At 70.1% G+C, this 109,711-nt stretch carries 97 protein-coding genes, 1 pseudogene and 1 CRISPR repeat array; of the genes and pseudogenes, 37 read left to right on the top strand and 61 right to left on the bottom strand.

Annotated features, from left to right (window positions below):
• Positions 1–242: 242 nt before the first annotated feature.
• The 3 genes from ACIQNU_RS38990 to ACIQNU_RS38980 are packed head-to-tail and all read left to right on the top strand — an operon-like array spanning position 243 to position 1,522.
• Positions 243–1,079 (top strand): helix-turn-helix domain-containing protein, encoded by an 837-nt coding sequence (locus tag ACIQNU_RS38990; protein ID WP_401375981.1) that lies wholly within the window; start codon positions 243–245, stop codon positions 1,077–1,079.
• Positions 1,079–1,300 (top strand): DUF397 domain-containing protein, encoded by a 222-nt coding sequence (locus tag ACIQNU_RS38985; protein ID WP_401375979.1) that lies wholly within the window; start codon positions 1,079–1,081, stop codon positions 1,298–1,300. The genes ACIQNU_RS38990 and ACIQNU_RS38985 overlap by 1 nt, the downstream gene beginning before the upstream one ends.
• A 15-nt stretch (positions 1,301–1,315) precedes the next feature.
• Positions 1,316–1,522 (top strand): DUF397 domain-containing protein, encoded by a 207-nt coding sequence (locus ACIQNU_RS38980; protein WP_401375977.1) that lies wholly within the window; start codon positions 1,316–1,318, stop codon positions 1,520–1,522.
• 86 nt (positions 1,523–1,608) lie between these two features.
• Here ACIQNU_RS38980 and ACIQNU_RS38975 read toward each other — a convergent pair whose 3' ends face one another.
• On the bottom strand, positions 1,609–3,816 hold the full coding sequence (locus tag ACIQNU_RS38975) for an ATP-binding protein (protein WP_401375975.1): 2,208 nt from the start codon (positions 3,814–3,816) through the stop codon (positions 1,609–1,611).
• Positions 3,817–5,307: 1,491 nt separating this feature from the next.
• Here ACIQNU_RS38975 and ACIQNU_RS38970 point away from each other — a divergent pair.
• Positions 5,308–5,754, top strand: a complete 447-nt coding sequence (locus ACIQNU_RS38970) for a hypothetical protein (protein WP_401375973.1) — start codon at positions 5,308–5,310, stop codon at positions 5,752–5,754.
• 33 nt (positions 5,755–5,787) lie between these two features.
• Here the strand turns inward: ACIQNU_RS38970 and ACIQNU_RS38965 are convergent, their stop codons facing one another.
• Positions 5,788–8,394, bottom strand: a complete 2,607-nt coding sequence (locus ACIQNU_RS38965) for a hypothetical protein (protein WP_401375971.1) — start codon at positions 8,392–8,394, stop codon at positions 5,788–5,790.
• 759 nt (positions 8,395–9,153) lie between these two features.
• Positions 9,154–9,306: direct repeats of the CRISPR family, unit length 29 nt; unit sequence GGGTCCAACCCCGCGTGCGCGGGGATCAC.
• 109 nt (positions 9,307–9,415) lie between these two features.
• Positions 9,416–9,565, bottom strand: a complete 150-nt coding sequence (locus ACIQNU_RS38960) for a hypothetical protein (RefSeq protein WP_401375996.1) — start codon at positions 9,563–9,565, stop codon at positions 9,416–9,418.
• 52 nt (positions 9,566–9,617) lie between these two features.
• On the opposite strand from ACIQNU_RS38960, the gene ACIQNU_RS38955 reads away from it, so the two are divergent.
• Positions 9,618–9,830 (top strand): FCD domain-containing protein, encoded by a 213-nt coding sequence (locus ACIQNU_RS38955; protein ID WP_401375993.1) that lies wholly within the window; start codon positions 9,618–9,620, stop codon positions 9,828–9,830.
• A gap of 26 nt (positions 9,831–9,856) precedes the next feature.
• Here ACIQNU_RS38955 and ACIQNU_RS38950 read toward each other — a convergent pair whose 3' ends face one another.
• The 5 genes from ACIQNU_RS38950 to ACIQNU_RS38930 form a co-directional block, all read right to left on the bottom strand.
• Positions 9,857–10,378, bottom strand: a complete 522-nt coding sequence (locus ACIQNU_RS38950; RefSeq protein ID WP_401375969.1) for a hypothetical protein — start codon at positions 10,376–10,378, stop codon at positions 9,857–9,859.
• A gap of 83 nt (positions 10,379–10,461) precedes the next feature.
• Positions 10,462–11,919 carry an acyltransferase gene (locus tag ACIQNU_RS38945; protein WP_401375966.1) on the bottom strand — a complete coding sequence of 486 codons (1,458 nt, stop codon included), beginning with the start codon at positions 11,917–11,919 and terminating at the stop codon, positions 10,462–10,464.
• An 82-nt stretch (positions 11,920–12,001) separates the two neighbouring features.
• Complete coding sequence (locus ACIQNU_RS38940; RefSeq protein WP_401375963.1) at positions 12,002–12,355, bottom strand: SHOCT domain-containing protein; 354 nt, start codon at positions 12,353–12,355, stop codon at positions 12,002–12,004.
• A 115-nt stretch (positions 12,356–12,470) separates the two neighbouring features.
• Complete coding sequence (locus ACIQNU_RS38935; RefSeq protein ID WP_401375961.1) at positions 12,471–13,505, bottom strand: zinc-dependent alcohol dehydrogenase family protein; 1,035 nt, start codon at positions 13,503–13,505, stop codon at positions 12,471–12,473.
• 4 nt (positions 13,506–13,509) lie between these two features.
• A complete protein-coding gene (locus ACIQNU_RS38930; RefSeq protein ID WP_401375958.1) occupies positions 13,510–14,487 on the bottom strand; it encodes an aldo/keto reductase in 978 nt (325 codons plus the stop codon).
• A gap of 206 nt (positions 14,488–14,693) precedes the next feature.
• Here ACIQNU_RS38930 and ACIQNU_RS38925 point away from each other — a divergent pair, with 206 nt between their 5' ends.
• The gene (locus tag ACIQNU_RS38925; protein WP_401375956.1) at positions 14,694–15,614 is read left to right on the top strand and encodes a helix-turn-helix transcriptional regulator; all 921 of its coding nucleotides are present in this window, start codon (positions 14,694–14,696) and stop codon (positions 15,612–15,614) included.
• Between the two features lie 4 nt (positions 15,615–15,618).
• Here ACIQNU_RS38925 and ACIQNU_RS38920 read toward each other — a convergent pair whose 3' ends face one another.
• A complete protein-coding gene (locus ACIQNU_RS38920; protein ID WP_401375954.1) occupies positions 15,619–18,033 on the bottom strand; it encodes a SpoIIE family protein phosphatase in 2,415 nt (804 codons plus the stop codon).
• A 200-nt stretch (positions 18,034–18,233) separates the two neighbouring features.
• Here ACIQNU_RS38920 and ACIQNU_RS38915 point away from each other — a divergent pair, with 200 nt between their 5' ends.
• Together ACIQNU_RS38915 and ACIQNU_RS38910 are read left to right on the top strand one after the other, a co-directional pair.
• Positions 18,234–19,712: an MFS transporter gene (locus tag ACIQNU_RS38915; protein ID WP_401375951.1), complete on the top strand. Its 1,479-nt coding sequence runs from the start codon at positions 18,234–18,236 to the stop codon at positions 19,710–19,712.
• A 70-nt stretch (positions 19,713–19,782) separates the two neighbouring features.
• The gene (locus ACIQNU_RS38910) at positions 19,783–20,391 is read left to right on the top strand and encodes a cysteine hydrolase family protein (RefSeq protein WP_401375948.1); all 609 of its coding nucleotides are present in this window, start codon (positions 19,783–19,785) and stop codon (positions 20,389–20,391) included.
• A gap of 3 nt (positions 20,392–20,394) precedes the next feature.
• On the opposite strand, the gene ACIQNU_RS38905 is transcribed toward ACIQNU_RS38910, so the two are convergent.
• Positions 20,395–21,120, bottom strand: a complete 726-nt coding sequence (locus tag ACIQNU_RS38905; RefSeq protein WP_401375945.1) for an alpha/beta fold hydrolase — start codon at positions 21,118–21,120, stop codon at positions 20,395–20,397.
• 235 nt (positions 21,121–21,355) lie between these two features.
• Between ACIQNU_RS38905 and ACIQNU_RS38900 the strand changes: the two genes are divergently transcribed.
• Positions 21,356–22,189, top strand: a complete 834-nt coding sequence (locus ACIQNU_RS38900; protein ID WP_401375942.1) for a helix-turn-helix domain-containing protein — start codon at positions 21,356–21,358, stop codon at positions 22,187–22,189.
• Positions 22,190–22,192: 3 nt separating this feature from the next.
• On the opposite strand, the gene ACIQNU_RS38895 is transcribed toward ACIQNU_RS38900, so the two are convergent.
• Genes ACIQNU_RS38895 through ACIQNU_RS38885 form a run of 3 tightly spaced genes read right to left on the bottom strand, consistent with a single transcriptional unit; the run spans position 22,193 to position 24,391 of the window.
• Positions 22,193–22,642 carry a MarR family winged helix-turn-helix transcriptional regulator gene (locus ACIQNU_RS38895; RefSeq protein WP_401375939.1) on the bottom strand — a complete coding sequence of 150 codons (450 nt, stop codon included), beginning with the start codon at positions 22,640–22,642 and terminating at the stop codon, positions 22,193–22,195.
• Positions 22,643–22,688: 46 nt separating this feature from the next.
• Positions 22,689–23,432, bottom strand: a complete 744-nt coding sequence (locus ACIQNU_RS38890; protein ID WP_401375938.1) for a hypothetical protein — start codon at positions 23,430–23,432, stop codon at positions 22,689–22,691.
• On the bottom strand, positions 23,429–24,391 hold the full coding sequence (locus ACIQNU_RS38885; RefSeq protein ID WP_401375935.1) for a TetR/AcrR family transcriptional regulator: 963 nt from the start codon (positions 24,389–24,391) through the stop codon (positions 23,429–23,431). The genes ACIQNU_RS38890 and ACIQNU_RS38885 overlap by 4 nt, the downstream gene beginning before the upstream one ends.
• A gap of 79 nt (positions 24,392–24,470) precedes the next feature.
• Between ACIQNU_RS38885 and ACIQNU_RS38880 the strand changes: the two genes are divergently transcribed.
• The 3 genes from ACIQNU_RS38880 to ACIQNU_RS38870 all read left to right on the top strand — a co-directional run bounded on the left by ACIQNU_RS38880 (position 24,471) and on the right by ACIQNU_RS38870 (position 27,001).
• On the top strand, positions 24,471–26,168 hold the full coding sequence (locus ACIQNU_RS38880; RefSeq protein ID WP_401375932.1) for a right-handed parallel beta-helix repeat-containing protein: 1,698 nt from the start codon (positions 24,471–24,473) through the stop codon (positions 26,166–26,168).
• A 266-nt stretch (positions 26,169–26,434) separates the two neighbouring features.
• Positions 26,435–26,722: a hypothetical protein gene (locus tag ACIQNU_RS38875; RefSeq protein WP_401375930.1), complete on the top strand. Its 288-nt coding sequence runs from the start codon at positions 26,435–26,437 to the stop codon at positions 26,720–26,722.
• A 51-nt stretch (positions 26,723–26,773) separates the two neighbouring features.
• Positions 26,774–27,001, top strand: coding sequence for a hypothetical protein (locus ACIQNU_RS38870; protein WP_401375928.1), 228 nt, complete (start codon positions 26,774–26,776; stop codon positions 26,999–27,001).
• Positions 27,002–27,072: 71 nt separating this feature from the next.
• Here ACIQNU_RS38870 and ACIQNU_RS38865 read toward each other — a convergent pair whose 3' ends face one another.
• The gene (locus ACIQNU_RS38865; protein WP_401375925.1) at positions 27,073–28,212 is read right to left on the bottom strand and encodes an oxygenase MpaB family protein; all 1,140 of its coding nucleotides are present in this window, start codon (positions 28,210–28,212) and stop codon (positions 27,073–27,075) included.
• Between the two features lie 287 nt (positions 28,213–28,499).
• On the opposite strand from ACIQNU_RS38865, the gene ACIQNU_RS38860 reads away from it, so the two are divergent.
• The gene (locus tag ACIQNU_RS38860; RefSeq protein ID WP_401375922.1) at positions 28,500–29,063 is read left to right on the top strand and encodes a TetR/AcrR family transcriptional regulator; all 564 of its coding nucleotides are present in this window, start codon (positions 28,500–28,502) and stop codon (positions 29,061–29,063) included.
• A gap of 17 nt (positions 29,064–29,080) precedes the next feature.
• On the opposite strand, the gene ACIQNU_RS38855 is transcribed toward ACIQNU_RS38860, so the two are convergent.
• Complete coding sequence (locus ACIQNU_RS38855) at positions 29,081–29,881, bottom strand: hypothetical protein (RefSeq protein WP_401375920.1); 801 nt, start codon at positions 29,879–29,881, stop codon at positions 29,081–29,083.
• A 127-nt stretch (positions 29,882–30,008) separates the two neighbouring features.
• Here ACIQNU_RS38855 and ACIQNU_RS38850 point away from each other — a divergent pair, with 127 nt between their 5' ends.
• Positions 30,009–30,551, top strand: coding sequence for a DUF1707 domain-containing protein (locus ACIQNU_RS38850; RefSeq protein WP_401375917.1), 543 nt, complete (start codon positions 30,009–30,011; stop codon positions 30,549–30,551).
• 55 nt (positions 30,552–30,606) lie between these two features.
• Here ACIQNU_RS38850 and ACIQNU_RS38845 read toward each other — a convergent pair whose 3' ends face one another.
• The 5 genes from ACIQNU_RS38845 to ACIQNU_RS38825 are packed head-to-tail and all read right to left on the bottom strand — an operon-like array spanning position 30,607 to position 36,548.
• Complete coding sequence (locus tag ACIQNU_RS38845) at positions 30,607–32,022, bottom strand: MATE family efflux transporter (protein WP_401375914.1); 1,416 nt, start codon at positions 32,020–32,022, stop codon at positions 30,607–30,609.
• Positions 32,023–32,026: 4 nt separating this feature from the next.
• Positions 32,027–33,055, bottom strand: coding sequence for a cysteine synthase family protein (locus ACIQNU_RS38840; RefSeq protein ID WP_401375911.1), 1,029 nt, complete (start codon positions 33,053–33,055; stop codon positions 32,027–32,029).
• Positions 33,056–33,086: 31 nt separating this feature from the next.
• Complete coding sequence (locus ACIQNU_RS38835; RefSeq protein WP_401375908.1) at positions 33,087–34,490, bottom strand: Y4yA family PLP-dependent enzyme; 1,404 nt, start codon at positions 34,488–34,490, stop codon at positions 33,087–33,089.
• Positions 34,481–35,518 (bottom strand): ornithine cyclodeaminase family protein, encoded by a 1,038-nt coding sequence (locus ACIQNU_RS38830; protein WP_401375905.1) that lies wholly within the window; start codon positions 35,516–35,518, stop codon positions 34,481–34,483. The genes ACIQNU_RS38835 and ACIQNU_RS38830 overlap by 10 nt, the downstream gene beginning before the upstream one ends.
• A 37-nt stretch (positions 35,519–35,555) precedes the next feature.
• On the bottom strand, positions 35,556–36,548 hold the full coding sequence (locus ACIQNU_RS38825) for a TauD/TfdA family dioxygenase (protein ID WP_401375902.1): 993 nt from the start codon (positions 36,546–36,548) through the stop codon (positions 35,556–35,558).
• A gap of 341 nt (positions 36,549–36,889) precedes the next feature.
• Between ACIQNU_RS38825 and ACIQNU_RS38820 the strand changes: the two genes are divergently transcribed.
• From ACIQNU_RS38820 to ACIQNU_RS38805, 4 genes are all read left to right on the top strand, one after another.
• On the top strand, positions 36,890–38,440 hold the full coding sequence (locus ACIQNU_RS38820; RefSeq protein WP_401375899.1) for an ABC transporter substrate-binding protein: 1,551 nt from the start codon (positions 36,890–36,892) through the stop codon (positions 38,438–38,440).
• Positions 38,441–38,571: 131 nt separating this feature from the next.
• Positions 38,572–39,462: an ABC transporter permease gene (locus ACIQNU_RS38815; protein WP_401375990.1), complete on the top strand. Its 891-nt coding sequence runs from the start codon at positions 38,572–38,574 to the stop codon at positions 39,460–39,462.
• Positions 39,459–40,310: an ABC transporter permease gene (locus ACIQNU_RS38810; RefSeq protein WP_401375897.1), complete on the top strand. Its 852-nt coding sequence runs from the start codon at positions 39,459–39,461 to the stop codon at positions 40,308–40,310. The genes ACIQNU_RS38815 and ACIQNU_RS38810 overlap by 4 nt, the downstream gene beginning before the upstream one ends.
• Entirely contained in the window at positions 40,307–41,857 is a 1,551-nt protein-coding gene (locus ACIQNU_RS38805; protein WP_401375894.1) for an ABC transporter ATP-binding protein, read from the top strand. Before ACIQNU_RS38810 ends, ACIQNU_RS38805 begins: the two co-directional genes overlap by 4 nt.
• A 299-nt stretch (positions 41,858–42,156) precedes the next feature.
• Here the strand turns inward: ACIQNU_RS38805 and ACIQNU_RS38800 are convergent, their stop codons facing one another.
• Positions 42,157–43,122: a LysR family transcriptional regulator gene (locus ACIQNU_RS38800; protein ID WP_401375891.1), complete on the bottom strand. Its 966-nt coding sequence runs from the start codon at positions 43,120–43,122 to the stop codon at positions 42,157–42,159.
• Positions 43,123–43,248: 126 nt separating this feature from the next.
• Between ACIQNU_RS38800 and ACIQNU_RS38795 the strand changes: the two genes are divergently transcribed.
• The 4 genes from ACIQNU_RS38795 to ACIQNU_RS38780 all read left to right on the top strand — a co-directional run bounded on the left by ACIQNU_RS38795 (position 43,249) and on the right by ACIQNU_RS38780 (position 46,668).
• The gene (locus tag ACIQNU_RS38795) at positions 43,249–44,241 is read left to right on the top strand and encodes an NADP-dependent oxidoreductase (RefSeq protein WP_401375888.1); all 993 of its coding nucleotides are present in this window, start codon (positions 43,249–43,251) and stop codon (positions 44,239–44,241) included.
• Between the two features lie 60 nt (positions 44,242–44,301).
• Positions 44,302–45,351, top strand: a complete 1,050-nt coding sequence (locus ACIQNU_RS38790) for an aldo/keto reductase (protein WP_401375886.1) — start codon at positions 44,302–44,304, stop codon at positions 45,349–45,351.
• Between the two features lie 80 nt (positions 45,352–45,431).
• Entirely contained in the window at positions 45,432–46,091 is a 660-nt protein-coding gene (locus ACIQNU_RS38785; protein ID WP_401375883.1) for an SDR family NAD(P)-dependent oxidoreductase, read from the top strand.
• Between the two features lie 37 nt (positions 46,092–46,128).
• Entirely contained in the window at positions 46,129–46,668 is a 540-nt protein-coding gene (locus ACIQNU_RS38780; RefSeq protein WP_401375881.1) for a DUF6368 family protein, read from the top strand.
• A 20-nt stretch (positions 46,669–46,688) separates the two neighbouring features.
• On the opposite strand, the gene ACIQNU_RS38775 is transcribed toward ACIQNU_RS38780, so the two are convergent.
• Together ACIQNU_RS38775 and ACIQNU_RS38770 are read right to left on the bottom strand one after the other, a co-directional pair.
• On the bottom strand, positions 46,689–47,603 hold the full coding sequence (locus ACIQNU_RS38775; RefSeq protein WP_401375878.1) for a class I SAM-dependent methyltransferase: 915 nt from the start codon (positions 47,601–47,603) through the stop codon (positions 46,689–46,691).
• Between the two features lie 127 nt (positions 47,604–47,730).
• Complete coding sequence (locus tag ACIQNU_RS38770; protein WP_401375876.1) at positions 47,731–48,324, bottom strand: helix-turn-helix domain-containing protein; 594 nt, start codon at positions 48,322–48,324, stop codon at positions 47,731–47,733.
• 104 nt (positions 48,325–48,428) lie between these two features.
• Here ACIQNU_RS38770 and ACIQNU_RS38765 point away from each other — a divergent pair, with 104 nt between their 5' ends.
• The 3 genes from ACIQNU_RS38765 to ACIQNU_RS38755 all read left to right on the top strand — a co-directional run bounded on the left by ACIQNU_RS38765 (position 48,429) and on the right by ACIQNU_RS38755 (position 52,142).
• Positions 48,429–49,478 (top strand): NAD(P)/FAD-dependent oxidoreductase, encoded by a 1,050-nt coding sequence (locus ACIQNU_RS38765; protein WP_401375873.1) that lies wholly within the window; start codon positions 48,429–48,431, stop codon positions 49,476–49,478.
• A gap of 42 nt (positions 49,479–49,520) precedes the next feature.
• Positions 49,521–51,116 (top strand): MFS transporter, encoded by a 1,596-nt coding sequence (locus ACIQNU_RS38760; RefSeq protein WP_401375870.1) that lies wholly within the window; start codon positions 49,521–49,523, stop codon positions 51,114–51,116.
• Positions 51,117–51,278: 162 nt separating this feature from the next.
• Entirely contained in the window at positions 51,279–52,142 is an 864-nt protein-coding gene (locus ACIQNU_RS38755) for an SDR family NAD(P)-dependent oxidoreductase (protein ID WP_401375867.1), read from the top strand.
• On the opposite strand, the gene ACIQNU_RS38750 is transcribed toward ACIQNU_RS38755, so the two are convergent.
• The 7 genes from ACIQNU_RS38750 to ACIQNU_RS38720 all read right to left on the bottom strand — a co-directional run bounded on the left by ACIQNU_RS38750 (position 52,123) and on the right by ACIQNU_RS38720 (position 58,806).
• Entirely contained in the window at positions 52,123–53,670 is a 1,548-nt protein-coding gene (locus ACIQNU_RS38750; protein ID WP_401375864.1) for an FAD-dependent monooxygenase, read from the bottom strand. The genes ACIQNU_RS38755 and ACIQNU_RS38750 overlap by 20 nt on opposite strands.
• A gap of 126 nt (positions 53,671–53,796) precedes the next feature.
• Positions 53,797–54,183, bottom strand: coding sequence for a VOC family protein (locus tag ACIQNU_RS38745; RefSeq protein WP_401375861.1), 387 nt, complete (start codon positions 54,181–54,183; stop codon positions 53,797–53,799).
• Positions 54,180–54,521, bottom strand: coding sequence for an ArsR/SmtB family transcription factor (locus ACIQNU_RS38740; RefSeq protein ID WP_401375858.1), 342 nt, complete (start codon positions 54,519–54,521; stop codon positions 54,180–54,182). Before ACIQNU_RS38740 ends, ACIQNU_RS38745 begins: the two co-directional genes overlap by 4 nt.
• A 33-nt stretch (positions 54,522–54,554) precedes the next feature.
• Positions 54,555–56,189, bottom strand: a complete 1,635-nt coding sequence (locus ACIQNU_RS38735) for an FAD-dependent monooxygenase (RefSeq protein ID WP_401375855.1) — start codon at positions 56,187–56,189, stop codon at positions 54,555–54,557.
• Positions 56,190–56,231: 42 nt separating this feature from the next.
• The gene (locus ACIQNU_RS38730) at positions 56,232–57,371 is read right to left on the bottom strand and encodes an RNA polymerase sigma factor (RefSeq protein ID WP_401375986.1); all 1,140 of its coding nucleotides are present in this window, start codon (positions 57,369–57,371) and stop codon (positions 56,232–56,234) included.
• Positions 57,372–57,379: 8 nt separating this feature from the next.
• Positions 57,380–57,790, bottom strand: a complete 411-nt coding sequence (locus ACIQNU_RS38725) for a YciI family protein (protein WP_401375852.1) — start codon at positions 57,788–57,790, stop codon at positions 57,380–57,382.
• A gap of 104 nt (positions 57,791–57,894) precedes the next feature.
• Positions 57,895–58,806: an alpha/beta fold hydrolase gene (locus ACIQNU_RS38720; protein WP_401375849.1), complete on the bottom strand. Its 912-nt coding sequence runs from the start codon at positions 58,804–58,806 to the stop codon at positions 57,895–57,897.
• A gap of 168 nt (positions 58,807–58,974) precedes the next feature.
• Here ACIQNU_RS38720 and ACIQNU_RS38715 point away from each other — a divergent pair, with 168 nt between their 5' ends.
• Positions 58,975–59,595: a TetR/AcrR family transcriptional regulator gene (locus ACIQNU_RS38715; RefSeq protein ID WP_401375846.1), complete on the top strand. Its 621-nt coding sequence runs from the start codon at positions 58,975–58,977 to the stop codon at positions 59,593–59,595.
• On the opposite strand, the gene ACIQNU_RS38710 is transcribed toward ACIQNU_RS38715, so the two are convergent.
• From ACIQNU_RS38710 to ACIQNU_RS38695, 4 genes and pseudogenes are all read right to left on the bottom strand, one after another.
• Positions 59,596–60,039: a hypothetical protein gene (locus tag ACIQNU_RS38710; protein ID WP_401375844.1), complete on the bottom strand. Its 444-nt coding sequence runs from the start codon at positions 60,037–60,039 to the stop codon at positions 59,596–59,598. It abuts the gene before it with no gap.
• 205 nt (positions 60,040–60,244) lie between these two features.
• Positions 60,245–61,015 (bottom strand): hypothetical protein, encoded by a 771-nt coding sequence (locus ACIQNU_RS38705; protein WP_401375841.1) that lies wholly within the window; start codon positions 61,013–61,015, stop codon positions 60,245–60,247.
• Positions 61,008–61,226: a hypothetical protein gene (locus ACIQNU_RS38700; RefSeq protein WP_401375839.1), complete on the bottom strand. Its 219-nt coding sequence runs from the start codon at positions 61,224–61,226 to the stop codon at positions 61,008–61,010. The genes ACIQNU_RS38705 and ACIQNU_RS38700 overlap by 8 nt, the downstream gene beginning before the upstream one ends.
• A 457-nt stretch (positions 61,227–61,683) precedes the next feature.
• A pseudogene (locus ACIQNU_RS38695) lies at positions 61,684–63,683 on the bottom strand (heavy metal translocating P-type ATPase).
• Positions 63,684–63,776: 93 nt separating this feature from the next.
• On the opposite strand from ACIQNU_RS38695, the gene ACIQNU_RS38690 reads away from it, so the two are divergent.
• Positions 63,777–64,166, top strand: a complete 390-nt coding sequence (locus ACIQNU_RS38690; RefSeq protein ID WP_401375836.1) for an ArsR/SmtB family transcription factor — start codon at positions 63,777–63,779, stop codon at positions 64,164–64,166.
• Here the strand turns inward: ACIQNU_RS38690 and ACIQNU_RS38685 are convergent.
• Together ACIQNU_RS38685 and ACIQNU_RS38680 are read right to left on the bottom strand one after the other, a co-directional pair.
• The gene (locus ACIQNU_RS38685) at positions 64,163–65,344 is read right to left on the bottom strand and encodes a sensor histidine kinase (RefSeq protein ID WP_401375833.1); all 1,182 of its coding nucleotides are present in this window, start codon (positions 65,342–65,344) and stop codon (positions 64,163–64,165) included. The genes ACIQNU_RS38690 and ACIQNU_RS38685 overlap by 4 nt on opposite strands.
• Positions 65,341–66,006, bottom strand: coding sequence for a response regulator transcription factor (locus ACIQNU_RS38680; protein ID WP_401375832.1), 666 nt, complete (start codon positions 66,004–66,006; stop codon positions 65,341–65,343). Before ACIQNU_RS38680 ends, ACIQNU_RS38685 begins: the two co-directional genes overlap by 4 nt.
• A 127-nt stretch (positions 66,007–66,133) precedes the next feature.
• Here ACIQNU_RS38680 and ACIQNU_RS38675 point away from each other — a divergent pair, with 127 nt between their 5' ends.
• The 4 genes from ACIQNU_RS38675 to ACIQNU_RS38660 are packed head-to-tail and all read left to right on the top strand — an operon-like array spanning position 66,134 to position 69,718.
• The gene (locus tag ACIQNU_RS38675; protein WP_401375830.1) at positions 66,134–66,700 is read left to right on the top strand and encodes a hypothetical protein; all 567 of its coding nucleotides are present in this window, start codon (positions 66,134–66,136) and stop codon (positions 66,698–66,700) included.
• Positions 66,697–67,749: a peptidoglycan-binding protein gene (locus tag ACIQNU_RS38670; protein WP_401375827.1), complete on the top strand. Its 1,053-nt coding sequence runs from the start codon at positions 66,697–66,699 to the stop codon at positions 67,747–67,749. Before ACIQNU_RS38675 ends, ACIQNU_RS38670 begins: the two co-directional genes overlap by 4 nt.
• Positions 67,746–68,519: an ABC transporter ATP-binding protein gene (locus ACIQNU_RS38665; protein ID WP_401375825.1), complete on the top strand. Its 774-nt coding sequence runs from the start codon at positions 67,746–67,748 to the stop codon at positions 68,517–68,519. Before ACIQNU_RS38670 ends, ACIQNU_RS38665 begins: the two co-directional genes overlap by 4 nt.
• On the top strand, positions 68,519–69,718 hold the full coding sequence (locus tag ACIQNU_RS38660; RefSeq protein WP_401375822.1) for an ABC transporter permease: 1,200 nt from the start codon (positions 68,519–68,521) through the stop codon (positions 69,716–69,718). The genes ACIQNU_RS38665 and ACIQNU_RS38660 overlap by 1 nt, the downstream gene beginning before the upstream one ends.
• 13 nt (positions 69,719–69,731) lie before the next feature.
• Here ACIQNU_RS38660 and ACIQNU_RS38655 read toward each other — a convergent pair whose 3' ends face one another.
• The 3 genes from ACIQNU_RS38655 to ACIQNU_RS38645 form a co-directional block, all read right to left on the bottom strand.
• Complete coding sequence (locus ACIQNU_RS38655) at positions 69,732–70,364, bottom strand: DUF6461 domain-containing protein (RefSeq protein ID WP_401375819.1); 633 nt, start codon at positions 70,362–70,364, stop codon at positions 69,732–69,734.
• Between the two features lie 149 nt (positions 70,365–70,513).
• Positions 70,514–72,541 (bottom strand): hypothetical protein, encoded by a 2,028-nt coding sequence (locus ACIQNU_RS38650; RefSeq protein ID WP_401375816.1) that lies wholly within the window; start codon positions 72,539–72,541, stop codon positions 70,514–70,516.
• Positions 72,542–72,837: 296 nt separating this feature from the next.
• Positions 72,838–73,077, bottom strand: a complete 240-nt coding sequence (locus ACIQNU_RS38645; protein ID WP_401375814.1) for a hypothetical protein — start codon at positions 73,075–73,077, stop codon at positions 72,838–72,840.
• Positions 73,078–73,405: 328 nt separating this feature from the next.
• Between ACIQNU_RS38645 and ACIQNU_RS38640 the strand changes: the two genes are divergently transcribed.
• On the top strand, positions 73,406–75,685 hold the full coding sequence (locus ACIQNU_RS38640; protein WP_401375812.1) for a glycosyl hydrolase family 18 protein: 2,280 nt from the start codon (positions 73,406–73,408) through the stop codon (positions 75,683–75,685).
• A gap of 197 nt (positions 75,686–75,882) precedes the next feature.
• The gene (locus ACIQNU_RS38635) at positions 75,883–76,638 is read left to right on the top strand and encodes an ALF repeat-containing protein (RefSeq protein WP_401375809.1); all 756 of its coding nucleotides are present in this window, start codon (positions 75,883–75,885) and stop codon (positions 76,636–76,638) included.
• Between the two features lie 125 nt (positions 76,639–76,763).
• Here ACIQNU_RS38635 and ACIQNU_RS38630 read toward each other — a convergent pair whose 3' ends face one another.
• The 15 genes from ACIQNU_RS38630 to ACIQNU_RS38560 all read right to left on the bottom strand — a co-directional run bounded on the left by ACIQNU_RS38630 (position 76,764) and on the right by ACIQNU_RS38560 (position 99,985).
• Positions 76,764–78,455 carry an alpha/beta hydrolase gene (locus ACIQNU_RS38630; protein WP_401375807.1) on the bottom strand — a complete coding sequence of 564 codons (1,692 nt, stop codon included), beginning with the start codon at positions 78,453–78,455 and terminating at the stop codon, positions 76,764–76,766.
• Between the two features lie 166 nt (positions 78,456–78,621).
• Positions 78,622–79,812 (bottom strand): alpha/beta hydrolase family protein, encoded by a 1,191-nt coding sequence (locus ACIQNU_RS38625; protein WP_401375804.1) that lies wholly within the window; start codon positions 79,810–79,812, stop codon positions 78,622–78,624.
• 436 nt (positions 79,813–80,248) lie between these two features.
• A complete protein-coding gene (locus ACIQNU_RS38620; protein WP_401375801.1) occupies positions 80,249–82,252 on the bottom strand; it encodes a phosphopantetheine-binding protein in 2,004 nt (667 codons plus the stop codon).
• Positions 82,155–82,946, bottom strand: a complete 792-nt coding sequence (locus ACIQNU_RS38615; protein ID WP_401375798.1) for a thioesterase II family protein — start codon at positions 82,944–82,946, stop codon at positions 82,155–82,157. The genes ACIQNU_RS38620 and ACIQNU_RS38615 overlap by 98 nt, the downstream gene beginning before the upstream one ends.
• Positions 82,943–86,053 carry a type I polyketide synthase gene (locus tag ACIQNU_RS38610; RefSeq protein ID WP_401375795.1) on the bottom strand — a complete coding sequence of 1,037 codons (3,111 nt, stop codon included), beginning with the start codon at positions 86,051–86,053 and terminating at the stop codon, positions 82,943–82,945. The genes ACIQNU_RS38615 and ACIQNU_RS38610 overlap by 4 nt, the downstream gene beginning before the upstream one ends.
• Positions 86,050–87,336, bottom strand: a complete 1,287-nt coding sequence (locus ACIQNU_RS38605; protein WP_401375793.1) for an MFS transporter — start codon at positions 87,334–87,336, stop codon at positions 86,050–86,052. The genes ACIQNU_RS38610 and ACIQNU_RS38605 overlap by 4 nt, the downstream gene beginning before the upstream one ends.
• A 73-nt stretch (positions 87,337–87,409) precedes the next feature.
• Entirely contained in the window at positions 87,410–90,766 is a 3,357-nt protein-coding gene (locus tag ACIQNU_RS38600) for an amino acid adenylation domain-containing protein (RefSeq protein WP_401375790.1), read from the bottom strand.
• Between the two features lie 64 nt (positions 90,767–90,830).
• A complete protein-coding gene (locus ACIQNU_RS38595; RefSeq protein WP_401375789.1) occupies positions 90,831–92,432 on the bottom strand; it encodes an amino acid adenylation domain-containing protein in 1,602 nt (533 codons plus the stop codon).
• A 95-nt stretch (positions 92,433–92,527) separates the two neighbouring features.
• Complete coding sequence (locus ACIQNU_RS38590) at positions 92,528–93,910, bottom strand: class I adenylate-forming enzyme family protein (RefSeq protein WP_401375786.1); 1,383 nt, start codon at positions 93,908–93,910, stop codon at positions 92,528–92,530.
• 5 nt (positions 93,911–93,915) lie between these two features.
• Positions 93,916–95,742, bottom strand: coding sequence for a beta-ketoacyl synthase N-terminal-like domain-containing protein (locus tag ACIQNU_RS38585; protein WP_401375784.1), 1,827 nt, complete (start codon positions 95,740–95,742; stop codon positions 93,916–93,918).
• Positions 95,739–96,260 carry a 3-hydroxyacyl-ACP dehydratase FabZ family protein gene (locus tag ACIQNU_RS38580; RefSeq protein ID WP_401375781.1) on the bottom strand — a complete coding sequence of 174 codons (522 nt, stop codon included), beginning with the start codon at positions 96,258–96,260 and terminating at the stop codon, positions 95,739–95,741. The genes ACIQNU_RS38585 and ACIQNU_RS38580 overlap by 4 nt, the downstream gene beginning before the upstream one ends.
• Positions 96,247–96,738, bottom strand: a complete 492-nt coding sequence (locus ACIQNU_RS38575) for an acyl-CoA thioesterase (protein WP_401375779.1) — start codon at positions 96,736–96,738, stop codon at positions 96,247–96,249. The genes ACIQNU_RS38580 and ACIQNU_RS38575 overlap by 14 nt, the downstream gene beginning before the upstream one ends.
• Entirely contained in the window at positions 96,735–98,111 is a 1,377-nt protein-coding gene (locus ACIQNU_RS38570) for an aminotransferase class III-fold pyridoxal phosphate-dependent enzyme (RefSeq protein WP_401375776.1), read from the bottom strand. Before ACIQNU_RS38570 ends, ACIQNU_RS38575 begins: the two co-directional genes overlap by 4 nt.
• Positions 98,112–98,128: 17 nt before the next feature.
• Positions 98,129–98,410 (bottom strand): acyl carrier protein, encoded by a 282-nt coding sequence (locus tag ACIQNU_RS38565; protein ID WP_401375774.1) that lies wholly within the window; start codon positions 98,408–98,410, stop codon positions 98,129–98,131.
• Positions 98,411–98,923: 513 nt separating this feature from the next.
• Positions 98,924–99,985 carry a LacI family DNA-binding transcriptional regulator gene (locus tag ACIQNU_RS38560; protein ID WP_401375772.1) on the bottom strand — a complete coding sequence of 354 codons (1,062 nt, stop codon included), beginning with the start codon at positions 99,983–99,985 and terminating at the stop codon, positions 98,924–98,926.
• A 139-nt stretch (positions 99,986–100,124) separates the two neighbouring features.
• Between ACIQNU_RS38560 and ACIQNU_RS38555 the strand changes: the two genes are divergently transcribed.
• From ACIQNU_RS38555 to ACIQNU_RS38540, 4 genes are all read left to right on the top strand, one after another.
• Positions 100,125–101,471: an MFS transporter gene (locus tag ACIQNU_RS38555; protein ID WP_401375770.1), complete on the top strand. Its 1,347-nt coding sequence runs from the start codon at positions 100,125–100,127 to the stop codon at positions 101,469–101,471.
• Positions 101,472–101,561: 90 nt separating this feature from the next.
• Positions 101,562–102,338: an SDR family NAD(P)-dependent oxidoreductase gene (locus ACIQNU_RS38550; protein ID WP_401375768.1), complete on the top strand. Its 777-nt coding sequence runs from the start codon at positions 101,562–101,564 to the stop codon at positions 102,336–102,338.
• Positions 102,339–102,348: 10 nt separating this feature from the next.
• Positions 102,349–102,789: a type II 3-dehydroquinate dehydratase gene (aroQ, locus tag ACIQNU_RS38545; protein WP_401375766.1), complete on the top strand. Its 441-nt coding sequence runs from the start codon at positions 102,349–102,351 to the stop codon at positions 102,787–102,789.
• Positions 102,786–103,580 (top strand): sugar phosphate isomerase/epimerase family protein, encoded by a 795-nt coding sequence (locus tag ACIQNU_RS38540; RefSeq protein ID WP_401375763.1) that lies wholly within the window; start codon positions 102,786–102,788, stop codon positions 103,578–103,580. Before aroQ ends, ACIQNU_RS38540 begins: the two co-directional genes overlap by 4 nt.
• Before the next feature lie 102 nt (positions 103,581–103,682).
• On the opposite strand, the gene ACIQNU_RS38535 is transcribed toward ACIQNU_RS38540, so the two are convergent.
• The 7 genes from ACIQNU_RS38535 to ACIQNU_RS38505 all read right to left on the bottom strand — a co-directional run bounded on the left by ACIQNU_RS38535 (position 103,683) and on the right by ACIQNU_RS38505 (position 109,399).
• Positions 103,683–104,192, bottom strand: coding sequence for an SUKH-4 family immunity protein (locus tag ACIQNU_RS38535; RefSeq protein ID WP_401375761.1), 510 nt, complete (start codon positions 104,190–104,192; stop codon positions 103,683–103,685).
• Between the two features lie 528 nt (positions 104,193–104,720).
• Positions 104,721–105,248, bottom strand: coding sequence for a hypothetical protein (locus ACIQNU_RS38530; RefSeq protein ID WP_401375758.1), 528 nt, complete (start codon positions 105,246–105,248; stop codon positions 104,721–104,723).
• Positions 105,249–105,665: 417 nt separating this feature from the next.
• The gene (locus ACIQNU_RS38525) at positions 105,666–106,010 is read right to left on the bottom strand and encodes a helix-turn-helix domain-containing protein (protein ID WP_401375984.1); all 345 of its coding nucleotides are present in this window, start codon (positions 106,008–106,010) and stop codon (positions 105,666–105,668) included.
• A 435-nt stretch (positions 106,011–106,445) separates the two neighbouring features.
• Positions 106,446–107,633: a helix-turn-helix domain-containing protein gene (locus ACIQNU_RS38520; RefSeq protein ID WP_401375755.1), complete on the bottom strand. Its 1,188-nt coding sequence runs from the start codon at positions 107,631–107,633 to the stop codon at positions 106,446–106,448.
• Between the two features lie 6 nt (positions 107,634–107,639).
• Complete coding sequence (locus tag ACIQNU_RS38515; RefSeq protein WP_401375753.1) at positions 107,640–108,077, bottom strand: NUDIX domain-containing protein; 438 nt, start codon at positions 108,075–108,077, stop codon at positions 107,640–107,642.
• Between the two features lie 256 nt (positions 108,078–108,333).
• Entirely contained in the window at positions 108,334–108,525 is a 192-nt protein-coding gene (locus ACIQNU_RS38510) for a DUF397 domain-containing protein (protein WP_401375750.1), read from the bottom strand.
• On the bottom strand, positions 108,512–109,399 hold the full coding sequence (locus ACIQNU_RS38505) for a helix-turn-helix domain-containing protein (RefSeq protein ID WP_401375747.1): 888 nt from the start codon (positions 109,397–109,399) through the stop codon (positions 108,512–108,514). The genes ACIQNU_RS38510 and ACIQNU_RS38505 overlap by 14 nt, the downstream gene beginning before the upstream one ends.
• Positions 109,400–109,711: the final 312 nt, after the last annotated feature.

The following is a 109,711-nucleotide window of genomic DNA, read 5'->3' as shown; positions in this document are numbered from 1 at the left end:
GGGTCGACGGACCATTCCCTACCGCCAGTTACAGGGCGCAGAGACCATAGTCCGCACCACTCACCCCGGAACTCACCGATCCGGTTCTGCGCGTCAACCATGAGCGTGCCGGGCGCCGGAAGGTTCTTTTCGGACACCGCAACTCCTCTCCGTAGCGGATTCACTACCGGGAGGATTTAGGCTGACCTACAGTCGGAACCTGATCAACGTGGCTTGGCAGCAAGATAAGTTGGTGGTGATGGGTGAACCGCAAGGAGCTGGACCCAGAGAGCAGCGCCCAGGCAGCGTTCGGCGCACGTCTACGCAGCTCACGCGAGGCGCGCGGCTGGAAGCAAGACGACCTCTCCACTCACATGGGCATTTCCAGTGGGCATATTTCTGGGGTTGAAACTGCTCGCAAGATGCCATCTTTACGCTTCGCGAAAGCTGCTGACGTGGCCTTCGGCTTGGCTGGCACAGTCGATACGTTCGAACGCCAGTGGCGGGAGATGCAGCACGGCAGCTTGCTGGAGGGCTTCCCGGAGTACGTCGAGTACGAGGGGCGTGCGGCAGAGATCCGGTTGTTCGAATCGGGCGTGATTCCCGGACCGCTCCAGACGCGCGAGTACGCGCGAGCGTTGACGGATTACGCAGTGCAGCGGGGTGACATCACGCCCGAACAAGCGGCTGAACGAGTTGACTTCCTGATAGCACGGCAAGCAGCACTTGTTCGGACGCCGCCGCCCATCATCTTCGCGGTACTGGACGAGAGTTGCATCCGTCGACCCATCGGGGGACCCGGCATCATGGCGGGCCAGTTCGCGCGGCTGATCGAGTTCGCCAAGGAGCCGAACACGGCATTCCAAATTGCTCCGTTCGCCATGGGAGGACGGAAGCCCTTCATCCGGCTGGTACACCTTCTGACACTGTCGGACCGGTCCCTGATGTCCTACGTCGAGTCACAGACGCAGGGCCACCTAGACCGTGAGCTGTCATCCGTAGTGCCGCTGATGAGGAACTACCATCAGCTACAGATCGAGGCAGCATCCCAGGCGGAGTCTGTCGCCATGGTCGAAGAGCTACGAAGGGGCACTCTGTGATGACCACGACCAGCTCTCCGCCCCTGCGGTGGGTCAAGTCCTCTCACAGCGTTGAGAATGGCGGGTCCTGCGTCGAGTGGACCCCTGCACAGGCATCCGCAACCGGCATAGCCTCCGTCCGAGATTCGAAGAGCCCGAGCGGTCCAGTACTGAACATACCCGCCGGGGCGTTCACCTCCTTCATATCGGGCATCAAGGCGGGAGAGTTCGACACCCTCTGACCGAAGGGGCAAACCGTGACGACCCAATCCCCCCACTGGTTCAAGTCCTCGTACACCAACAACGGTGGCAGTTGCGTCGAGTTGGCCGCCAACCTCGCCATCTCCCAGGGCGTGGTTCCCGTCCGTGACTCCAAGAACCTGAACGGTCCGGTCCTGGAGTTCCCGGCGGACACGTTCGCCACCTTCGTATCGGGCCTCAAGGCCGGGGAGTTCAACATCTGACCGTAACGGTCCCGCCACACCCCAGTTGGGAGGCCCGCCAGGGCCTCGTGGCGACCGTTGTCCTTGGCCGTAGGGGTTCAGTTGAATCACCCAGGGGTCTCTCCCAGCCCGGACAATGCCGTCTCAATGGACGTTCGTAACGTGACCGTCTCGGGGTCATCGAACTCGGCCAACAACGGCAGGGCTTCGTGCCACGACGCGCGCGCCTGCTCGTCGGCGCCGGCCTCCCGCAGTGCGGTGGCGAGATGGTCCAGGGCCACCGCCGATTTCCAGCGGTCCCCCAGGTCGCGATGGATCGCAACCGCCTGACGGTGAAAGGCCACGGCCTCCTCTCCCCGCCCCAATGCCTGATAGGCAACCCCGGTACCGTCCAGCGCCTCGGCCTCGCGACCACGGTCCCCGATACGGCGATGGATGGTCGCTGAACGGTGGTAGGAGACCAGAGCTTCATCGATCTCACCGCGAGCGAGTTGAATCCTGCCGCAGCGGATCAGGGCCACCCCTTCCAAGACCCGGTTGTCGAACTCCCGACCGATAGAGAGGGCCTCTTCGGCCAATGAGGCGGCCGGATCCAACTCCCCCAGGTCAAGATGCGTTTCACACAGATGCACGAGCACGTTCACTTCTCCGTGCCGATCACCTGCCTCTTGGTGCATCGAGCGCGCCCGATTGCCCAGCTCAAGGGCCTCGGCCAACTGACCAAGCTGACGGCTCATCCCACACAGGTTCGCTGTCGGATCAGCAATCAGTTCGGCATAGCCCATCTCACGGCACAGGTCGACGCTCTCCTTGAAATGCGCGTACGCCTCCATGACCTGGTGGCCGCCGAAGTACACGGTGCCCAGCAAGTTCAAGACCCACGCTTCGCTGTAACGGTCACCGGCCTGCCGATGGATCTGAAGTGCGGCCTCATAGTGCTCGGCGGCCTCGGTCAACCGGTGGGACTGGCGGCAGAACATGCCCAGAACTGTGTGGAGCGCCGCCTCCCCTCCCTGGTCATCGCAGCGGCGGGCGGCTTCAAGCCCGAGGTGGCCGGTGGTAAACCAGTCCTCGAAGAGGTTGTTACTCGCATAGACGTATCGCAGCACAGCCGGAAGTTGCCAGGCCATACCGTCGAAGCCCGCCGCGATCATGGCTCGTTGGACTGCGAGGAAGTTGTTCTGCTCAGCCCTGAACCAGTCCACCGCCTCCGGGTATGTGGCGAACTCCAGCGGTCGCACATCATCAGCCGGAGATCCAAGCGGGATGCGTGGATTACCGCGACGGGGGTTGGCTGCGGCGATCGCATCGGCGGTGTGCAGATACCAGCTCAAGATCCGCCGCACCGTGGTGTGTCGGTCGTCCGGTGGGTCGAGGCGTTGGGTCTGGTCGATGGCGTAGGCGCGGAGGAGGTCGTGGAACTGGTAGCGGTCGGGGCCGATCTGTTCCAGCAGGTGGACGCCGACCAGAACATCGAGCTGGCGGCGGGCCTGGCCGGTGGGGATCGCGGCGATCACGGCGGCGGCGTGGGCGGAGAAGTCCGGGCCCGGATGCAGGCCGAGAAGCCGGAAGAGGCGGGCGGCGTCGGCGGGCAGAGCCCGATAGGACCAGGCGAACACGGTACGTACCGCGTCGGCCTCGTCATCGTCATCCGAGGACAGTGCGTCCCACAGGGAGGATTCGTCACGGAGGTCGTCGATAAGCATGCTGAGAGGCACGCGGGGACGGGCGGCGGCGCGCTCCGCCGCAACGCGTAACGCCAGCGGCAGGCGGGCGCACAGGCGGGCCAGTTCCGCGACGTCCTGGTCGTCGTCGGTCCGGTAGCCCCCGGTCGTCTCGTGCAGCAGCCGGACGGCCGCCGACTCCTCGAACACCTCCAGCGTCACCCGCCGCGCCCCATCCCGCGCCACCAGCCCCGACAGACGGCTACGGCTGGTGATCAACGTCAGACACCGCCCGGTACCAGGCAGCAACGGCCGCACCTGCCCGACACCCGCCGCATTGTCGAGCACGACGAGCATGTTCCGGTCGGCGAGGAGGGTGCGGTAGAGCGCAGCGCGGGCCTCCACATCGGTCGGGATCGCGGCAGCCGGCACACCCAGGGCCACCAGGAAACGTTCCAGGGCCAGGGCGGCGGTAAGGGGCGCGCCGGGATCGTAGCCGCGCAGATTCACGTACAACTGCCCGTCCGGAAAATGCCCCTTCGAACGATGAGCCCAGTGCACGGCAAGAGACGTCTTCCCAACCCCCGCCGTCCCGGCAATGACCAGAACACCGTCCTCGCCCAGCGCCGCATCAAGATGCTCAAGATCCACGGCCCGATTCACGAACCCCCGCACATTCCCCGGGAGTTGCTGAGGCACGCCTACGGGTGTCTGGGCGCCATGAAAATGCACGCCCCCACTGAAGTCCCGCCCCTGCACCACGGCATGCGCCGCCCCACCCGAAAACGAAGACGCCGTCCCCGACTCGCCCCCGTCCCCCGCGCCACTACCCATCCCCAACCGCCCCCCACTGTCAACGCTAAGTAACCGACCGTTGACAGTACCCAACCCACCCCCAACAAGGAACCACGCCCCAAGCACACCCAGCACAACAACTCCGCTTCCAACAAGCCGGGTTACCCAAACACCCGGGAACTCGGCGACCCGAAGGCGCCACACAACAACCACCACCAAAAGCCCCCCACCCCCAGCAAGTGCCCCCACCTTCCAGCCACATCCCCGACACCCACAAACACCGGCCCCGAAAACAAACCCCACCCAGCCCCCGGCCCGATACAGGCGGCCAGCCGGGGCCCAACCCCCGCACGCGCGGGGATCACCCGATCCGCTTCCACCCACCGATGGAGACGGAGGGTCCAACCCTGCGTACGCGAGGATCACGCCTTCGTGCCCGATCTCCGCGCCGGAGGCCGGGGTCCAACCCCGCGTGCGCGGGGATCACTTTGCACTTCCCTGGCTAGAGGGAAAAGGAGAGGGTCCAACCCCGCGTGCGCGGGGATCACAGGCGCTCACCTGCGAGTTTATGCCTGGGGGTGGCCGTTTTTACTTACTTCTTGGGAACTCGACATATCGGACTCCTTGATTGGTCGTCCTGCCCATCGGTCAACCGTCGGACGCGATGATGCGCGCCCGAGATGCGGAGACGGTACCAGCGGGTCACTCGGCGCCTGGGGGGTTCCGCCTCGGCGTCCGAGTCCGCGCCCAATCAGAATTGGTAGGAGTCGAGGGAGACGTTGGCAACGACTGCGCCGCGCAGTGATCGCCACCAAAACCCGCTCGCCCCCGGGCATGTGTCCCCAACTTTTGGCCACATCCACCACACCCACAAACATGTGGCCATTTCTGGAAACAGAGTGCCCCGGGCCACGGCCCCGCGCGAACAGGCAGCCAGCACGGCTGGAACAGCGACCGAGAACGGCCAAGTTCGCCCCCGCGTGACGACGCCATGCCACGACCGGCCACTTGTCCGGATCAGCGTCCGTCATGGGCCACCCCATTTCGTTGGCGTTGCAGCCGGTTTCCCGCGGAAGTACGGCCTCCGGGCCGGCGGAGATGCCCGGCGCACCGCTCTCCCTCCCCCACAGTGCTCGGCGGGGACTATCCGAAGCAGAGCTTCAACATCGGCGTGTATGGGCCTGCCGGCCTCAGGTCAGGCGACGGCCTCGGGAGCCGAGGTGGATAGTGTTGGCACCGTCCTCGGCACTCATGCTGCACTCGCAAATGGCCTGGGAACAGCTCAGGGGCTAGAACTCGTCTGTCGAATGAGTTGACCGCGTCCGGATGGTTGCCCCAGGAGGGTACGTGCCCAAGGTAGTCGATTTCGCTGACGTTCGCCCGCGCGTTTCGTACCGGACCATTCAGGTCGGCCCCATCTTCTTCGAGGAAGTACCGGAAGACGACGACGTTGTGCAGATCCCGGGTGATGGTCTGGCGCTGAGTTCCAGCGACAACGATTTCTACCCACTGGTCCGCCTGGAGGTTTGGGATGGCCCCGCGTCAAAACCCCACGCCTCTTGGGATTACGAGCGTGCCTTCTGTGCCCCCTTGGCGGAGAGTTTCACAGTTGTCGACCTGGGTGGCGTTTCATATGGGACGGTTGCGGTACGGCCTGGGCCGTACCACATTCGGGTCATGTGTCGAGGCCGGGATCATCTCGAAGCGGCACTGTCACTCGACCCGTTCCCTCCCCAAGGTCCTCATGAGGACCCTCTGGAGATCTGGATTATCCAGATGTGGCCTGCCAGTTGACCCGAAGTTGGGGTCAACTGGCAGGCCATCGAGCTAGTCAGCCTTCCCGGCAGCAGACCTCAGGGTCCCACCAGTCGGGGTCATTTTGAATGCGACGAACCGCGGCTTGTAGATTCCTGGATCGCGGTAATGATCAGCACCGGATTCCACTCGGCTGTCCATGCTGTTCACGTTGTACGAGAGGGTGTAGGAGCCCGCCCCACCGTTCAGCATGGAGTTGTGAACGTGTGCGTTGTAGCTGATGACGGTCCCTGCCGTTTTGCCCGCGTAACTTCCCCATGGACCCGGTTCAGGCATGCGGTAGACATCGGTCTCAAGCTGGAAGGGCCCGTGCGGGGAGCACGATACCGCCGCTTTGATCTCTCCGCTGAAGGCTTCCCTGCTTGACTGGCTGACCACCATGAATCCGCCGTACCAGGGCGTTACGCTGTATTCGTTGGCTATTCCGGTGTAGACGTTGGTTGCCTGCTTTTCGTTTTTCATCCACCCGCCGAGGCCTGGGTTGAGGTACTCCCAGTCCCCTGTGAGATCAGTGCCTCTTACGCGCGCGATGCGCATCTTCTTGTTCGTCGGAGCGTCGTCTACTCCATAGATGTACGTGTAGCCGTCGCCGCTGAGGCTTGATGGCAGGAGTGCGGATCCCCAACCGACGCCAGATGTTGAGGATACGGGATCGATGTACAGGGGCTCGTGTCCATGTGACGTGCCCAAGTCATCAAGCGAGAATGTCGCCACGAAATTCGCTTTGTGCCTGAAGTCCCAGGAGCCTGGACCGAACTTGTAGTACTCCTGGAAGATCACCTGCAGGTAGGTGGTACCGCCCTCCGTGTGTAGCTGACCGTCACCCAGCCAGTACCAGTGCTTCTCTGCGGCCGGCTTCATGAGACCTTCCGGCCTCGTCTTGGTTCCACCTCGGAGTGTGGTGAGTTGACCACCGTCCTGCACCACCATCGTGCTGTTGACGAATGGTGCGCTCGTGGGCCTGGTGCCGTCGCTGTTGAGAGGGCCCAGAAAGGTGTCTGAGAAAAGCCAGATTGTGCGGCCGTCCGGGAGTTTCACGGAGAACGTGGAGTCTCCACCGGTCCAACCGTCAGGTGTGGTCTTCGCGTAGTCCAGGAAGGTTTTCTCCGGTGCGGCGTCGGTTTTGACACCGGATACAACCGGTTGACGGAGATCACAGGACCGGTTCGAGACCGGAGATGAGATTCCTGTCGGCTCTTCGACGCCAGCATACTTGCCACCATCTGCCGCCTGGACATTTACATAGAAATCATCTGTATTGATGATCCGCTGGTCGAGGTAGAAGGTGTTGAGTAGTCGCCCTGCTGCCTGATTGTCGTCCTTGGGCAGCGGTTTCACGGAGAAGTGGCTTGTGCCGTTCTCATTTCCTACGTCCCCGGTCCAGGCCCCTTGTCTGGTGGAGGCCATTGGGTATTCGTCGCAGTCGAGTGTCTGCCCTCTGGTGTACGACTTGCCAAAATTTGTCAGACAGGCTGCAATCGATTTGTCGCGGTTCTTGCCGTGCAGCACATCGTTTTCGCTGCCGGCTGCTCCCGCAAGCCGTTCGAGCGGCATCCCGCTCTGAACTGAACCGAGAATCTCTTTGTCACCCACGCTGGGCGGCCTGGTCAGATTCGGCTTGAACTGCGCCGTCCATACGTGTTTCGCGGTCTCGGCAACGTCAGACGTTGCCCGGAAATTCCACGTGGACGCGACTCCGTCAAAAACACATCCGTAGGATGGAAGCGCTACGGGCCATTTCATGTACGAAGCGGAGTCACAGCGAAATCCCGTTGTGCCGGGGGCTATGACAATCCCCGGAACAGAGAATTCCTGAGCCACCACCGACGTCATCGAGAAGTCAAAGTAGGCTTTCTTCTCGTCGGTGAGAGACCCTTCGGGGGATGTGTACTCCCAGTCCACGTGCCCGGCTGCCATCCACCCCGCGATCGTATCGACTCGACCGTTTCCCGGGGCACCTGTACACGAGGCGCCGCCAGTAAACGAAGTGCAGAGGCCGGTGAAGGTCAGCTTGTCCGTGAGGCGTGGAGCGCCGAAGACAACAGGTTGGTCAAGTTGCATCCAATACCGCGCCTTGCGGGCCCCAGGATCATTCTTGTCCTGGTGTCCTTGCCCCATGATGCCCATGCGAAACTGCACGCTTCCGATTTCCACACAACCATTACCAGGCGGCGGCCCCTTGCACTTTTCGTAGGAGGAGTAGCTGCCTATAAGCACCATGCACCACTGCCAGTGGCTCAGGATGAGAGATGTCCTGCCGTCGTACGGAGCGTTATAGCAGTCCGTCATCGACGCGGAAGGGAATGCTTGCGCAATCCGAGGTCCGAAGCCGTCGCCCTGCTCGACTTTCTCTACGTACTTGTTCCTCTTCAGGAGTGACCCTGGCGCCTCCTGCTGGGATCGATTGGTGCGATCCTTGAGGTTTCGCGGAGCCTCGGGCCACTTGATGGGGCTCCCATCGAGATTCGTGACGGTGAACTTACCGGCCCGCTCCCCTTCTTCCTGCGCGTGAGCCGCAGGGGCCATCAGGGATAACAGAACAGAGAACATCATGGCGGTCAGCCATGTCGAGCCTCGGGTCTCAAGCGCTCTTATTCTTCGCAAGCGGAATCCCTCCATACCTTTTAGGCAAGCCGATGTACGGCATAGGAAAATGCCGATGGCGCGGCCTGATAATCACACAAAGGCGCCACGCAGTGGAAGGTCTAAAAGCCTCAGCAAACACATCAGTCATCGCACCGCGCGCCTGGCGATGTGACGGTGGCGCGACAACTCCCTGCTGGGCAGCGGGCGGCGGTGAGCGGTCATGGGGCGGCCCGAAGAACGTCAACGTCCTCGACGCGGCTCGCGGTTGCAGTCAGGGAGCGGGGGTGAACGGGGCACCGCGGCGCCGGCAGTCTCCGAGTACCGCAGCTTCTGCCAGATCCTGCCGCCCCGAACAGCAGGTCGACCAGGAGCTGACGGCGCTCCATGCAACCCCTCCGGCATACCGAAGATCCCACTGCGACCGCGTCGCCGGAGAGTCCCGATGGATGCAACTCGCCGCCTATGTAGTGCCGTTCACCGTCCTGCCTGCCGGCATCTGGCGGCTACTGGCCGCATTCGACGAGGAAGTCGGGCTCGGCGGGCGAGCGTGGGCCAGAGGGTTCCACGGCGGCGACCGGGGGTGGAGGGCGACGCTCTTCCGCTCGACATACAACTCGACCCACATATCAACGGCAACGACGGCGCCGCGCAGTGATCACCGCCAGGAACTCGCCCGCCCCCGGGCAGGTGTCCCCAGCTTTTGGCCACATCCACCACACCCACAAACATGTGGCCATCCCCAGAAACAGAGTCCACCCGGGCCTCGCCCCCGCACGAACAAGCAGCCAGCCGGGGTCCAACCCCGCGTGCGCGGGGATCACAGCTTCATGAGCTGGACATCCCGGTCGGTCTCGGGTCCAACCCCGCGTGCGCGGGGATCACTACACGCCAGGAAGCCTGCCGGGCCTGCGGGAGGGTCCAACCCCGCGTGCGCGGGGATCACAGGCGTCCACCTGTGGCTTCATGCCTGGGGGTGGCCGTTTTTACTCACTTCTTGGGAACTCTACCTATCGGACTCCGCGGAGACCGAATCAGCGACCGGGGCCGCGCCCCGTCAGAGTTGATACGGGTACAGGGCGACATTCTCGCGGTCGACGTGCAACTCGACCCACGTATCGGCGGCTTCCTTCGGCAGGGGATCGCTCAGGTCCAGCAGGATTTGGGTGCCGCCCAGATCGAAAAGCGCGGCACCATCCTCCGACAAGCGGTTCCACCTGGGGCTCGTCGGCGCGGCGGGGGTGCCGTCGGCGCTGGAGATGTACCAGCGTGTGACGAAGGAGCTGTACCTGTACTTCCTGCCGTACCCGATGAGTTACCTGCGCGACAGCAACGACGAGCACCGGCGGATCCGGGCCGCGCTCGCCTCACACGACGGCGGGGAGGCGGCCCGGCTGGCGCATGAGCATGTGGCCGCCCTGCACCGGACGATGTACGTGGGTCTCACGGCGTCGGAAGACGACACCGCCTGACGGCGCCGCCGGATGGAATCGACGGATCAGCCGGCCGCCTCGGCGCGCCCGCTACAACTCACGCCCTCACCCCGGCGCTTGTTGCGCGTGACATAGCTCAGCCCCTCACGGGCGGTGTCGCTGCCGAACGCGACGAACTCCGGTGCCTTGACGCCGATGTTGCTGCTGGGACTGACCGCCAGGGCTATGCCGATCGGCAGGAGGAGCAGCGAAGCGGGGATCGCGAGAACCGTGAACAGGATGCTGTCGCCGACGAGCCCGATGAGCCAGAACGCCACGACCACCCCCACCAGGACGACGGACGCGATCAGCGAGCGGATCACCGGGCCGCGCCGAAGACCCTTCGTCGTCTCCAGGTCCTGGACGACGAAGACACCTTCCCGGCCGCACTGCTTGCACTCCAGAACCATCCGCGCCTCACCGCGCGCGGGACGCCGCACCACGGCCGTGGTCTCCCGCGCTCGGGTGCGTACGAGGCCGGGTTCCTGTTTGACCTCCATCTGATGATTCATCGTGAGCTTGATCATCTCCGGCACGTTCCACGACACAAGGCGCCCCCTTCGGGCCCGTCCCAGGACTGGGCCCGTCCACGACGTGTCGGCCCCCAACTACTGCAATTCTGACGGGGATTCTAATGAACAGGGTGAACGGCCGACACCGTGTCAGGAGACTTCCGGACGATACGCCACCGCCCGTTCCCCCAGCCCCGCCAGGCCCTGCCTCTGACACCTCCGCCGGCTCCGGCGGCTCCGGCGGCTCCGGTGTCCGTACTACCGGTGGTCGACCGGGCGTCTCCGGCGCCCCCACCCCCCGTACGCGCCGCCGGTGGCCGGCCCGAGCACACCACGGCCGGGATTCCGGTGGCGAGGAGGAACAGAGGGAGTACGGCGAGGTGTCCGGCGGGGGCGAAGCCCTTGACTGCGAGGATGGTGAGGGCCGGTGCGCAGGCGCCCAGGCCGCAGAGGAGCAGTACCGGGGACCACCACCCGGTGGCACCGACCCCCACCGGAAGTCGGCGGAGCGGACGTTGCACCCAGGTGAGGCAGCGGACGACCACCACGAGCACGACGCTCAGCAGCGCGAGCCACACCACACGCTGCACCCACCACTGCGAGGTGCCGATGGCCCGCTGGGGCAGCACATGGGTCGGGTAGAAGGCGACGGCCACCACGAGCACCGGGACCATGTGCCACAGGTAGACGGTCATGACGCCCTTGTTGAGGCGAGTGACGCGGGCCCACAACCGGGGGCGGGTGAGGAGGCGTTGCAGGGCGGGCTCGGCCATCAGCAGCAGGCCGGTCTGCGTCGCGGCGAACGCGAGGAGGGCGATCGAGGGCGGGGACGTGTTGTCCACGCGGGTGCCCGTGCCGATCATGTCGACGGGGAAGGGGCCCCGGCCCAGCAGCGCGACCAGCAGCACACATCCGGTCGCGGCCATGGCACGGCACCGCCACCTGGGGGTGGAGAGTGTGCCGTCGTGCCACGCGAAGCCCCATTGGTGCATCGAGCCCCACACCAGCAGGTAGTTCGCGGCGCCGATCAGCGGCAGGCGGGGGCCGAGTACGAGGATGTCCACGCCTGCCGCCGCCAGCGCCATGACCACGGGCACCCGCAGGCCCCACCGCCGATGTGCCGCGTGCGTCAGGGGTGTCAGTGCGATCAGCAGCACATAGACGGGCAGGAACCACAGGTGGAGGGCGACCAGCCAGCCGGCGCGGGCCAGGGTCGTGGGGTCGGCGCCCGCGCCCTGGGCGACGGCGGCGGCGCACGCGCACACCGCCACGTACAGCGCCGTCGGCCACAGCAACCGCACCACCCGGCCGCGTACCCAGGACCACCCGTCCTCTCCCCGGCCCCGGTGGGCCGTCCAGGAGACGGCGTTGGCGTAACCGCCGACCAGGAAGAAGACGGGCATGACCTGGAGCAGCAGGGTCAGCCAGCGGCCCCAGCCGACGTAGTCGAGGGCGTCCAGGCCGGACAGGGTGCCGCCCTGGTAGGTGACGTCGACCAGCAGCCAGTGGCCCAGCACCACGGCACCGATCGCGCACACGCGCAGCAGGTCGGCACAACGATTCCGTTCCGCCCTCACGTCCGCCCTCGCGTCCGCCCTCCCGACGTCGGTCGGTCGGTCAACGCCGGTCGGTCAACGTGTCTCGGTCAACGTGTGTCGGTCACGGCTGTTCGGGAGGCCCCGGACTCCGGCCGGCCGGGCCACTCGGACCGCCCCAGCCACCTCCGCCGCTCCCCCCGCTCCCCCCGCTCCCCCCGCCCCCACCACTCTGCCCTCGGAGTACGCCGAGCCGGGTCCGGTACTCCTCTTCGTCGATCTCGCCACGGGCGTACCGCTCGCCGAGCAGACTCTCGGGCGCCGGGGTGACGGCGGGGTTCGTGTGGCGGCTGATGCGGTTGAGCATGCGCGCCAGGACGAGGATGAGCAGGATGAGCAGGGCCCAGAACAGCACCGCACTGATCGACATCGCCACCCAGCCCCACACGTGCATGCCACGGTGATGCATGTAGAACATCGCGGGTCACTTCCTCCGACCGCGTGGAAAGGTGTGGACCCTGTCGCCCGCGCCGCTTTCCTCCTTCATTGTCACTCGCTTCGGAGGCAAGGACTTCCGGGCTGGATGAGAACTTTCAGGGCCGGATGAGAACTTTCAGCGCGGTGCGGTCGGCCATGGCCCGGTAGCCGTCCGCCACCTCGTCCAGACCCACCGTGCGGTCGAAGACCCGGCCGGGTTCGACCGTCCCTTCCAGGACGTCCGGCAGCAGCCGCTCGATGTAGGCGCGTGCCGGGGCGACACCTCCGGTGAGGGTGATGTTGCTCAGGAACGAGCGGAAGCCCATGTTCACGTGCTGGTACTGGGGCGCGCCGACGCGCGAGACGGTGCCTCCGGCGCGGACGACTCCCAGCGCGGTGTCCAGGGCCTGTTCGAGGCCGACACACTCCAGGACGGTGTGTGTGCCGTCGCCCCCGGTCAGCTCCCGGACGCGGGCGATGCCCTCCTCGCCGCGCTCGGCGACGACATCGGTGGCGCCGAAGTCCCGGCCCAGGTCGGTGCGGTCCTTGTGGCGGCCCATGAGGACGATCCGCTCGGCGCCCAGTCGCTTCGCGGACATCACGGCGCAGAGCCCGACCGCGCCGTCGCCTACGACGGTGACCGTGGTGCGGGGGCCGACGCCCGCGGTGGCGGCGCAGTGGTAGCCGGTGGGGAAGACGTCGGAGAGCGTCAGCAGTGAGGCCAGGAGGGGTGAGTCCTCGCCGACGGGCAGTTTGACGAGCGTGCCGTCGGCCTGCGGAACGCGTACCGCTTCGCCCTGCCCGCCGTCGACATCCCCGGCGCCCCACTGGCCGCCGTGCCGGCAGGACGTCTGCAACCCTTCCCGGCAGAAGTCGCAGGTGTTGTCGGACCACACGAAGGGGGCCACGACCACGTCGCCGCGCGAGAATCCGGACACCTCCGCACCTGCGTCCTCGACCACCCCCAGGAACTCGTGCCCGATCCGCGCCCCGTGCTCGACGGGCGGCTTCGCGGCGTACGGCCACAGGTCGCTGCCGCAGACGCAGGAGCGCAGTACGCGGACCAGGGCGTCCGTGGGGTTCTTGAGCACCGGGTCGGGCACGTTCTCGACGCGCACGTCTCCGGCGCCGTACATCAAGGTCGCTCGCATCGTCTCAGCGCTCCATCATCCGCATGCCGGCCTCGTCGTGGGTGTCACCGGAGGCCGGGGGAAGGCCGGTGAGCCGCTCGATCTGTGCGGGGGTCAGCTCGACCCGGTCCGCCGCGGTGTTCTCCTCGACCCGGGCGACGTGCTTGGTACCGGGGATCGGCGCGATGTCGTCGCCCTGGGCGAGCAGCCAGGCGAGGGCGACCTGCGCCGGGGTGGCTCCGGCCTCGGCGGCGACGGCCTCGACCTCGTCCACGAGGCGCAGGTTGCGCCGGAAGTTCTCTCCGGTGAAGCGCGGGTTGCCGCGCCGGAAGTCGTCGTCGGCGAAGCCGTCGGTGGAGCGGATCGTGCCGGTGAGGACACCACGGCCCAGCGGCGAGAAGGGCACCAGGCCGATGTTCAGCTCGCGCAGCACCGGCAGGACCCGCTCCTGAAGGCCGCGTGTGAACAGCGAGTACTCCGACTGCACCGCCGTCACGGGGTGGACGGCGTGGGCGCGGCGGATGGTCTCCGGGCCGGCCTCGGACAGCCCGAAGTGGCGGACCTTGCCCTCCGCGACCAGCTCGGCCACGGCTCCGGCGGTCTCCTCGATGGGGGTGCCGGGGTCGACGCGGTGCTGGTAGTACAGGTCGATGTGGTCGGTGCCGAGCCGCTTGAGCGAGCCTTCGACGGCGGTACGGATGTTGGCCGGACTGCTGTCGATGTTCCACGGGCCCGCCCCGGCGTGCGAGACCAGGCCGAACTTCGTGGCGAGCACCACGTCGTCACGGCGGCCCTTGAGGGCCCGGCCGAGCAGTTCCTCATTGGTGTACGGGCCGTAGATCTCGGCGGTGTCGAGGAAGGTGACGCCCAGTTCCAGGGCCCGGTGAACGGTGCGTACCGACTCCGCGTCGTCCGTCCCGGCGCCGGTGTAGCCGTGGGACATGCCCATCGCACCGAGGCCGATCCGGGAGACCTCCAGGTCCCCCAACTTGATGTGCTTCATCGCCGTCATCCCGCTCTCGTCCGTCGTCTGCGCGGAACCATCTGTTCTCGTCCGCCTGTGCGTCCCGGTGATCGGGCCACGTATCCACCCTGCCCCCGCACGGCGGCCACAGGCAGGCCGAGATCTGCCGGGGAGCGGCGAGCGGGGGTGTGACAGGGCCCCCCTGGCGGCTGATCCGCAGGTCACAGCGGTGTGACACTGGAGCCATGGCTTCTGAGCAACAGCACGGCACCGGCGGCGGCCCCGAGCTGGGGCTCTTTCTGCGCGCTCGCCGCACCCAGACCAGCCCGGAGTCGGCCGGTCTGACCCGGGGGCCCGGCGTGCGGCGCACTCCCGGGCTGCGCCGTGAGGAGCTGGCCACGCTCGCCGGGGTGAGCATCGACTACTACACACGTCTGGAGCGCGGCAAGGAGACCCGGCCGAGCCCGGCGGTCGTGGACGCCCTCGCGCGCGCTCTCCAACTGGACGACGCCGAGCACCAGCACCTGCGGGACCTCGCGCTCCGCGCGGCCCGGTACGTACCCGAACCACCCGCGGCGCCCAGCCGGACCGTGCGCCCGCACACGAAGCTGCTGCTTGAGGCCCTGCGCCCGTATCCGGCGTACGTCGCGAGCCGTGGCATGGACCTCCTCGCGTGGAACACAGGCGGCCTCGCGCTCTACGCGGGCATGGAGGACTGGCCGCTCCACCAGCGCAACCTGGCCCGCTATCTCTTCCTGCACCCCGCCGCCCGCGACGTGTACGTGGACTGGGACGACCAGATCCGCGGCTGCGTCGCCCGGCTGCGGGCGCTGGCCGGCACCGATCCCGACGCGCCCGACCTCACCCACCTCGTGGGCGAACTCGTCCTCAAGAGCCCGGACTTCGCGAAGCTGTGGGAGCGCTACGAGGTCAAGGGCCGCAGGCCGCGTACCAAGACCTTCCAGCATCCCCAGGTCGGCCGGCTGACCCTCGCCTTCCAGGGCATGGGCCTCGAAGGCACCCCCGGGCAGCGCCTGGGCGTGTACGTCGCCGAACCCGGCACCCCCGACCACGACGCCATGCTCCTGCTCGACCTGACGGCTTCGCAGCCCGGGACGGCTTCGCGGCCCGGGACACGGAACGGGGAGCGGCAGCACCCGCGGTGAGGGCTCACCCCGGCAACAGCGGCTGTTCGGCCCAGATCGTCTTCCCGACCATGTGGTGGCGGCAGCCCCAGCGCTGCGCGATCTGGGCGACGAGGAGCAGGCCGCGACCGCCCTCGTCGTAGGCGCGGGCGCGCCGCAGATGCGGTGATGTGTTGCTCGCGTCGGACACCTCGCAGATCAGGGTGCCGTCGTGGATGAGCCGGAGCCGGATCGGCGGCGAGCCGTGGCGTACGGCGTTGGTGACCAGCTCGCTGACGATGAGTTCGGTGGTGAACACCAGGTCGTCGCCGCCCCAGCGGGCGAGCTGCTCGGCCACCTCGCTGCGTGCGACGGCGACCGCGGCGGGGTCGGCGGGGATGTCCCAGTCCCGGACGCGCGACGCGTCCAGCGCACGGGTGCGGGCCAGCAGCAGGGCCACGTCGTCGCGTACGCCGCCCGCGACGGGCACCAGGTCGTGCAGGACGGACTGGCAGATGCCGTCCAGCGAGTCGCCGGGCGCCTCCTTCAGTGCGCGGGCCAGGTGGGCGCGGCCCTCGTCGATGTCGCGCGTACGGCTCTCCACCAGGCCGTCCGTGTACAGGGCGAGGAGGGTGCCCTCGGGCAGTTCGCGTTCGACCGCCTCGAAGGGCAGGCCGCCGACGCCCAGGGGCGGACCGGGGGCCAGGTCGTCCACGAAGGCGACGGTGCCGTCGGGCAGCATGAGCGCGGGGGGCGGGTGGCCCGCGCTGGCCATCGAGCAGACGCGGGAGACGGGATCGTAGACGGCGTAGAGGCAGGTCGCGCCGACGTCGCCGGTGGGGACGCCCGCGTCGGTCTCCTGCGACAGGCGGATCACCAGGTCGTCCAGGTGGGTGAGCAGGTCGTCCGGCGGCAGGTCGACATCGGCGAGGGTGCCCACGGCGGTCCGCAGCCGTCCCATGGTCGCGGACGCCTGGATGCCGTGGCCGACCACGTCTCCGACGACCAGCGCGACACGCAGACCGGACAGCGGGATGACGTCGAACCAGTCACCGCCGACGCCGTCGTGCAGCGCGGCGGGCAGGTAGGCCGACGCGGCCTCCATGGCGGCGGGTCGCGGCAACGACCTCGGCAGCAGGCTGCGTTGCAGGGCGAGGGCCGTCTCGCGCTCGTGGGTGAAGCGGCGCGCGTTGTCGACGCACACGGCGGCCCGCGCGGTGATCTCCTCGGCGAGCAGCAGGTCGTCGGGGACGTGCGGCTCGGTGCTGCGCAGGCGGTAGAACACGGCGACGCCGAGCGTCGTCCCGCGCGCCCGGATGGGGACCGCCATGACCGACCGCAGCCCGAAGGTACGGGCGCGCAGGCCGCGCGGTGAGTCCTTGGGGGGCCATCCCCGGGCGCTGGACTCGGGCTCCGAGATGATCAGTGCCCGGCCGGCCGCGAGGCAGCGGGCGTGCGGTGAGGACGGCTCGTAGACGCTGGGCTTGCCGGGTTCGACGGCCGCTTCGGGGTAGCCCTCGTTGATCGAGTGGTGGGCGGCGCGGATCAGGACGAGGTCGCCGGTGGGGCGTGCGCCGGCCTCGGTCCAGGGGTCGTCCAGCAGATCGACCGTGACGAAGTCGGCGATTTCCGGGACGCAGACCCTGGCCAGCTCCTCGGCGGTACGGGTGATGTCGAGGGTGCTGCCGATGCGCACACTGGCCTCGTTGACGAGCGACAGGCGCCGTCGGGACAGGTCCTGCTCGGTGATGTCGTGGGCGGTCAGACACACGCCCCGCACGGTGCCGCTGTCGTCGATCAGCGGTGTCAGATGGGCCGACCAGGCGTGTTCCCGTGCCTCTCCGCCGGTCCGCATGAAGTGCTCCACGTCCTCACGCCGGCCCCGGCGCACGACGCGCATCAGGTCCCGTTCCAGGTCGATGCTCTGGGGTTTGCCGCCGATCTCCGACAGCCGCAGACCGCGTATCTGCTCCTCGGGCAGTCCGATGACGGCGGCCATGGCGTCGTTGACGGTGATCAGCCGCAGTCGGGTGTCGTAGATCGCGACGGGGCACGGGGCCTGGGTGAACTCCCAGGTCGCCACCGACTCGCGGCGCAGTACGGGTTCGGCCTGCGGGAGGGCGCCGACCAGCAGCCAGTCGCTGTCCGGTGCCTTCTCCGGGTCCATCATGTGCGCGAGGACCCGGGCGGGCACGACACTGCCGTCCCGGTGCCGGAGCATGAGCGTGCCGTTCCAGCGGGTGGCCCCTGGCAGGGGCGGCCCCGCGGACTGCGGTCCGGCAAGGAACTCCGTGCCGGACCGTCCGACCGCCTGCTCGGCGGTGTGGCCGAGCAGCTCCCGGGCCCCTTGGTTCCAGGCGGTCACGATGCCGTGCGGGTCGACCACCGCGCAGGCCGTGGCGGCCTCCTCGTACGGATCGTCGTCCGGCCTCCCCTTCGCGCCGCCGCGCTGCTGCCTCATGTACGCCACCTTCGTCGCGCAGAGCCACAGATGGAGAGCCGGCGTCGGCCCTCTGTCCCTGCACTCCACGCTACGCCGTTTCCCGAGGTTCGAGATAGGCAGGTAAACTGCTAATATTCGTCAGGCAGCCTGCCTATCTCCGCCGGGATCTCCCCGGCAGGCCGCACAAGTGGCAGAGGTCCCGGAGGAAGGAGCCAGGAGTGTCACTCACCAGTGACTCCCATGCCCCGAAACGGGCAACGCGCAAGTCGGCCGATGCCTCGCGGCGGGCGGTAGAACAGGCGCCCGAGGCCGGTCCGCCCCAGGGCAATCCCTTCGGCCCGCGCTTCGTGGCGCCGCTGTACCTGGGGGCCTCGCTCAACCCGGTCAACAGCACCGTCATCGCGACCGCGCTGGTCGCCATCGCGGCGGCCCTGCACCTCCCGGTCGGGGACACCGCGATCCTGATCTCCAGCCTCTATCTGACCAGCGCGCTGGCCCAGCCCGCCGCCGGACGCCTCGCCGAGGAGTTCGGGCCCCGGCGGATCTTCGTCGCCGGGATCGTGCTGGTGCTCGTGGCCGGGGTCGTCGGTTCGCTGGCCCAGTCGCTGACGGGTCTGATCGTGGCGCGGGTACTGATCGGCGCGGGTACGTCGGCGGGCTATCCGGCGGCGATGCTGCTGATACGCCGCCGGGCCGAACAGGCCGGACACCACGCCCCACCCCGCACGGTGCTCGGCGGACTCTCCATCACCGGAGCCGCCACCGTCGCCGTCGGTCCCGCGATCGGCGGGCTGCTCGTGGGCACGCTGGGCTGGCGGACGGCGTTCTGGATCAACCTCCCCGTCGGCGCGATCGCCCTGGTCCTGGCCCTGGCCGGGATAGCGCGGGACCCGGACCCCGTGCGCTTCGGCTCACCGCGCGCCCTCGCCTCCCGTATCGACCTGCTCGGCATGGTGGGCTTCGGCGGCTCGCTGACCGCGCTGATGGTCTTCCTCTCCTCGCTGCCCCGGCCGAACTGGCTGTGGCTCGCCGCCGCCGCCGTACTCGGCGCCGCAGTGGTCGCCTGGGAGCTGCGCGCCGCCCAGCCGTTCCTGGACGTCCGCCTGCTCGCCTCCAACGGAGCCCTGACCCGCACCTACGCGCGCAACGGCCTGACGCTGATGGGTACGTACGTGATCCTGTACGGGCTCACCCAGTGGCTCCAGGTCGCCCGCGGACTCTCTCCGTACGAGGCCGGTCTCATCCTGATGCCGATGGGCGTACTGACCGCCGTGACGGCCCGGTCGGTGTCGAAGCGGGCGGGGGTGCGGATGCCGCTGATCGGGTGTGCGGTCCTGTTGCTCGTCGGGGCGGTGGCCGTGCTGTTCGTGAGCAGCGGTACGCCGATCGCGGTGATCATCGCCATCACCGTGGTGTTCGGCCTGACCTCCGGCACCGGGTCCGTCGCCAACCAGACCGTCCTCTACCAGGAGTCCCCCGCCGCCACGGTCGGCACCGCGTCGGGGCTGCTCCGCACCTTCGGCTACGTCGGGTCCATCGCCTCGGCGGCGATCACCGGCACCGCGTTCCACAGCGGCGTGGACGACGGCGGCCTGCACGTCATCGCGTGGGTGCTGGTCGCGATATCCGCGCTTGTCGTCCTCATGACCGTCTTCGACAGCCACCTGGCGAGGACCGACCGGCGGCACGCGAACTGACCCCACCCCACCCCATCGCATCGCATCGCATCGCATCGCATCGCATCGACAGAGAGCCGAACCCACCGCCATGACCACTGGTACGCACACCCTCGCCCCCATCGACCCGGCCCGGACCGCGCTGCTGCTGATGGACTTCCAGCCCGCCGCGCTCGCGGCCGTGCCCGACCCGGAGGGCGTACTGGCCCGCGCGGGCGAGGCACTGGCCTGGGCGCGGGTCCATGGCACGCATGTCGTCTTCGTGCGCGTCGCCCTCGCCGACGCGGACGCCGCATCCGTGCCCGCGCACAACAAGACGTTCTCCGAGGTCGCCGCGGCCGGGTATCTCGCTGACGGATCTCCCGGGACGGCCGTGCACGAGTCGCTGGAGATCCGGGAGCACGATGTGACCGTGCGGAAAATACGGTTCAGCGCCTTCGCCAGTGACACCGATCTGCGGGCGGAACTGCGGGCGCGGGGCGTGGACACCCTTGTCCTCGCCGGGCTCTCCACGAGTGGCGTCGTCCTGACGACGCTGCGGCAGGCGGCCGATGAGGACTACCGCCTGTTCCTCCTGGCCGACGCCACCGCCGATCCCGATCCGGAGGTGCACCGGGTGCTCGTGGAGAGGGTGTTCCCGCGCCAGGCGGAGATCGTCACGACGGGGGATCTCGCCGGGTTGAGCCTCGGCCGGGTGTGAGCCTCAGCCGAGCTTGAGCAGAAGTCCGGTCAGCTCGGCCGGCATGGTGATCATGCAGTCGTGGCCGGTCGGCAGCTCCCACACCTGGGCCGGGGTGCCGTTGGGCTGGATCGCGGGGACGGGTCGCCGGATGATGCCTTCCGGCACACCGGCGACGCAGTGGATGTGGGTACGGGGAATCGCCCGCACGGCCGGGTTGTCCAGTCGGACAGGTTGCTGGAGGCAGAGCGCCGGCTGATCCGACAGCATCGTGCGCAGCCAGGCGACGTCCGCCGGTTCTGTCACCCCGAACAGACCGGCGGGCGGCGGCAGTTCGGGGAGCGGCGGAATCCGCCAGTCGGCGTCGGACCGTGCGGCGTGGTCGATGAGGGCCCGGGTCATGGGCTGGACATCGACCGCGGACTCGCCGTCCTCCGGGACCATCGCGTCGAGATACACCAGACGTGCGATCCGGTCCGGGACCTGGTTGGCCACGGAGGAGATGACCAGCCCGGCGTAGCTGTGCCCCACGAGGACCACCTCGGTGAGGTCTTCCCCGGTGATCAGCCGGACGATGTCGTCGACATGTGTGTCGAGGCCGACGTCGCGGCTGAGCAGATGTGCCTTGTCGCCGTAGCCGGTCAGCGAAGGCGCGAACACCTGGTGCCCGGCCGACGCCAGCAAAGGGACCACCCGGTCCCAGCACTGTCCGCTGTGCCAGGCACCGTGGACCAAGAGATACGTGGACATGGTTGCGCTCCTCGTCATGGTTTCGCTCATCGCTTCGGTCTGCCAAGTCGGCCAGGTCGGCCACCCGCCGCCCCCGGCCGTCCCCGACCGTCCCCGACCGTCCCCGACCGTCCCCGACCGTCCCCGGCAACGCTGCCGCCCTGCCGGAGGCGGAGCCAGAGCCCCCGCGATCCTGGGGGTGACAGGACCAGCCACGACCAGACACGGACGCGGGCGTGCGTCTTACAGTGAGGAGATGAGCGGCGAACCGAACCTGCTGGGCGATTACGTGCGCGCCCGCCGCGAGCTGGTCACCCCCGAGCAGGCCGGTATCCCCGCGCGGGGGCTGCGGCGGGTGCCGGGTCTGCGCCGGGAGGAGGTCGCGATGCTCGCGGGCATCAGCGCCGACTACTACCTGCGCCTGGAACAGGGCCGCGACCGCAACCCCTCGGTACAGGTCCTCGTATCCCTGGCCCGCGTCTTCCAACTGGACGACGACGCGACGGCCCACCTGCTCCGCCTGGGCGCCGACACACCCCGACGGCACCGGCACCGCCCCCGGACTGAGACCGTCCCTCCGGGCATCGCCACACTCATCACCACGCTGCCGCTCCCCGCCCATGTCGAGAGCCGCTACTTCGACGTCCTCGCCGCCAACTCCTTGGCGACGGCTCTGTCACCACGCCTGGTGCCGGGCGCCAACCGCCTGCGGGACGTGTTCCTCGACCCCGCCGAGCAGGCCCTCCACCCGGACTGGGGGAACGCCACCGCGGGCATGGTCGCCGGATTCCGCGAGTCCGTCGGCACCGACACGGACGACCCCCGGTACGCCGAGCTGGTCGACGAGTTGTCCCTGACCAGCCCCCGCTTCCGCCGGCTCTGGGCCCGCCATGACGTAGTGGCCTGCGAAGGAGCGTCCAAGCACCTCGCCCACCCCCGGGTCGGTGACCTGCGCCTGAACCGCGAGAGGCTGGGCATCGGCGGTACGGCGGGCCAGGTACTCGTCATCCACCACCCCGACCCCGACACGGACAGCGCCGACCGACTGGCCCTCCTGGCCGCCACCGTCCCGACCACTGTCCACGCGTGACGGCTACGGCTGGGAGTCCGCCAGGGCGTTCATGATCTCCGCGGCCTTGTCGAGGGTGCGGCGCTCACCGGCCCGGAGCGAGGTCCCGATCACACCCGCGAGCCATGCTTCCCGCGCCGCCGGGATCCGTTCGACCAGCGCCCGCCCGGCCGGGGTCGCGGTGACCAGGGACTTGCGGCCGTCGTTCGGGTCCTTGGCGGTACTGACCAGGCCACCGGAGCGGAGCGCGGCCAGGGTTTCCGCCATCGACTGGCGCCGTACGTGCTCGGCCTGGGCGAGTTCGGTCGCGGTCACCGGGCCGTCCGCCACGATCCGGTGCAGCGTGGTCAGGTGCGACCAGTTCCACGGCAGATCGTCGATCGGCGCCTCGGTACGCAGCCGCGCCCGCAACCGCGTCATGGCCCGCATCAACCGCACAGCCGTGTCCTCGGGCGAAACCGCTTCGCTACTCACGGCACCACCATATGGCAGCCCACATCCACGCTGACCAGCGACGGGATCACGTGTTCGCCGCGTCCCAGGCGTGCGGGCAGCGGTAGTGGTTCCGGTGCCCGGCGGCGAGCACGGAGCGGAGTTCCGTGAGGTGGAGGGTGTCGGCCGGGAGTCGCAGTCGCACCAGGAGGGCCAGTGCGGCCGTCGGCTCCAGGTCGCCGTACACGTCGTAATAGCTGTTCAGCAGGCCCTTGAACAGCGGCGCGTGCAGTGCCGGGAGCCGTATGGCGGTGTCGTACACCTTCTCCTTCAGAGGCCAGGGCACGGGCCCCGAGCAGGCCAGGACCCGGCCGGCCCGGCGGAGCTGAGCGTCCGACCCCTCCGTCACGACGCGGTCGATGTCGTTCCCGAGCACCTGGGCGAAGGCCGTGGCGACGGTGCCGTGGTCCTCGAACCAGTCGACCCACAGCGAGTACGTGACGGGTTCAGCGTCCCGTTCCGCCTCAAGGCGCCGACGACAGCCCTCCCACAGCAGGTCCGGGGGCAGGGGTCCGTCCGAGCCCTGGTCCACGGACCGGATCACGCAGGTCACCCAGTAGCCGTCGAGGAGATCCAGCAGCCCGAAGGCCAACCGCACCTGGTCCGCCCTGTCCAGTCGCTCGTCGGTGAAGACCTCGCCGGCCCGGGAGTGCGCGACGTCGTTGGCGGTGAGCCGCCGCTCCGGCCGCTCCTCCACGTCGGTCCATCCGTCACCGACTTCGACAACACCGCGCTCGGCGAGCCAGCTCCGCGCGTCGTCCTCCGTGCTCATCGCAGGTTCCCCCGGTTCCCTTGGTCGTCCTGATGGTCCGCCGCGCCGCGCAGCCGATAGGCGCGCTGGCGGCAGGCGCGGGAGCAGTACGTGCGGGGGCGGCCGGCGGAATTTCGGTCCACAGGCTTCCCGCACACCTCACACGCTTTAACGTCACACCCCTCATTAACGTCACGCGTTTCGTCACGGTCAGGCGCGCGGCCATCCTCTTCGGGCGTACGGCCGCCACCGTCGGGGGCGATCGCCGCCACCCCGTCCAGCACCCGTTGCAGTCCGAACTCGAAGGGATCGAGTGGGGCGTCGTAGGCGCCCTCCTCGTACAGGCCGACCAAGGTGGGGTACCGGTGGTCGAGTTGGGTGAAGAGGGAGTCGCGCCGAGCCCACCACTCGTCGTGGCCGACCCCGGTGCGCCGCTCCGTGCGTGCCGTCGCCGCCGACTGCCGGGCCGCGCCCTCCACGAAGTCGCCGACCAGCGTCACCGCCGCGACCACCTGCGCCGGCGGCAGGCCGGTGCGCGCCACGATGCTCAGCGCGCGCTCGAAGTCGGCCATGACGTTCGGGCCCGGCACATGCCGGTCGTCACCCAGCTCCGCCAGCCAGGGGTGGCGCCGGTGGAGAGCGATCCCGGCGCGGGCCCACGCCTCCAGGTCGGCGCGCCATCCCGCCGCGAGGCCCACCGCGTCGGACGCGACCGGCGGGGCGAGTTCGCCCACGACCGCGTCCCGCATCAGGGCCAGCAGCTCGGCCTTCCCCGGCACATGCCGGTACAGCGCCATCGTCGTGAAGCCGACCCGCTCGGCCAGGCGCCGCATAGACACCGCGCGCAGCCCTTCGGCGTCGGCGAGTTCGACGGCGGAGCGCACGATGCGTTCCAGGGTGAGGCCGTGCCGCGCCGCCCCGGTCCCCCACAGCAACTCGGTACTGCGTTCCGAGCGATCTGAGTGTTCCTGATTCGCCATGACGCACCGCCCCTTCCCTGTGTACGTTGTCTACCAGATGTGTACGCCGTACACACGACCGACCGGCAGGGGGCTTTTGATGATCTACGTCGATCCGTCGGGCGACGACTCGGGACCGGGCACCGTCGAGCGGCCGTTCGCCACACTTCAGCGGGCCCGAGACGCCGCCCGGCCGGGAACCGTGGTCACCCTCAGAGCGGGCACCCACCGTCTGACCGACACCTTCCTGCTCACCGCCGCGCACTCCGGCACCGTCTACCAGGCCCACGGCTACGGCACCCCGTACCAAGAGAAGGTGGTGATCAGCGGTGGCCGCGAGGTCACCGGCTGGACCCCGTCCGGCGACGGCACCCACCGCGCCGACGCACCCGGCCCCGCACCCCGCCAGCTCTACGCCGACGGGCTCCGCGTCGAGCGCGCGGCCCTGTCGCTCGACGGTCATACCCTGCGCCGCACGGCCGGCGGATACACCGTGGAGGGCACGGGTCCACAACGCTGGGACGGCGACGTCGAGTTCGTCTACCGGGGCGCCTACCCCTGGTCCGAGGGCCGCTGCCGGGTGGCGTCCGTCTCCGGCGATGCGCACGCGACCACCCTCACGATGGCCGATCCGGCCTTCGCGCAGGCCACCCGCCTGTACCACTCCGTCCTGACCTGGGAGGGCCCCGGCGCCGGAGAGTCGTACGGGGTCGACTCCCCCACCTCCGTGGAGAACAGCCCGGCGTTCCTCACCGAGGGGACCTTCGCCACCGCCGGCCCGGTGATCCACTACCGTCCGCGCGGCGGCGAACCTCCGGCCGGCGTGGCCGCGCCCGTACTGGAGACACTGCTGCACGCCCGGGGCGCCCACGACCTCACCTTCCGGGGGATCACCTTCGCCGACGCCACCTGGCTCCGGCCCAGCACCCCGCAGGGCTTCCTCCACTACCACGGCAACGGCTACTACGACGGCGGCGCCCTGGAGACGGTCACCTTCGCCGAGGGCCAGGGTCAGGTGACCGTCCCCGGCGACCACGCGAGCATGCCCGGCAACCTGATCTTCGAAGACACCTCCCGCACCACCCTGGAGGGCTGCCGCTTCGTCCGACTGGGCGCCGTCGCCCTGGAGTTCCGTGGCGCGGGCGCCGGCAACACGGTCCGCGACAGCGAGATCACCGACATCGCCGGTGGCGGCCTGGTCATCGGCGACGGTGCGCGCGACCACCGCGTCGAGAACAACCACATCCACCACATCGGCCTCGACTACCGGGGCTCCCCCGCGGTCCTGGTGACCGGTGCGCGGGACACCGTCATCGCCCACAACGAGGTCGCCGACGTCCCGCACGCGGGCATCGTGGTCTACGAGGGTCGCGGCACCAAGGTCCTGAACAACCTGGTCCACGACACGATGCGGGTACTCGCCGACGGCGGCGGCATCTACGTCTCCGGCCCCCAGGGCGACTCCCACGCCAACGGCGCGCTGATCCGGGGAAATGTCGTACGGGACACGATCACCCCGTACAACTTCGGCCTCTACACGGACTACGGCGCCGCCTACGTCACCGTGGAGGCCAATGCCGTGCACCGCGCCGACGCTCCGGTGGTCCTGACGGTCTGGCCACCCCTGGAACACGTCACCTTCCTCGGCAACGTCTGGGACGCCGACCCCGGCGATCCACCCGGTGGTGTGGTCCTGAAGGACAACACGACGGTGGCGGGCGACGCGTTCGACTCCGACCCGAGAGCCGTCGCCATCACCCGGGCAGCGGGGCGCCGCCCGGCCCGCCACCGCCACTGAGCAACTGCCATGCGGCGAGGGCGAGTCCGGTCCGCATCAGTCCGGCGGGCGACGCTGCTGTGGTGCAGATGGAGAAGGCCGTCCCCCGGACGGCCGGTGCCGACCGGCGTACGAGGGGGACGCGGGGAGTGATCACACCGGTCCCGGGATGCCTCTCGCGCCGCCCCGTACGCCCTGCCCGCCCTGCTCCTCACGGGTCACCATGGCACCATCCGGTACCGGAACTTCAGGGTCCGGAAAGCCGGGAACGGAGAAGGGTGACCGTCATGGCAACCGTCACACACCGCTTTTCGGGCCGGATGTCCCTGGCCGCGAACAGCCAGCAGTGGTTCGGGTTCGTCTACACCGACACGGACGTCGTCCAGCCGCGCAGCTTCAACCGGTGGGCCGTGGGCAACACCGGCTTCGGCGGCGCCTCGACGTACCTCGACATCACGCAGGAGCTGAGCCGCTGGGACATCAGCGCGACCCCCCACAACGGCTGGAACCTCCTCATCCGCACCCAGGGCGACGACGCCGACTTCATCGTGAGCGCCGTCAACATCGACCAGTGAACTCCGCAGTGAACTCCGTAGGGATCAGAGGAACGGAACAGAGGAGCTGTCATGCGTCTGCACGTGGCCTATGAGAGCGACGGACACATCGTCGCCCTGGTGGAACCCTCCGATGAGGGACGGATCGCCGTTCGCCCGCTGCCCGGGGACGGTCGCGAGGTCGCCGAGTTGGAGGTCCCCGACGACTACGCCGAACTGCCGCTGTCCGCACTGCGCCACCGGCTGCGCGTCGCCACCGGACCGCAGGGACCGGCCCTGGTCGAACGCCCGGATTCCTGACCGGCGGGGAATCGGCGTCGGCCGGCACCTCGTACCGAAGGTACGGAAGATGCCGGCCGAGGTCGGGCGCCTCACACCCGAAGCGCCCCGACATCCGGCGTCCGCTCACCGAAGTGCTGCTGCCGGTACCGGCCGGTGAACCGGTCGCCCCGCCGCAGCAGATAGGCGCGCCCCGCCTCGCTGCGGCCCAGTACGTGGTACCGCAGGATGTTTCCGGCCAGCAGGGGCGGTACGGCCCAGGGCAGGGCCACCGGTAACCCGAGGTCGCGGACACCGCGGCGCCCCAGGAAGTACCGCAGCATGCTCAGCAGCCTCGCTCGGGCATAGACCCGGCGCGCCCCGGCGAAGTGGGTGAAGTGCAAGGCACCCTGCGCCTCCACGATGGCCCGCGCCAGCGGCGGCCCGGCCGGGCTGCCGTAGCTCTGACTGATCAACTGGTGGTAATTGAGGCGGTGTTGGCGGAGTTCGCCGTCACACAGCCAGTCCTCGTCGACGCCGAGCAGCAGGCCGACGTACTTCCACAGATGCATGACCGCCCGTGACTCGGCGTGGGTGACACGCACACCGAGCAGGCGGACACCCAGCAGTTGGACGGCGCTGAACAGACCGAGTGTGGCGGCCATGTCGGACTGGTTCACCGGCAGCCCCCAACGGCCGGTGTCCCACCGTCCGCCGTGTTCCACCTGGTGGTTGACCAGGGCGTGCATGAGGCGGACGTGCACGGTGAGGCGGTAGCCGATGCCGTGGCGCCGCAGCGCGTCATGGCCGCTGACCGCGATCGCCCACTGCTGGGTCTCGGCGAGCCTGCGCAGGGCGGAGCCGCCGGTCAGACCGCCCGTCTCGACCAGCAGATCCGGCGGCCCGCCGAACCGGTAGGAGCCGATCAGCGCCAACTGGAGCAGCACGTCGGCGGAGTTGCGGCCGTATCGCCGTGCCGCCCGGCCGCCCTCGTTCACCAGGTCGAAGTCCACCCAGTCCGGCACCTGTTCGACGGCGGCGAAGAAGTCCCGTAACGGCTGGGGCGGGTCGGGCACCGCGCCGATCCCGTCGGCGAGCGCGCGCCGGAACTGCCTCATGGTGACGCGGTCGGGGTGCGCGGTGTCGGTGATCCGCAGGGCGCGGGCGAGCGCCGCGCCGACCTCGTCACGCGCGGTCAGCCGCTTGCCGATGGTGTCCAACAGTGCGTGATCGAGGGGACCTTGACGGATCATCAGCCGTAACGGCCGACCGACGCGGCGGTTGACGCTCTCGGTCTCACGAAAGCGTCGGGGATACGGAGACGGATGCGGATACGGGCGGGTCGTCATCTCACTTGGCTCGACCGGCCCCTCACGCAGCGGTGGCTTCTGTGCGACCATGAGCCGATGCTGACAGCCGTTCGTACTCGCGTTCAATTCGCATTCTGAACACCATGCCGTCGCCTCGTCGCAAGGCTCCGCGCACCACGGCCGCTCGCACTTCCCCGCGTAAGACACCGCGCCAGGAACGTTCCCGGGCGATGGTGGAACGCATCCTCGACGCCGGCCGCGAAACGCTCACCGAGTACGGCTACGAGGGTGCGTCGACCAGCCGGATCGCGACGGCGGCCGGGATCAGCCCCGGCTCGCTGTACCAGTACTTTCCGCACAAGGACGCCATCGTCTCGGCGGTCCTTGAGCGCTACAGCGACGCACTCGTCTCCCGGGTCACCACGGAGATGGCGGGACGGTTCGACCAACCCGTGCCCGTGATAGTCCGGGCCACCCTGATCGCGTTGTTCGACGGCCTCGACGTCGAGCCGGCGTTCCTGCGCGCGGCCGTCGAGCACGGCACCCGCCTGGACGACGGCCGCACACTGACCGCCTTCGAGCAGCGCATCGGTGAACTGGTCTTCGCCTACCTGACGACCCACCGCCCCGCACTGCGCCCGGACATCCCCCTCGACACGGCGGTATGGCTCTCGGTACGAACGGTCGAACACCTCACGGTGCGCTACCTGCTCGACCAGCCACCCATCCCCCAGGAACAGTTCCTCGGCGAACTCACCACACTCGTCCTCAACTACCTGAAGCCGGCCTCGTAACACGTGGCGCCCGGCCGTCAGTTGAAGAGCACAAGGACGAACTGACCGGGGACGGCGACGAGGCCGAGTACGAGGATGGGCAGACCGAACACGAGATACAGCCAGTTCAGTACCCAATTCGCCCGCATCTGCACGCCGACCATCCGGTCGGAACGGTGAGGATCGTAGAGCACCTGAACCTGGGGCGGATTGCTGCCGCTCACCCAGTCCGCGTGCCCGCGGAAATCGCGGACGACGCCCGAGGCGTCCGTGAACTGGAAGATCCGGTAGTTGGACGGATGCCGAGTCGCCAGCACGGTGAGGCCGGACCGTCGCAGAGCCCACGTCAGATACATGTCCCGGCCCACCGAGTCGCTGATCGCATAGCCGATGAACAGCGGGAACCAGCCGAGGAAAAAGAAGAGAACATTCCCGGCGGACCCCCACCCGATCGCCACCCCTCCGCTCGCCAGGCACACCCCCAGGAAGGCCCACAAGCCATAGGCGGGTCTTCGGCGGGGCGGTCGCGCCTCGGTCAGGACCAGCGCGGCCCCGTCCCGCCGCGGCTCGCCCGGCACCCGCTCGGGCACCAGGGCCGCGACCATGTCCACGAAGGCCGCGACCGCCGGCCCGCTACGGCACCGCAGCCGGTACACGGTGGCCGGACCGCTCACCGTGGTGAGCACGATCTCCAGCGTCAGGCCGTTCTCCGCCGCGCGTATCTCCTCCACCGCCTCCAGCGGAATACGCCGTATCGCCTCCTGCTCCAGTCGTAGGGCGCCACCGTCGAGTTGAGCCGTACCGTCACGGCCGCGCAGGACAAGCGGAGAGGTCGTCATCGTGTGCCACTTTCACCGAAGAGCAGAGGGGCGGACTCGTAGGAGACCTACGGGTGGAATCAAAGGTTGCTCCGGAATGTGTGGCGGCGCTTTCACCGAGGCGCGGGGGCGCCATTAGAGTGAAACGGTGACTCCATCGCAGGAAGACCCGGCGCGGCTGATCAGGGAAGACGACCGCGACGCGGCCGTGCGGCGCCTTCAGGAGGCGTACGCCGAAGGGCACCTCTCGCACGAGGAGATGGACGAACGCCTGCACGGGGCGCTCACCGCCACGACGCACGGCGAGCTGGTGCCGGTGCTGGCCTCGCTGCCGGCGGAGGACCCGGGCACCTCGTCCACGATCGCCGCCGCCGGCGGACGGATCCAGCGGCGCGGCGCGTGGCGGGTGCCCCGCACCCTCAAGGTCGAGTCGGCGTTCGGAAGGGTGCACCTGGATCTGTCCCGGGCGGTCTTCGAGCACCCGGTGGTCGACATCGAGTTGCGGGTCGGCACCGGCAGGGCCAAGATCACGGTGCCTCGCGACGCGACCGTCGAGATCGATGAACTGCACACCGGGTGGAAGGACACGCGCTACAGGCCCCGGCCGAGCCTTCGTCCCGGCGGGCCGACGATCCGGATCTCCGGGGTCATGGGCTTCGGCCGCCTGAAGATCCGCCACGCACGACGCTGAGGCCCGGTCCGGCACGAGGACCGTCACGACTGGCATTCGGGACCCGCGTGCCGGTTCAGGCCGTCGCGACGGTCATCTGGCCGTCGGCTCGTGCGGTGAGGGATGTGGAGTAGCGGCGCAGGAGCAGGACGGCGGTGGTGGCGAGGCCCGTGAGCAGGCCGAGCCAGATGCCGACGGCTTCGAGGCGCAGCGCGTACGCGAGGAGCCAGGACGCGGGCAGGCCGACGGCCCAGTAGCCGATGAGGGTGATACGGAAGCCGCTTCTGGTGTCGTCGAGGCCGCGCAGCAGGCCGACGCCGATGTTCTGGGCGCAGTCGAAGAACTGCAGGAAGGCGGTCACGATCAGCAGGTGGGTCGCGATGGTCAGCGCCTCGTCCGAGCCGGACTCCAGGAAGGGCGTCAGGACGAGGCGCGGCAGCGTGAGATAGAGGACGCCTACGACGGTCATGACGGCGCCGGCGCAGGCGAGCGCGGTGTTCTTGATGCGCCGGGCGTCGTCGTACCGGCCCAGCGCCAGTTCGCGGCTGACATTGATCGACGCGGCGTGCGAGAGGCCGACGGCGACCTGGAAGACGATGTAGACGAGTTGGTTGACCGCCGTGTGCGCGGCCAGCGCGGCGGGTCCGAAGGATCCGGCCATCAGCGCGGTGAGGGAGAAGAATCCGGCCTCGGAGCCGTAGGTGGCGGCGATGGGGATGCCCAGCCGCAGCAGCCGTTTGACGACGGCCGGATCGGCCTTGACGAGGTGCAGGGACAGCAAGGGGGCCAGTGTGGTGTCCTTCTTCGCCGCGAGGTAGAGGGCGAGGAAGGAGAGCAGGTAGACGGTGGAGGTGGCTGTGCCGATGCCGGTCAGGCCGAGGCCCGGCAGGCCCCAGGTGCCGTGGATGAGGACCCAGTTGAGTCCGGCGTTGACCGCGATGGAGGCGATGGTGATCCGGAGCAGGGCCTGAGGCCGCCGCATCCCCACGGTGAACTGGCGGATCGCCTGGAACCAGAGGCAGGGCAACAGGCCCGGAGCGAGAGCGAAGAGCACGCTCTGGGCGCGGTCCGCGACCTCGGCGTCCTGGCCGAGCCAGGGCAGGGCCTGACCGATCAGGATCATCAGGACGGCGCCGGCGATGCCCGCGAGGGTGGCGAGCGCCATGCTGGCGCGGACGATGCCGCGTACCTCCTCGCGACTCCGTTCCTCTTCGCCGCCCCGTACCTGCTCGGCGAGGGCTCCGGCGGCGGCGATCTGGTTGCCGACGGAGGTGACCAGGCCGACGCCCATGGTGCGTACCTGGTTGAAGATGACGATGGCCAGGCCGCCCGCGGCCAGCTCCTTCGTCCCGAGGAAGCCCATCATCACGGTGTCGGTGGTGGTCAGGGCGACCTGGGCGAGCTGGGTGAGGATCAGCGGGACGGCGAGGGTGGCGAGGGCCCGGCTGTCACGGACGAGGGTGCCGAGGGTGGCGCGGAGGGTGGTCGGCATCGGGTTATCGGTTCCCGCGGAGCTTGGTGAGGAGTTCGTCGATGTGCCGTTCCGCGTCCGGATCGAGGAGGCCGCGCTCCCGCATCCAGTCGTCGTCGAAGACCGTGTCCATGTACTTCTCCCCGCCGTCATTGATCAGGGCGACCATAGTCGTCCCGGGCGGCAGCGACGGCAGGCGGGTCAGCGCCTCGTGGACGACACCGCCTGCGGAGCCTCCGATGAGCAGTCCGGTCCGTGCGACGGCCCGGCAGGTCGCGAACGCCTCGACATCGCCGACCTTGACGCCCTCGTCGATCAGGCCGAAGTCGACCAGGGCGCCGATCTCGGCGCCCTCGGGGGTGCCGGTGCCCGACTGGTAGTAGTCGTGCGCCGGGCCGCCGAAGGCGATGGAACCCTTGGGTTCGACTCCGACGGTGGAGACGCCCGGTATGAGGGTGCGCAGTTCGCGGGCGGTGCCGCACAGGCCGCCGCCGGTTCCGACGGCGCCGACGAGGACGTCGAGCTTTCCGTCGAGGGCGGCGTTCAGCTCGTGGGCCACGGGGAAGTAGCCGACGCCGTTGGCGGGATTGTTGTGCTGCTCGGTGAAGACGGTGTTGTCCTGGCCGCGCGCCATGTCCTCGGCCAGTTCCTCACGGGCCGCTGTCGCCAACTCCTCGGTGCCGTCGTCCACCACGTACACCAGCTCCGTACCCAGGGCCTTCATGGCGCGGAGCTTGTCCGCGGCGGCGTGTTGGTCGACCACGGCGGTGAAGGTGTAGCCGCGTTCGGCGGCGATCACGGCGAGGCCGAGCCCGGTGTTGCCCGAGGTGGATTCGATGACGCGACCGCCGGGCCGCAGCTCGCCGGAGCGCTCCGCGGCATCGATCATCGCGCGTGCCATCCGGATCTTCGCGGTGCCGGTGGGGTTGAACATCTCCAGCTTCAGCAGCAGACGGCTGCCGGTCTCCGACCGGGCCAGCTCCAGCAGGGGGGTGCAGCCGACGAGGTCGGACAGCTGGGAGACCACGGCTGGGCGGGCGAGGGCCGCGTTCATGGACGAACTCCTGGGTGAGTGGGGGGGGAGGTCAGCCGGTGGGTCGGCGGTCGAGGCGCCAGCGCGGGCGGTCGCCCAGCCGGTCGATGACGACCTTGGGGGGCAGCGGCAGGTCGTGGAAGGGCGACTCGTTCGAGTCCATCTGGTAGCCGGCCGTGTTCGGGTACACGAGGAGATCGCCGACCCTGGCACCGGCCGGCAGCGGAACCTTGCGCCAGGTGACCATGTCCGACTCCAGACAGGAGGCTCCCCCGACGCACGTGGGCGAGGTGCCGGTGGAGTGGGCACGGCCGGTGGGGGTCACCAGGACCGGGTCGGGCAGGTACTCGCTGTTGAACCACTGCTCGGACAGGCTCAGGCTGGTGCCGTCGACGGTGGCGACGCGGTACCCGTCGCGCTCCTTCAGCCCCTGGATACGGAAGACGGTCGAGCCCGCACCGGCCAGCAGGGCCCGTCCGGGCTCCAGCATCAGCAGCGTCCCCGTCTCCTTGAGCCGCGCGCCGAGGCCGGTCCGCCCGCCCTCGGGGACGGACGCCAGGATCGTACGCAGGGCGTCCGCTCCCGCGACCGGCGAGTGGTACGGGTAGAAGTCGCCGCTCCGGAACGTCTTGTGCGCGTGATAGTGCTCGGGGCGCTGCTCGGCGAGGAAGGTCTGCCACCGCTCGGCCGGGGCGTAGTCGACGGCGAAGCCTCCGCCGATGCTGATCCGGTCGGCCGGCAGGCCGAGGGCCCGTGCCTTGAGGCACCACTCGACCAGTTCGCCCGCGAGGTCGGTACGCGGCTGCGTGGCATAGCCGGACAGATGGAAGCTGAAGCCCTCCATCCGCACCGCGTCGCCCGCGCGCACGCACCGGCCCAGGGCGGTCTCCAACTCTCCGTCGTCCATGCCGAAGCGGCTGTGGGGTTGCGTGGGAGGCAGGCGGCGCAGCAGCAGTCGGGCCGGTCGCGCGGCGCCGGGCGATACGTAGGACGACACTTCCGACGCCGACGCGATGATCCTGTCCAGCTCATCAAGGGCGTCGACCGCCACCAGACACCCCTGCGACAGCGCCAACCGCAACAGCTCGTCACTCTTGGCGGGCCCGGTGACCACGAGGTGCTCACCGCGTACGCCGTGGCCGAGGGCTTCGCGCAGCTCCCCCGCACTGGCGACGTCGACACCGGCCTGGTGTGCGGCGGCACGTTCCGTCCAGAGGGCCGCCTTGTTCGCCTTCTTCGCGTAGTACACCCGCCCCTCCACACCGGCCTCGCCGAGCGCGGCGCGGAAGGCGGCGAGGTGGGTGTCGAAGCGGTGCGGCAGCAGGAAGTGGAACGGGCCGCCGAAGGCGTACGACAGCTCGTGCAGGAGTCCGCTGTCGAGTATCCGCTCGGTGTCGGGGTCCGGGTGGGCGGGCAGCGTCGGCACCTGTGTCGTACGCGCGTCCGTCACTGCCACAGCGCCACCTCACTGCCCAGGCCCTGGGCGAGGGCGAGTTGCGCGAAGCGGTGGCCGAGGGCGATGTCGGTGACGACGAGACCGCTGTTGTACGCGAAGATCCTCTCCTCGGCGGAGCGGCGGCCCTCGGCGGCGCCGGCGAGCACAGCGGGGAACTCGCTGTCGACGGCGGGGAATTGTCCATCGGCGTCGGCCATGTCCGTGCCCGTGACCTTCATCTGGGCCTCGCTGGTGGCGATCACCCGGTCGGCGCGGTGCAGGGTCGAGGGGGCCAGGCCATGGCCGACCAGGATCGCCAGGGCGCCCGGCTTGAGGCGGTCGGACTCGACGGCGGCCGGGGTGTGGCCCCCGGCGGTCGCCACGACGACGTCGGCTTCCGCCGCCGCGGCCCCCGCGTCCGTGACGATCTCCACCTCACGGTCCGGGTGGTGGGCGTGCAGGTGTGCACGCACCGAGGCGACACCGTCGGCGTGCGTGCCGAAGACCATGAGCCGGTCCAGTTCGGGCAGCGTCTCCAGCAGGAACGGCAGCGCCAAGCGCCCTTGGGTTCCGGTACCGATGACCAGGGCACTGCGCGCGCCCGGCACGGCGCATTCACGCGCAAGCAGCGCGGACACCGCCGGGGTGCGCAGGGAGCCGATCCGGGAGCAGTCCATCATCGCCACCGGCAGACCCGTGGAGTCGTCGTAGAGCGTCAGAGTCGTGTAGTAGTGCTGTTCCTCCCGGCCGACGTTCAGGCCGTGCTTGTACGAGGTCTTGACGGCGACCACGTCCCGGGAGCCGTCCCGGCCCAGCATCGCGTAGGCGACGGAGTGCTCGTCCCGCGGCTTGACGGTGAGCTTGCGGGGGTTGTCGGACTGCCCGGCGTGCAGGGTGCGGTAGGCGCCCTCCACGGTGGCCACGACGTCGGTCAGGGTGATGTCGATCCCTGCGAGGTCGCTCTTGGAGAGGATCCGCAGGTGGGTGTCGGCGGCGGATGCCGCGCCGTCCGCCGTGCCGGTGCGGGTGTCGTTCCGGGTGTCGGTCATTGCTCAGATCCTTCCGTTCGGGGGCGTCGGTCCGGGTTCACCGGGCGTGGGCTTCGATCGCGGCCTGACCGTAGCCGTGCTCCGTGGCCTCGGCGGGAGGGCGGGTGCGGCGGCCGGGGACGCGGACGGAGACCCGCTTGAGCCATCGGTCGGTGCCGTCGTAGCGGGCCTGGAAGGGGACGCGGCCGTGGACGACGAGGTCGTTGTCGACGACGAGGACCTCGCCGGGGGTCAGGCTGACGGAGACGGACACGCGTGCGAGTTCGTCTTCCAGACGGCGGTAGGCCGCGCGGTAGGTGGCGTCGGCCCGGTCGAGGGGTGTGTAGGCGGGGTCGAAGCGCAGGGTCGTCCCGTCCTCGCCCGCGAACAGGGTGGGGACGGCGGGGGGTTCCGCTTCGGCGTAGCCCTGGGCCTCGGCGTAGGCGTCGTCCGGGAGGATCGGCACCACGGGCCTGGACAGGGTCTCCACGTCGTCGTCCGCCAGTTCCGTCCTGCGGATGCCGGCCGCGGTGGTGGCGATGTGGTCGTGGTTGCGCATGCAGCCGAGCATCAGCAGGTGCGCGCGGCCGGGGTGGAAGGCGTCCTCGGTGTGCGGGCTGAGGAGCACGCTGCTGCTGGCGCCGGTCTGCTCGCTCTCGTGTCCGGGCGACGGGACGATGTTGTGGACGAAGCGGCCGTTCTGCTGGCCCTCCCAGGCGATCGGGTTGCCCATGACGGTGGCGAGGAGCAGCAGCATGAGGTCGTAGAGCGCGCCGCTGTCCCCTGCGGTGGCCCAACTGTCCGGTGTGGGGCCGAGGGAGGCGTCGATCCGCAGACCCCGGAGCACGAACAGGCCGTCCTCGGTGTCGACGGGCCGGCAGTCGTGCCGGAGGGCGTCACCGAAGCCGTCGGCGGCCTTCGCCACGCGCTCCAGGAGTGCGGGGGATGTCGCCGATGTACCGAATTCTTCGAGTATCCGCTCGGCCGCGGTGCGGAGTTCACCCACGGTACGGGGGGCGAGCTGGCGGGCAGGTGCGGCTGCCGTGCTCATGACGAAGGAGTCCGTTCCATGTCGGGAGGGCAGGGGGCACCGCCGCCCGTACACAAACGGGCGGTGGCAGCCAACCGACAGTCACGCGGGGCCGGTTGCCCGGCGCTGCGGGCGGTTCGACCCCCGGCGGCGTCCGGAACGCTAGCAGCCGAGATTAGGTAAGGCACACCTTAGTATCAGACTGCGATGGCTGAAATCTGCCAGGCCGGACCGGCCGGTGAGAAGCGGCACGCGACCGTCCACGCACCGACACCCGCGCCCCCTTGCAGGAATGATTGTCATTAGGATAGGCAAACCTAAAATAGTTCTGGGTTGCCCGAAAACATGGAGCGAGGACGTACGTGGACTTCAACAGGCGTCAGGTGCTGTTGGCCGGCGGGGCGATAGGGACGGCCGCCCTGCTGGCCGCGTGCTCCTCGGGCGGCGATGGCACCGCCAACGGCTCCGCAGGTGACGGAGGCAAGCCCAAGAAGGGCGGCACCCTGCGCATCGGCGCGCTCGGCCGGGCGGGCGCCATCACCCGCGACCCGCACGGCACCCAGGGCAACGAGAGCGACTACCTCGTCCTCGCCCTCGTCTACGACACCCTCACCGTCCCGGGCGCCGACCCCAACACCAAGCCGCGCCTCGCCGCTTCGTGGGAACCGTCGAAGGATCTGAAGACCTGGCGCTTCAAGCTCGCCGAGAACGCCACGTTCCACGACGGCACCCCGGTCACCGCGGACGATGTCGTGTGGTCGCTGCGCCGGCTGCGCGAAACCCCGTCCGGCGCCGCCCGCCTGCCCGGTGTCGAGGCCAAGAACATCACCGCGGACGGCACGGACACCGTCGTCCTGGTCTCCGACTACGCCAACGCCGAACTTCCCCTGCTGACCCGGCTGACGACCTTCGTGATGAAGAAGGACACCTCCGACAAGGCGGTCGCGAAGGCGCCCGGGACCGGCCCGTTCAAACTGGACTGGTACCGCAACGGCAACGCCCGACTCGTACGCAACGACAAGTGGTACGGCGGCACCGTCCACCTCGACGCGATCGAGGTGACCATGTTCGAGACACCGCAGGCCATGGCCAACGCGCTGTTCGCCGGACAGATCGACGTGGCGTCCAACGCCGGTCCGGTCGCGGCGCGCACCGCGGAGTCCCGCAAGGATCTCCAGGTCGTACGCCGCCCCGACGACATGTCGATGCCCATCGTGATGCGGACCGCCGACGGCCCCTTCGCCGACCCCCGGGTGCGGGAGGCGATGCGGCTGGTGGTGGACCGCGAGGCCATGGTCAGGCAGGCGCTGTCCGGGTACGGCAACGTCGCCAACGACATCATGGGCACCGGCGATCCCGACTACGCCACGGACATCCCGCAGCGCAAGCGGGACCTGGCCAAGGCCGAACAGCTCCTCAAGGACGCCAAGTTCGACCTCTCCAAGACCTACGACCTGGTGACGACCGAGGACATCGCCGGTCTCGCCGACTCCGCGACCCTGTTCGCCTCCCAGGCCCGCGAGGCCGGCATCAAGATCAAGGTCGTCAAGCAGGAGTCCGGCACGTTCTACGACAAGACCTGGCTGAAGGGCGACCTCTACACCACCTACTGGGGCACCAACGACTCCGTGGTGTTCTTCGCCTCCAAGACCCTGGTCAGCGACGCCGGACAGAACGAAGCCGGGTTCAGCGACAAGGAGTTCGACGCCGCGTACCTCAAGGTCATCGGCACCACGGACCAGGAGGCCCGCACCAAGGACCTGCGGGAGCTTCAGCAGATCGAGTACGACCGGTCCGGCTATCTGCTGTGGGGCATGGCCGACGGTGTCGACCTGGCCGCTTCGAAGGTACGGGGACTGCCGAAGCTTCCCGGGTACGGCCGCGTACAGCTTGAGAACACGTGGCTGAGTTGAACCGCGGCGTCAAGGACACCGCGGTGACCGCTCCGGCCGGCACACCTGCCGGCGCGGGGGCGGCCACCGCGCGCCGTCGCCCCCTGGCGCTCCTCGGCCGCATCGCCGCGGCCGTGGGGCGCCGGGTCCTCATGCTGGTCGTGCTGCTCGCCCTGGTCTTCACGGCCGTCGAACTGCTGCCGGGGGACGCGGCCACGGCGACGTCCGAGCGCGGCGAGAGCGCCGCCGACCTCGCGGCCCGCCGTCATCTGCTGGGCCTGGACCGGCCGGTGTGGGAACGCTTCCTGGACTGGATGACCGGGCTGTTCACCGGGGACCTCGGCGTCAGCGCCCACGGCGAGAAGGTCACGCGCCTGCTGGCCGACCCGTTCCCCAACACGCTGCTCCTGGCGGCCGTCGCCTTCGCCCTGACGGCCGTGGCATCCCTGGCCCTGGGCTGCTGGGCCGCCGCCCGCACGGGCAGGCTCACCGACCGGGTGATCGGTCACGTCTCCACCTCGGCGTTCGCCGTCCCCGAATTCGTCGTCTCCGTCGGCCTGTTGGTGCTGCTCTCGCTCTGGACCGGATGGCTGCCCGCCGTCACCGTGTCCGGGGCCGACGGCAGACCGGCCGACTGGACCATGCTGATCATGCCGGTCCTCGCGCTGGTCATTCCGCAGACCGGATGGAACACCACCATCGTGCGCGGCGCGCTCGCCGACCAGGCCGCCACACCCCATGTCGAGGCCGCCCACCTGGACGGCCTGCCGGTGCGCCGCGTCATCTGGCGCCATGCCCTGCCCGGCGCCGTCCCCGCCATCGCCACCGGCCTCGCCACCTCCACCGGCATGCTCCTGGGCGGCACCGTGGTGGTGGAGACCCTGTTCAACTACCCCGGTATCGGCAGCGTGCTCGCCACCGCCGTCGCCACCCGCGACACCCCGCTCATCGCGGGCGTCGTCGTCTGCGCGGGCGCCGCGATCAGCCTGGTCCTGCTGGCCGCCGACCTCGTTCGCGCCCGAGTTCTGGGGAGCCCCGCATGAGCGCCACCCTCGCCACGGCCCGGAAGCGGAAGGGCTCGGCGGCCCGCGTACGGACGATCCGCCGACTGGCCCCGGGCCTTGTCCTGGTCCTGCTGGCCCTCCTCGGCCCGCTCCTCGCCGCGCACCCCCTCGACAAACCGGTCACCGCCCCCTTCGCAACGCCCGGCGGCGGGGCGCCGCTGGGCGGGGACCAGCTCGGCCGCGACGTCCTCAGCAGGCTCCTGCACGGCGGTACCGCCCTGATCGGCAGCGCCCTGCTGGTCGCCGCCGCCGTCACCGCGCTCGCCGCGCTCCTCGGCTGCTTCGCCGTACTGCACCCCGTCGTGGGCCGGGCGGTGGAACGTACCGCGGATGTCTTCATCCTGCTCCCGCCGATCCTGGGCATCATGCTCATCGCGCTGGCCTGGCCCGGCGGCGGGCGATGGGCCGTCATCGGCGCCTCCGTCGTCCTCGGCACCCCCTACGCGGTGCGTGTCGTCGCCGGGGCGGCTGCCCCGCTCGCCGGCGCCGGATACGTCGAAGCGGCCCTGGCAGGCGGTGAATCCCTCACGTACACCGCCACCCGTGAACTCCTGCCGAACCTGCGCGCCACCGTCCTCGCGCTGTTCGGTCTGCGCTTCGTCGAAGCCGTCTACGTCATCTCCATGGCCGGATTCCTCCAGATCGGCCCCCAACCGCCCGCCGCCGACTGGGCGTTGATGATCCGCGAGAACTCCTCGGGCATCCTCCTCAACCCGTGGGCGGTCCTGGCCCCCAGCCTGGCCATCGCCGCCCTCGCCATCAGCGTCAACCTCGCCGCCACCTCCCTCGCACCCCGCTCCGCACCCAAGGCGGTGACCACCCCGTGAACAACCCCCTGGCGTCGTCCACCACCGACGAGATCCCGGAACCCGCACCGGTCGGCGAGGGCAGCGCGTCCGCGCCGCTGGTGACGGTCGCCGATCTGAGCATCCGTATCCCCGAGGGGCCCGTCCTGCTGCGGCCCACCAGCCTGACCGTCCGGGCCGGCGAGATCACCGCCCTGACCGGGGCGTCCGGCTCCGGAAAGACGACGCTGCTGCGCGCCCTGATCGGCCACCTGCCCGCGCGAGCCACCGCCGACTGCACGACGTTCGACGTCCTGGGCCACGATGTCCCCGGCCTCGACCCGACGGCGCTGCGGACCCTGCGCCGCACGCGGGTCGGTTACGTGGGTCAGGACCCCGGTTCCGCGCTCAACCCGAGGATGAGGGTCCGTCACCTGGTCGCGGAGACCGCCACCTCCCTGAGCGACCAGGGCGTACTGGATCTGCTGCGCGAATGCAGGCTGCCCACGGACGACGGGCTCCCCGACCGCAGGCCCACCGCGATCTCCGGGGGCCAGCAGCGCCGGGTCGCGCTCGCCCGCGCCCTCGCCCGCGACCCCGACCTCCTCCTGCTCGACGAGCCGACCGCCGGACTGGACGAAGCCCTGCGCGACGAGATCGCGGGCCTGCTGCGCCAGTTGGCCGGGGCACGCGGTCTGGCCATCGTGATGGCGTGTCACGACCCCGGACTCGTCGCCGCCTGCGCCGACCACGTCGTACAGCTCACCACCACCGCGCCACGGCCCACCCCTCTGCCCTTGGCGCCGCCACCACGACGGAAGACGGATTCCCCTCGGTCCACGGACTCCCCTGCGGACGGCATCACGGCACGATCCGTCAGCGTGACCTTCCGGGGCCGGGGACAGAGCCGGGACCGGGACCGGGGCGGCGCCCAACTCGCCTTGCAATCAGTCGACTTCACCGCACCCCCCGGCTCGGCGACCGCGATCATCGGGCCCTCCGGCTCCGGCAAGACCACCCTGCTGCGGGTCCTCGCCGGCCTCCAGCGGCCCGACACCGGTTCGCTCGCCCTCGACGGGCACCCCCTGGCGCACGCCGCCCGCAAGCGCCGCCGCGAACACCACCGGCGCATCCAACTGGTCCCGCAGAACCCCTTGGCCGCGCTCAATCCCGCCCGCACCATCGGCGCGGCCCTGGCCCGCCCCCTGCGCCGGCACACCGAACTGACCAAGGCGCAGACCACGGACCGGATCACCGATCTGCTCGACCAGGTCGGCCTGCCGGCCGACTTCGTCCACCGCTACCCGCGCGAACTCTCCGGCGGGCAACGCCAGCGCGTCTCCATCGCCCGCGCCCTGGCCACCGACCCCGACTTCCTGCTCTGCGACGAGATCACCTCCGCGCTCGATCCCGACACCGCGGTCGCCATCATGGAACTCCTGCGACGCCTGCGCGCCGAGCGCGCCATGGCCATCACCCTCGTCAGCCACGAGACCCACCTGGTCGCCGCCTACACCGACACGGTCCACGTCCTGGAATCGGGACGCCTCACGGCCCACGGCCCCACCACGACACACGTACCGCATTGATCGATGGATCGGCCACGGGTGCCCTAGGGGTGGGGGCAAGGTCGACCTTCCCACAGGTATCTCGCTCACCCGGGGGGTGCCGTCGCGCTGCCGAGACCATGCGAACGAGGTCCGGCGCTCGCCGTCCTCCCACCAGGTGAAGTGGTCCCCCCCTTGCCGCTCCGGTAGTGGGAGAGGACTCGTATGCCTGCCGGGGCCGGGCTGGCCAGGGCGCGGAGGCCCGCTGCTGGGCGCACGGGGTCGCGCCCGACCGGGCAAAGAAGGCGGCCGGCGGCACATCCATCCCGCCGTCGCCGGACTCAGGGCACCATCCTCTTTGCTGATTCCCGCTGATCAGCCGCCGCTTCCGGTGGGGCAGTCGCCGCGACCTTGGTGGCGACCCGGACGAAGGCGGCGACGGCCGGCGCATGCGAGTCCTGGGGCCACGCGACGGCCAGGGTGGCCGGTGAGAGGTCGATGACGGGGCGGTAGGCGATCTCGGGGCGCGGATAGCGCCGGGTGAGGGATGTGGGGAAGAAGCAGACGATGCTGCCGAGTTCCACGAGCCTGAAGATCTGTGGCAGGTCCGAGGCGATCGGCGCCGCGCCGTCCGAGCCGTCCGACAGCGTCGTCTCGTCATCCGCCGGGTCGCCCTGTTGGCCGTGCGGGCCGAGCGCGGGGCCCTGGTCGGCGGGGGATCCGTCGGGGAGGCTGCGGCCCGCCAGGTCGGCCAGGCTCAGAGACGGCCGGGCGGCCAGCGGGTCCGCAGCCGCCAGAGCGACGAGGAACGGCTCGACGGCCAACGGCTCGGAGTCCAGACCCCGGTCGTCGAAGGGGGCGAGCAGCAGGGCGGTGTCGGCGCGGCCGTCGCGTACCGTCTGCGCCTGCTCGCCGACTCTGCCGAGTACCAGCGAGACCGGCAGGGCCGCTTCCTCGGCGGCGTACGCGTCGAGGATCTGCGGCAGCAGGCCGCCGTCGATGTCCGGCTTGAGCGCGAGCCGCAGCCGTGGTGTGGACTCGCCCGCGTGCTGGGCCCGCCGGCCGGCGGCGCCGATGGCGTCGAGCGCGGTACGGGCGTCCCGCAGCAGGACCTCCCCGGCCGGAGTGAGCGAGACCTGACGCGTGGTGCGCCGCAGCAGTCCAACAGCGAGCTGACGCTCCAGCTCCCGGATCGCGCGGGACAGCGGCGGCTGCGCCATGCCCAGCCGCTCGGCCGCGCGCCCGAAGTGCAGTTCTTCCGCGACCGCCACGAAGTACCGGAGCTGCCGCGTCTCCAAGTCATTCATACCCCCAGGGTATCAACGATGCCCGGATCGGTCCTTCAGGTCCGCCGCCGTGCGGCGTTGACTGGCCTCAGGAGACCAGCCGGGGAGACCGGCCGAGGAGACCGGCCGAGGAAGAGGAGATCAGCCATGCGTGCTGTCGCGGTACGCGGGACGGGTGCCACGCCTAAAGGTTCCGCACCGGAAGGTCCCGCACCGGAAGCTTCCGCGCCGGAACTGATGGAGCTGCCGGTCCCCCTCCCGGCGCCGGGAGAGGTCCTGGTCGCACTGGAGGCGGCGTCGGTGAATCCGATCGACATGGGCATCGCCGACGGCCTGTTGCCCATGCCCCAGGTGTATCCGCTCGTCCTGGGCGTGGACGGCGCGGGCCGGGTGACGGAGGCGGGGGAAGGTGTGCGCGGGTTCAGGCCCGGCGACATGGTGCACGGCCAGTTCCTCCGCGCGCCGTTGGGCCACGGCACGTTCGCCGAGTACACGGTCGTCACCGAGTTCCCGGACAGCGGGGCGCTCCAGCGCGTTCCGGACGGCATGCCCGCCGAGATCGCGGCGGCGCTGCCGACGGCGGGCATGACCGCTCTCGGCGCCCTCGAAGCCATCGGCCTGCGGTCCGGCCATTCGGTGCTGATCGTGGGGGCCACCGGCGGAGTGGGGGTCTTCGCCGTCCAGCTCGCGGCGGCACTCGGCGCGGAAGTCGTCGCGACCGCCCGGCCCGACGCCGACCGGTGGATCCGGCGGCTCGGCGCGGCGCGGACGGTCGACTACACGGCAGGCGACACGGCGCACCAGGTCCGCCGGGCACATCCGGACGGCGTGGACGCCTTCCTCGACCTCACCCGCGACACGGCCCGCTTCGGCACGTACGCCGGACTCGTCCGCGACGGCGGCACGGCGACGTCCGTGACCTTCACCGCGCCACCCGAACTGCTCGCCTCCGAGCGGATCACCGTCACCAACTACGCCATGCGGGACAAGCCCGACCTGCTCGCCCGGATCACCGCGGAGGCCGCGTCGGGCCGGATCACGGTCCCCGTCCAGCAGACCGTCACGCTGGACGAAGTCCCCGAAGCGCTGGCGCGGAACGCCAAGGGCGGCGCACGCGGCAAGACGACGGTACGCATCTGATGCCCGGTACGCGTCCCTTGCCAGGGCCGTCGTACGACACCTTCGAAGGAGAAGAGCATCGTGGACTACGTCAAGCTCGGCACCACAGGTCTTGATGTCTCGCCGATAGCGATCGGCGCGATGTCGTACGGCGAGCCCGGCCGCGGCCACCCGGTCTGGTCACTGGGCGAGGAGGAGAGCCGCCTGCTCATCAAGCACGCCGTGGAGCGGGGGATCAACTTCTTCGACACGGCGAACGTGTACTCGCAGGGCTCCAGCGAGGAGATCCTCGGCCGCGCGCTGCGGGACTTCGCCTCCCGCAACGATGTCGTGATCGCGACCAAGCTGCGGAATCCGATGCGTTCGGGCCCCAACGGAAAGGGGCTGAGCCGCAAGGCGGTCATGGCCGAGGTCGACCACTCGCTCGCACGCCTCGGCACGGACTACATCGACCTGTACCAGGTGCACCGCAACGACCACGCGACCCCGCTGGAGGAGACCCTTGAGGCGCTGCACGACGTGGTCAAGGCCGGCAAGGTCCGCTACCTCGGGGCCTCGTCCATGCCGGCCTGGGAGTTCGCGAAGGCGCTGCACCTCCAGCGCGCCCACGGCTGGGCCCGCTTCGTGTCGATGCAGGACCACTACAACCTGCTCGCCCGCGAGGAGGAGCGCGAGATGATCCCGCTCTGTCTGGACGAGGGCGTCGGTACCGTCGTCTGGAGCCCGCTGGCGCGGGGGCGCCTCGCCCGCGCGTGGGCGGACGCGAAGGCGACCGCGCGAGGTGGCGACGACGGGTTCGCCGACATGCTGTACACACCGGCGACCGAGGCGTCCGACCGTGCCGTGGTCGACGCCGTCAGCCGTGTCGCGGAGGCCCGGGGCGTCGGGCGCGCGCAGATCGCCCTCGCCTGGCTGCACAGCAAACCGGTCGTCACCGCACCGCTCGTCGGGGCGAGTACGACCCGGCAGATCGACGACGCGGTCGCCTCGCTGTCCATCGGTCTCGGCGACGAGGAGATCAGCGCACTCGAAGCGCCCTATACGCCGCGCCATGACTTCCAGGGCATCTCCGACGAGGACGAGATCCAGGCCGTCATGGCGCGCCTGCCCCAGTTCACGACGGCGAGCTAGTACCGCTGTCCCGTACCGCAAGCCGCAACCGCAACCGCTAGCCAGTACCCCAAGCCAGTACCGCAACAAAAGGAGCAACCATGCGTAAGGGATCCGCGCTCATCGTGGGTGCAGGCCCCGGCCTCGGCCTGGCCCTCGCGGAAGCCTTTGCCCGGGACGGCAACCCGGTGGCGCTGTTCGGGCGTGACACCGAGCGTCTGGAGAAGCATGTGTCCGGGCTGGTGGCCGAGGGCGGGACGGCGGGCGCCTACCGGGCCGACGTCGCCGACCCCGAGGGCCTGCGGGCGGCGCTCGTCCGGGCGGCGGACGAGCTGGGGGCGCCGGAGGTGCTCGTGTACAACGCGGCCCTGCTGACGCACGACACGCCCACCGAACCGGACGCGCAGGAGTTCGCACACTCCCTCGCGGTGAACGTCACCGGGGCCGTGGTCGCGGCGCGGACCGTCCTGCCGCTCCTCCGGGACGGCCGGGGAAGCCTGCTGTTCACCGGCGGCGGTCTCGCCCTCGACCCGTCGCCCGAGTGGACCTCGCTGTCGGTGGGCAAGGCGGCGCTGCGGGCCTATGTCCAGACCCTGCACAAGCAGCAGCAGGGCTCCGGCGTCCACGTGACCACGGTGACCATCGCGGGCTACATCGGCGGCGAGGACCCCCGCTTCGCTCCCCGTTCCCTGGCCAAGGCATACCTCGAACTGCACCACCAGCCACAGGCTCAGTGGCAGGCGGAACTCCTCTACGCCTGATCGCTTCCGACGGCGCCCGTCGAACTAGGCTCCCTGCATGCCTGGTCCGACGTTGGTGATCGAGTTGGCGGAACCGCCCTCCCCGGCCACGCTGCGGGGGTTCCGCGCGTTGATGGCGGGGCTCTCCTCCTCCTTCACCGAGGTGCGGCCCGGGTCCTTCGACGTCAACGTGCCCGCGGAGCGACTGGGCGTCGAGGACAGGCGGGAGGAGGACTGGCATCGGCCCTTCCTGGTGTACCTGATGGGGCCGGGCGCCGGCGACGAGAGCATCTTCGAGGCCGAGCACGCGGACGAACCCGAGGTGGAGGCCGTCCTCGGCTTCCGGCCGACCCATGCCGTCAATGTCAGCGCCGGCTGCAATCACGAGATCGACCACCTGGCCACGGCCCTGCTGACTGCCGCTGTCATGGACGTCATCGGGGGCGTGGCCAACGCCGAGCTGCTGGAGGGACAGGCGTCGGTCGTCGCCGGCCTTCCAGGGGTGTTGGGGATCGTGGACGACGACTCGATGGCGCTGGGAACGGCGGAGTTCCTGCGGGCCTGGGTCAGGCACCCCGCCTTTCGGCTGGTCAAGTAGCCAGAAGAAGACAGAGCGTTCTAGCGTCGCGCCGCCCACACCATCCGTTCCGTACGTACCGTCAGGTCGTCGCGGCGCAGGATGCTGTGTGGGCCCTCGGTGTCGAGCAGTTGGTCGAGGGCCGTGAGGTCGGCGGGCGGGAGTGTCCCGGTGACGCCGCCGCGCATACGGCGCAGGCTGCTGAGTGCGTAGCGGCCGACCGCTTCGGTGGGGGGTGGGCCGATGTGCACGGTGACGGTGCGTTCGGCCTCGACGGTGAAACCGGCGGCGGTGAGTTTGGATCCCCAGTCGGCGCCGCGGTGCGGCACGTGGTCGGCGTGGTGCCGGTCGAGCGCCGCGTGGCAGCGTTCTTCGAGGCCGGGACGGTCCTCGGGGGCGTCGGCGGGCAGGAATCTGGGGAAGCCGGCCAGTTCGACGACGGCGAACAGCCCGCCCGGCGCGAGTGTGTCGTGGATCTGGCCCAGGGCGCGGTCGGGGTCGGCCATGTGGTGCAGGGAGGCCGATGCCCAGATCAGGTCGGGTGTGCCGAGGTCGGGCCAGGTCGCGTCGAGGTCGGCCCGGACGGTGCGCACCCGGTCGGCCAGACCTTCCGCAGTGGCCTTCTCCAGCAAGCGGTGCAGGTGGGCGGACGAGGTGTCGACGGCGGTCACCTCGGCCCCGGGGAACCGCTTGAGCAGGGCGAGGGTGCCCGCCCCGGTCCCGCAGCCCAGATCCACGACGTGGCGAGGGGCGTCGCGCACGGGCAGCCATGCGGTGATGGAGGCGGTGTGCTCGGCTAGCACTTCGGCGTCCAGGTCGAGGATCTCCGCCTGATCGTCCGCGTTGTGCTTCGCGTCGTGCTCCGCTTCGTGGTCCGCTTCGTGGTCCGCATGGTGCTTCGCTTCGTGGTCGTGCGAGGGGCGCTCGGGTGTGGCGCGCGAGGGTGTGTGCGTCATGCGGATCACGCTAAGAGAACCCTGGGCGTGGGGCGTGGCCGCTTCCCGGAAGAGCAAGACGATGGCCCGTTGGCCTGCCGGGGGCGCAAGAACGCGCCGGCCTGCGGCTTCAGCGCGACGGTTGTCTCTACGGAGCGGGGCGGCTCGCGTCGTCGCTACCCTCGTTGCGCTGGTGCCCCCGGCGGGCGTCGCGGTCGAAGATGCCCAGCAGCTCGCACGGCCCGCCCTCCGCACCGATCGCGTGCGGAAGCATCGTCGGGAACTCCGCCGCCTGGTTGGTCTCCACGCGAAAGCGCCGGTTGCCCAGCAGCAGGACGGCCGTACCGGAGAGGACGACCAGCCATTCACGTCCGGGGTGGGCGCGCATGCGCGAGGGGCTGTCGGGCGGCGGGTCCGTCAACCGCTGACGTACGACGGTCATACCCGGGTCCGCCCGGATGGGCCACCGCATCGTCTGACGGGCCGCGTCGATCATCGGGCTGGAGATCACGTCGTCGGTGGCGTTCTCGACGAGTTGGTCCAGTGACGTGTCCAGGGCGCGGGCGAGGGTCACGAGCTGATCCAGCGCGAGGCGGCGCTGACCGTTCTCGATCCGGCTGAGCGTGGACGGGCTGAGCCGGGCGCGGGTGGCCAGCTCGTCCAGTGACCAGCCCTGTGCCAGGCGCAGGGCACGGATCCGTTTGCGTACGAGGCTGTCCAGCTCACCATTGTCTTGCGTCATAGGCAACATCGTATGCCCATGACGCAAGGCGTGCTTAACGTGAGCGTGCAAGGACCCGGCTCCGGGCCTGCCCAGTGCGGAGAAACGCACGGAAAGGGGCGCTCATGCCTGTGACAGTGACAGTGACGACGACTCCCGAGGACGGGACCGACACCCTCCCTACGTCCGGTGAGACCCTCGACGCCGTGGTGATCGGAGGTGGCGCCGCCGGGCTGAACGGCGCGCTGATGCTCGCCCGCTCCCGCCGCTCGGTCGTCGTGATCGACAGCGGCACCCCTCGTAACGCACCCGCCGAGGCCGTGCACGGTCTGCTCGGCCTCGACGGCACACCGCCCGCCGAGCTGCTGCGCATCGGCCGCGACGAGGTACGCCGATACGGCGGAAAGGTCGTGTTCGGAGAGGTGACGGCAGCCGCCCCGGCCACCGAGAAGGACCCGGCCAGCAAGAAGGACCCGTCCGCCGCGACGGACCCGCGTTTCACCGTCGCCCTGGCCGACGGCACCACCCTGCGAGCGCGCCGCCTGCTGGTGGCCACCGGGCTGCGGGACATCCTGCCCGACGTCGACGGGCTGGCGCGGCACTGGGGGCACGGTGTGGTGCACTGCCCGTACTGCCACGGCTGGGAAGTCCGCGACGAACCCATCGGCGTCCTGGCCGTCGGTCCCGCCTCCGTCCACCACGCCCTGCTCTTCCGGCAGTTGACGGACGACCTGGTCTATTTCACCCGCGGCACGGATCTGGACGAGGACACCCGGACGCGGTTCGCCGCCCGTGGCATCCGGGTCGTGGACGCCCCGGTCGCCGAGGTCGAATCCACCGAGGACGGTGGCATCTCAGGTGTGCGCCTGGCCGACGGACGGATCGTGGCCCGCCGCGTCCTCGCCGTCGCGACCACCATGCTGCCCCGCACCGAGGGGCTGGACGGCCTGAGCCTTCCGATGCGGGACCTGCCCGGCGGCATGGGCCGGCACTTCACCACCGGCACCGGCGGCACCACCGAGGTCCCGGGGGTGTGGATCGCGGGCAACGTGACCGACCCCATGGCCCAGGTCGGCGCCTCCGCCGCGGCCGGTGCGCTGGCGGGCGCCCAGATGAACGCCGACCTGGCAGCCGCCGACACCGATGCGGCGATGGCCGCGGCACCGCAGTCGTAGCCGCCGCCTCCCTCCCCCTTCCCACCGAAAGGCCCACCCCGCATGCCCGCGAACCGGCCCCCACAGGCAAGCCCCGACACCACCAGCGCCACAGACACCACCGCCACCCCCGACACGAGCATTCACGACCCCCGCCAACGCCGCGCCATCCTGATCGCCGTCTGCGTCGCCCTCATGGCGGTCATCGCGTCCGTGTCCGGGCTGAACGTCGCCCAGCCGGACATGGCCGTCGCGTTCGACGCCTCGCAGAGCACCGTCCTGTGGATCATCAACATCTACACCCTCACCCTGGCGGCGCTCCTGCTGCCGCTGGGCGCGATCGGGGACCGATGGGGCCGTAGGCCGGTGCTCCTCGCCGGCCTGGCCGTCTTCGGGCTGGCCGGCGCGGCTGCCGCCCTGGCGACCTCGGCCGAAGTCATGCTCGCCGCACGCCTGCTGAGCGGAGTCGGCGCGGCGATGATCATGCCCGTCACCCTCGCCGTCATCACCTCGACCTTCCCCGAAGGGGAGCGCGGCCGGGCGATCGGCGTCTGGACCGGTGTCGCCGGGGGCGGCGGTGTGCTGGGCATGTTCCTGTCGGCCGCCCTGGTGGACATGGCGAGTTGGCGGTGGCTCTTCGCCCTGCCCGTCGCTCTCACCGTGGTGGCGGTCGTCATGGCGCTACGGTCCGTCCCGAACTCGCGCGACGCGTCGGAGCACACCTTCGACACCGTCGGCGCGCTGACCTCCGTCGTCGCGGTGGTCGGACTCATCTTCGTCCTCCAGGAAGGCCCCGAGCGCGGCTGGACCGCGCCCGTGACCCTCCTGAGCCTCCTCGTCGGCGCGACGGCCGCCGTCGCCTTCGTCGCCTGGGAGCTGCGCCGTTACGCGCCCCTGCTCGACGTGCGCCTCTTCCGCGAGCGGGGCCTGGCCTCCGGCTCCGTGGCGCTCCTCGTGGTCTTCGGGGTGCAGGCGGGAATCTTCGTGGTCCTCTTCCCGTACTTCCAGGCCGTGCTCGGCTGGTCAGGGCTGCTGTCCACCGTGGCCCTCATGCCCATGGCGCTGCTGATGATGGCCGCCTCCGGGCTCGCCCCGCGCGTGGCGGAACGCGCCGGTGGCCGCGCGACGATGGCGGCCGGAATCCTCCTCGGCGGCGCGGGCCTGGCCCTGATGGCGACGTTCGTCTCCGTCGACGGCGGCTATCTCTCCGTACTCCCCGGCATGCTCGCCATGGGGATCGGCATGGGTCTGACGATGACACCCTCGACCGAGGCCATCACGGGCGCGCTGCCGCGTGAGCGCCAGGGCGTCGCCTCCGCGCTCAACGACGTCACCCGGGAGTTCGGCACCGCGCTCGGCGTCGCCCTGCTCGGCGCGCTCCTGGCCGCCGGCTACCGCAACGCCATCGACTCCCGACTCGACGCCGTACCCGAGGACGCCGCCGCGACGGCCCGCGAAGGCATAGCCAACGCCGTCGCACTCGCCGACAGGACCGGCCCACAGGCGCAGGCACTGATCCGAGCCGCCCAGGAGTCGTTCGTGGAGGGCTGGCAACGGGCCATGTGGGCCGGGGTCGTGGTGATGGCCGCCCTGTTCGTCTACGTCCTCGCCCGGGGACCGCAGCGCCCTGCCTCCCGTAGGCCCAAAAGCGAGGCGTAGAGCGGGAGTTGACGCCGGGCCACCTTCGACTCAAGTGAGTTCGACTCATGTGAGTTCGGACGACAACGACACACGACGACATGATTCCGCAGCACAGTCTTCACGTACGTGCGCCAGGATCGGGGGGCACCTTCCCCGTCCCGAAGGAGAGGTCGTTCACCGATGGCTGACGGAGCGCAGTCCCTGGCGGGCAAAGTGGCGGTGGTCACCGGTGGCGCGGGAGGGATCGGCGCCGCCACGGTGGAGGCGCTGGCGACCGCCGGAGCGGATGTCGTCCTCGCGGATGTCGCCGAGGCACCGGCCCAGGCCGCCGCCGCGCAACTGGCCGCCAAGGGCCTCTCGGTGGTCGGGCGCGGCGTAGACATCGCGTCCGAGGACAGCGTCAAGCGTCTGGTCGACTTCGCCGTGGACACCTTCGGCGGCATCGACGTACTGGACAACAACGCGGCCCTGACCTCCGCGATCCGCCAGGACCGCGACGTGGTGTCGATGTCCGTGGAGCTGTGGGACCAGGTACTCGCGGTCAACCTGCGCGGCCCCATGCTGCTGTGCAAGCACACCGTGCCGGTGATGATCGAGCGCGGCGGCGGGTCGATCATCAACATCACCAGCGGTCAGGGCCTGTCGGGCGACCGGGTGATGGTCGCCTACGGCAGTTCCAAGGGCGGGCTGATCGCGCTGACCCGTTTCGTGGCCGCCGCGTACGGCGCGGACGGCATACGCTGCAACGCCGTCGCGCCCGGCCTGGTCCGCACCCCGGCCCTGGAGGCGGACATGCCGGTCCCGGTCCAGCGGATGTTCCAGAGCGCGAACCTGATTCCCCGCCTCGGCACACCGGACGACGTGGCCCAGTTGGTGGCCTTCCTCGCCTCCCCCGCCGCCTCCTTCATCACCGGACAGGTCCTGTCCGTGGACGGCGGCTTCCTCTCCCATCTCCCCACGCTCTCACCGCTGCCGCCGCGCGGAGAGGCGGGCGGAGAGGCGGGCGGCTCACCGGGTGGGCCGGTCACCCCACCCACGGAGTGAGTCCGGCCTCGACGGCGGGGCCTTCCGCCGGCCCGGCCCAGGCGTAGTAGCCGTCCGGCCGTATCAGGACCGCGTCGGGCGCGGTGCCGTCCCCACCCGCGCGGCGGGCGACGATCAGCCGCCCCTCCCGACCCGGGGTGTCGAACCCGGCAGGCCCCCCGGACGCACCGGACTCACTGGACACACCAGCCGCACCGGCCGCCACCGACGGCAGAACAAGCACGAACCGCCCCTTACGCAGCACCTCGTACAGCCGCCCCCGGTCCAGCTCCAGATCCGGCGCCCGCTTCCCCACCAGCGGGTGCGCGCCGCGCGCGGCGGGGTAGGAGTAGCCGATTCCGGTGATCTCCCCCACCGCCTGCCGCATCACCGGCCGGACATGGCCGACCACCAGCTTCCGTATCGCGCGTACCGCCCTCTCCAGCGGGTTGTGCGCCATGGCAAGGCGCAGATTGAGGCCACTGCTGCGCAGCACCGCCCTTCCGACCGGGTGGCGCTCGCTGTGATACGTGTCCAACAAGGCAGCGGAGGCCCAGCCGTCGAGCACCGCCGCGAGCTTCCAGCCGAGGTTGACGGCGTCCTGGAGGCCGGTGTTCATCCCCTGCCCGCCGGCCGGCGAGTGCTGGTGGGCGGAGTCGCCGGCCAGCAGTACGCGGCCCACGCGGTAGTGGGGTACTTGGCGTTCGTCGCTGTGGAAGCGGGAGATCCAGCGCGGGTCGTGCATCCCGAAGTCGGAGCCGAACGCCTCCTCGATGATGGTGCGCAACTCCTCGAACTCGACCGGGGAGTCATCGGGTTCGTACCGGTCGGCCCGCCGCCAGCCGCCGACCCGCCAGTAGCCGTCGCCGAAAGGGGCGATGAAGCCGAAGGCGTCGCCCGTGCCGTGCACCCGTACGACGAGAGTGGGCTGCTCGGCGAATCTCACGTCGGCGAGCGCCACCGACCGGATCACCACCTTGCCGGGGAAGGGCAGCCCGAGGGCTTCGCGTACGGCACTGCGCGTGCCGTCCGCGCCGACGAGATATCCGGCGCGCAGGGTCGCCGCCCCGCCCCCCGCGTCGCGCACCGACACGGTGACGCCCTCGTCGTCCTGCGCCAGACCGACGACCTCGGTCCCGTACCGGATGGCCGCGCCGTTCTTGAGCGCCCGGCGCAGCAGCAGTTTCTCCACCTCGTACTGCGGGGTGACCAGGAGGAAGGGGAAGCGGGAGGGCAGCGCGCCGATGTCGAAGGGGATGGCCCCGAACAGGCGCAGTTCGCGGATGATTTGACCGGTGGTGACGAGTTCGTCGGCGAGGCCGCGGGCGTCGAGGAGTTCGAGGGTGCGGGCGTGCACACCGAAGGCGCGCGTCAGATTGCTGATGCCCTCCGGTCGCTTCTCGACGACCACGACATCCACTCCGGCCGCCGCGAGGTCTCCGGCGAGCAGCAGCCCGGTGGGACCGGCTCCGGCCACGACGACCGTACGGGAGGAGCCGGGGGCCGTCCCGGGGTCGCCGCCGGCAGGGGACTCATGCGTGTGGGACATCCGCAACTCGCTTCCTCCAGTGGCCGATCGGAGTCCGAACCCAGAGCTGCGTCCATCCTGCACCCCGCGTGTGAAGCTGATACTGCGGCAGCGTTTCGGGGCACCCACGCGATTGCCGGGCGGCGGCTACTCGCTGTGCACGATCTGGATCAGGTTGCCGCAGGTGTCGTCCAGGACCGCCGTCGTGACCGGGCCCATAGTCAGTGGCTCCTGGGTGAAGTGCACGCCCAGCTCGCGCAGCCGCTTGAACTCCGCGTGGACGTCGTCCACGGCGAAGGATGTGGCCGGGATGCCGTCCGTGACCAGCGCCGTCTTGTACGGCTTCACCGCGGGATGGCCGTCCGGCTCAAGGAGCAGTTCGGTGCCGTCGGGGTCTTCCGGCGATACGACGGTCAGCCACCGGTCCTCGCCCAGCGGGACCTCGTGCTTCTTCACGAAGCCCAGTACGTCGGTGTAGAAGCGCAGGGCCTTGTCCTGGTCGTCGACGAAGACACTGTTCAGGTGGATCTTCATGGGGTGCTCTCCGGTGCGTCGGGGTTGAGATCGGGATCGGGATCTGTGTCGGTGTCTGCGTCGGTGTCGGGCCTGAGCCATCGGGTCATGACGCGCTCAAGGGGTTCGGTGTTCAGGTCGTGGAATTTGTAGCGGCCCTGGCGCCGCGAAAGGACCAGCCCGGCCGATTCCAGTACGGCCAGGTGCTGGCTGACCGCCTGGCGGGACAGCCCCAGACCGTGCTTGGTCACCAGCCGGGTACAGATCTCGAACAGGGTCTGGCCGTCCCGCTCCACCAACTCATCGAGGATGCGTCGGCGGGTCGGATCGGCCAGTGCCTTGAAAACATCTTCGGCCATGACCCCCACCATAGGCAAGTGGATGCTTGCCTATCAAGTCCCGTCCGGGTCGCCGGGTGCCGGCAGCCATCGGTCGAGGTAGGCCAGCAGACCGCCGACGTCCGTACCTCCCCCCAGATAGCCGATGTAGCCGTCGGGCCGGACAAGGCAGTGTGTGGTCCCCGGCCAGGGCGCCCTCGTAGCCAGGGTGTGGACGTGGACCAGTTGGCCGCGGCCCCGGGTGGCGGCTGCGATGCCGCCGGGGTTCCAGCCGTCCGGCGGGCCGCACAGGAGCAGGTGATATCCGGGTGCGGCGGTCAGTGTGTGCAGGTCACCGGGGCTGTCGGGGAGTCGGTCGCCGGACTGCGGACCGTGCTTCGGCGGATGCGGGCCCTGGGTGGTGGCCGGGCCGTGCCGGTAGTGGATGCCGAGTTGGGACACCGTACGGAAGGCGGCGCGGCGCGGGGCCGACAGGCGCAGGACCAGCGGCGCGAGACGGGGTGCGAGGTGGGCACGGACCAGGCGCAGCAGCGGAGTGTCGCTGGTGACGACTCTGAAGGCACGGTCGGTGAAGCGCCGCACGTTCCTGCCGACGGGGGCCCGCTCGTCCTCGTAGGTGTCGAGGAGGGCGGAGGGTGCGGCGCCCTGGCAGACGAGGGCCAGCTTCCAGCCCAGGTTGAGGGCGTCCTGGATACCGGTGTTCATGCCCTGTCCCCCGGCGGGGCTGTGGATGTGGGCGGCGTCCCCGGCGAGGAAGGCACGGCCGGATCGGTAGTGCTTCGCACCCCGGTTGTAGATACGGAACGAGGTCATCCATACGGCGTCCCGCAGCCGCAGCGGATCGCTCACCTGCCGATCCACCAGGGACTGCAACTCGCCCATGCTCACGGCGGGTTCACTGCCCGTGCCGCCGTCCGTGCCGCCGTCCTCCGCCGCCGACCCCCGCATCGCGATCAGCCGCCAGGTCGCGGGAGAGCCGAGCGGAAAGAAGAAGATCATGCCCCTTTCGGTCAGGTACGCGTGCGCGGTACCGCCCTTCAACCGCTCCCCCTTCAGCCCCTCCCCCGCCGGACCGTCCCCCTCCAGACCGTCCACCTCCAGATCCGCGAGGAGAAACGTCTGCGGATACGCACGCCCCGCGAAGCCGATCCCCGCCTGCTCGCGGACCGTACTGCGGGCACCGTCACACCCGACGACATACCGCGCGCTCACGGTCTCCTCTGTGCCGTCACCACGCTTCAACCGGCAGCCCACATACGTGACTTCGTCGGTGAACCCCACCAGTTCGGTGCCCCGCTCGACCGTGACGCCACTCTCACCGAGCCGGTCGGCGAGCACGCTTTCGGTCTGCGCCTGGGACAGGAGGAGCAGGAAGGGGTACGGGGTGTCGGTGGCCCCGATGTCGTAGAGCGGGATCCGCACACCGCGCCGCCCGAAGTGCATCCGCAGCCCCACCGCCGGATTGCCGCGCGCGACAAGTTCGTCCGTGACTCCGAACGGGGCCAGTGCCTCCAGCGTCCTCGGCTGCACGGCCAGCGCGCGCGACTCCCGGGCCCGGTCGAGGTGCCGGTCGATGATCCGGAAACGGAGCCCGTACGCGCGTAACTGCACGGCGAGCGCCAGCCCTGTCGGACCCGCACCCACCACCAGCACATCGATCGGCTCGTCCGCCGACTCCTCCGCAGCCACGACAGCAGTGTCCCGCCCCTCCTCCCCTCGCGCCTCCCAGGTTCACCCGCGGGCGTTGAGCCGGGCGGCCTGGCGCGTGAGGTGGTCGCGTTCGGCGAGGTTGGGGGCCTGCCGGGCGGCCTCGGCGTAGAGACGTGCCGCCGTTGCCAGGTCGCCGTCGCGTTCGTGGAGGTAGGCGGCGACGGCGGTGTGACGGGGCAGTGTGTCGTCCAGCGCGGCGAGCGCGGCCAGACCGGCGCGCGGTCCGTCCGCCTCGCCGACGGCGACCGCGCGGTTGAGCCGGACCACCGGACTGTCGGTCAGGCGTACGAGTTCGTCGTACCACTCCACGATCTGCACCCAGTCGGTCTCCTCGGCGGCGGGTGCGTCGGCGTGGAGTGCCGCGATGGCGGCCTGGGCCTGGAACTCGCCGAGCCGGTCGCGGGCGAGGGCCGCCTGCAGAATCCGCACTCCCTCGGCGATCGACCCGGTGTCCCACCGGCCGCGGTCCTGCTCGGCGAGCGGTACGAGGCTGCCGTCGGGCGCGGTCCTGGCGGCGCGCCGGGCGTGGTGGAGCAGCATGAGGGCGAGCAGCCCCGCGACCTCCGGGTGGTCGATCGCGGCGGCGAGCTGCCGGGTGAGCCGGATGGCCTCGGCGGCGAGGTCGACATCGCCGGAGTAGCCCTCGTTGAAGACGAGGTAGAGGACGCGCAGCACGGTGGCGACGTCGCCGGCCTTGTCGAACCGCACGCCGGACACGGTGCGCTTGGCCCGGCTGATCCGTTGCGCCATGGTCGCCTCGGGCACCAGGTAGGCCTGGGCGATCTGGCGGGTGGTCAGTCCGCCGACGGCGCGCAGCGTGAGCGCGACGGCGGACGACGACGTCAGCGAGGGGTGGGCGCACAGGAAGTAGAGCTGGAGGGTGTCGTCCACGCCGGGCGCGGGCCCGGGTGCCGGTTCCTCGTCGACCACGTCCTCACGGCGGCGGCGAGCCGCGTCCGCCCTGGTCGCGTCGAGGAACCGCCGCCACGCCACGGTGACCAGCCACCCCTTCGGGTCGCGCGGCACCCCGGCCGGCCACACCCGGACCGCCTCCACCAGTGCGTCCTGTACGGCGTCCTCGGCCGCCGCGAAGTCGGCTCCGCGGCGGACGAGGATCCCGAGCACGCCCGGTGTGAGGCTCCGGAGCAGAACCTCGTCCATCTCCGAGGTCACTCCGTGATGGTGGGGTGGTGCGCGCCCAGGAACGGGCGCAGCTCCAGCCACTCGTGGATCGGCTTCCCGCCCGCCCCGGGGGCCGCCGACAGCTCCCCCGCCAGCTCGACGGCGCGCTCGTAGCTGTCGACGTCGATCACCATGAAGCCGGCGATGAGGTCCTTGGTCTCGGCGAACGGGCCGTCGGTGACCGGCGGCCGGCCCTCGCCGCCGTACTGCACGAACGTCCCCTCGGGAGCGAGAGCCGTGCTGCCGACGAACTCGCCGGTCTCCTCAAGGCGGGCCGCGAAGTCGTTCATGTACTTCACGTGGGCCGAGATCTCCTCCGGCGTCCACTCCGCCATGGGCACGTCGTTGACCGATGCCGGGGCGCCGCGGTAGTGCTTGAGCAGCAAGTACTTGGCCATGATGTTTCTCCTCGGTGCTGGTGCGACCCATTGTGGTTCGCGTGCACACCGGGGACGGAGCGGGCCACGGGTTCTCGACATCGCGGCCCGAATTTTTTTTGGAATCAGTCGGCGGAGTCCATGAAGCTCAGCATCCGGCGGTTGACCTCGTCCGCGTGGTCGATCTGGGGCGCGTGGCCGGTGTGGGTGACGATTTCGGCACGGGCGCCGGGGATCAGGCGGGGGACGCGCTCGGCCTGCCGCTTCGGGTGCACGAGGAGGCTTCGCTTGCCGCATACCAGGTAGAGCGGGGTGCGGATGGTGGACAGTTCGTCGTCGGAGAGGTGCAGGGGGGACGGGCGGCGGATGCGGTAGGCGCGGACAGCGAGCCTCATCATCGTCCGCAGCTCGGGCACGACAAGGACGGGCTGCTCCAGCCAGGCCGCGAGTCGGGGGCGCAGTGCCTTGGGCGCGGAGGTCGCGAAGAGGCCGGCGAAGATCCACACGAAGAAGCGCAGCCCCACCTTCTCCAGCCCGCCGGGGTCGAGCAGCGTCGCGGACGCGAGCCGGCCGGGGCGGCGGTGCACCTGGTTGAGGGTGAGCCAGCCGCCGTAGGAGGAACCGGCCAGGTGCACACGGTCGAGCCCGAGCCCGGCAAGCGTCTCGTCCAGCCACTGCGCGGCGCGTTCCGGTTGATGGATGGGCTCGCGCTGCACGCTGCGCCCGGGGTCGCCGGGGGTGTCGATCGCGTAGACCGGGCGGTCCGCGCTGAGGGCCCGGGTGTTCGGGTACCACATGGCGGAGCAGGAACCCGCCCCGTGCACCAGGACGACGGGGGTGCGGGACCGGGCGGCCGGGTCGGCGGGGTCGTATCGGTAGACGTGCGTGGTGCCGAAGGAGGTCTCCACGTCCCTCTCCTCGTTCGCGGACGCCCCCAGCGCGTAGACCGCGTCGCATGCCGCGAAGTAGCGGTCACGCAAGGCATCGCTCACATAGCGGCCGACATCGGGCCGGGTACGGGACGCAGTCTGGGACACGGGCCACCTCCGATGGTGAGGGATTCTTTGTGGTACGAACGTATCACGTCGTTGATACGGCTGTACCATCAAGGCGGTCGGGGTGCTCCGGTACCGAGCAGGGCGGCCCGTACCGATCGCCGGGGCCGGCCCCCGTACCACCAGGACCAGCACATGGAGGAACGGTCGATGCCCAAGCGGGTGGACCACGCAGAGCGGCGTACCGAGATCGCGGAGGCGCTCCTTCGGGTGGCGGCGCGGCGCGGGCTGCATGCCGTGGGCATGCGCGATGTGGCAGCGGAGGCCGGCGTCTCACTGCGCCTGGTGCAGTACTACTTCGAGACCAAGGAGAAGCTGCTGCTCCACGGGTTGCGGGAGCTGACCCGGAGATTCGGGGAGCGGGTCGCCGCCCGGGTCCGGGCCGCCGGCGACGATCCGGGGCCACGCGCGACGATCGACGCGCTGTTGAGGGTCGCGTTGCCGACCGACGAGGAGAGCCGCAACTTCCATCTCGTCTACACCTCGTACGCCGTTCTCTCCCTCACCGACGAGGCGCTCGCCGCCCAGCCCTTCATCAAGAACCCCGATGCCGCCGAGGGCGCCGTGGTCGACCTCCTCCGCCAGGCGGAGGGGAGCGGTCTCCTGCGGCCCGGCGTGGACCCGCAGATGGAAGCCGTCAGCCTGCTCGCCATGTCCGCGGGGCTCGGCACCAGCATCCTCGTCGGCCAGCGCAGCCCGGAGGGGGCCGCCGCGGTCCTGAACCACCACCTGAACCGGATCTTCAGGGACGACGTCGCACGGGGACGGTGATCAGCGCGGCGGGAAGGAGGTCAGAGCGAGATCCCACTGGTCGGCCGCGTGCAGCAGCGCAGCCGCATCCGTCCGCACTTCCACGACGTACTGGTAGATGTCGGCCCTGTCGTCACCCTGCCGCCATGGGGGCGCCGCCTCCAAGGACAGGTGGACGCGCATGACCGCCGCCCCGCCTTCACTGCGACCGGCGAGGCTGAAGGCCACGAGCGGCTCGATGAACCACGTGTCCGGGGACAGCCCGCCTTCGGCGTCGGGCCCGGTGACGGCCACTGTCCCCGCGGCCACCGCGCGCAGCCACGCGGCCACCTGGCGCGCCTCATCGGTCAGCAGACAGGGATCGACGAAGGACCACTTGCCCTCGGGGGTCGTCACGGTGCCGGCGACGACAAGCCAGTTGTCGTCGTACGCGTCACCGCGAGGTGTGGCGAACTCATAGCGCACCGGTCGGAGTTCGACACTGTTTGTCCGATCACTCAAGAGCACGGCGCAAGGATGTCACGCCCCGAATGCCCCACCCCGGGTGGCGGGTACTGGACGGCGGGTACCGGACGGCGGGCGCTGGATGGCAGGACGGAGTGCCTGCCATCCAACCCGGCCACACGAGGTCGACCAGCGGGGCCGACCAGCGGGGCCGCCGACCCGACCGTCACAGGAAGGTGAACTCTTCCTTCCTGCGCTCCCCGTCCCGGCGCCCTGCGGCATGGCGGGACACCGCCGGGGGCCGGACGCTGTGCACCAGCAGTCGCACACAGATGAGAGCGGCGACGGGCGGAAGCCCCGCCGTGACGACCCCGGTCAAGGTATGAGGCGCCTGGGTGATGCAGAGCATCACCGCGATGGCCGAGGTGCCCAGAAGAATGGCCCAGGCGACCCGGCGCAGCGCACGGCTTTGAATACGGCGGCGGACAACGGAGGCGACGGCCGCGATCCACGGCCCGTACAACAGAAGCGGCCACCAGGCGGACGATTCCGAGCCGGTGGGGGACGCCGCATGTTTCAGAGGCGCGTACGCGATGAGGGCGCTCAGCGTGCTGGTGCCCGCGGCCACCGCCGTGCAGATCAGGATGGGAAACCAGCCAAGTCCGAGCCGGGGGCCCTCACGTGGGCGGCGCGTGCGTCGCCGGGCGTGGGTCGCCGGGTGGGGCGAGGGGCGCGGCGAGACATGCGGCGACGGGTGCGGTGACGAGTAAGAGGGTGTGTGCAGAAGGGTCTGCGTGTCGGCCGGGACCAGCGGGTCGCTCAAGACGGTATCGGAAGCAGCGGCCAGGAGATCGGCCTGCTGGGCGTACGGGAGCGGGTGCGACGGATACCACGTGCCGAAGCCGTGGGCGTCGTGAGAGCCGTCCGCCTGCCCGGGAAGAGGTACGGGGATCTCGCAGCCCGCGAGCTCCGGCTCACCGCCCCAGTAGTCACTCATGCTCATGGCCACCGGAACCGCAGATGTCGGCCCAGTGAGAGCGCTGGGATTCCACGATCCGGCGCAGCGCGGTGTCGAGGGTCCGCAGCGCCGCGCCCGCTTCGGGTACGCCAATTCCGGCCTCGGCCACCGGACCGACGGCGCGCCATCCGGAGATTTCCGGTGGCGACAGGCGGCCGGATCCGCGGTTCGGATTGATATCTGACTCCATGCAGGGTGAACGAACCGCGACGCGCGCAGGGGGAGAGCCGATTGGGCGAATGATCGTTCCATGCAGACTTTGGCCGGAATGCATGCACCTTGACGCATGAAGTCGCGAATGTACATATTTTCCCGACCGGCGTCTGCAGCCGTCACCGAGGCCCATGGCCGCCCCTCACGGAGGAAACGGCCTCCAGGACGGCCGCACACCTCCCGGCCCGCGACATGAGGACTACACCTGTCGGGCGCCGCGCCACCCTCAGCCACCGGACCGACTCCGGCCATTTTTCGCCTTCCAGCGGTCCAGGTCCACGGGTATATGGGTCTACGGATTCACCGGAAGGGGTCCACCGGAGGGGGTCAGCGGGAGCGGTTCCACGGGAACGGTCTCGTGGCGGGCGGGGGGCGCGCTCACCCCGCACTCACCCCGCGCTCACCTCCGCGCTCACCCCCTGCTCACCCCGCCCTCACCCCCCGCTCCCACCGAGGGAGCCGTTCCAGGTCCAGGCGCGCTCGCGCAGCAGCCGCAGGCCGTTGAGGCCGACGATGACGGTGGAGCCTTCGTGGCCCGCGACACCGAGTGGGAGCGGGAGGGTGGCGACGAGGTCCCAGACCACCAGCGCGGTGATGAAGATCCCGGCGATGACCAGGTTCTGCACGACGAGGCGGCGGGCCCTGCGGGAGAGGGCCACGACGGCGGGGACGGTGGCGAGTTCGTCCCGTACGACGACGGCGTCGGCGGTCTCCAGCGCGAGGTCGGAACCGGCCTTGCCCATCGCGATACCGGTGTGCGCGGCGGCCAGGGCCGGTGCGTCGTTGACCCCGTCGCCGACGACCATCACCCGGCGTCCCTCGGCCTCCCACCCCCTGACCGCGGCCACCTTGTCCTGCGGGAGCAGTCCGGCGCGGACGTCCGTGATGCCGACGTCGGCGGCGATGTGGCGGGCGGCGCGCTCGTTGTCGCCGGTCAGCAGGGTCGGGGCCCGGCCGGTGAGCGCGGTGAGCGCGGCCACCGTGGCCTTGGCGTCCGGTCGGAGACGGTCGGCGATGCCCAGGACGCCGGCCGGGGCGCCGTCGCACAGGACGAGGACCGCCGTACGTCCTTCGTCTTCGAGCGCCCGCACCACGTCGGCGATGCCGGGGGCGCCGGTGGGTGCGAGGCGGGCGGGCGAGCCGACCTGGATGGTGCGTCCGTCGATCGTGGCGGTCACTCCCTCGCCGGGGGTGGAGGTGAATCCGGTCGACTCGGCGGGACCGGGACCGAGGCCGAGACCGAGGCCGCGTTCTCGGGCGGCCTGGACGACGGCGCGGGCGAGCGGGTGCTCGCTGTGATGCTCGCCGCCGCCGCCAGCGCGAGCAGGCCGCGTTCGTCCAGGCCCGAATCCGGCGCGGGCCGGATGTCGGTGACGCGCGGGGTGCCCTCGGTGAGGGTGCCCGTCTTGTCCAGCGCCACGACGTCGATCCGGCCCAGGCGCTCCATCACGACGGCGGACTTGGCGAGAACACCGTGGCGGCCCGCGTTGGCGATGGCGGACAGCAGCGGCGGCATGGTGGACAGGACCACCGCGCACGGCGAAGCGACGATCATGAAGGTCATCGCCCGGAGCAGGGCGGGCTGGAGCGCGGAGCCGAGGGCGAGCGGGACCGCGAAGACGGCGAGCGTGGCGACGACCATGCCGATCGAGTACCGCTGCTCGATCTTCTCGATGAACAACTGCGTGGGCGCCTTGGTCTCGGATGCTTCCTCGACCATCTTCACGATCCGGGCGATCACCGAGTCCGCCGGGTCACGCTCCACCCGCACGCGCAGGGCGCCGGTGCCGTTGACGGTTCCGGCGAACACCTCGTCCCCGGGCCGCTTCTCCACCGGCAACGGCTCACCGGTGATGGTGGCCTGGTCGATGTCACTGGCCCCGTCGAGGACTTGGCCGTCGGCGCCGACCCGCTCGCCGGGGCGCACCAGGATCGTGTCACCGACGGTCAGGGACTCGGCCGGGACGGTCTCCTCCTCGCCGCCGGGCAGCAGCCGGGTGGCGGTGGCCGGTGCGAGGTCGAGCAGGCCGCGTACCGAATCGGCGGTCCGCGCGGTCGCGACGGCCTCCAGCGCTCCGGAGGTGGCGAAGATGACGATCAGCAGCGCCCCGTCGAGTACCTGGCCGATCGCGGCGGCGCCGAGCGCCGCGACGACCATCAGCAGATCCACGTCGAGGGTCCTGCCCTTGAGCGCCTTCAGGCCCTCCCATCCCGGCTCCCAGCCCCCGGTGACGTAGACGGCGGCGTACAGCGGGATCCACAGCCAGGCCGGGGCCCCGAGGAGATCCAGCGGGAGCGCGATCAGGAACAGCACCAGCGCGGCCAGCGCCCACCGGGCCTCCGGTAGCGCGAGCACCCGCGTACGCCGCCGGGACGGCGCCGGACGCGGCCCGGCGGGGGCCGGGGCGGGCCGCCGTTCCAGGACAGAAGACATGACAAATCAACCCTTCGCGGGCGGGCAGGACAACACCTCCACCATACAGGAACACATGAATAGGTTTTCAGGTGTCATCGGTACGATGTCTCCATGGGCCACGGAACCGACACCACCAGCAGCGCCACCACCCGCGAGCGCCTGGACGCGGTCGGCACCGCCGATGTCGCCGCGACCCTCCAGGCGCTCGCCACGCCTTCCCGGCTCCACATCCTGGCCCGCCTCCAGGAAGGCCCCTGCTCGGTCGGCGACCTCGCCGAAGCCGTCGGCATGGAAGCCTCCGCCTGCTCCCACCAACTGCGCCTGCTGCGCAACCTCGGACTGGTCACCGGCGAACGCCACGGCCGCTCGATCATCTACGCCCTCTACGACAACCACGTCGCCGAACTCCTCGACCAGGCGCTCTACCACGTCGAGCACCTGCGCATGGGAATCCGCGACTCCCCCGCGACGGTCACCGAAGAGGCACCGGCGGACCTTTAGACATCGGACACCCCCGCCCTGGGGAAGACCATCCGAACCGTCAGTCCACCCCCCGTCCCCGGGTTGGCCGTGGCACGGGTGTCCGCGCCGTGGGCCCGTGCGATCGACGCGACGATCGAGAGGCCAAGGCCCGCGCTGTCCCCCCGGCCGTGGCGGCGTTCGGCGGCGCGGCGGAACGGCTCGAAGAGGAGCGGTACGTCCGCGGGCGGCACCACGGGCCCGGTGTTGCCGACCTCGACGGCGTCCCGGCCGACGCGTACCCGGACGGTGCCGCCGGGGTGGTTGTAGCGGATGCCGTTGGAGACGAGGTTGTACACGGCGTGTTCGAGCAGGACGGGGTCGCCCTCGACGGACAGCGGCTCCACCGTCGCGTCCAGGGTGACCGAACGCCGGGCCGCCTCCTCCCGCAGACCTTCCGCGCACGCGCCCGCGATCTCGTGGAGGCCGACCGGTTCCCGGCGTGACAGTTCCCGGTCGGAGACCGCGAGCAGGAGCAGGCCCTCGATCAGCCGCTCGCTCCCGTCGGCGTTCTCGATCAGCTTGCGCCGCATACGGGCGACCTTCTCCGGTGGCGGGTCGTTCGCCAGTCCGATCTCGGCGGCGGCGCGTTGCACGGCGACGGCGGTGCGCAGTTCGTGCGCGGCGTTGGCGGCGAACCGCTGCCGGGCCGCGACCAGATGCTCGATGCGGTCGAGCATCTGGTCGAAGGTGTCGGCGAGTTCCCGGAGTTCGCCGGGCGGCGACCGCAGTGCCAGCCGCTCGTGCAGGTTCGCCTCGGAGAGCTGCCGGGCCCTGGCGGTGATGGCGCCGACGGGGTGGAGCACCCGGCCTGCCATCCACCAGGCCGGCGCGGCGAAGACGACGGCGAACGCGGCCAGGGACAGCCCGGAGACGGTGAGCAGGCGGCTCAGCGCCGCGTCCCCCGCGACATGGCTCACCGTGTCGGCGACCCGGGATTCGGCATTGGAGAGCCGGCCCACCGTCTTCAGCGGTGCGGACGGTCCGGTCGCCGCGTCCGCCGTGGGCAGGTCCGTGAGGGTGACCCCGGAGACCGCGCGATCGATCTGGGAGTCGAGGCCCTGCTTCAGCAGGAGGTACACGAGGCCGGTCAGCAGGGTTCCGGCGAGCACGAGGAGTCCGGTGAACAGGACCGTCAGCCGGGTCCTTTCGCTGTTCAACGGCTCGCCCTGATGCGATAGCCGCAGCCGGGGACCGTTTCGACCACGGCCGGGTCGCCGAGCTTGGCCCGGAGTTTGGAGAGGGTGACACGGACCGCGTTCGTGCGGTAGCTGGTGTCCTCCTCCCACACCTCCTCGATCAGGTCGTCGCCGCTGACGACCGCGCCGTCGGCCCGCATCAGCGTCTCCAGGACGGCGAACTCCTTGCGGGACAGGGTGAGGAACCGGCCGTCCCTGCTGGCCTGGCGCCGGGCGGTGTCCAGGACGAGGCCGGACCGTTCGATGACCGGAGGCAGCGCGGGCCGTGCGCGGCGGCCGAGGGCGAGGACGCGCGCCAGCAGTTCGTCGTACGCGAACGGCTTGGTGAGGTAGTCGTCCGCGCCCAGGCCGAGACCGTCCACCCGGTCCCGCACGGTGCCGGCGGCGGTGAGCATCAGGATGCGGGTGAGCAGCCGCTGCCGCACGACACTGCGGCACACCTCGTCGCCGTGCAGCCCCGGCAGGTCACGGTCGAGTACGAGCACGTCGTACGCCCCGAGCCGCAGCTTGTCCAGCGCGGTCGGGCCGTCGTACGCGACGTCCACGGCGATGGCGTCGTGCCGCAGGCCGTCCGCGACCGTATCGGCCAGGAATTCCTCGTCCTCCACCAGCAGTACACGCATGGGGTCCTCTCTACCGGGCGGAGGATTTCGTTGCTGTAAACGGAATCGCTGAGAGAAACGAAAGGCGGGGTCACGGCACGCTCACGGCGTTCGCACACATCGCACCGTCGACGTCCAGGAGATCGCCGTGCAGAAGCTCGACCCGTTCGTGAAGGACAGCACCATCCGCCATGTTCCATCCCAGCCGTCCGTACGCAAGCGCCCCGGCCGGGCGTCCCGTCGCCTCGCCGCCGCGTCCTGCCTGGCCGTGCTGGCCCTGTTCGGGACGGCGTGCTCGGACGGCGGCGGGGGCGTGAAGGACTCCGGGTCGGCGGGCGGCGCGAAGAACGGGGCCGACGAGGCGCTGGAGTACCGCAAGTGTCTGCGCGCCAACGGCCTGGACATGCCCGAGCCGGTCGCGGGCGGGGACGACGCCCCGGGCATCCCCCTCGGTGGCGACGGCAACAGCAAGGCGACGGTGGAGAAGGCGCTCAAGGCGTGCGAGGACAAGGTTCCTGCCGGTGGTGCCGACAGCGAGGAGTCGCAGGCCGACAAGGACAAGCAGCTCAAGTACCGCAAGTGCATGCGCGAGCACGGCCAGGACATGCCGGACCCCAAGGAGGGCGAGGCGCAGGCACTGCCGCAGCCGAAGAGCGATGCCGAGGCGAAGGAGTTCCAGAAGGCCGGCAAGGCGTGTGAAGGCGAACTCCGGTGAAGCGCGGGAAAACCGTCCTGGGCGTCCTGGGTGTGCTGGCCGTGGTGGGCGGCGCCACCACGTTCGCCGCCCTGACCCTTCCCGACGACGGCGGCACACCGCGGAGTTCCGGCTTGCCGCCGGCCACCGCCGTCGTCGCACGCGAGAACCTCAGCGAGAGCGTGGTGGCCGACGGGAGCATCGGTTACGCGGGCCGGCGGACGTTCAACGCGCCCGTCGCGGGCACGGTGACCTGGATGGCGAGGTCCGCATCGACGGTGCGGCGCAACGGCGGACTGTTCGCGGTCGACGGCAGGAAGGTCCGGCTGATGTACGGCTCCGAGCCGATGTACCGGACGCTCAGGACCGGCACCGAGGGCCAGGACGTACGGCAGTTGGAGGAGAACCTCGCCGCTCTCGGCTACACGGGCTTCACCGTCGACACCTCGTACTCGGACCTCACCGCCCGCGCCGTCAAGCGCTGGCAGAAGGCGAACGGCGACAAGCAGACGGGCACCGTGGCCCCGGCGGACATCGCCTTCGCGTCCGGCGCCGTCCGGATCGAGAGCGCCGGCAGAAGGGTCGGCGATCTGACGGCGCCCGGTGAGGCCGTACTGACCACGACGGGTTCCACGCGGGTCATCACCGTGAAACTCGGCGTCGAGGAGAGCGCGTCCGCCAGGAAGGGGGACCGCGTGACCGTCACCCTGCCGGACGGGAGTTCCGCACCGGGCGCGATCGCCTCGGTCGGCACCCGGGCCAAGCGGGGCAGCGACCCGAACGACGCATCCCCCAAGATCACCATCAGGGTCTCCGTGGCCGGAGCGACCGGTGCTCCGGACCAGGCGCCCGTCACCGTGCGCTTCACCGGCGAGACACGCGAGAGCGTGCTCACAGTGCCCGTCGAGGCGCTGCTCGCCCTGCCGGGCAAGGGCTTCGGGGTCCAGGTCGTGGAGCGCGGCAGGGCCCGTGAAGTGCGGGTCGAGTTGGGCATCTTCGCCCAGGGCCGGGTGGAGGTCAGCGGCGACGGGGTGCGCGCCGGACTGAGGGTGGGGGTGCCGAAGATATGACGCGTGTCGTCGGCCTCAAGGGGGTCACCAAGGAGTACGCGGGTGGCGTCACGGCGCTGCGTGGTGTGGACCTGAACATCGAGAGGGGCGAACTGGTGGGCATCGTCGGGCCGTCCGGCTCCGGAAAGTCCACGCTGCTGCACATCATCGGCACCCTGGACCGCCCCACCTCCGGGTCGGTCTCCATCGCCGGGTTCGACGTGGCGGCCCTGTCGGACCGCGAACTGTCCGCGCTGCGCGCACGCCACGTGGGCTTCGTCTTCCAGGCGTTCCACCTGGTGCCGGGCTTCAGCGCCCAGGACAACGTGGCGGAAGGGCTGCTCTACTCCGGTCTGCCGCGCGCCGAGCGGCGCAGACGGGCCGCCGACGCGCTGGAACGTGTCGGTCTCGCCGACCGCGGAACACACCGTCCGCACGAACTGTCCGGCGGGCAGAAGCAGCGGGTCGCCCTCGCCCGTGCCGTCGTCGGCGAACCCGAACTCCTGCTGGCGGACGAGCCGACGGGCGCGCTGGACTCCGTGTCGGGCGAGTCGGTGATGACGCTGCTGCACGACCTGAACGCCACGGGCGCGACCATCGCGGTCATCACGCACGACCTTGAGGTCGCCGCGCGCCTGCCCAGACAAGTACGGATGCGGGACGGCGAGGTGGTCGAGGACGTGAACGCTCCACCCGGCGCAACACCCGGCGCATCACCTGGCGCATCGCCCGGCGTACGGCACGGCGCACCGGCCGGCTCCCTGCCCGACAAGCCCTGGACCGGCGCCTGATGGGCCGCCGCAAGCTCACACCCGCCCGGCTCGGACCGCGCGACGTCCTCCACGTCGGCTCGGGCGGCATGCGCAGCCGGCCCTTGCGGGTCGTCCTGTCCGCGCTGGGCATCGCCATCGGTGTCGCGACGATGATCGCGGTGGTCGGTATCTCCGCGTCGAGCAAGGAGCAGTTGATGCAGCGGCTCGACAGGCTGGGTACGAACATGCTGGTGGCGAAGCCGGGCGAGTCGATGTTCGCCGGGGAGAGCGTCAAGCTGCCCCGGCACGCCGTCGGCCTGGTCAGCCGTATCGACGGGGTGGAGCAGGCGGGCGCGACGGGCACCGTCGACGGGTCCGTACGGCGCAGCGAGAAGGTCCCGGAGATCGAGACGGGAGGTATCAGTGTCCAGGCCGCGTCCGAAGGGCTGTTGAAGGTCGTACGCGGCGAGGTCGGCAGCGGCAGTTGGCTCAACAAGGCCCACAGCCGCTATCCGGCCGTCGTACTCGGCCATGTCTCCGCGCAGCGCCTCGGTGTCGGCGCGGCAGGGCAGCAAGTCTGGCTCGGCGAGCGCTACTTCACGGTCGTCGGCATCCTCGAACCGCTGCCGCTGGCTCCGGAGATCGAACGCGCCGCCCTGGTCGGCTGGGAGGCCGCCGAGCGGTTCCTCGGTTTCGACGGCCGTCCGACGGCGGTGTACGAGCGCTCGACGGACGGTTCCGTCAGTGACGTCCGGAGCCTGCTCGCTCCCAGCCTCGACCCGGAGAACCCGCAGAACATCAAGGTCACCGACCCGTCCGCCAAGTTGCAGGCGAGGGCCGCGATGGAGGGGGCGTTCAGCAGCCTGCTCCTCGGGCTCGGCGGTATCGTGCTGCTCGTGGGAGGGGTCGGCGTCGCCAACACCATGATCATCTCGGTGCTTGAGCGACGCTTCGAGATCGGTCTGCGCCGTTCGCTCGGCGCGGCCCGGGGCCAGATCCGCATCCAGTTCCTCACGGAGTCACTGCTGCTGTCCGGCCTCGGCGGCCTGGCCGGCGTCGTACTGGGCGCCACGGCGACGGGGGTCTTCGCCCGCGTCGACGGCCTGCCGGGGGTGGTTCCGCTGTGGGCCGTCGGCGGCGGTTTCGCGTCGACACTGGTCATCGGCACGGTCGCGGGCCTCTACCCGGCAGTACGAGCGGCCCGCCTCTCCCCGACACTGGCACTGCACGCGACGTAGCACCCCCCCTCGTCTACGGGGAGTCCTGCCCGTTGATCAGTGCGGCGGGCAGGACTCCCCGGAGCACCCGTTCCTTGGGAAGGGTGAGGTTGAACTGCTTCTCGACCACGGCCAGGGACTTGGTGTGTGCCGTGTCCCGGTCGTCCTCGCCGGGGATGCCGGCGGCCTGTACGGCGGCGCTGATCAGATCGGGGCGCGATCCGGTGATCTCGTGCGACCACGTGTGCATATACATGTCGAACCCGCACATGTACTGCCCGTCGTGGAAGTAGGTGAACTCGGGTGGCGGCACCTTCGGGTTCTGGGTCTCGTAGTACAGGCGGAAGACGTGAGCGCCGCCTTTCGACACACCGAGGAGGGTTCCGGTGTTCATCTCGCCGGGCCAGTGGCCGTACGCCACGGCGAAGGCTAGGTCTCCGTCGGCGCCGTACCGCACCGCGATGGAGTCGTCGAGGCCCCGCTCCCGCTCGCGCCTGTCGAGGTAGGTGTTCAAGTCGTAGGCGGTGCAGGTGCCCAGAGAGACGGGGGGCGCACTCCTCGCGAGCCGCCTGACCAGTTCCTCGGGCTCAAGTCCGCGTGCCAGGGTGACGCAGTGGCCGGTCCACGCGATCTCCTCGCGGGCGATCCAGCCGATGCCCTCGCTCATCTCTCTCCTCCGGTGCGGGTCGCGGGGGACAGCACATGGCACTGTCCCCCACGAGCCCCGTTTCGGTCCGATGGGGCTTGTTCTTCCGGTTCTTCTGGTTCTCTACCAGTCCCTCTGGTTCTACAGGCTCTTCTGGTTCCTCTGCGGAGTCACCTGATGTCGCACTTCACGAGCGCCTTGCTCGCGTCGCACTTCTCGAAGCCGGGTGTTCTCACAAAGTACAGATCTTGGTCGAGCAGCCGGAACTGGCTGGTGAAGGTCGAGAAGCGGCTCATGGACGTGGAGTTGACCCATCCGGACATCGCCGACCTGCCACAGACCTCCCTCCATGTGGGACCGGCCTTGCGCTCGTCGTCGTACAGCCTCCAGGTGCCGTCCGTGAGCTTGGTGGCGTAGGTCTGCACGCACTGGTCGCCCGAGGCGACGGGGTTGGTGCCCTCCATGTCCTTGGGCATACCGCCGCTGTTGTAGCTGGCCGCGAACGCGAACTCATCACAACTCGGCTTGTCCGTGGGGCTGATGTCGGTCACCGGTGTCGTGTCGGGGTGTCCCTTGCCGGCCGCCCAGCCGTCCGGGCAGATCACCTTGCGGTTGGCGTCCGGGTCCCGGCCGTATGCGTTGCGCTCACCGTGCTCGCCGGTGGTTCCCCTGCGGTCCGGGAGGAAGTTCAGGGGCGCGCCCTTGCGGATCTTGGTGTTGATCAGCCATGCGTGTGCGGCAGCCGCAGGCGCCTTGGCGGTGTTGAACACATAGCCCGGCATGTAGTCGCGCATGACGCAGCCTGCCGGGGAGTACACCATGTCGCAGCGGGCGTAGACCGGGTTTCCGATGAGGCCGTGGCTGTTGTCGGTGGGGAAGGTCTCCGGAACGCTGGTGGAGAAGGTCGCGAACGGCGCGAACGCCATGTCCTGCGACAGTTGCGAGTCCTTTTTCCCCAACTCGTCCGGAACACCTCCGGACCACTGCACGGTCGCCGTACCGGTCTCCTCGTGCGGGTCGATGTCGTACGAGCCGCCCCACATCAGGTTGCCGTCCCACGCGTAGGACGGTTTGTCCATGCAGCCCGCGCTGCATTGCGGGGAGATCGTCAGCTTGATCGCACCGGGCTGCGCGGGGAACGGCAGCTTCCCTGCGGGCATCGGCAGCGGGGTGATACGGGCCCACAGCTTCAGTTGCGAGCCGGCCAAGTCGGTCTTCATGTGGTAGGACATCAGGAATTCCTGGTAGCCCTTGGACTCGATCTGCTGCTCGTCGGTCACCTCGACGGACAGCTTGTTGTACATGCAGGCCGCGTCACGGGTGAAGATCGACAGGTACTTTCCCTGAGGCGCGCCGACCTCGCAGATCTCGTTCAGCGGCGGCGCGGCGGCGGCCTGGGCCCCCTCAAGACGGGCCCGGCTCTCCTTCGCCTTGGCGATGTCAGCGCCGGTGGCCGGCGACGAGGTGAGGCAGAGCTGGTTGCCGTCCTTGGTGGGCCCGCAGTGCCGCTCGGTGCCGGCGGCGAGATTCTTGGTCTCGACGCCGCCCCAACCGGGCACCGGCTGGTAGGAGTTGTCGAAGGCCGGGTTGGTGGCCGTGTCGTTCGGAGCCGGCAGCGTGATGTCCACCGCGCGGTCACGGATGCGGAACTTCGCCCAGGGCGACCAGTCCGTCTCGTAGAGGCTGCCGTCGTAGGCGGAGGTGTGGACCACGTAGGTCGTGCCCGTCTTCAGCTTCCCCAGGGGGACGCTCACCTCAGCGGTCTTCCCGGACGCCACGAAGTCGGACACCAGGACGCCGTACGGGTTCGCGTCGGTGAGTTTGACCTGTGCCTTCGGGTTGCCGTTGGCGTCGGTCGTCCAGACCTCGAAGGTCAGGTTGGCCTTGTCACCGTCGGCGTCGGTGACGGTGTTACGCAGGACGGCCATGGTCGTGTTGACGTTCCACACCCCGGACGTCTGGGTGAACGTCGGACCGGCTTGGGGGTTCTTGCCCGACACCGGGCGGCTCGCCGCCGCCAGACCGGTCTTCTCCGGACCGGCCGCCGGTCGCGCCGACGGCGCGCCGTTCGGGTCCGGGTTCGGGGTGAACCGGTCTTTCGATGCTGCGGGTCGGGCGTCCTGCGCGGCGGCTCCGCCCACCACGCCGAGGGGTACCACAGTGAGGAGTGCCGCGCCGATGGCGACACGGGACAGCAAGCGACGTAATCCTGATTTCGCAGACAAGTCGGTGATCCTCTCGCCCCGCTCGTCCAGTGGCGGGGACTGGCTGATCGGCTACCAATGCGACATCTGTTCGATGTCGCCTCAGGCATTCCTATGCCGACGAGCAGCCCGAAGGCCACCGGACCAACTCGGACGAACAAGGCGACCGCGCCATTGCGGGCGTGACGATCAACACGGTTTGACCGAGGTTGCCCTCAGCGGGATGACGGTTCGACAACGCCACGGCCGTGCCGTGGACACACCTGGGGACAGGAAGGGCGGACTCGCCGTCAGGCCGGGCGGCAGGTCTCGCAGATGTGGCCGTCGATCGCCGTCAGCAGGTCGCGCGCCGCTGCCCGCACGGCGGCGTCCCCGTCAAGGGCCAAAGCCTGGGCCGCGCTCCCGCCGTCGAGCACGGCACTCCGGCCCTGTCGCCTGTCGTACGACGCCCAGCGCCCCCATTTCACCTCACGGACCATGTCGACCGCGTGCCAGGCCCGACACACACCCGAGCCCGGCGCCCGCCCCATGCCAAGAGACCGTAAAATCCCGGGAATTGGTCTAGCCCTTTCCTGGGGCGTCTGCCAGGGGCGGGAGGTCGGGGTGGCGGAAAGTGCGCGTCATTGGTGCAGTCCAATTCCTCGCGGCGCTCATTGACGGGTGTACGACTACTCGTTTCTCTGGACAGCACTGCCACAGCACACGTGTCCGATGCCGGCCACGGCGCCACGGACAGGTGCGCGTCTCCCGACGCACGGACACGCGACGCGGGATCCCGGTCCCGCCTCCCCCACACCAAGGAGAGCCGTGTTCACCAGCCCCAGGTTCAGGTTCAGATCCAGCGCCAGGTCCAGGTCCATGGCGCCGCCCCGGTGGCGGTTCCTCGCCGCTCTCACCGCACTCGTCCTCGCGCTGGGCGGGCTCGTCGGCGTCGCCGCGCCGGCCCAGGCCGCGGGCGCCCTCACCGCGTCGTTCACCGGCGCCGACAACGGCCCCTGGTGGAAAGGCACGTTCGTCGTCAGGAACAACAGCGCCACACCGGTGACCGGATGGACCCTGGAGTTCGACCTGCCGGCCGGGGTCACCATAAGCCAGCACTACAACGGGACGGCGACCGTCAACGGCTCCCACGTGACCGTCACCAACGCCCACTACAACGCGTCCGTCCCGGCGAACGGCAGTACCGAGCCCTACAGTTACTGGTTCGTCGCCACCGGTCCCCTCACCGCCCCGACCGGCTGCCTGATCAACGGCGACAAGTGCGACGGCAGCCCCGCCGCACCCCCGTCCGCACCGACGGGTGTGGCCGTGACCGACACCACCGCCCGGACGGTGAGCCTGAAATGGAACGCCTCGACCCGCGGTGACTTCCCCGTCGCCGGATACGAAGTACTGCGCGGCGCCGACGTCGTGGCGGCCACCGCCACCACCTCCGCCACCGTCCGCGACCTGACCCCGGCGACCGGCTACAGCTTCACCGTCCGCGCCAAGGACACCCGCGGCAACCTCGGTGCGCCGAGCGCGCCCGTGACGGCCACCACCGTGGACCCGGCGACCGACCCCGTACCGCCGACCGCCCCCGGCAGCCTGCGCGCCACCACCGTCACGTCCAGCACCGTCGCCCTGGCCTGGAACGCGTCGACCGACAACAACCGTGTCGCGGCGTACGACGTGTACCGGGGCGCGACACTGGTCGCCACGGTCCCGGCGGGCACCCTGACCACCACGGTCACCGGTCTGACCCCCGCCACCACCTACGGCTTCACGGTCAAGGCACGTGACGCCGCCGACAACACGTCCCCCGCCAGCAACACGCTCACGGTCACCACACAGGAAGCCGTGGGCAACGGCCGTTACGCGACCGTCGGTTACTTCGTCCAGTGGGGCATCTACGGCCGCCAGTACTTCGTCAAGAACCTGGACACCTCCGGCGCCGCCGCCAAACTCGACGTGATCAACTACGCCTTCGGCAATATCGACCCCACCAACCTCACCTGCCTCAACGGCGTCGTCAAAGGCGTCTCCGGCAACCCCCAGGACCCGAACGAAGGCGACGGGGCGGGCGACGCCGAGGCCGACTACGGCCGTGCCTTCCCCGCCGCCCAGTCCGTGGACGGCGTGGCCGACGACGGCTGGGGCAAGCTGCGCGGCAACTTCAACCAGCTCAAGAAGCTCAAGGCCAAGTACCCGAACCTGAAGATCGTCATCTCGCTCGGCGGGTGGACGTTCTCGAAGTACTTCTCCGATGTCGCCGCCACCGACGCGTCACGCAAGAAGTTCGTGAAGTCCTGCGTGGACATGTACATCAAGGGCGACCTGCCCGCGTACAACGGCGCCGGAGGGCCAGGGGCCGCCGCCGGGATCTTCGACGGGATCGACCTGGACTGGGAGTGGCCCGGCTCCCCCGACGGCCACCCCGGCAACCACTGGAGCACCGCCGACAAGGCCAACAACACCGCCCTGATCGCGGAGTTCCGCAAGCAGCTCGACGCGCTCGGCGGTGACCACAAGCTGCTCACCGCCTTCACCCCCGCCGACCCGAAGAAGATCGACGCCGGCTGGGACGTGTCGAAGATCTTCAGCGATCTGGACTACGCCAATGTCCAGGGCTACGACTTCCACGGCGCGGGCAGCGACAACTCCTGGGAGCCCAAGCGCACCGGCCATCAGGCCAACCTCTACCCCGACGCCCAGTCGCCCTACCCGAACGACTTCAGCATCGACGGTGCCGTGAAGGCATACACCGACGCCGGAGTCAGCCCCCGCAAACTCACCATCGGCTTCCCCTTCTACGGCCGTGGCTGGAAGGAGGTCGCGGACGGCGGCGCGGGCGGTGAATGGCAGTCCGCGAACGGCGCGGCCCCCGGCCAGTTCCCGGAGGAGGCCGGCACCCGCGGCTACCAGAACCTGATCACCAGCTACCCGGGCATCACCGTCGTCCACGACACCCAATCGATCGCCACCTACGGCTATACGGGTAACGGCGGCCAATGGTGGTCCTTCGACGACACCTGGTCGATCGGGAAGAAGACGGAGTACATCAAGGCGAAGGGTCTGCTCGGCGGCATGATCTGGGAGATGTCCGGCGACACCCCGAACGGCACCCTGATGAACTCCCTTTACACCGGGCTCCGTTAGCGCCTTGGGCCCGGTCGGCCGGAACACGCGTGAGGAGGGACGTCGTGTTGCCGGAAGCCGGCCGCCGGGCCCACGGCTGTCCAAGTACGCCAATGGAAAGGACAGTCGGCCAAGACTGCTTGCTCCCGGCAATGACATCGAGGGCCGACGGCGGTGAGGATCTTCCCACCGACAGCTCGACCAGGAGGCACACACCCATGAAACCGCCCCGCGCCGCCCTGCTCGTCGCGGCCACCGCCCTGGCGCCGGCCCTCCTCCTCACCACCCCGGCGTTCGCCACGGGCGCGCAGACCACCGCGACGACGACTTCGGCGACCGTGACGGCCGTGTCCGAGACGCCCGCGGACGTGGACGACGACCGCGTCGCCGTCTTCCGGATTCTGTACCTGGCGCAGCAGAACGGCGACAAGGCCGTCATCCGCGAAGCCAACAAGGCCCTCGACGACGGCACCCCGGAAGCCCTGCGTGCCTTCCTGGAGACCGGCTACCGCATCGCCCAGGCCGAGGACGACGGCGTCGCCACCGCCCGGATTCTGTATCTGGCACAGCAGAACAAGGACAAGGCCGTGATCCGCGAGGCCAACAAGGCACTCGACGACGGCAGCCCGGAGGCCCTGCGCGCCTTCCGGGTGACCGGTTACCCCATCGCCCAGGAAGAGGACGACCGGGTGGCCACCGCCCGCATCCTGTACCTGGCACAGCAGAGGGGCGACAAGGCAGTCATCCGCGAAGCCAACAAGGCACTCGACGGCACCGCGGCGGACGTACGTACCTTCCGCACGACCGGCTACCGCCTCGCTCAGGCCGAGGACGACCGCGTCGCCATCGCCCGCATCCTCGCCGACCCGACCATCAGCGACGCCCTCCGCGCGGCTGCCAGTGCGGCCATCGACGGGACGCCGGAGGAGCTGAGGTACTTCCTGGAGGTCGGGCAGTACGAGGTCGACCGCTAGATTTCCGCCGAGTTCCCGCCGACTCGGTCTCCGCGCGATACGCATGACACACGACGGGCGGGACCCCGTGAAGAGGTCCCGCCCGTCTCCCATGGGTCATGCGGGGATCGGTCGTGCGGCCGGGGTCAGAAGCGGTCCGGGGCGCGGTCCGGAAGCGGCGAGCCGGGCAGTGCGTCCCGGTTCTGGTTCTTGCGTGCCTCGGCGTTCGAGGCGGCCGTCGCCCGGCAGGTCAGGTCCTTCGCCGGGAGCTTGCCGGTGAGCAGATACCGGTTGACCGCGCCGTCCGTGCACGCGTTGCCGCTCGGGTAGACACCGTGGCCCTCGCCGCCGAGGACGGTGACCATCTTCGAGCCCTTCAGGTCGGCGTGCAGCGCCTGACCGCTGGGCAGCGGGGTCTGCGAGTCCCACTCGTTCTGGACGACCAGGGAACCCACCTTGTTGTTCACCTTGGTGGCCCGTTCCACGGACGTGTCCCAGAACGCACAGGGCTTGATGCTGGACGCGAAGTCACCGAAGAGCGGGTAGCGGCCCTTGTCCTCGATGGCGTCCCGCCGGTAGCTCTCGGGATCGCGGGACCACGCGGCCGAGTTGTCGCCGCACACCACGGCCCAGAAACTCGCCGTCATGTTGTCGGACGGCGCCTCGGCAAGACCGGCGGCGGCACCCACAGCCCTGGTCCCCCCGGTCCTCCCGGTTCCGGTGAACGCCGCCAGCTTCTCCGCGGAGTTCGCGGACGCGGGCTCCCCGGCCGCGGCCTTCTTCAGCTCCACGAACGCCTCGGTGGCGTACTCGGGCGTGAAGACGGCACCGCGCATACCGCTGCGGATGTCGTCACCGCTGACCGGCTGCCCGTCGAGTTCGATGGGCTTCTCGTCGGCCCGCGCGACCAGGTCCCAGAAGGTCCGGTCGACCCTCTTCGGGGTGTCACCCAGGTCGTACTTCGCCGCACGCGCGGCGGCCCACTCGGTCCACCGGTCGAACGCGGGCTCGGCGCCCTCCGCCCACCACTGGATCATCCCCCGCCAGGCGCGCGCCGGATCGACCGCGCTGTCCAGCACGAACCGGTCGGCCCGGCCCGGGAAGAGCTGCGTGTAGACGGCGCCCAGGTAGGTGCCGTACGAGTAACCCACGTACGAGATCTTCTTCTCACCGAGGACCGCCCGGAGCAGGTCCATGTCGCGTGCGGTGTTGCGCGTGGTGATGTGCGGGAGCGTGCGGCCCGCCTTCTCCTTGCACTTCTTCGCGACCTGCTTCGCCCAGGCGACCTCCTTGGCGAACGTCTCCTCCTTGTACGGCCGCAGCCAGTCCTCCTCCGCCGGCTTCAGGCCGCAGGAGACCGGGCTGCTCCGTCCCACTCCGCGGGGGTCGAAGCCGATGAGGTCGTACTTCAGCCGCGCGGACTTGGGAAGGCTCTCCTGCATCGACAGCGGCATGTAGAGCCCTTCACCTCCCGGGCCACCGGGGTTGGAGAACAGAACACCGCGCCGCTTGTCGGGCGCGGTGCTCTTTATCCGGGATATCGCCAGGTCGATCCGCTTGCCCGTGGGAGCCCGGTAGTCCAGCGGGACCTTGATCGTGGCGCACTGGAAATCCGCCGCAGAGCCGCACCGCTTCCACCGCGGCTTCTGCTTCGCGTACCACTTCAGCGCGGCCTTGGCGGCGGACGAGGGCGCGGTCGGCGACAAGGCGGTGGAGGGGGCGCCGGCTTGACCGGCCCCGGCCTGAGCGGCGGTCGCCGTCGAGGTGACGACCACGGGAGCCAGCGTTGCCGCCGTGACACTCACGGCCAACAGGGGCGCGAGACGTCGTCTGCGCACGATATCGATCCTTCCGGTCGGATGTTCGGACAGGAACGATCTTTCCGGAACCGGCCCCGCATACGGATCCCTCGCCGGGTGGCACCTCCCGTCCCCCCTGGGAATGACACAACAGCGAGAGGTGCTACCCGAGTTGTACGGGACCGGACCCGGACCTCCCCGCGCCTCAGGGGTTGTGGAACTTCACCTCGGGGTTGGCGGCGGTCGGCCCCGCCAGCACCGGCTGCGGCCTACCCCGCAGATGCTGGTCGAAGAACGCGGCCACATAGGTACGGGTGAGGGTGACGGCCCGATCCGCGGGCAGCGGCGGCTGCGGCAGCCCGAAGTGCCGGGAGATGAGCGGCCCGTCGGTGAAGGTGAAGTGTTCCGACCCGGCGAACGTGACCCACCGCTTCCAGCCGTCCAGGGCGGGCCACGTCCGGTCCCACGTGGCGTCCGGACCGCCCGGCTGGTGGACGTCGTCGGCGCCGAGCATCATGAACGGCCGTCCGCCAAGGCCCTCGGCGGGCAGGTCCTCCCAGAAGGCGCCGTCCATGTTGATGCCCGCGTCCACCCGGCGGTCGCCCGCCATCGCCGTGGCGGCGCTCGCCCCGCCGATGGAATGGCCGGCCATACCGACATGCCGCTTGTCGATGATGCCCGCGTACCGCCAGACCGGGTCGTCCCCGATCAGCCGGTCCAGCACGTACGACACGTCATCGGCACGTGTCGCGGTCACGACGGCCGCCTGCGTCAGGTCCTCCGACACGATCGGACAGGCGACACAGGTCAGCGTCCGTCCGCCGGGTACGGAGATGCCGAAGGATTCGTACGCGTGGTCGAGCGACGCGACGACGTACCCGCGGCTCGCGAGGTCCTCCGCGAGACTGGTCAGGGTGAACCGGGACACGCTGAAGCCCGGGGACAGGATGACGAGCGGGTACTTCCCCTTCGCGGGGCGGGCGCCGACCCGGCCATGGGTCCCGGTGGCGCTCAGCACCTCGGCGGGCACGAGCGCGTCGATGTCCTGCCCCTCGGCGAGGAGCCTGGCCTCCTCGACTGTGGAGTACCGCGCCGTACGGCCGTCGCCCGCGCGGGCCGCCGGATAATGGAGGGTCATCATCAACTCCCGGCCGTCGGCGGTCGGCACCCAGGGATCGGTACGGGAGCGGTCGGTGAGATGCGTCGTCGTCCGGCCGACGGCGTACGGGCCGGTGGGGCGCGTCAGTTGCAGGGCGTCGGCAGGGACGGCGGTGGCCGCCGTCGGCTGCGCGGTGGCGGCCGGCCGCGCGGTGGCCGCCGTCGCCACTCCGGCGAACGGCAGCACGAGGGCGAGACTGAGTGCGGCGGCTGTGGCCGCCCGGGTGATTTCTGCCATGGAGGGAACGCTAGGCGAGCCCCCGCCCGAGGGCGTCAGACTTCAGCCGTATGTCACGTACATCTGTGGGCGGTTGGAGCGGTCTGCCGTACAACTCACCCTGGAAGCAGGCTGGTTGGTCACGGAACCCGAGGTGCGGGGTGTCATGTGACGGGGGTCGCGGTGTCGTTGGGGCCGCAGCGGAGCGTCCACGGATTCTCGGTACGGATGTTGTTCTCGTGGATGCGGACGTGGACCTGGGTCGCGGGTCTGTCGCCCGGGACCTGGGCGTGGGCGGCGGTGCAGACGATCTGGCGTCCTCCTCGCCACCTTCCTCACACTGGCAGCCCTGTGGGCGCTCGTCCCCGAACCACGAACCGGCGCCGGAAGCGTCGACGTCACGCGCCTGTGAAACCAGGCGGGTGCGACGGTGGACGAACCGTATCCCCGCCGCTGCTCACGAAGTCCCGCTCCGCGCCCCCACAGCTTCCGCCAGCTCGGCCACCGTCGGGTTCTCCAGGACCATGCGTACCGGGATCTTCAGGCCCAGTACGTCCCGTATGCGGGCCGTCATTCTGATGGCGAGCAGTGAGTGGCCGCCCAGTTCGTAGAAGTCGACTCGGGGGTCGATCGTCTCCAGGCCGAAGAGTTCGCACCAGATGGCCGCGACCGTTGCTTCGGTCGTATCGGGGGGCTCGGTCTCCCCCGTGCCCCCCGTGCCTCCGGTCGCGTCGAGCAGGGCGGCGCCTGTGGTGGCGGGGTCGGTGCCTGTGCGGGGGGTGGTCTCCTCCGTCAGTTGGGACCAGAGCGCGGTGAGCCGGTGCCTCGCCGCGGTGCAGGCGAGGTCGGCCAGGGCCGGGGTCATGGGCTCGTCCTGGTCGGCAAGGTCAGCGGACCGGGCCACCGCCACCGCGATGCCGAGGAGTTCGGTGGCGATCTGTCCGATGAGCTTGATCGTGCGCTGCCGTTCGAAAAGGGCCTCCAGGGGGGTGTCTCCGGTGAGGCGTCGGCAGATCTGCGCGAGCCGTTCGGCCTGTTCCGTGACGAAACGGGCGTGCGGGAGACATCGTGGAGGGAACGACTCCGCATCGACCGGGGGTGGCGTCGTGCCGGGGCGGCCGGCCTGGTCGTACCAGGCGCTGAGGTTGGCCTTCGCCGACCACAGGTCGAGCATGAAGTCGACGCCACCGGCCACACGCAGCGCCCGTGCGTCACGGAAGCACCGTTCGACCGGCAGCGGTTCGGCTCCCCGCGCCGTCTTGCTGCGTGCCGTCTCGTAGCCCTCGGCGCCGAGCAGGGCCATGGTCCGGTCGATGGCCCGTTCCGCGGCCCTCGACGCCAGATTCTTGGCGGGGGTGAGGTCCAGGTGGGTGTCCGCGCGGTCCGTGCCCAGCACACACCAGCGCAGGATGGTTTCGGCGGCGTAGACCTCGGCGGCGTTCTCGGCCACCTGCCGCTGGATCTCCTCGTACGAGCCGAGGCCCCGGCCGTCGATGGTGCGCCGGCCGGCGAAGTCCCTGGCCCACCGCAGTGACATGCGGGCGACGGCGAGGGAGGGCGGAGCGATCACCAGGTGCCGGGCCAGGGTCGCGAGCTGCCCCAGGTCGAGCAGGTCCCCGGGGGGCGTGCCGGTGCCGTCGACGGACCGAGGCGCGGTCGGGCGCATGCGCCAGCCGTCGGACAGCTCCGGCAGCATCTGCTCGGCGGGCACCCGTACCGCGTCGAGCCGCAGTACGCCGATGGCCGCGCCGCGCAGTCCCATGAACTGATGCGTGCCCACCACCTCGAACCCGGGGCTGCCGGTGTCGAGGAAGAACAGCCGGACCGACTCCGTGCCGTCGGCCGCGATGACGGTGGCCGAGACATCGAGGAAGTCGGCGATCGGGCCGTTCCCGATGAAGCACTTCTCGCCGGTGACGAGGTAGGCCGCGCCGTTCTCGACGGGAACCGCGACCGTGGTACGGCTCTGGTTGGCGGTCCCCGCGGCCTCGGCGTCCGCGGCGGCGGAGACGATGCCGCCGGCGACCCGGTGGGAGATCAGGTCGTGGAGCGGGCCGGGTGGCAGCGCGGGGAGATACGACCCCGAACCGAAACCGTTCTGAATGGCCAGCGTGAAGGCGACCGGCATGGACCAGCCGGCCGCCGCCTCGACCACCCGGCAGGCGTTGAGCCAGGACAGGCCCCGCCCGCCGAGCGACGGTTCGACCATGAGCCGCAGCAGCCCCGCCTCCTGGAGGGCATCGGTGAAACCGTCGGGCAGGCGTCCCTCACCGTCCACCGCCTCCGGGTCGATCCACTCGTGCAGGAGCCCACGGAGTTCGGCGATCACGACATCGCCGGCGCCACGGTCTCCGGTCTCCTGGTCAGGAAACGGGCGGAGCAGATCCCAGCGGACCCGGCCCAGGTACAGCTCGCGCAGCACACTCGTCGAGGTCGGCGCCGAGGAACCGGAGGAAGTCATCGGTGTTCTCCCGGAAGTAGAAGTGGTCGCCAGGGAAGGAGCGGACATCGCAGTGGCCGGTGGTGTAGCGGCGCCACGCGGTCAGGCGCTCGCCGGACTCCTCGTCGTCATGGCCGCCCAGAACCGTGAGCGGACAGTCGAGGGGGCGCATGTACGGGGCCGGCCGGTAGGTGGCGACGACCGTGAGGTCGGCCTTGAGCGCCGGAAGGAGCAGCTCCCGCAGATCGGGGTCGCTCTTGACCTCGTCCGGCAGGGGCCCGTGCCGGCTCTCGATGGCGGCGATGAGCCCGGGGCCGTGGAGCCGGCTCAGGTCGGGTCCCGGTTCGTGCAGATGCGGTGCGCGGTAGGCGGACAGATAGAGCCGGACGGGTCCGGGCAGTCCGCGCTCCCGCAGCGCCAGAGCCGTCTCGTAGGCCACGAGGGCGCCGAGGCTGTGTCCGAAGAAGACGCAGGGGCCTTCGAAACCGGCCTCGGAGACCAGCTCGGTGACGAGCCGTTCCATGTCCGGCACCGGTGGTTCGTCCAGGCGGCTGCCCCGCCCGGGGAACTGCACGCCCCACACCTCGACGCCGGGCAGCGCGTCGGACCAGCGCAGATACTCGCCCGGCGATCCGCCGCTGTGCGGGAAGCAGTACATCCGCAGACGGGCGGCGGCGCGGCGTTCGCGGCAGAGCAGCCAGCGGGGCGCTGTCATGATCGCTCCCTCTCCTCGTCCTGTTCCTTGTCCTGTTCCTCGTCCTGTTCCTCGTGCTCTGCCTCGTGTTCTGCCTCGACGTGGACCGCGAGGTGTTCCTCGACGTATGCGGCCAGGGCCGCCACGGTGGGGGCCCGGAAGAGCGCGCGTACCGTCAAGTCGGCGCCGAACCGAGGGCGCAGCATGGCCATCACCCGGGAGGCCATCAGGGAGTCGCCGCCCAGTTCGAAGAAGTCGTCGCGCGGGTCGACCGTCGCCAGGCCGAGCACCGCACGGAAGGCACCGGCCACCGCCTTCCCGGCATCGGTATCCAAGTCGCCCGCGTCGCCCGCATCGCCCGGCCGGGCGGAGCCCGACTCGCGCGCCGCCTCCCCGCCCTCCGGACCCACCGCCCCCACGGTGTCCCCGAGCCGGAACCGTCGCCGCCGGAACGGATACGACGGCAGCGGCACCCGCCGCGGCCGTCCATCGCCATGCAGCGCCGCCCAGTCGACAGGCACTCCCGCCTGCCACAGCCGGCCCGTCGCGGTCAGCAGTTCACGAGCGCCGCCCGCCGCCTCGACGGCGTGCGGGAGGCTGTGCACGACCGGCCGCCCCGGGGCGCAGTCCGGATGACGGCGGGCCAGGTCGCCGAGCGTCCGGCCGGGCCCCAGCTCCAGCAGCGCCTCGTCCCCGGAGGCGAGCAGCGTGCCCAGGGCGTCCGAGAAACGCACCGTGTGACGCAGATGCGCCGCCCAGTACGCGGGGTCGCACGCCTCGTCGGCGGTGACGAACGTCCCCGTACGGTCGGAGATCCAGGGAATGACCGGTGGCCGTAGTCGCACGGTGCGGACGACGGCGGTGTACTCGGCGATGACCGATTCGACGTACGAGGAGTGCGCCGCGGCGCTGATCCGCAGCTCGCGGACGTCCACGCCGCGCGCCGCCAAGAGGTCCTTCAACCGGCGCACGGCGTCGGACGGTCCGGTGACGACGCACTGGGACGGGCCGTTGACGGCGGCGAGCGACATTCGCCCGCCCAGCATCGGCACGAGCGCGGACTCCGGCAGCTCCACCGCCAGCATGGCGCCCGACGGCAGGCCGTCCAGCAGCCGGCCGCGCGCCAGGACCAGCGTCATCGCGTCGGGAAGGCTCAGCACGCCGGCGGTGTGCGCCGCCGCGTACGCGCCCAGGCTGTGCCCGACCACGGCGCTCGGCCCGACGCCACGGGACCGCCAGACCTCGGCCAGCGCGTGCTGCACGGCGAACAGCACCGGCTGGCACACCCGCATCGAGTCCAGCCACCGTTCGGCGCGGCCGTCGTCGCCCGGGACCGGGTAGAGCACGTCGCGCAGGTCCAGGCCCAGCTCCGGCGCGGCCAGCTCGGCGCACCGGTCCACCGCCGTACGGAAGACCGGGTCGGCGGCGTACAGTTCGCGCGCCATGCCCACGTGCTGCCCGCCCTGCCCGGGGAAGAGGAACGCGGTCCTCCGTGCTCCGTCCGGGGCCTCGCCGACGCCGACCCGGCCCGCCGTGAGCCCCCGCCCCGCCTCCTCGACACCGCCGCAGACGACGAACCCCCGGTGGGCGAAGGCCTTCCGGCCGGTCTGGAGGGTCCAGGAGATGTCCGCGAGAGGCTCCTCGGCGTCGCGGAGGTGAGCGGCGAGCCGGGACGCGGTCTCGCCGAGCGCTTCGGCGCTGCGGGCGGAGAGCGGCAGCAGGTGGTAGGGGTGAGGGTGCGCGTCCGCACTCGCGGACGGCTCGGGTACGGGCGGTTCCAGTACGGGCGGTTCCGGTACGGGCGGCTCCTCCACGACGACATGGGCGTTCGTGCCCCCGATCCCCAGGGAGTTGACGCCCGCCCTGCGCGGCGATGTCCGCCTCGGCCACGCGGTCGCCTCCGCACGCACCACGAACGGACCCCCGTCGAGATCCATTCCGGGGTTGACTCTGCGGAAGTGCGCGGTGCCCGGGATCAGTTCGTGCCGCAGCGCCAGGACCACCTTGATGAGCCCGATCACCCCGGCGGCGGCGTCCGTGTGCCCGATCGCCGACTTCACGGACCCGAGCACACAGAAGCCACGCCGGTCCGTGCCGAGTGCGAAGGCCCTGGTCAGCGCGCGGACCTCGATCGGATCGCCGATCTCCGTGGCCGTCCCGTGCGCTTCGACGTACGCGATCGTGGCGGGGTCGACACCGGCGGCCAGGTGTGCCGTACGCACCGCGGCGGCCTGTCCGGCGACGCCGGGCGCGGTGAAGCCGACCTTGCCCGCGCCGTCGTTGTTGACCGCCGAGCCCAGGATGACGGCGTGGACACGGTCGTGGTCGGCCCGCGCGTCCGCGAGCCGCTTGAGTACGACGACGCCCGCGCCGTCACTGGAGACGGTGCCGTTCGCGTCGGCGTCGAAGGAGCGGCAGTATCCGTCGGGCGAGAGCACCCCGTCCTCGCCGGGATCGTCGCTCGGGTGGGGGATGCGGATGGTGACGCCTCCGGCGACGGCGGTGTCGCATTCGCCCGCGAGGAGCGCCTGGCATGCCTGGTGCACCGCGACCAACGACGTCGAACAGGCGGTCTGTACGGTGACCGCCGGCCCCTTCAGACCGAGCTTGTAGGCGACCCTGCTGGTCAGGAAGTCCATGCCGGTCGCGAGCCGGAACTGCCAGTCGGTGGCGCCGGGAAAGAGATCCCGGTGGGTCCGGAGCAGGGCGAGGTGGTCGGTGTCGCCGCTGCCCGCGTACACCCCGATCAGGCCCGGATACGCGCCGGGGTCGCATCCCGCGTGCTCCAGCGCCTGCCACACGCATTCGAGGAAGACCCGGTGCTGCGGGTCGAGCATCAGCGCCTCGCTGGGCGCGTAGCCGAAGAACTCGGCGTCGAAGAGATCGGCGTCCTCGACGATGCCGTAGGCCGACGGGTGCCCGCCGGGCGTGGTCCCGCGGCGGGTGATCGTGTCCGTGCCGGCCGCCGTGTTCCGCCAGAAGGCGTCCAGGTCGGCGGCGCCGGGGAAGCGGCCCGCCATGCCGATGACGGCGATCGAGGCGTCGTCGTGCTGGGGCGCGTCGTGTTGGGGCGTTTCGTGCTGGGGCGTTTCGTACTGGGGCGCGTCGTGCTGGGGCGGCTCGGTCATGACGTCTCTCCCGTCGGGGCGGACTGGAGCTGTTCGTCGGGCGGTGGTTCGTCACCCGGAGTCTCGTCACCCGGGGTCTCGTCGCGTGTGCCGCGCAGCGGGGAGAACAGTGGGGGCAGCAGGGAGATCACGGTGAGGACCGCGGCGATCCAGAACACCCCGCGCAACCCGATCGGCGCGACCAGCAGTCCGCCGAGCGCGGCACCCAGCGGCACCGTGCCCCAGGTGACGAAACGGAACACGGAGTTCATCCGCCCGAGCAGACGGGTCGGGGTCACCGTCTGGCAGAGGCTGACCTGGAGAACGTTGAAGGTCACGGCGCCGACATAGACGACGAAGAGACCGGCGCCGAAGGTCACGGGACCGGCGGACATCGGCAGAATGACCGCGCCGCCACTGAACAGGACGATGGAGACGAGGAACGCGGGGCCGGTGCCGACCCGCTGGGCGAGCGGCCCCGCGGCGACCGCGCCCAGCAGACCGCCGACATTGCCGACCGCCAGCACGATGCCGATGACATCTGCCCGCAGACTCAGCTCGTCCGCGGCGAACACGACCTGGAGCGCGAGCACCGCGGCGAAGGCCAGTTCGGCGATCGCCGCGCACACGATGAGCGGACGCAGCAGCGGATGCGAGAACACGAACCGCATGCCCTCGGCGATCTCCCGGCCCATGCCCTGCGACGGCTGCTCCTCGATCACCCGGCCCTTTCCCTTGACCCCGAGGAGAAACCCGGCGGAGACCAGATAGCTGAGGGCGTCGAGCAGGATCGCCACGGGCGCACTGAACGCCTGGACGAGCAGACCGCCCGAGCCGGGGCCCGCGAACTGGGCCACCGACCGGGAGAGTTCCAGCTTGCCGTTGGCATCGACGAGCCGGTCCTCCTCGACGATCTCCGGCAGATACGACAACTGGGCCACGTCGAAGAAGAGGGTGCCCAGGCCGACGGCGAACGCGGCACCGTACAGGACCGGCATGGACAACAGGTCCAGCCAGACCGCGGCCGGGACGACGAGGAGCGCGACCGCGCGCAGCACGTCGGTGAGGATCAGTACGGGTCGCAGCGGCAGCCGCTCCACCCACGCTCCGGCCGGGAGACCGAGGAGCAGGACGGGCAGGAACTCGACGGCCGCGAGCATGCTCACTTCGAGGGCCGAGGCGTCGAGCAGCAGCAGGGCGGTGAGCGGCAGCGCCAGCAGGGTGACCTGCGTACCGAGCAGGCTGACCGTCTGGGCCGCCCAGAGATTGCGGAAGGACGGCAGACGCCACAGCGTCGTCTTCATGTCAGTGTCCCCTCGGGGGATAGGGCCTGCTGGTCATGGGGTCATGGCGTCATCGGGTCATGGCGTCAAGGGGTCATGAGGTGCGGCGGCGTTGCGCGCGCAGCCGGGCGCGTCCGTCACGGAGCCGGTCCCCGCGCGCCTCGTCGTCGGCGCCGTCGTGGTGCGCGGGGTGTTCCGGGCCCGGCGCCGCCCCCTCCTGGAGATGTCCGGCGAGCGCGGCGACGGTCGGGTGTTCGAAGAGGGCGACCAGCGGTAGCGGGCGGCCGAGCAGTTCGGTGAGCTGCCGGTGGACGGCGGCCAGGGTGAAGGACGTGCCCCCCAGGTCGAAGAAGTTGTCGTGTACGCCGATCCGGTCCGCCTGAAGGGCCTGCCGCCAGATCCGCGCCACCTGGTCCTCCATCTGGTTCCTGGGCGGTGCGGGATCGGTGGCGGCGTCCGGGGCGGGCGGGGGCGGCAGGGCGGCCCGGTGCACTTTGCCCTGGGGGGTCAGCGGCATCGCCTCGATCGCGACCAGGGCGGTCGGCACCAGATAGCCCGGCAGCCGGGCGGTCAGATGACGGAGGAGGCCGGCGGGCACGGTGCTGCCGGTGCGCGGCACGACGTATCCGACCAGCCGTCCCCCGCCGGGTCCGTCCCGGCGGACCGTCACCGCGGCCTGCACGACGCCGGGGTGAGCGTTCAGCGCCGCCTCGATCTCGCGGGGTTCGATGCGGTGACCGCGCAACTTGATCTGCTCGTCACCGCGGCCGACCACTTCCAGGGTGCCGTCGCGCCGCAGACGGGCCAGGTCCCCGGTGCGGTGCAGCCGTGCTCCGGGGACCTCGCTGAACGGGTGCGGTACGAACCGCTCGGCGGTCAGGCCGGGGCTCTTGAGGTAGCCACGGGCGAGGCAGGCACCGCCGATGTACAGCTCGCCGATAACGCCGGGCGGCACCGGTTCCCGCTCGGCGTCGAGCACATACGCCTCGACGCCGTCCAGGGGCCTGCCGACCGGCACCACCGCGGTGTCCGCGCCGTCGACGGTGTGCACCGTCGCGGTCACCGTCGTCTCCGTGAGCCCGTAGGCGTTGAGCAGGGTGATGCCCGTGGACCGCCGCCAGCGGGCGACGGCCCGCGCGTCCACCGCCTCGCTGCCGATGACGACGAGACGCAGCGCGGCGAGCGGGAACGGAGCGTCCGGATCGAGGGTGTCCTGCCACTGCTGCCAGTACCCGGACGGCAGGTTGACGACGGTGACCGACTCGTCGGCCAGCAGTGCGGTCAGCTCGGTGGGCGCCGGTGGCGGATCGTCACGCAGCACGACACAGCCACCGGCGAGCAGGGTGGGGAAGATCTCCTCGGCGGCCACGTCGAAGGCGACGGTGGCGAATTGGAGGACCCGGTCGTCGGAAGAGAGCCGGAACCGGTCGCGTACCGCCTGGGCGTGATTCACCAGGGCCCCGTGCTCCACCGCCACGCCCTTGGGGTCGCCCGTGGACCCGGAGGTGAAGAGGGTGTACGCGAGGTGGGAGGGGTGGATCGGCGGCGGGGCCGGCTCCGGGTCGGCGGCGGTGAGGTCGGTGACGTCCTTGGTGACGCCCGCAGTGTCGGTGTCCGTGGTGCCGGTGTCCGTGGTGCCGGGCCGCTCACCCCCGCCCGGTTCGGGACGCAGCGTCGTGATGCCCGTCCCGGTGAGCAAGTGGTCCGTGGTCTCGTCGGTCACGGCCAGGCCGACGTCCGCGGTGGTCAGCAGTCGATGCAGACGTTCGGCGGGGTGGGCGGGGTCCAGCGGCAGATAGGCGGCGCCCGATCTGAGGACCCCGACCAGTGCCGTCACCAGGTCGACCCCGCGCGACAACAGCACGCCGACGACCGATTCGGGCCGGGCCCGCGCCGACCGGAGACGCCGGGCGAGATGGTTCGCACGGGCGTCGAGTGCGGCGTAGGAAAGGGTCTCACCCCGGAAGCTGACGGCCGGGGCGTCCGGGGTGGCGGCGGCCCGGCGGGCGAGAAGTTCGGGCAGCGGGACGGAGATGTCCCGGGCGGGGGCCGACCTGTGCCACCGGGTGAGGATCGTGTTCCGTTCGGCCCGGTCCAGCAGCGGCAGCGACCGTACGGGAGTCCCGGGACGCGCGACGGCGGCGGCCAGCAGACGGCGGAAGCCGTCGGCAAGCGCCCGGATGGTGGCGCTGTCGAAGAGGTCGGTCCGGTAGGTGATCGTCGCCTCGAAGTCGTCGCGGTCGGCGGCGGCTCGGACGATCATGAGGTCCACGTCCACCTTGGCCGAGGTGGGCGCGAGGCTCATGGGCGTCGCGGTCAGCCCACGGAACGCCGGGGCTGCGATCGGCTCGGTCTCGCACGTGAAGAAGGTCTGCACCAGCGGGTTGTGACCGGCGCCGCGCTCCGGGGCCAGCTCCTCCACCAGGCTCTCGAACGGGACCTCCTGGTGGCTCAGCAGGTCGAGCACGGAGTCGCGGACGCGCTCCACCAGCCGGTCGAAGGCCGGCCCGCCGGACAGGTCGGCCCGTACCGGCAGGGTGGTGACGAAGTACCCGATGACGGGGTCGAGTTCGGACCGCAGCCGTCCGCCCACGGGCGTACCGATCAGCAGGTCGTCGCCGCCAGTCAGACGTCCGAGCAGCGCGGCGTAGGCGGCGAGGGTGAGCACGAACGGGGTGACCCGCAGCCGGCGGGCGAGTGCCAGGGTCCGCGCCATGAGCGGCCCGTCGAGTGTGAAGACGTGGGTGGCGCCCCCCGCCGCCGTCGCGGTCGCCGCCCGGGGCCGGTCGGCGGGCAGCGCGAGCATCGTCGGCGCACCGGTCAGGTACCCCCGCCACCAGGCCAGGTCCTCGGGGTCCGGCGACCGCTCGCTCTGCCGCACCGCGTAGTCGGCGAATTGCACCGGGAGCGCCGGCAGCGGATCGCCCGCATAGGCCGTGGCGAGGTCGTCGAAGAGCAGATGGATCGACGGGCCGTCGCACACCAGTTGATGCATGACGACCGCGAGCACATGCTCGTCCGGAGCCAGCCGGACCACACCTGTGCGTACGAGGGGCCCGGCGGCCGTCAGGTCGAACCGTGCGTCGGCCCACCCCTGGAGCAGGCCGCGCAGGCGCGGTTCCCGGCGCTCCGGCTGCTCGCGCGAGAGGTCCACGACCGGCAGCTCCGGCTCCGTCGCCGGTCCGATGGTCTGGTACGGCTCCCCGTGGTCCGCCGCGAAGACCGACCGCAGCACGGAGTGCCGTTCGATCACGGCTCCGAACGCGCGCCGAAGGGCCGGTACGTCCAGAGCCCCCCGCACCCGCACCGCCACGGGGACGTTGTAGCCGCCGCCCTCGGCGTGGATCTCCTCGACCAGCCAGAGAGCCCGCTGGGCCGCCGTGAGCGGGAACCGGTGTCCGTCCGGCGGGGGGACGGTCGGGCGTCCCCGCGCTGTGAGCTTCTCGTGCACGCTGCTGTCCTTGTCCGGCCGCGATCGGCGCTCAGTCGGTTTCGGTCGGCGGCCTCAGTCGGCCTCAATTGGCGGAAGGATCGGCGTTGCCCTGACCGCTCGCGGCGGCGCGGCGGTCCAGCTTTCCGCTCGGCGTCCTCGGCAGGGACGGGACCAGCTCGACACGGGCCGGCACCATGTACGCGGGCAGCTTCCCGCGCAGGGCCGCGAGCATTTCCGCCGTATCCAGCTCCCCCGATTCGGCCACCGCGAGGGCCAGCAGGTGCCGGTCGTCTCCGGGGCCGTCCGCCACGACGACGACCGCTTCGGCCACCCCGGGCCACTCCTTGACCAGGCTCTCGATCTCTCCCAGTTCGATCCGGAAGCCACGGATCTTCACCTGGGTGTCCCGCCGGCCGAGGCACTGGAGGTTGCCGTCAGCCCCGACCCGGCCCAGATCCCCGGTGCGGTACGCGCGTACGGCGGCGTCGTCCGGATCGGGCCGGTAGCTCTGGGCGGTCCGTTCCGGCAGCCGCAGATAGCCGGGCCCGACGCAGTCGCCGGAGATCCACAGTTCCCCGACCTCGCCGTCCGGGAGTGTGGTGCCGTCCTCGGCGCGGACGATCACCCGGCTGCCGTCGATCGGCGCCCCGATGGGCGGCAGTCGCGGCCAGGTCGCAACCTCCGCCGGGAGCGCGTACCAGGTGGCGACATGTGTTTCCGTCGTGCCCCACTGGTTCACCAGCCGGCAGTCGGGTAGCCGCTCGAACAGCGTCCGGAGGTGATGTCCGCACTGCATCTGCTCGCCCGTGCTGAGGATTTCGCGCAGCGGGTGCAGGGCGGGGGTCGCCTCGTCGGCGAAGAGAGCGAGGGACTGGAGCATCACGAAGGGCAGGAAGAGCCGGTTGACGCGCTCGCGGGCGATCAGCTCCCACAGCAGGGAGGGGTCGATACGTTCGTCCTCCGTGCAGCAGACGACGGTGCCGCCCTCGCCCAGCGCGGTGAACACCTCCTGGAAGATGACATCGAAGGACGCCGGGGAGAACTGGAGGGTCCGGTCACCCGCCCCGCACCGGCTCGCCGATATCTGCCAGGCGACGAGGTTGGCCAGGTTGCGGTGCTCGTAGAGAACCCCCTTCGGCCGGCCGGTCGACCCGGAGGTGTAGACGATGTAGGCGAGGTCTTCACCCGAGACGGCGGGCAGCGGGCGGTCGGGTTCGGACGCCGGACGGCGGTCCGGATCGGCGGTGAAGACCAACCTCCCGTCGGTGGCCGGCGGGTGCGGGCGGCCCAGGCGGGCCAGCGGTTCGGCGTGCCCGATGACCAGCCCGGCACCCGCGTGGTCGCACATGTAACGCAGCCGGTCCGGTGGGTAGGACACGTCGAGCGGGACGACGACGCAGCCCGCGCGCAGGGTGCCGATGATCGCGGCGATCAGATCGGCGGAGCGCTCAAGATGGAGTCCGACCGCTTCACCGGGACGGGCTCCCAGCCGCAGCAGTTGCCGGGCGATGCCTTCCGAGCGGCTCCACAACTGCCGGTAGGTCAGCGCGGCCTCGGCGGACGTCACCGCCGGTGCGTCCGGAGTGGTGCGCACATGGTGGGCGACCCGGACGAGTACGGGCGGCAGTCCGCCGTCCGGGCCGGTCGTCGGGTGGGTGGGCGCCAGGGCGGGTTCGGCGGTCATCGAGGTGGTCTCCCTTGTGCCGTGGCCGGGTGGGGATGGAGCGGCGCGGTGACGTCCCGTGCGCGAACGGCGGCAGGGGCCGGACGCGGCGGGGCTCATTTGTGCCAGGTGGCGGCCGACGCCGGCCGCAGGGTGATGCGGTGCGGTCGTTCGGTGCGGAGCAGGAGTCGGTGGAGCGTCCGTCTGATGTCGGCGGCCAGGGCGGCGCTCGGGTCGGTCACGTACACATCGAGGTCGTAGCGGCGCTCGCCGTCCTCCATGTGCACCCGGGTGGTTGACCTGAGCACCCCGGGAATGGCATCGGCCGCCGCGCGGACCGAGGGCAGCCACACCTTCTCGCCGTTGATGACGACGGAGTCGGCCAACCTGCCCTGGAAGTAGTGGTAACCGTCCGCGTCGATGGTGAAGAGGTCACCGGTGGCGATGGTCATGGGCGCGACCAGCGGACCGCTCCGGTCGTCCGGGACCCTGCGGCGGAGCACCGTGCCCGACTCCACCAGGAGTTCCTGGGAGCCGTCGGTGAGCCCGGACGGCCGCAGCCGGGTACGCACCCCGGGCAGCGGGAGGCCGCTGGAGGCGAACCGGCGGGGCGGCTCGCGGTGCGCCGCCAGGGTGGTGACGCGCGGCCCGGCCTCCGTGAGGCCGTAGGTGAGGTACAGCTCCCGTCCGGGTCTGGACGCCAGAAGGGCGGGGACCTGGGCCGGTGGCAGCCGGTCCCCACCCACCGTCAGGGCGCGCAGGGTGTCCGGCAGGACGACGCCCTGTTCGATGAGGTGGGCGACGGCGGTCGGGGTGAGGGACGAGACGTCGGCACGGTGGGTGCGCAGCGCGTCGGTGTAGGCCCGGGGCGTGAACGGCGGGCCGGAGACGACCAGGCGTGAGCCGCGGACCAGGGCGGCGAGCGCCTGCGCGACCAGCGCGTACGAATAGTGCAGCGGAAGGGTGAGCAGTACGGTGTCGCCCTCCCGCTGGCCGATGGCGTCCGCGTGCCGGGCGGCGTTGAGCAGCAGCGCGTCGATGCCGTGCAGGCAGCCGCTGGCGAGGCCGGAGGTGCCCGAGGTCATCAGGATGACCTCGCCGGGCGAGTGGCGGCGCGGTTCACCCCAGGGGAACCGCAGCAACTCGGCGTCCCCGAGCGGGCGGGGAGCCGTGGCGCCGTAGCGTGCCGCGTCGATTCTGGGCGCGATCAGGGCGTCCGCGCCGAGGCGCGGGGCCACCTCGGTGATCCGGGCGGAACTCGATGCCGGGGCCAGGGGAACCGGGACACCGCCGTGGAGGAGCACCGCGAAGAAGAGGGTGAGCAGAGGCGTCCCGTTGGGCATCGCGATCAGGACGGGCGCTCCCGCGCGCAACTCCGCCCCGGCCAGGCCGTCGAGGACGGCCCGCAGCGGCCGGGCCGGACGGCGCCGGTCCACCTCCACGATGTCGCCGAGGAACCCCTCGATCACGTCCGGGTCCGGGAGGGCGAAGGCAGGCATGGCGCTCATCCCCGGTCGGCCGAGGCGGCGCGCGTGTGGGGGGCGAGGATCGAGCACTGTACGAGGTGCCGCCGCCCTTCCGGCTCCTCGTGGGCGCAGAGTACGACGTAGGAGGCGGCGCCCGACCGCAGCCAGGACCGGGCGACAGTGTGCGCGGCGGACAGGCCGGCCTCGGGTGTGGTCGAGAACGTCAGCGACGGCCCCTTGAAGCCGTGCAGCAGACAGACCAGACTCCCCGCACTGCCCGGACTCGCACCGGCGAACCGCAGCGGGGACACCCGCCCCGAGGGCACGGAACGGGCGACCGCCTCCATGGTGCGCAGCGTGCACTCGGCGCTGACCAGGATGGTGGCGACGTCCTCCCGGACCGCCAGGACGTCGTCGGCGCACCCGGACAGCGCGTCCTCGACCGCGTCGGCGACCAGCCAGGCCAGCGGATCGGCGTACAGGGACGGGATCCGGCTGCGGACCACGGTCAACTCGTCGCGGACGGCGCGGCCGTGACCCACGGCGACCATGCCCGCGCCTTCGGGGGGAACCTCGCGGGCCGCTTGCCTGGGAGGCGCCGGGTCGGGAGGCAGGGCTTCTGGAGTGGTCGGCTCGGGTGTCGCGCCCTCGAACACCAGGCAGGTGTTGAAGCCGCCGAAACCGAGCGTCGTACTCAGCCCGAGCCGGCCGGTGAACGCGGCGGGGCCGCCCACGGGCACCGGCAGCGCGAAGTCCGGACGGACCCGGGTGAGACCGTGGACCGGCGGTACGGCGCCGTCCCGGAGGGCCAGCAGAACGGTGATGGCCTCGATCGCGCCGGTCGCCCCGAGCGTGTGCCCGAACGCCCCCTTGGTGGCGAACACGGTGGGCCTCCCGGCGGCGGGGCCGGCGCCGAACAGCCGTGTGTAGCCTAGTGCTTCGACCGCGTCATTGGCGGGCGTGCCGGAACCGTGGGCGTTGATCACATCGACGTCCGCCGCACCGCGGTTCGCGGCCCGTAGCGCCCGGGTCACCGCACGGACCACGCTCTCGCCACTCGCGTCGGGAGCGGCGGGGCTCACCGCGTCGTTGGCCGAGCCCGCGCCGACGAGGAAACCGTGCGCCCGAGCGTGCCGCGCACGGGCCGACCGGCCGGACTCCAGGACCACGAACGCGGCACCCTCACCGAGGATCGTGCCGTCGTGGCGGGTGTCGAACGCCCGCAGCGACGTGGGGGACATGGTCTCCAGTACGGAGTGCCCGAGCCGTTTGGCCGCGGTGAGGATGTCCGCCCCTCCGCAGACACAAATGTCCTCCGCTCCGCTCCGGATGAGTTCCATGGCGACCAGGAGGCTGTCGGAGCCGGAGGAGCAGGCGGTGGTCACGGACAGCGGGTCCTTGACCATGCCCAGGGCCCGCACGGCATCGACGGCCCAGCGATCGAGCCGCCGTACGCCGAGCGAATCCGTATCCGTGGCCGCGCCCGTATCCATGTCCACGTCCACACCCGTATCCACGTCCATGTGTGGTCCGTAGCTGGTGCCAAGGACCGGACGCAGGCGGGGGTCGGCGAGGTCGAGTCCGGCGTCCCGTACGGCCGCGGCGACGGTGTCGCGGGTGAGGGCCTGCTGGCGTTGGACCGGGCTCATGGACATCGGCAGGCCGGCCAGGACCGCCGCGTCGGTGTTGCGCAGACGGTGCTCGGTGCGAGCGGGCCCGATACCGGTCCGGCCCTCAAGCAGGGCGGTCCAGACTTCGTCCAGCCCGGATCCGAGCGCGGTCGTCCACGCCATCCCCGTGACCCAGATGTCTGTGGCGTCCGGCGCCGGAATCGGCTCCGTACCCGGATCCGGGCTGGCAGTCACCACAACTGCTCGCCCAGGTCCGTGATCTTGGACCGTACGAGCGTGCCCTTGAACGCCGCGACGAGGGCGTCGTCCACCGTCGCCCGGCAGGAGAACGCGAAGGTGTTTCCGCTGATGCGGTCACTGCGCACATCGAAGACCACGCGATCGCCCGGAACCACGACACGGGTGAACCGTGACTTCACGGAGCCGATGAGGGTGATCTCGTCCTCGGCGAGGCGGGAGGTGCTGAGCTGGTAGAGGATGATGCCGGACTGGGCGAACGCCTGGGTCAGGTGGCTGGCGGGGAAGACGGCCCGCTCGGGGAAGTGTCCCGCGAACACGTCCATGGTCCCGGAGACCGACATCAGGCTCTTGAGGTGGACCCCGGGCTCGTAGTCGAGAATCCGGTCGAGGTAGAGCATCGGGTGGCGGTGGCGGAGCCAGTCCTTGAGCTGGGTGAAGCCCATGGTCCTCGTCGTCGCCGGTGTCGCCGACTCCTCTGTCCGCGCGGAATCGGCGGAATCAACCGTCTGCATGGGCAGCGCACTCCTTGAGTATGGTTCCGGCGTTTTCGGGGAGCAGAGACGGCGCTCCCGTCGAGATGGCCACCGTGCCGAACAGCAGGCGGCCGGAGGCCAGCAGCACACTGTCGTCGCCGGGATTCTCGCGGGAGTTCTCGCGGGTGGTCGCTCGGGATATCTCCCGGAAGACCTTTCCGGAGATCTGGAATCGGGCCGGCCCCACCTTTTCGACATCGACTTTGACGCGTATATGGTCGAGGAAACGGGCCGAGGCGTGATAACGCATGGACACATCCGTGGCCACGAGGTCGAGATCCGCGCGGGCGAATCCGTCGAGCCCGATACCGAGCCGCTCCAGGTTTTCCAGCGTCGCGGTTTCGAGCCAGGAGAAATAACGGGAGAAGTGGACGACGCCGGACGCGTCGGTGTCGACGTGCTCGACGCGCCGCCGAACCGCGGTCATCGTTTTCCGGTCGAGACCGGGGGCGTTCACGCACACGCCTTGAGAAAGGCGGCGGAACCGGCCGCCAGCCGTTCCACCATCACATCCGCGTCGGCGGTGGTGGTGATGAGGGGAGGCGCGACCCGCATGGTCGGGAAAACATAGGGAAGGCCCCCTGACCGCCGCCCGGCACCGGCCATGAATTCCACGAACACACCGTGACGGATCATTGTCTCGCGGAAATCGTTCAGCCGGTCGGCCGCGAGCTTCGTCACCTCCACGCCGTGCATGACGCCGACCCCCCGGTTCTCCTTGTAGAGATCGGGGAAGGCGGCGACCAGTTCCTGACGCAGCCGCGCGGCCAGATGCTCGCCCAGCGTCCGCGACCTCTCCAGCAGCCCCTCGGCATGGATGTGCTCCAGGCCCGCTCCGATCACCGCGCAGGTGAGGGGGCGCAGATCCGAGGTGGAGATGGCGCCGGTCGCCCGTACGGTCAGATGCCGGCGAGCGATGACGAGTGAGGTCGACAGCGCGCCCATGCCGAGGCTCTTGCCCACCACCGAGATATCGGTCGGAATGGGCCCGTACGCGTCGGCCATCCCGAAGAACTGTCCGGTCTTGGCGAAGGTGAGAACCTCGTCCGCCACCAGCAGGACATCGTTGTCGGAGCACAGTCGCGCGATCTCGCGCAGATAGCCGGGGGGCGGTACGAGGATGCCGGCGTCGCCCTGGACGGGTTCGATCACCACCGCGAGCAGGCGCTCCCCGTGGTCCGCGAAGAACTCCCGCGCTCGCTCGGCTTCCCCGAAGGGGATGTGCCGGACGGTGAAGCCGAACTGCTCAGGCGCCACGGTGGGCAGCCCGACCCGGTAGTGCCGCCGGTTCAGCAGCGGCAGCAGGCCGCCGGTCCAGCCGTGCCACGCGCCCTCGAAGGCGAGGACGATGTCGCGTTCCCCGCGCCCCTCGGCAGGCCGCAGCCGACGACGGTCGAAGCGGGACTCCAGCGCCAGCCGCAGCGCCAGCTCGATGCCTTCCGAGCCGGAGTTGCGTCCGCTGACGTGGTACTCGTCGGCCGGGAACTGCCCGGCCCACAGTCCGGCCTCGCCGAAGAGCCGGTCGAGCAGCCGCGAGCGTTCCAGGGAGGCGATCTCGTCCGTGGCGTAGCCCGCCTCCTCCACGGCCCGGACGAGAGCGGCGCCGACCACCGGAGAGCCGGCGCCCAGACACGCGCTGGCGTAACCGCCACTCGCGTCGAGGACCTCCAGCTCCCGGCCCTGATGCGGGCCGCTCAGCTCGACGAAACGGTTGACCAGCCCTTTTGCGCCAAGACTGCCGAACGGAAGGCGTGAGCCGTACTGGTCCATGTGCAGATCGCGGTCGAACCACGGCTCGACCGTCCGGGTGGTGCCGTATGCGTGCGTCATATCGGTCGGCCGCCGTCTCAGTCCGTCGCCGTGGCGGCGGTTTCGAACTGGGCCTCACGCAGGCGCAGTACCAGGTCGGAGATCGTGCGGATGCTGGTGAAATGCTCGGGTGCGAACTCGTCGTCGGAGATCTGCACCGCGAACTGCTGCTCGCAGGTGACGCGCAGTTCGAGGAATCCGAGCGAGTCAAGACCCAGCACGTCTCGCAGTCCGTCGTCGACACCGATCTGACTCTCGGGGATCTCGACGAACAAGTCGTTTATCAGAATCGATCGGATGGCAGCCTGAATGTCGTTCATTGCATACTCTCTTTCACCTTGCATGCAGTGGGAAGCGGCACTCGAATGTGGCGAACAGGGAGAGGGAATTCCGACCGTAATACCAGCGAACAGTTACTGCTTGGTACGAGGTGAGTAGGGCCGATAATGCGGCGTACGTCAAGGCGCGGACCTGGCCTGACGCGATGACTCTACCCGCCGCAATTATCCAGCTCAACCCCCGAGTTTTGATCCGACCCACACTTTTCCGAGCGACCCCGAGGCCATCTCCCATTTACCCCCCGGACGCCACACGTAAATAGCCCCGGCCTTTCGCTCGGATTTGCCCTGTTGTAAATCCGAGGCAATCGTCAGCAATTGTGGCCAGAACGGTACGTCACCATTTGAACCGCGAGGAGAGGTGGCCGCTCTACGCCCTTTCCACCGCTCTTGCGGTGGATGGGCATATAAGGAAGTAAATGTTCACTGGTGGCCGGCGGCCGTCATCGCGAGCCGATCGATCGGGGCTCCCACTGAGAGTGGCCCTCCCGGCCCTCACCCGGCGGGCGCTGCGCTCCCCCGGTGACCGGCCGGCTTCGGTGCGGGGCCCGTGGACCCGCGGATCTGGAGATGCGCGGGCAGGGTCAGGCGCTGCGGTGGACCGGCCCGCCGGGTGGCGGCGGCGATCAGCAGGTCGACGGCCTGGCGCCCGGCATCGTCGAGGGGCGCGGCCAGTGTGGTGAGCGGTGGAGCACAGAAGTCGGCGCCGAAGATGTCGTCGAACCCAGTCACACTGACGTCGTCCGGCACGGCCACACCGCGCTCGGCGAGCCGCCGCAGCGCGCCGATGGCGAGCAGATCGTTGTGCGCGATCAGCGCGGTGGCCCTGGTGCCCAACGCGGCGTCCGCAGCCGCCCCGCCGCCCTCGATGGCGGCGGGGAACGGGCCCAGCCGGGTGATCGTGACGCCCAGGTCGAGCGCCGAGGCGGCGATCGCCGACCACCGCTTCGCGGCCGACCACGACTCGCGTGGACCACCGAGGAACGCGAGGTGCCGGTGGCCGAGGGAGTGCAGATGCTCGACGATCTGACGCGGCCCGTCGGTGTGGTCCGTGACGACGCTGCTCAGCCCCTCGGACACCCGGTTGACCAGCACGATCGGCTTGACCCGCGCGTAGTCGGCGAGTTGTGCCGTCGGCAGCCGGCTCGCCGCGACGACCAGCCCGTCGACCGAGGTCAACGTCCGCTCGATGACCTGCTGTTCGGCCTGCCGGGAAAGGTGGGCGTCACCGAGCAGCAGGGTGTAGCCCGCCGTCGTCGCCTGGTGCTGGGCGCCTCGGATGAGCGTGAAGAAGTGCGGGTTGGTGATGTCGGAGACGATGACCCCGAGGGTCGATGTGCGGCCCGACTCCAGTGCTCGGGCCGCCGCGTTGGGGCGGTAGCCGAGCCGCCGGGCGGCCTGCTCGACATGCTCGCGTGTGGTGGCGTTGACGCGGCCCGGATTGCTGAACGTACGCGACACGGTCGATATCGCGACACCGGCGGCGGCGGCCACGTCGGCGAGTGTCGTGGGTTTCGGCGGCTCGCCCCGGCTCGGGGGTGTGGGTCGGCTCGGCATGGGGGTGACTTTACGGCCGGTTGGCAAACTTTGGCAAACGCTTGCCACGGCTGACGCACCGGTCCTACCTTCTGGGCACCACGATTCCAGTGGCGCGAGGCCCGAAACGGGGATCGCCACGTCTACCAGGGAGTTCTCGATGGTCGATGAAGCCCATCCTGTTGTGCGCACGCCCAAGAAGGCGGCGATCGCGGCCTGGATCGGAAGCGCGCTGGAGTACTACGACTTCTTCCTCTACGCCTCGGCATCGGCGCTGATCTTCCCGACGGTGTTCTTCCCCGAGGGGAACGACACGGCCGCCCTGCTCGCCTCGCTGGGCACGTTCGGCGTCGGCTATCTGGCCCGCCCGGTGGGGTCCTTCTTCATGGGGCACCTCGGCGACCGGATGGGCCGCAAGAAGGTCATGGTCCTCACGCTGGTGATGATGGGCGTGTCCACGTTCCTGGTCGGCTGCCTCCCCGGCTACGGCCAGGTGGGGATGCTCGCCCCCGCGCTCCTGGTGATCCTGCGGCTGATCCAGGGCTTCTCCGCCGCCGGGGAGCAGGCGGGGGCGAACTCGATGTCGTTCGAGCACGCCGAGGACCACCGGCGCGCGTTCGTCACGAGCTGGACGCTCGGTGGCACCCAGGCCGGCCAGATCCTCGCGAGCGCGGTGTTCATTCCACTCGCCGCTGGACTGTCCGACGACGCGCTGTACTCGTGGGGCTGGCGGATCCCGTTCTTCCTCTCGGGCGCGATGCTGATCGTGGGCCTGCTGATCCGGCGGTACCTCGAAGAGCCCCCGGCGTTCGCGGCCGAGCGCAGACGGGGAACCGTCGCCCGCACCCCGTTGCGCGAGCTGTTCACGCACTACCGGCCGCAGGTACTGCGGGTGTTCGCGGCGGCCCTGATCTCGAACATCGGCACGATCGTCGCGGTCTTCGCGCTGACCTTCGCCACCGGTGACCGCTACGGCATCGGGATGTCGAAGTCCGTACTGCTGTGGGTGGCCGCGGGCGGCAACGGGCTCGCGGTGCTCACGATCCCGCTGCTGGCACTCCTGTCGGACCGGATCGGCCGCAAGCCCGTCTTCGTCGCCGGCAACGTCGCGTGTGCGGTGCTGGTCGCCCTGTTCCTGTGGTCGATCAGCACGGCGTCGGTGCCGCTGGTCGTCATCACCGGAGTGCTGCTGCTGGGTGTCGGCTACGCCGCGACGCTGGCGGTCTGGCCGGCCACCTACGCGGAGATCTTCCCGACCCAGGTCCGGCTGTCGGGCATGGCCGTCGGCACACAGTTCGGCTTCGCCACGGCCGGGCTCACACCGCTGATCACGGCGGGCATCGCCGGGCACTCCCCCGACGGATGGATGCCGGTGGCGGTGTACGCGGTCGTCATCTGCGCGTTGTCGTCGGTCGCGGTGCTGGCGGGACCGGAGACCTACCGCACCCCGATGGCGATGCTGGGCAGACGAACCGCGCGCAAGCACGACGAGTCCGTCCACGCCTGACGGCACAGCGGAAACCTGTCGGCGGAACAGGGCAGTGGAACAGGGCAATGGAACAGGAAAGGGGAGGAACGGACCATGGAGGGTACGGACATGGAGAGAACGGACACGGAGGGATCGACACCGCGAGTCGCCGTCGTCACGGGCGCCGGCGGTGGACTGGGCTCGGTGATCGCAGGCGAACTGGCGCGTGACGGATGCCGGGTGGTGCTGGTGGACCGCGACCGCACCGCGGCCGAGCAGACCGCCGCCGCGATCGGCGGCGCGGCGGCGATGGTCCGAGCCGTCGACATCACCGCCCAGGGCGAGGTGCGGGAGCTGATCGACGACATCGGTGCCCGGTTCGGGCGGCTCGATGTCCTGGTCAACAGTGCGGGTGTGGAGCGAGTGCACCCGCTGGAGACCCTCGACGAGTCCGACTGGGACCTCACGATGGACGTCAACGTCAAAGGCCCCATGCTGCTGAGTCGTGCGGCGGTCCCCTTGTGGCGCGAACAGAAATCCGGCGCCGTGGTCAACATCAGCTCCCGCGCCTGGTCCGGCGGGTCCGCCAATGCCTCGTACGCCAGCTCGAAGGCGGCACTGGTGGGGCTCACCGTGTCGATGGCCGTCGAACTCGGTCCGCTAGGTGTACGCGCCAACGCGGTGGCCCCGAGCTTCGTACGCACCCCGTTCAACGAGAGCCGGACCGACGTACCGGACCTGGCGGGCATGATCGAGCGTTACACCGCCTTCACCCCCCTGCGCCGCCTCATCGACCCGAGCGACGTCGCCCACGCGGTCACGTTCCTCGCCTCCGAACGCGCCCGCAACATCACCGGCGAGGTGCTGCACGTATGCGCCGGCTCGCAGCTTCCCCCGGTTCCCTGAAAGGACCTCCATGCCACGACTGCTGGTACTGAACGGCACGAACCTCAACATGCTCGGCACCCGGGAGCCGAACCTCTACGGCAGCGACACACTCGCGGACGTCGAGCGTCTGGTGAGCGAGCGCGCCGCCGAGCTGGGTTGCTCGGTGGAGTTCTTCCAGAGCAACCATGAGGGCGTGCTCATCGACAAGCTGCACGCGAGCCGGGGCATGGCGGACGGTGTGATCGTCAACGCCGGTGCGCTGACCCACACGTCCGTCGCACTGCGCGACGCGCTGCTCGCGGCCGAGCTGCCGATCGCCGAGGTCCACATCACCAATGTCCACAAGCGAGAGGCTTTCCGGCACCACTCCTATATCTCCGACATCGCCGAGGCCGTCGTCGTCGGCGCGGGCGTTCACGGTTACGTCTACGGCCTGGAGATCCTGCACAGGGCATGGAACCGGCGATGACCGAGCTGACATGCAGCGCCAACACGCTCCGGTTCGCCGATCTGCCGACACGGGCCGCAGCCGCCGCCGGGGCCGGGTTCACCGGCATCGGGCTGCGTCTGGACGACTACCGTCACAGCGGCCACCAGGACAGCCGCGTACGCGAACTGCTCGACGAGCACGCCCTGCGGATCCTGGAGCTGGAACACACCTGGGACTGGGCCGCCGGCGAGCCGGGACCGGAGGAGGACACCCTCTTCCACCTCGCGGACACCATCGGCTACCGGCAGCTCAACGTGACGATGTTCGAGGAGCATCCACCTGACGAGGTGACCACCGCCTTCGGACGGCTGTGCGACCGCGCCGCGGACCACGGTCTGCTCGTGGGCCTGGAGTTCCTCCCCTACAGCCGCGTCCGGACTCTCGCGCAGGCGTGGCGTGTGGTCGCGGATGCCGACCGCGACAACGGCGGCGTACTCCTCGACCTGTGGCACTGGCACCGCACGGGCACGACCCCGGCGGATCTCGCCGGAATCCCGCCCGGCCGGATCACCTCGCTGCAACTCTGCGACGTGCTGCCACAGCCCATGCCGGACGCCAAGCAGGAGGCACGCCACCACCGGCAACTGCCGGGGCAGGGCGCGGGTGGCACCGGGGCGGTGGTCGCCGCCCTGCGCCGACACGGTCTGCGGTGCCCGGTCTCGGTCGAGGTCTTCTCCGACGAACTCGACCGTTTGCCCCCCACCGAAGCGGCCCACCGCGCAGCCACCACCGGGCGGAGGTGCCTACGAGAGGGCGGCTGGCCGGGATAGGCACCGGGCCGGTGATCCCGCCTCATCCATGCGATCCGTGAGTATCGGCGACGCAAGGATGAACCGAAACGCTTCGGACGGCAGCTCGGGGACTCGTCCGGATCACGCCTCCCAGTCCGCATAGTCCCCGATCGCCACGTCGTCGCAGAAGGTCTCCCAGAACCCGTCGTGCGCGAGAGCGGTCCCGTCGATGCTGGAAACGAGCCCGCGCAATTCCCCCGCCACCTCCTCGAACCTCTCCTCGTCGCCCTCCGCATAGAACGGGAAGCGTGCGATTACGGCCTCGACACATCGGCTGAAGGAGTCGAGGTCGCGGTTCACATGACGGGTCGTCGACGACTCGACGTCGGGGATCCGCACCACATGACCACTGGCGACGTCGACGGCGATACGTCCGAGCAGGCCACTCGTCGCGATGGCGACCAGCCCCCGTTCACCGATTCCCCCGAAGTGCACCGGCTCGCTCAGTGGCCGGTACTCGTATCCGATCAGCCCGCCCGGGATACCTGTCTCCCTGAGATCGACAGCGATCTGGGTGGGCACCTCGGGTGGCGTCTCGACAGTGATAAAGACGAACTCAGGCTTCGGCAACTGCGGCAGGGTTCGGCTCACGGGAAGATCCTCTCCCGATGGATTGCCCGGCAACAGTGGTGGGCCCGCGAGGTGGGCAACTCCTGCTGGTCAGCGGACCCGACATCACCTGTTGGAGTTCAGTAGCTCGTCGAAACCGGGCCGGGTTCAGGGAGATGGCCGCGCGGCGTGCGGTCGCGAGTCGAGCGGCAGGGCGGCATGTGGCGCTCCATCGATCGAAGGACGACCAGAGGTCATAGGCGACCCCCTCGCGCCGGTTGATCCAGATCCAGTAGGTGAGCTTGACCGGCAACTCGGGCTGACGTTGACCTACGACCATGAAACGCAAACGATGCTGGCCCTGTTGCGGCAGGGAAGGTAACCAACGAGGCTCACGGGCGGGTGGGTTGAGACTTCAAACACCTCCCTCAGCGGCGCGGGGACCTTGTGCGCTACGGAGGCCGATACCGTCACCCGGTCAGTGGCCACGCTGAAAATGCTCACTGACTCGCCTCAATGCCCACGACGGACGACTGCGGCCAGTTCTGGGAAGCGTCGGCTCCTCACTGCTCAGCAGTCGTAGCGGTGCGCGCTCGGCATGTCCGGGCACTTGGCGCAGACGAAGAGGTACACACCGCCGAGGTCGCCCATGTCCATCCCGTGGCCGATGGCGTCGACGTCCGTGTCGGCGGACTCGGTCCACTGCCTGGGGCCCGAACCTTCGGGTTTCCGTTCGTCGAGCGGGAACCAGCGTCCTTCGACCGGTTCCGTGGCGGTAATGCTGAGAAGGTGGTCCATGCGCCGGCCGCAGCGGCAGTACGGCCAGTCGGGCTGCTGGAGCCAACCCGGATACCCTCCGACCTTACTCTGGACGGTGGTAGCCATCTCGTAGTACGAGACGCCGTACGCCTCCTCGATCTCGTCGAACCGTTGGCTCAAGTTCTGGGAAAGGCCCTCCGGCAGGTCCCTGTTCGGGTACTCGACCACCCGCGTCGGTGTCACCGTGCAGGGCCGGGGCACGAACTCCTCTTCGTACTCGTACGGCGCCGGCGGGTCCGACAGCACCCCCGTGCTGCGACCGTCTGTTCGCTGCGCCAATACACCTTCGGCAGTGCAGCCCCAACCCCGTCATCGTGGATCAAGGGGCACCAAACGACCTGCAACACGTCCATGCCCGCCGGGAACGGCAGCTCAGGCACATCCCGTGCATAGAGTTGCACGACCGGCACCATCGCCACCGGCTCAGGCCCGACCACCTCGGTGGGAGTCTTCAGCGGCTTCCAGTGCCCTGGCGCCGCACACAGCGGCCAAGGCTCGTCGGCCGGCCACAGCAGAGGCCCACCGATGGAACTGGCACACACACCAGGTTCGCCACTTCGCGGATACAGAAGGATCGTTTCCCGCCCAAGGCCGACGAGTTCCGGTATCAGCGACTCCACGTCGAACGGCCCCGAGGGGATGCGGTAGGACATGGTGCATTCCTTCTCTGATCAGCCCTGAGGATGCCCCTCAGGGTCAGATAGTCAGCGTGCTCACATGGTTTCGGAGTCGACGTTGCTGAGGGGTAACGAAGTCCGCGAACTCCAGCGACTCTCTTGCGGCCTGGCTCACTCTGCCGTGGCGGCTGCCCCCGTCGCCGCCTTCAGTACGAGCCAGATCGGGCAACAACGTGGGAGCCAACGAAGAGGGGACGCCCAGGCCCTCCAGGAAGCGCCGCGTTTTCATGGCATCCGTCAACCTGCGGGATCCGCTCTCCAACTGCGAGAGATACCCCTGCCGGACGCCGACCACGGTCGCCAAACGCGCCTGAGTGAGTCCGGTTCGTTCCCGGATCAGGCGGCTGAGGCGTCCTAGATCCATGGCCGCGAGGGCCTCCCGCACATCCGGAGAACGCCAGACCGCATCCGGGATGATCACATCAGGCACATCAGCCGCCGGCGCATTGCGCCGACATGTGGCGCAGTAGTCCCCTTCGTGGTTGTAGCGGCTGAGCCGACATTTGCATCCACGACAGCGGCGTTCCGTTGTCACCTCTCGTCGTCCCCCTCCTGAACTGGGCCTGATCGAAATGGTGGGCGGCATAGGCAGTATTGCCCACGCAATATTGCGCCTGCAATGTGCGGGATCGCCTTCCTGGGACCACTCTTGACGCTTCATCGGCAATCGCCGCTCGCCTATTCGGCGGCGCGGACGACGAGTGGAGGGAGGCAAGTTGTGGAGTTGCAGAAGCGGGAGGTACCCGCTCCCTGCTCCGGCAGGCGTGAGCATTCAGATCTGTCGGTCGCCCTTGGAAACTTACGCCGCCATCTCGGCTCGCAGTTGGCAGAGCGCCCGTGCTGCGGCTTCGTGGGGCGAGGGGAGCAACAATCCGGTGGCGCGCAGCACGCGCTGGAGTTGGTGAGGCAAGCGCTGTTCGGCGGCTTCGTGTACCGCGTTGGTGAACAGTTCTCCGGCTCCGGCATGGTCTCCGGCGAGCATGCTGACGCGTCCGACGGTGATCAGTTGGATGACGCGCCACTGGGGTGCGACGGCGATGGTCGGGGTGGGTGCGGCGCGCTCCGCCTGCGATACGGCCTCGCGATTGCGCCCCGTGCCGACGAGTCCTCGCATGTGGATTTCGCTCAGCGCGACGGGGTTGAAGAGGCTTGTGTGGTCAACCTCGTCCAGCATGCGGTTGGCCTCCTTGATCGTGCGGTCGAACAGGGGCGTGCTTCCGAGTGCTCCGGCGGCTCGGGCGAGCAGGGGGAGCACCGCCGCTCGGGCGCCGCGGCTGGGGGCGAGTGTGGCGGCGCGGGTGAGGCGGTCGACGGCTGCTCCGTGGAGGCCGGCCTTTCGCAGCTCGTTGCCGTGCATCCGCAGCACCGTCCAGGTCAGCGCGGGATCATCGAGTCTCCTGGCGATGTCAAGGCTCTTGGCGGTCCAGTGTGCGGCGGTGCTGAGGTGCTCTTCGGGCAGGACGTTGCCGAGCGCGGTTCCCAGGCCGAGGCGGGCGCGGGCGAGGAGATGGAGTACGTCGTGTTCGGCGTATCCCTCGTCGACCCGGGCTTCGAGGCGGGCGACGAGAGGCCACAGTTCGGCGACGGCTTCGGATGCGTGTCCCGACTGGCGGGCGATCTCGGCGAGGCGCACGGTGGATTCGCCGAACTGGATCACCGCTCGGTGGTCGCTGTCGGCTGCGTCGGTGATGCCCAGGGCGTGTGGCGGCAGGGAGAGCGACTGGGCTACGTGGCGGAGCGAGCCGAGATCGGTGAGCCTGCGTTTGCGGAGTTCGAGGGCCGAGATGTAGGTCTTGTCGTAGCCGAGCAGTGTGGCGAGGTCGAGCTGGCTCTGGCCGTGGACCTGCCGGTGGAACCGGAGAATCGCGCCCAGGTCCCGGGTGGCGAGAACGTCCTGGGCCTGTGGTGTTGCCCAGTGCCAGGTGATGTGTCGCGCCAGAGGCCGCGGGGTCAGGGACGCTGGGGTGATGCCCGGGGGCGGTGGCATTGCGGCCTACCTCTCGGCGTACCAAGTGGCGATGGCCCGCTTGTATCCGTCGGGCATGCGGAGTTCGGGGACTTGGCCGGCGGTGAAGAGCGCGACTTCCTTGTGCTCGTGGCTCACGACGGGGGGCACGTCCGGGGTCAGGACGATGCATCCGTACGTGACGATGAGGACGCGGCGGCCGGGAATGGGCTCGTAGATCCACGTGCCGCCCGCGAGGAGCCGGTCCGCCTTCACCTGCCACCCGGTTTCCTCTTCGATCTCACGCTGCACGGCGCTCTCCGGGCTCTCGTCCGCGGGGGCCGAACCATCGGGCTGGCCGATCTCCAGCCGTCCGCCGGGCAGTTCCCATTCGTGTCTCTCGTTGCGCAGGAGCAGGACGCGGTCCTGGTCATCGAGTGCGACGCCCTTGACGGAGACCGGCCACAACGGGGGCGTGTATGCCATGGGGAACCTCGTGCTGACGGGGACGGACGAGCTGACGCAGACGGCGCGCGGCCTCGTGAAACGGGCCTTCGGAACGTAGCACGCAGCCTGCAACGCCCTGGCCCCGTGACCGATTTGCCCGAGTCGACAATCTGTCGCTGTACGAGCCGACCTGGCCGCCCCGCATGAGCAACGCCCCCCGTACGGCCTTACGGCCGTTACGGGGGGCGCCTTTCGACTTGGGGCAGTCGTCGTTCCGGATTACTACGGGCAGGGCTTACAGCTCGCCCACGACCACGCTGCCGATGAATGCTTGCCACCCTTCAAAGGTGCTGGTCAGAACCGGCCCCGCCTGCTCCTTGCTGTCTCGCATGGCGACCACATCGCCGAGGTGAGCCACCTCAACGCAGTTGCCGTTGCCATTGCTGTAGCTCGACTTGAACCACTCGGCGCTCTCAACCCTTTTCATAGCTCCCTGCTACCTCAGAAATCAGGCGCCGCGACGCCTGCTCACCTAGCGATGCTTCCCAGATGCCGGTAAAGGCCGCGTCGTACTGTTCCACCTCCCGTTCCTTGTCCAGATACAGGCCCCCCGTGTACCCATCCGCGTAGACCGTCGGTGGCTCGGTCGCAACCCCGTCACCGGTCAGCGGGAACCGGAGGATCACAAACGGGCCCGTGACGACTCCCTGGTGCATCCCAGCAGCGAAGGGCGTCACACGGATCGAGATGGTTGGCAGCTCCGCGACGTAGACGAGGTGCGCGAGTTGCTGCGCCATCACCTCGCGACCGCCGATGGGGCGACGCAGCACGGCTTCACTTAGCGCAACGCGCAGCACCGGCGGATCGGCGACTCGGGTCAGATGGGATTGACGCTCGATGCGCAGGCGCACGCGTCCATCAAGGTCCGCGTCGTCAATCCCTCGGATGTGCGTGCGGATGACCTCGCGCGCGTACCCGTCGGTCTGAAGCTGCCCAGGAATGATGTCGCTCTCGTACAACGACAGTGATTCTGCGGCCTCTTCGAGACCTACGTAGACGTCGAACCCCTCGGGGATCAAGTCGCCGTACGCGTGCCACCAGCCGCGCGCCTTGGTCTCCTTCGCGAGCCCCATCAGCGCCTCGGTGAGGTCTGGCGGAGCGCCGTACACCAGGCACATTGCCTGAACGTCGAGACTGCGCAGCGGAGTTTGACCCGTTTCGATGCGCCACATCTTCGCTTCGGACCACTCCAACTTCTTGGCGGCAGCACGCACCGTCAGGCGAGCCCGGTTGCGCAAGGCTTTGAGATTTCGCCCCAGTTGACGGCGCGGCACAGTCGATCCGGTCGGACCCTCAGCCATGTCCCACCCCTTCTCCAGAACCCAGTATGAGGGACTTCCGCCCCTCGCGATGAAAGATGCTCGGCGCTCGCTCCGCAGCACAAGGCATCAGTTCGACACATTGCAAGCGGTACACCGCCATGAAGTCTTGCACGGCGGAGATTTCACCGTGCAATCTGGGAATCCACTCTCCGTGAGCGATCGTTCCGCTACACGCCGTGCCAACCTGCGCAAGTCGGGATCGTGTCCCTTGTCGTGGTGTAGCCGATCAGCTGGTCGGCTTGTTCGTGGTGTTGGGGAGTGCGGGGGCGCTTTCGGGGAGCTCTGGGTAGA

The organism is Streptomyces sp. NPDC091292 (genome assembly GCF_044757265.1).
GTDB lineage: Bacteria > Actinomycetota > Actinomycetes > Streptomycetales > Streptomycetaceae > Streptomyces.
This window is presented reverse-complemented; position numbering and strand designations above follow the sequence as displayed.

Excerpts from the sequence above, each read along its gene's own strand:
- ACIQNU_RS38985 (WP_401375979.1), top strand. The coding sequence starts at position 1,079 with ATGACCACGACCAGCTCTCCGCCCCTGCGGTGGGTCAAGTCCTCTCAC.
- ACIQNU_RS38965 (WP_401375971.1), bottom strand. The coding sequence starts at position 8,394 with ATGGAGGGATTCCGCTTGCGAAGAATAAGAGCGCTTGAGACCCGAGGC.
- ACIQNU_RS38955 (WP_401375993.1), top strand. The coding sequence starts at position 9,618 with ATGTACCAGCGTGTGACGAAGGAGCTGTACCTGTACTTCCTGCCGTAC.
- ACIQNU_RS38940 (WP_401375963.1), bottom strand. The coding sequence starts at position 12,355 with ATGTTCTACATGCATCACCGTGGCATGCACGTGTGGGGCTGGGTGGCG.
- ACIQNU_RS38935 (WP_401375961.1), bottom strand. The coding sequence starts at position 13,505 with ATGCGAGCGACCTTGATGTACGGCGCCGGAGACGTGCGCGTCGAGAAC.
- ACIQNU_RS38930 (WP_401375958.1), bottom strand. The coding sequence starts at position 14,487 with ATGAAGCACATCAAGTTGGGGGACCTGGAGGTCTCCCGGATCGGCCTC.
- ACIQNU_RS38925 (WP_401375956.1), top strand. The coding sequence starts at position 14,694 with ATGGCTTCTGAGCAACAGCACGGCACCGGCGGCGGCCCCGAGCTGGGG.
- ACIQNU_RS38920 (WP_401375954.1), bottom strand. The coding sequence starts at position 18,033 with ATGAGGCAGCAGCGCGGCGGCGCGAAGGGGAGGCCGGACGACGATCCG.
- ACIQNU_RS38910 (WP_401375948.1), top strand. The coding sequence starts at position 19,783 with ATGACCACTGGTACGCACACCCTCGCCCCCATCGACCCGGCCCGGACC.
- ACIQNU_RS38905 (WP_401375945.1), bottom strand. The coding sequence starts at position 21,120 with ATGTCCACGTATCTCTTGGTCCACGGTGCCTGGCACAGCGGACAGTGC.
- ACIQNU_RS38900 (WP_401375942.1), top strand. The coding sequence starts at position 21,356 with ATGAGCGGCGAACCGAACCTGCTGGGCGATTACGTGCGCGCCCGCCGC.
- ACIQNU_RS38890 (WP_401375938.1), bottom strand. The coding sequence starts at position 23,432 with ATGAGCACGGAGGACGACGCGCGGAGCTGGCTCGCCGAGCGCGGTGTT.
- ACIQNU_RS38885 (WP_401375935.1), bottom strand. The coding sequence starts at position 24,391 with ATGGCGAATCAGGAACACTCAGATCGCTCGGAACGCAGTACCGAGTTG.
- ACIQNU_RS38880 (WP_401375932.1), top strand. The coding sequence starts at position 24,471 with ATGATCTACGTCGATCCGTCGGGCGACGACTCGGGACCGGGCACCGTC.
- ACIQNU_RS38875 (WP_401375930.1), top strand. The coding sequence starts at position 26,435 with ATGGCAACCGTCACACACCGCTTTTCGGGCCGGATGTCCCTGGCCGCG.
- ACIQNU_RS38870 (WP_401375928.1), top strand. The coding sequence starts at position 26,774 with ATGCGTCTGCACGTGGCCTATGAGAGCGACGGACACATCGTCGCCCTG.
- ACIQNU_RS38865 (WP_401375925.1), bottom strand. The coding sequence starts at position 28,212 with ATGATCCGTCAAGGTCCCCTCGATCACGCACTGTTGGACACCATCGGC.
- ACIQNU_RS38860 (WP_401375922.1), top strand. The coding sequence starts at position 28,500 with ATGGTGGAACGCATCCTCGACGCCGGCCGCGAAACGCTCACCGAGTAC.
- ACIQNU_RS38855 (WP_401375920.1), bottom strand. The coding sequence starts at position 29,881 with ATGACGACCTCTCCGCTTGTCCTGCGCGGCCGTGACGGTACGGCTCAA.
- ACIQNU_RS38845 (WP_401375914.1), bottom strand. The coding sequence starts at position 32,022 with ATGCCGACCACCCTCCGCGCCACCCTCGGCACCCTCGTCCGTGACAGC.
- ACIQNU_RS38840 (WP_401375911.1), bottom strand. The coding sequence starts at position 33,055 with ATGAACGCGGCCCTCGCCCGCCCAGCCGTGGTCTCCCAGCTGTCCGAC.
- ACIQNU_RS38830 (WP_401375905.1), bottom strand. The coding sequence starts at position 35,518 with ATGACCGACACCCGGAACGACACCCGCACCGGCACGGCGGACGGCGCG.
- ACIQNU_RS38825 (WP_401375902.1), bottom strand. The coding sequence starts at position 36,548 with ATGAGCACGGCAGCCGCACCTGCCCGCCAGCTCGCCCCCCGTACCGTG.
- ACIQNU_RS38815 (WP_401375990.1), top strand. The coding sequence starts at position 38,572 with ATGCTGGTCGTGCTGCTCGCCCTGGTCTTCACGGCCGTCGAACTGCTG.
- ACIQNU_RS38810 (WP_401375897.1), top strand. The coding sequence starts at position 39,459 with ATGAGCGCCACCCTCGCCACGGCCCGGAAGCGGAAGGGCTCGGCGGCC.
- ACIQNU_RS38800 (WP_401375891.1), bottom strand. The coding sequence starts at position 43,122 with ATGAATGACTTGGAGACGCGGCAGCTCCGGTACTTCGTGGCGGTCGCG.
- ACIQNU_RS38795 (WP_401375888.1), top strand. The coding sequence starts at position 43,249 with ATGCGTGCTGTCGCGGTACGCGGGACGGGTGCCACGCCTAAAGGTTCC.
- ACIQNU_RS38785 (WP_401375883.1), top strand. The coding sequence starts at position 45,432 with ATGCGTAAGGGATCCGCGCTCATCGTGGGTGCAGGCCCCGGCCTCGGC.
- ACIQNU_RS38780 (WP_401375881.1), top strand. The coding sequence starts at position 46,129 with ATGCCTGGTCCGACGTTGGTGATCGAGTTGGCGGAACCGCCCTCCCCG.
- ACIQNU_RS38775 (WP_401375878.1), bottom strand. The coding sequence starts at position 47,603 with ATGACGCACACACCCTCGCGCGCCACACCCGAGCGCCCCTCGCACGAC.
- ACIQNU_RS38770 (WP_401375876.1), bottom strand. The coding sequence starts at position 48,324 with ATGACGCAAGACAATGGTGAGCTGGACAGCCTCGTACGCAAACGGATC.
- ACIQNU_RS38765 (WP_401375873.1), top strand. The coding sequence starts at position 48,429 with ATGCCTGTGACAGTGACAGTGACGACGACTCCCGAGGACGGGACCGAC.
- ACIQNU_RS38760 (WP_401375870.1), top strand. The coding sequence starts at position 49,521 with ATGCCCGCGAACCGGCCCCCACAGGCAAGCCCCGACACCACCAGCGCC.
- ACIQNU_RS38755 (WP_401375867.1), top strand. The coding sequence starts at position 51,279 with ATGGCTGACGGAGCGCAGTCCCTGGCGGGCAAAGTGGCGGTGGTCACC.
- ACIQNU_RS38750 (WP_401375864.1), bottom strand. The coding sequence starts at position 53,670 with ATGTCCCACACGCATGAGTCCCCTGCCGGCGGCGACCCCGGGACGGCC.
- ACIQNU_RS38745 (WP_401375861.1), bottom strand. The coding sequence starts at position 54,183 with ATGAAGATCCACCTGAACAGTGTCTTCGTCGACGACCAGGACAAGGCC.
- ACIQNU_RS38740 (WP_401375858.1), bottom strand. The coding sequence starts at position 54,521 with ATGGCCGAAGATGTTTTCAAGGCACTGGCCGATCCGACCCGCCGACGC.
- ACIQNU_RS38730 (WP_401375986.1), bottom strand. The coding sequence starts at position 57,371 with ATGGACGAGGTTCTGCTCCGGAGCCTCACACCGGGCGTGCTCGGGATC.
- ACIQNU_RS38725 (WP_401375852.1), bottom strand. The coding sequence starts at position 57,790 with ATGGCCAAGTACTTGCTGCTCAAGCACTACCGCGGCGCCCCGGCATCG.
- ACIQNU_RS38715 (WP_401375846.1), top strand. The coding sequence starts at position 58,975 with ATGCCCAAGCGGGTGGACCACGCAGAGCGGCGTACCGAGATCGCGGAG.
- ACIQNU_RS38705 (WP_401375841.1), bottom strand. The coding sequence starts at position 61,015 with ATGAGTGACTACTGGGGCGGTGAGCCGGAGCTCGCGGGCTGCGAGATC.
- ACIQNU_RS38700 (WP_401375839.1), bottom strand. The coding sequence starts at position 61,226 with ATGGAGTCAGATATCAATCCGAACCGCGGATCCGGCCGCCTGTCGCCA.
- ACIQNU_RS38690 (WP_401375836.1), top strand. The coding sequence starts at position 63,777 with ATGGGCCACGGAACCGACACCACCAGCAGCGCCACCACCCGCGAGCGC.
- ACIQNU_RS38680 (WP_401375832.1), bottom strand. The coding sequence starts at position 66,006 with ATGCGTGTACTGCTGGTGGAGGACGAGGAATTCCTGGCCGATACGGTC.
- ACIQNU_RS38665 (WP_401375825.1), top strand. The coding sequence starts at position 67,746 with ATGACGCGTGTCGTCGGCCTCAAGGGGGTCACCAAGGAGTACGCGGGT.
- ACIQNU_RS38660 (WP_401375822.1), top strand. The coding sequence starts at position 68,519 with ATGGGCCGCCGCAAGCTCACACCCGCCCGGCTCGGACCGCGCGACGTC.
- ACIQNU_RS38655 (WP_401375819.1), bottom strand. The coding sequence starts at position 70,364 with ATGAGCGAGGGCATCGGCTGGATCGCCCGCGAGGAGATCGCGTGGACC.
- ACIQNU_RS38645 (WP_401375814.1), bottom strand. The coding sequence starts at position 73,077 with ATGGGGCGGGCGCCGGGCTCGGGTGTGTGTCGGGCCTGGCACGCGGTC.
- ACIQNU_RS38640 (WP_401375812.1), top strand. The coding sequence starts at position 73,406 with ATGGCGCCGCCCCGGTGGCGGTTCCTCGCCGCTCTCACCGCACTCGTC.
- ACIQNU_RS38635 (WP_401375809.1), top strand. The coding sequence starts at position 75,883 with ATGAAACCGCCCCGCGCCGCCCTGCTCGTCGCGGCCACCGCCCTGGCG.
- ACIQNU_RS38625 (WP_401375804.1), bottom strand. The coding sequence starts at position 79,812 with ATGGCAGAAATCACCCGGGCGGCCACAGCCGCCGCACTCAGTCTCGCC.
- ACIQNU_RS38620 (WP_401375801.1), bottom strand. The coding sequence starts at position 82,252 with ATGACTTCCTCCGGTTCCTCGGCGCCGACCTCGACGAGTGTGCTGCGC.
- ACIQNU_RS38615 (WP_401375798.1), bottom strand. The coding sequence starts at position 82,946 with ATGACAGCGCCCCGCTGGCTGCTCTGCCGCGAACGCCGCGCCGCCGCC.
- ACIQNU_RS38610 (WP_401375795.1), bottom strand. The coding sequence starts at position 86,053 with ATGACCGAGCCGCCCCAGCACGACGCGCCCCAGTACGAAACGCCCCAG.
- ACIQNU_RS38605 (WP_401375793.1), bottom strand. The coding sequence starts at position 87,336 with ATGAAGACGACGCTGTGGCGTCTGCCGTCCTTCCGCAATCTCTGGGCG.
- ACIQNU_RS38595 (WP_401375789.1), bottom strand. The coding sequence starts at position 92,432 with ATGACCGCCGAACCCGCCCTGGCGCCCACCCACCCGACGACCGGCCCG.
- ACIQNU_RS38590 (WP_401375786.1), bottom strand. The coding sequence starts at position 93,910 with ATGCCTGCCTTCGCCCTCCCGGACCCGGACGTGATCGAGGGGTTCCTC.
- ACIQNU_RS38580 (WP_401375781.1), bottom strand. The coding sequence starts at position 96,260 with ATGCAGACGGTTGATTCCGCCGATTCCGCGCGGACAGAGGAGTCGGCG.
- ACIQNU_RS38570 (WP_401375776.1), bottom strand. The coding sequence starts at position 98,111 with ATGACGCACGCATACGGCACCACCCGGACGGTCGAGCCGTGGTTCGAC.
- ACIQNU_RS38565 (WP_401375774.1), bottom strand. The coding sequence starts at position 98,410 with ATGAACGACATTCAGGCTGCCATCCGATCGATTCTGATAAACGACTTG.
- ACIQNU_RS38560 (WP_401375772.1), bottom strand. The coding sequence starts at position 99,985 with ATGCCGAGCCGACCCACACCCCCGAGCCGGGGCGAGCCGCCGAAACCC.
- ACIQNU_RS38555 (WP_401375770.1), top strand. The coding sequence starts at position 100,125 with ATGGTCGATGAAGCCCATCCTGTTGTGCGCACGCCCAAGAAGGCGGCG.
- ACIQNU_RS38550 (WP_401375768.1), top strand. The coding sequence starts at position 101,562 with ATGGAGAGAACGGACACGGAGGGATCGACACCGCGAGTCGCCGTCGTC.
- aroQ (WP_401375766.1), top strand. The coding sequence starts at position 102,349 with ATGCCACGACTGCTGGTACTGAACGGCACGAACCTCAACATGCTCGGC.
- ACIQNU_RS38540 (WP_401375763.1), top strand. The coding sequence starts at position 102,786 with ATGACCGAGCTGACATGCAGCGCCAACACGCTCCGGTTCGCCGATCTG.
- ACIQNU_RS38525 (WP_401375984.1), bottom strand. The coding sequence starts at position 106,010 with ATGGATCTAGGACGCCTCAGCCGCCTGATCCGGGAACGAACCGGACTC.
- ACIQNU_RS38520 (WP_401375755.1), bottom strand. The coding sequence starts at position 107,633 with ATGCCACCGCCCCCGGGCATCACCCCAGCGTCCCTGACCCCGCGGCCT.
- ACIQNU_RS38515 (WP_401375753.1), bottom strand. The coding sequence starts at position 108,077 with ATGGCATACACGCCCCCGTTGTGGCCGGTCTCCGTCAAGGGCGTCGCA.
- ACIQNU_RS38510 (WP_401375750.1), bottom strand. The coding sequence starts at position 108,525 with ATGAAAAGGGTTGAGAGCGCCGAGTGGTTCAAGTCGAGCTACAGCAAT.
- ACIQNU_RS38505 (WP_401375747.1), bottom strand. The coding sequence starts at position 109,399 with ATGGCTGAGGGTCCGACCGGATCGACTGTGCCGCGCCGTCAACTGGGG.